At 70.0% G+C, this 110,071-nt stretch carries 114 protein-coding genes and 3 pseudogenes; 47 read left to right on the top strand and 70 right to left on the bottom strand.

The features are described from left to right. Positions 1-23 precede the first annotated feature (23 nt). On the top strand, positions 24-857 hold the full coding sequence (locus ACFYXM_RS10980; RefSeq protein ID WP_389288670.1) for a hypothetical protein: 834 nt from the start codon (positions 24-26) through the stop codon (positions 855-857). A 79-nt stretch (positions 858-936) separates the two neighbouring features. Here ACFYXM_RS10980 and ACFYXM_RS10975 read toward each other — a convergent pair whose 3' ends face one another. Then, entirely contained in the window at positions 937-1,917 is a 981-nt protein-coding gene (locus tag ACFYXM_RS10975) for a transcriptional regulator (RefSeq protein ID WP_389288669.1), read from the bottom strand. Between the two features lie 97 nt (positions 1,918-2,014). On the opposite strand from ACFYXM_RS10975, the gene ACFYXM_RS10970 reads away from it, so the two are divergent. From ACFYXM_RS10970 to ACFYXM_RS10955, 4 genes are all read left to right on the top strand, one after another. Further along, the gene (locus tag ACFYXM_RS10970) at positions 2,015-3,694 is read left to right on the top strand and encodes an albusnodin/ikarugamycin family macrolactam cyclase (RefSeq protein ID WP_389288668.1); all 1,680 of its coding nucleotides are present in this window, start codon (positions 2,015-2,017) and stop codon (positions 3,692-3,694) included. Next, positions 3,687-4,421: a lasso peptide biosynthesis B2 protein gene (locus ACFYXM_RS10965; protein ID WP_389288667.1), complete on the top strand. Its 735-nt coding sequence runs from the start codon at positions 3,687-3,689 to the stop codon at positions 4,419-4,421. The genes ACFYXM_RS10970 and ACFYXM_RS10965 overlap by 8 nt, the downstream gene beginning before the upstream one ends. Further along, complete coding sequence (locus ACFYXM_RS10960) at positions 4,405-4,989, top strand: GNAT family N-acetyltransferase (protein ID WP_389288894.1); 585 nt, start codon at positions 4,405-4,407, stop codon at positions 4,987-4,989. Before ACFYXM_RS10965 ends, ACFYXM_RS10960 begins: the two co-directional genes overlap by 17 nt. 137 nt (positions 4,990-5,126) lie before the next feature. Further along, positions 5,127-5,555 (top strand): hypothetical protein, encoded by a 429-nt coding sequence (locus ACFYXM_RS10955; protein ID WP_389288666.1) that lies wholly within the window; start codon positions 5,127-5,129, stop codon positions 5,553-5,555. Here the strand turns inward: ACFYXM_RS10955 and ACFYXM_RS10950 are convergent. After that, a complete protein-coding gene (locus ACFYXM_RS10950) occupies positions 5,513-5,992 on the bottom strand; it encodes a hypothetical protein (protein WP_389288665.1) in 480 nt (159 codons plus the stop codon). The genes ACFYXM_RS10955 and ACFYXM_RS10950 overlap by 43 nt on opposite strands. 37 nt (positions 5,993-6,029) lie before the next feature. Then, the gene (locus ACFYXM_RS10945) at positions 6,030-6,452 is read right to left on the bottom strand and encodes a hypothetical protein (RefSeq protein ID WP_389288664.1); all 423 of its coding nucleotides are present in this window, start codon (positions 6,450-6,452) and stop codon (positions 6,030-6,032) included. A 519-nt stretch (positions 6,453-6,971) separates the two neighbouring features. Here ACFYXM_RS10945 and ACFYXM_RS10940 point away from each other — a divergent pair. The 4 genes from ACFYXM_RS10940 (at position 6,972) to mihF (ACFYXM_RS10925) (ending at position 9,881) form a co-directional block, all read left to right on the top strand. Then, a complete protein-coding gene (locus tag ACFYXM_RS10940; protein WP_389288663.1) occupies positions 6,972-8,111 on the top strand; it encodes a VVA0879 family protein in 1,140 nt (379 codons plus the stop codon). Between the two features lie 58 nt (positions 8,112-8,169). Next, positions 8,170-9,051: a hypothetical protein gene (locus ACFYXM_RS10935; protein ID WP_389288662.1), complete on the top strand. Its 882-nt coding sequence runs from the start codon at positions 8,170-8,172 to the stop codon at positions 9,049-9,051. 216 nt (positions 9,052-9,267) lie between these two features. Next, positions 9,268-9,564: a hypothetical protein gene (locus tag ACFYXM_RS10930; RefSeq protein ID WP_389288661.1), complete on the top strand. Its 297-nt coding sequence runs from the start codon at positions 9,268-9,270 to the stop codon at positions 9,562-9,564. Beyond that, positions 9,561-9,881 (top strand): integration host factor, actinobacterial type, encoded by a 321-nt coding sequence (gene mihF / locus ACFYXM_RS10925; RefSeq protein WP_389288660.1) that lies wholly within the window; start codon positions 9,561-9,563, stop codon positions 9,879-9,881. The genes ACFYXM_RS10930 and mihF (ACFYXM_RS10925) overlap by 4 nt, the downstream gene beginning before the upstream one ends. Positions 9,882-9,998: 117 nt before the next feature. Here mihF (ACFYXM_RS10925) and ACFYXM_RS10920 read toward each other — a convergent pair whose 3' ends face one another. Then, entirely contained in the window at positions 9,999-10,538 is a 540-nt protein-coding gene (locus ACFYXM_RS10920) for a hypothetical protein (RefSeq protein ID WP_389288659.1), read from the bottom strand. Positions 10,539-11,363: 825 nt separating this feature from the next. Between ACFYXM_RS10920 and ACFYXM_RS10915 the strand changes: the two genes are divergently transcribed. The 3 genes from ACFYXM_RS10915 to ACFYXM_RS10905 all read left to right on the top strand — a co-directional run bounded on the left by ACFYXM_RS10915 (position 11,364) and on the right by ACFYXM_RS10905 (position 14,514). Then, a complete protein-coding gene (locus tag ACFYXM_RS10915) occupies positions 11,364-12,110 on the top strand; it encodes a hypothetical protein (protein ID WP_389288658.1) in 747 nt (248 codons plus the stop codon). 104 nt (positions 12,111-12,214) lie between these two features. After that, entirely contained in the window at positions 12,215-13,402 is a 1,188-nt protein-coding gene (mihF, locus tag ACFYXM_RS10910) for an integration host factor, actinobacterial type (RefSeq protein WP_389288657.1), read from the top strand. A 206-nt stretch (positions 13,403-13,608) separates the two neighbouring features. Then, a complete protein-coding gene (locus ACFYXM_RS10905) occupies positions 13,609-14,514 on the top strand; it encodes a hypothetical protein (RefSeq protein WP_389288656.1) in 906 nt (301 codons plus the stop codon). A gap of 118 nt (positions 14,515-14,632) precedes the next feature. Here the strand turns inward: ACFYXM_RS10905 and ACFYXM_RS10900 are convergent, their stop codons facing one another. From ACFYXM_RS10900 to ACFYXM_RS10845, 12 genes are all read right to left on the bottom strand, one after another. Then, complete coding sequence (locus ACFYXM_RS10900) at positions 14,633-15,142, bottom strand: hypothetical protein (protein WP_389288655.1); 510 nt, start codon at positions 15,140-15,142, stop codon at positions 14,633-14,635. 167 nt (positions 15,143-15,309) lie between these two features. Further along, on the bottom strand, positions 15,310-15,774 hold the full coding sequence (locus tag ACFYXM_RS10895) for a hypothetical protein (RefSeq protein WP_389288654.1): 465 nt from the start codon (positions 15,772-15,774) through the stop codon (positions 15,310-15,312). A 66-nt stretch (positions 15,775-15,840) separates the two neighbouring features. Then, positions 15,841-16,113 (bottom strand): hypothetical protein, encoded by a 273-nt coding sequence (locus ACFYXM_RS10890; RefSeq protein WP_389288653.1) that lies wholly within the window; start codon positions 16,111-16,113, stop codon positions 15,841-15,843. Positions 16,114-16,213: 100 nt separating this feature from the next. After that, the gene (locus ACFYXM_RS10885) at positions 16,214-17,578 is read right to left on the bottom strand and encodes an ATP-grasp domain-containing protein (RefSeq protein ID WP_389288652.1); all 1,365 of its coding nucleotides are present in this window, start codon (positions 17,576-17,578) and stop codon (positions 16,214-16,216) included. A 44-nt stretch (positions 17,579-17,622) separates the two neighbouring features. Beyond that, positions 17,623-20,247, bottom strand: coding sequence for an FtsK/SpoIIIE domain-containing protein (locus ACFYXM_RS10880; RefSeq protein ID WP_389288651.1), 2,625 nt, complete (start codon positions 20,245-20,247; stop codon positions 17,623-17,625). A 320-nt stretch (positions 20,248-20,567) separates the two neighbouring features. Continuing rightward, positions 20,568-20,960, bottom strand: coding sequence for a hypothetical protein (locus ACFYXM_RS10875; RefSeq protein ID WP_389288650.1), 393 nt, complete (start codon positions 20,958-20,960; stop codon positions 20,568-20,570). Between the two features lie 73 nt (positions 20,961-21,033). Next, entirely contained in the window at positions 21,034-21,987 is a 954-nt protein-coding gene (locus tag ACFYXM_RS10870; protein WP_389288649.1) for a hypothetical protein, read from the bottom strand. A gap of 28 nt (positions 21,988-22,015) precedes the next feature. Then, positions 22,016-23,032 carry a DciA family protein gene (locus tag ACFYXM_RS10865; protein ID WP_389288648.1) on the bottom strand — a complete coding sequence of 339 codons (1,017 nt, stop codon included), beginning with the start codon at positions 23,030-23,032 and terminating at the stop codon, positions 22,016-22,018. A 31-nt stretch (positions 23,033-23,063) separates the two neighbouring features. Next, positions 23,064-24,332 (bottom strand): hypothetical protein, encoded by a 1,269-nt coding sequence (locus ACFYXM_RS10860; protein ID WP_389288647.1) that lies wholly within the window; start codon positions 24,330-24,332, stop codon positions 23,064-23,066. Positions 24,333-24,565: 233 nt separating this feature from the next. Further along, complete coding sequence (locus ACFYXM_RS10855; protein WP_389288646.1) at positions 24,566-25,111, bottom strand: WhiB family transcriptional regulator; 546 nt, start codon at positions 25,109-25,111, stop codon at positions 24,566-24,568. Continuing rightward, positions 25,108-25,803: a RusA family crossover junction endodeoxyribonuclease gene (locus tag ACFYXM_RS10850; protein ID WP_389288645.1), complete on the bottom strand. Its 696-nt coding sequence runs from the start codon at positions 25,801-25,803 to the stop codon at positions 25,108-25,110. The genes ACFYXM_RS10855 and ACFYXM_RS10850 overlap by 4 nt, the downstream gene beginning before the upstream one ends. Positions 25,804-25,878: 75 nt before the next feature. Further along, positions 25,879-27,342 carry a hypothetical protein gene (locus tag ACFYXM_RS10845; RefSeq protein ID WP_389288644.1) on the bottom strand — a complete coding sequence of 488 codons (1,464 nt, stop codon included), beginning with the start codon at positions 27,340-27,342 and terminating at the stop codon, positions 25,879-25,881. Between the two features lie 564 nt (positions 27,343-27,906). Here ACFYXM_RS10845 and ACFYXM_RS10840 point away from each other — a divergent pair. Beyond that, positions 27,907-28,791: a helix-turn-helix domain-containing protein gene (locus ACFYXM_RS10840; protein ID WP_389288643.1), complete on the top strand. Its 885-nt coding sequence runs from the start codon at positions 27,907-27,909 to the stop codon at positions 28,789-28,791. Positions 28,792-28,811: 20 nt separating this feature from the next. Here the strand turns inward: ACFYXM_RS10840 and ACFYXM_RS10835 are convergent, their stop codons facing one another. The 3 genes from ACFYXM_RS10835 to ACFYXM_RS10825 are packed head-to-tail and all read right to left on the bottom strand — an operon-like array spanning position 28,812 to position 31,135. Then, complete coding sequence (locus tag ACFYXM_RS10835; protein WP_389288642.1) at positions 28,812-29,255, bottom strand: NUDIX domain-containing protein; 444 nt, start codon at positions 29,253-29,255, stop codon at positions 28,812-28,814. Positions 29,256-29,286: 31 nt separating this feature from the next. After that, the gene (locus ACFYXM_RS10830; protein WP_389288641.1) at positions 29,287-30,570 is read right to left on the bottom strand and encodes an MAB_1171c family putative transporter; all 1,284 of its coding nucleotides are present in this window, start codon (positions 30,568-30,570) and stop codon (positions 29,287-29,289) included. Further along, a complete protein-coding gene (locus ACFYXM_RS10825; protein ID WP_389288640.1) occupies positions 30,563-31,135 on the bottom strand; it encodes a hypothetical protein in 573 nt (190 codons plus the stop codon). Before ACFYXM_RS10825 ends, ACFYXM_RS10830 begins: the two co-directional genes overlap by 8 nt. A 635-nt stretch (positions 31,136-31,770) precedes the next feature. Here ACFYXM_RS10825 and ACFYXM_RS10820 point away from each other — a divergent pair. The 3 genes from ACFYXM_RS10820 (at position 31,771) to ACFYXM_RS10810 (ending at position 34,657) form a co-directional block, all read left to right on the top strand. After that, the gene (locus ACFYXM_RS10820; protein WP_389288639.1) at positions 31,771-32,475 is read left to right on the top strand and encodes a ScbR family autoregulator-binding transcription factor; all 705 of its coding nucleotides are present in this window, start codon (positions 31,771-31,773) and stop codon (positions 32,473-32,475) included. 524 nt (positions 32,476-32,999) lie between these two features. Further along, positions 33,000-34,058, top strand: coding sequence for a cytochrome P450 (locus ACFYXM_RS10815; RefSeq protein ID WP_389288638.1), 1,059 nt, complete (start codon positions 33,000-33,002; stop codon positions 34,056-34,058). 77 nt (positions 34,059-34,135) lie between these two features. Then, the gene (locus ACFYXM_RS10810) at positions 34,136-34,657 is read left to right on the top strand and encodes a hypothetical protein (protein WP_389288898.1); all 522 of its coding nucleotides are present in this window, start codon (positions 34,136-34,138) and stop codon (positions 34,655-34,657) included. 189 nt (positions 34,658-34,846) lie between these two features. Here the strand turns inward: ACFYXM_RS10810 and ACFYXM_RS10805 are convergent. From ACFYXM_RS10805 to ACFYXM_RS10755, 11 genes and pseudogenes are all read right to left on the bottom strand, one after another. After that, positions 34,847-35,371: pseudogene (locus tag ACFYXM_RS10805) on the bottom strand (ABC transporter); the annotation flags it as partial. An 804-nt stretch (positions 35,372-36,175) separates the two neighbouring features. After that, the gene (locus ACFYXM_RS10800; RefSeq protein WP_389288637.1) at positions 36,176-36,835 is read right to left on the bottom strand and encodes a PIG-L deacetylase family protein; all 660 of its coding nucleotides are present in this window, start codon (positions 36,833-36,835) and stop codon (positions 36,176-36,178) included. Continuing rightward, complete coding sequence (locus ACFYXM_RS10795; protein WP_389288636.1) at positions 36,832-38,127, bottom strand: hypothetical protein; 1,296 nt, start codon at positions 38,125-38,127, stop codon at positions 36,832-36,834. The genes ACFYXM_RS10800 and ACFYXM_RS10795 overlap by 4 nt, the downstream gene beginning before the upstream one ends. Next, on the bottom strand, positions 38,124-39,140 hold the full coding sequence (locus ACFYXM_RS10790; protein ID WP_389288635.1) for an aminoglycoside phosphotransferase family protein: 1,017 nt from the start codon (positions 39,138-39,140) through the stop codon (positions 38,124-38,126). The genes ACFYXM_RS10795 and ACFYXM_RS10790 overlap by 4 nt, the downstream gene beginning before the upstream one ends. Beyond that, positions 39,137-40,660 (bottom strand): Gfo/Idh/MocA family oxidoreductase, encoded by a 1,524-nt coding sequence (locus ACFYXM_RS10785; protein ID WP_389288634.1) that lies wholly within the window; start codon positions 40,658-40,660, stop codon positions 39,137-39,139. The genes ACFYXM_RS10790 and ACFYXM_RS10785 overlap by 4 nt, the downstream gene beginning before the upstream one ends. Beyond that, entirely contained in the window at positions 40,657-41,787 is a 1,131-nt protein-coding gene (locus ACFYXM_RS10780; protein WP_389288633.1) for an LLM class flavin-dependent oxidoreductase, read from the bottom strand. The genes ACFYXM_RS10785 and ACFYXM_RS10780 overlap by 4 nt, the downstream gene beginning before the upstream one ends. A gap of 19 nt (positions 41,788-41,806) precedes the next feature. Then, a complete protein-coding gene (locus ACFYXM_RS10775; protein WP_389288632.1) occupies positions 41,807-42,865 on the bottom strand; it encodes an Ldh family oxidoreductase in 1,059 nt (352 codons plus the stop codon). Between the two features lie 502 nt (positions 42,866-43,367). Next, positions 43,368-44,255, bottom strand: a complete 888-nt coding sequence (locus ACFYXM_RS10770) for an aminoglycoside phosphotransferase family protein (protein WP_389288631.1) — start codon at positions 44,253-44,255, stop codon at positions 43,368-43,370. A gap of 146 nt (positions 44,256-44,401) precedes the next feature. Further along, complete coding sequence (gene eis / locus ACFYXM_RS10765; RefSeq protein ID WP_389288630.1) at positions 44,402-45,568, bottom strand: enhanced intracellular survival protein Eis; 1,167 nt, start codon at positions 45,566-45,568, stop codon at positions 44,402-44,404. A 16-nt stretch (positions 45,569-45,584) separates the two neighbouring features. After that, positions 45,585-46,118, bottom strand: coding sequence for a MaoC family dehydratase (locus ACFYXM_RS10760; RefSeq protein ID WP_389288629.1), 534 nt, complete (start codon positions 46,116-46,118; stop codon positions 45,585-45,587). Then, positions 46,118-47,041, bottom strand: coding sequence for an HpcH/HpaI aldolase/citrate lyase family protein (locus tag ACFYXM_RS10755; protein ID WP_389288628.1), 924 nt, complete (start codon positions 47,039-47,041; stop codon positions 46,118-46,120). Before ACFYXM_RS10755 ends, ACFYXM_RS10760 begins: the two co-directional genes overlap by 1 nt. 333 nt (positions 47,042-47,374) lie before the next feature. Here ACFYXM_RS10755 and ACFYXM_RS10750 point away from each other — a divergent pair, with 333 nt between their 5' ends. After that, on the top strand, positions 47,375-48,688 hold the full coding sequence (locus ACFYXM_RS10750; RefSeq protein WP_389288627.1) for an XRE family transcriptional regulator: 1,314 nt from the start codon (positions 47,375-47,377) through the stop codon (positions 48,686-48,688). A 253-nt stretch (positions 48,689-48,941) separates the two neighbouring features. Here ACFYXM_RS10750 and ACFYXM_RS10745 read toward each other — a convergent pair whose 3' ends face one another. The 9 genes from ACFYXM_RS10745 to ACFYXM_RS10705 all read right to left on the bottom strand — a co-directional run bounded on the left by ACFYXM_RS10745 (position 48,942) and on the right by ACFYXM_RS10705 (position 55,734). Then, complete coding sequence (locus ACFYXM_RS10745; protein WP_389288626.1) at positions 48,942-49,487, bottom strand: NUDIX hydrolase; 546 nt, start codon at positions 49,485-49,487, stop codon at positions 48,942-48,944. Positions 49,488-49,748: 261 nt separating this feature from the next. Next, on the bottom strand, positions 49,749-50,183 hold the full coding sequence (locus ACFYXM_RS10740; RefSeq protein ID WP_389288625.1) for an NUDIX domain-containing protein: 435 nt from the start codon (positions 50,181-50,183) through the stop codon (positions 49,749-49,751). Between the two features lie 5 nt (positions 50,184-50,188). Next, positions 50,189-50,827 (bottom strand): dTMP kinase, encoded by a 639-nt coding sequence (gene tmk, locus ACFYXM_RS10735; protein ID WP_389288624.1) that lies wholly within the window; start codon positions 50,825-50,827, stop codon positions 50,189-50,191. Beyond that, positions 50,824-52,374, bottom strand: coding sequence for a B12-binding domain-containing radical SAM protein (locus tag ACFYXM_RS10730; protein WP_389288623.1), 1,551 nt, complete (start codon positions 52,372-52,374; stop codon positions 50,824-50,826). The genes tmk and ACFYXM_RS10730 overlap by 4 nt, the downstream gene beginning before the upstream one ends. Positions 52,375-52,389: 15 nt before the next feature. Next, a complete protein-coding gene (locus ACFYXM_RS10725) occupies positions 52,390-53,190 on the bottom strand; it encodes a hypothetical protein (RefSeq protein WP_389288622.1) in 801 nt (266 codons plus the stop codon). Positions 53,191-53,409: 219 nt separating this feature from the next. Then, entirely contained in the window at positions 53,410-54,084 is a 675-nt protein-coding gene (locus ACFYXM_RS10720) for a hypothetical protein (protein ID WP_389288621.1), read from the bottom strand. Beyond that, complete coding sequence (locus ACFYXM_RS10715; RefSeq protein WP_389288620.1) at positions 54,081-54,278, bottom strand: DUF5999 family protein; 198 nt, start codon at positions 54,276-54,278, stop codon at positions 54,081-54,083. The genes ACFYXM_RS10720 and ACFYXM_RS10715 overlap by 4 nt, the downstream gene beginning before the upstream one ends. 518 nt (positions 54,279-54,796) lie before the next feature. Then, entirely contained in the window at positions 54,797-55,225 is a 429-nt protein-coding gene (locus ACFYXM_RS10710) for an ATP-binding protein (protein WP_389288619.1), read from the bottom strand. Beyond that, positions 55,222-55,734 (bottom strand): hypothetical protein, encoded by a 513-nt coding sequence (locus ACFYXM_RS10705; RefSeq protein WP_389288618.1) that lies wholly within the window; start codon positions 55,732-55,734, stop codon positions 55,222-55,224. The genes ACFYXM_RS10710 and ACFYXM_RS10705 overlap by 4 nt, the downstream gene beginning before the upstream one ends. Before the next feature lie 333 nt (positions 55,735-56,067). On the opposite strand from ACFYXM_RS10705, the gene ACFYXM_RS10700 reads away from it, so the two are divergent. Beyond that, a complete protein-coding gene (locus tag ACFYXM_RS10700) occupies positions 56,068-56,937 on the top strand; it encodes a helix-turn-helix domain-containing protein (protein WP_389288617.1) in 870 nt (289 codons plus the stop codon). After that, complete coding sequence (locus ACFYXM_RS10695; RefSeq protein ID WP_389288616.1) at positions 56,928-57,158, top strand: DUF397 domain-containing protein; 231 nt, start codon at positions 56,928-56,930, stop codon at positions 57,156-57,158. Before ACFYXM_RS10700 ends, ACFYXM_RS10695 begins: the two co-directional genes overlap by 10 nt. A gap of 578 nt (positions 57,159-57,736) precedes the next feature. Here ACFYXM_RS10695 and ACFYXM_RS10690 read toward each other — a convergent pair. From ACFYXM_RS10690 to ACFYXM_RS10675, 4 genes are all read right to left on the bottom strand, one after another. Continuing rightward, positions 57,737-57,994: a hypothetical protein gene (locus ACFYXM_RS10690; protein WP_389288615.1), complete on the bottom strand. Its 258-nt coding sequence runs from the start codon at positions 57,992-57,994 to the stop codon at positions 57,737-57,739. 186 nt (positions 57,995-58,180) lie between these two features. Beyond that, positions 58,181-58,438 carry a hypothetical protein gene (locus ACFYXM_RS10685; RefSeq protein ID WP_389288614.1) on the bottom strand — a complete coding sequence of 86 codons (258 nt, stop codon included), beginning with the start codon at positions 58,436-58,438 and terminating at the stop codon, positions 58,181-58,183. After that, on the bottom strand, positions 58,404-59,240 hold the full coding sequence (locus ACFYXM_RS10680) for a hypothetical protein (RefSeq protein WP_389288613.1): 837 nt from the start codon (positions 59,238-59,240) through the stop codon (positions 58,404-58,406). Before ACFYXM_RS10680 ends, ACFYXM_RS10685 begins: the two co-directional genes overlap by 35 nt. 180 nt (positions 59,241-59,420) lie before the next feature. Continuing rightward, on the bottom strand, positions 59,421-59,705 hold the full coding sequence (locus ACFYXM_RS10675; RefSeq protein ID WP_389288612.1) for a hypothetical protein: 285 nt from the start codon (positions 59,703-59,705) through the stop codon (positions 59,421-59,423). A 213-nt stretch (positions 59,706-59,918) separates the two neighbouring features. Here ACFYXM_RS10675 and ACFYXM_RS10670 point away from each other — a divergent pair, with 213 nt between their 5' ends. Beyond that, positions 59,919-60,266, top strand: coding sequence for a hypothetical protein (locus ACFYXM_RS10670; RefSeq protein WP_389288611.1), 348 nt, complete (start codon positions 59,919-59,921; stop codon positions 60,264-60,266). 226 nt (positions 60,267-60,492) lie between these two features. Here the strand turns inward: ACFYXM_RS10670 and ACFYXM_RS10665 are convergent, their stop codons facing one another. The 5 genes from ACFYXM_RS10665 to ACFYXM_RS10645 all read right to left on the bottom strand — a co-directional run bounded on the left by ACFYXM_RS10665 (position 60,493) and on the right by ACFYXM_RS10645 (position 65,520). Then, positions 60,493-62,322, bottom strand: coding sequence for an ABC transporter ATP-binding protein (locus ACFYXM_RS10665; protein ID WP_389288610.1), 1,830 nt, complete (start codon positions 62,320-62,322; stop codon positions 60,493-60,495). 191 nt (positions 62,323-62,513) lie between these two features. Further along, a complete protein-coding gene (locus ACFYXM_RS10660; RefSeq protein WP_389288609.1) occupies positions 62,514-63,227 on the bottom strand; it encodes a lasso peptide biosynthesis B2 protein in 714 nt (237 codons plus the stop codon). Next, complete coding sequence (locus tag ACFYXM_RS10655; RefSeq protein WP_389288608.1) at positions 63,224-65,095, bottom strand: albusnodin/ikarugamycin family macrolactam cyclase; 1,872 nt, start codon at positions 65,093-65,095, stop codon at positions 63,224-63,226. The genes ACFYXM_RS10660 and ACFYXM_RS10655 overlap by 4 nt, the downstream gene beginning before the upstream one ends. 88 nt (positions 65,096-65,183) lie before the next feature. Further along, entirely contained in the window at positions 65,184-65,330 is a 147-nt protein-coding gene (locus ACFYXM_RS10650; protein ID WP_389288607.1) for a hypothetical protein, read from the bottom strand. 58 nt (positions 65,331-65,388) lie between these two features. Continuing rightward, complete coding sequence (locus tag ACFYXM_RS10645) at positions 65,389-65,520, bottom strand: hypothetical protein (protein WP_389288606.1); 132 nt, start codon at positions 65,518-65,520, stop codon at positions 65,389-65,391. Between the two features lie 215 nt (positions 65,521-65,735). Here ACFYXM_RS10645 and ACFYXM_RS10640 point away from each other — a divergent pair, with 215 nt between their 5' ends. Beyond that, the gene (locus ACFYXM_RS10640) at positions 65,736-67,088 is read left to right on the top strand and encodes a transcriptional regulator (protein ID WP_389288605.1); all 1,353 of its coding nucleotides are present in this window, start codon (positions 65,736-65,738) and stop codon (positions 67,086-67,088) included. Between the two features lie 204 nt (positions 67,089-67,292). Here ACFYXM_RS10640 and ACFYXM_RS10635 read toward each other — a convergent pair whose 3' ends face one another. The 5 genes from ACFYXM_RS10635 to ACFYXM_RS10615 form a co-directional block, all read right to left on the bottom strand. Continuing rightward, entirely contained in the window at positions 67,293-67,775 is a 483-nt protein-coding gene (locus ACFYXM_RS10635; protein ID WP_389288604.1) for a hypothetical protein, read from the bottom strand. Next, positions 67,772-68,128, bottom strand: coding sequence for a hypothetical protein (locus tag ACFYXM_RS10630; protein ID WP_389288603.1), 357 nt, complete (start codon positions 68,126-68,128; stop codon positions 67,772-67,774). Before ACFYXM_RS10630 ends, ACFYXM_RS10635 begins: the two co-directional genes overlap by 4 nt. Positions 68,129-68,442: 314 nt before the next feature. Then, positions 68,443-69,324: a helix-turn-helix domain-containing protein gene (locus ACFYXM_RS10625; protein WP_389288602.1), complete on the bottom strand. Its 882-nt coding sequence runs from the start codon at positions 69,322-69,324 to the stop codon at positions 68,443-68,445. A gap of 300 nt (positions 69,325-69,624) precedes the next feature. Further along, complete coding sequence (locus tag ACFYXM_RS10620; RefSeq protein ID WP_389288601.1) at positions 69,625-70,098, bottom strand: hypothetical protein; 474 nt, start codon at positions 70,096-70,098, stop codon at positions 69,625-69,627. Between the two features lie 88 nt (positions 70,099-70,186). Further along, positions 70,187-70,690: an ATP-binding protein gene (locus tag ACFYXM_RS10615; RefSeq protein WP_389288600.1), complete on the bottom strand. Its 504-nt coding sequence runs from the start codon at positions 70,688-70,690 to the stop codon at positions 70,187-70,189. Between the two features lie 231 nt (positions 70,691-70,921). Here ACFYXM_RS10615 and ACFYXM_RS10610 point away from each other — a divergent pair, with 231 nt between their 5' ends. The 4 genes from ACFYXM_RS10610 (at position 70,922) to ACFYXM_RS10595 (ending at position 74,966) form a co-directional block, all read left to right on the top strand. Continuing rightward, entirely contained in the window at positions 70,922-72,301 is a 1,380-nt protein-coding gene (locus ACFYXM_RS10610; RefSeq protein ID WP_389288599.1) for a helix-turn-helix domain-containing protein, read from the top strand. A gap of 37 nt (positions 72,302-72,338) precedes the next feature. Continuing rightward, positions 72,339-73,241: a phosphotransferase family protein gene (locus ACFYXM_RS10605; RefSeq protein WP_389288598.1), complete on the top strand. Its 903-nt coding sequence runs from the start codon at positions 72,339-72,341 to the stop codon at positions 73,239-73,241. Between the two features lie 815 nt (positions 73,242-74,056). Next, the gene (locus ACFYXM_RS10600; protein ID WP_389288597.1) at positions 74,057-74,407 is read left to right on the top strand and encodes a hypothetical protein; all 351 of its coding nucleotides are present in this window, start codon (positions 74,057-74,059) and stop codon (positions 74,405-74,407) included. Between the two features lie 376 nt (positions 74,408-74,783). Further along, the gene (locus tag ACFYXM_RS10595) at positions 74,784-74,966 is read left to right on the top strand and encodes a hypothetical protein (protein ID WP_389288596.1); all 183 of its coding nucleotides are present in this window, start codon (positions 74,784-74,786) and stop codon (positions 74,964-74,966) included. Here the strand turns inward: ACFYXM_RS10595 and ACFYXM_RS10590 are convergent. Further along, entirely contained in the window at positions 74,950-75,306 is a 357-nt protein-coding gene (locus ACFYXM_RS10590) for a helix-turn-helix domain-containing protein (protein WP_389288595.1), read from the bottom strand. The genes ACFYXM_RS10595 and ACFYXM_RS10590 overlap by 17 nt on opposite strands. A gap of 425 nt (positions 75,307-75,731) precedes the next feature. Here ACFYXM_RS10590 and ACFYXM_RS10585 point away from each other — a divergent pair, with 425 nt between their 5' ends. The 4 genes from ACFYXM_RS10585 (at position 75,732) to ACFYXM_RS10570 (ending at position 80,037) form a co-directional block, all read left to right on the top strand. Continuing rightward, on the top strand, positions 75,732-76,253 hold the full coding sequence (locus tag ACFYXM_RS10585) for a hypothetical protein (RefSeq protein WP_389288594.1): 522 nt from the start codon (positions 75,732-75,734) through the stop codon (positions 76,251-76,253). Between the two features lie 326 nt (positions 76,254-76,579). Continuing rightward, positions 76,580-77,215, top strand: coding sequence for a hypothetical protein (locus ACFYXM_RS10580; protein ID WP_389288593.1), 636 nt, complete (start codon positions 76,580-76,582; stop codon positions 77,213-77,215). Between the two features lie 478 nt (positions 77,216-77,693). Further along, positions 77,694-78,593: a hypothetical protein gene (locus tag ACFYXM_RS10575; protein WP_389288592.1), complete on the top strand. Its 900-nt coding sequence runs from the start codon at positions 77,694-77,696 to the stop codon at positions 78,591-78,593. Continuing rightward, complete coding sequence (locus tag ACFYXM_RS10570) at positions 78,586-80,037, top strand: hypothetical protein (protein WP_389288591.1); 1,452 nt, start codon at positions 78,586-78,588, stop codon at positions 80,035-80,037. Before ACFYXM_RS10575 ends, ACFYXM_RS10570 begins: the two co-directional genes overlap by 8 nt. An 85-nt stretch (positions 80,038-80,122) precedes the next feature. Here ACFYXM_RS10570 and trxA read toward each other — a convergent pair whose 3' ends face one another. From trxA to ACFYXM_RS10555, 3 genes are read right to left on the bottom strand one after another with little or no spacing between them, the layout of a single operon-like run. Beyond that, positions 80,123-80,446 (bottom strand): thioredoxin, encoded by a 324-nt coding sequence (trxA, locus tag ACFYXM_RS10565; RefSeq protein WP_389288590.1) that lies wholly within the window; start codon positions 80,444-80,446, stop codon positions 80,123-80,125. 23 nt (positions 80,447-80,469) lie between these two features. Then, a complete protein-coding gene (trxB, locus tag ACFYXM_RS10560) occupies positions 80,470-81,453 on the bottom strand; it encodes a thioredoxin-disulfide reductase (protein ID WP_389288589.1) in 984 nt (327 codons plus the stop codon). Beyond that, positions 81,450-81,863, bottom strand: a complete 414-nt coding sequence (locus ACFYXM_RS10555) for an arsenate reductase ArsC (RefSeq protein WP_389288588.1) — start codon at positions 81,861-81,863, stop codon at positions 81,450-81,452. The genes trxB and ACFYXM_RS10555 overlap by 4 nt, the downstream gene beginning before the upstream one ends. Positions 81,864-81,955: 92 nt before the next feature. Here ACFYXM_RS10555 and ACFYXM_RS10550 point away from each other — a divergent pair, with 92 nt between their 5' ends. The 5 genes from ACFYXM_RS10550 to ACFYXM_RS10530 all read left to right on the top strand — a co-directional run bounded on the left by ACFYXM_RS10550 (position 81,956) and on the right by ACFYXM_RS10530 (position 86,041). Then, entirely contained in the window at positions 81,956-82,264 is a 309-nt protein-coding gene (locus ACFYXM_RS10550; RefSeq protein ID WP_266753388.1) for a helix-turn-helix transcriptional regulator, read from the top strand. After that, positions 82,261-83,382 carry an ACR3 family arsenite efflux transporter gene (arsB, locus tag ACFYXM_RS10545; protein WP_389288587.1) on the top strand — a complete coding sequence of 374 codons (1,122 nt, stop codon included), beginning with the start codon at positions 82,261-82,263 and terminating at the stop codon, positions 83,380-83,382. Before ACFYXM_RS10550 ends, arsB begins: the two co-directional genes overlap by 4 nt. Continuing rightward, the gene (locus ACFYXM_RS10540; protein WP_389288586.1) at positions 83,382-83,606 is read left to right on the top strand and encodes a DUF2180 family protein; all 225 of its coding nucleotides are present in this window, start codon (positions 83,382-83,384) and stop codon (positions 83,604-83,606) included. The genes arsB and ACFYXM_RS10540 overlap by 1 nt, the downstream gene beginning before the upstream one ends. Beyond that, a complete protein-coding gene (locus ACFYXM_RS10535) occupies positions 83,603-84,667 on the top strand; it encodes an ArsO family NAD(P)H-dependent flavin-containing monooxygenase (RefSeq protein WP_389288585.1) in 1,065 nt (354 codons plus the stop codon). Before ACFYXM_RS10540 ends, ACFYXM_RS10535 begins: the two co-directional genes overlap by 4 nt. Positions 84,668-84,733: 66 nt before the next feature. After that, positions 84,734-86,041: a hypothetical protein gene (locus ACFYXM_RS10530; protein ID WP_389288584.1), complete on the top strand. Its 1,308-nt coding sequence runs from the start codon at positions 84,734-84,736 to the stop codon at positions 86,039-86,041. A 4-nt stretch (positions 86,042-86,045) separates the two neighbouring features. On the opposite strand, the gene ACFYXM_RS10525 is transcribed toward ACFYXM_RS10530, so the two are convergent. After that, complete coding sequence (locus ACFYXM_RS10525) at positions 86,046-86,720, bottom strand: NAD(P)-binding domain-containing protein (RefSeq protein ID WP_389288893.1); 675 nt, start codon at positions 86,718-86,720, stop codon at positions 86,046-86,048. Between the two features lie 36 nt (positions 86,721-86,756). Here ACFYXM_RS10525 and ACFYXM_RS10520 point away from each other — a divergent pair, with 36 nt between their 5' ends. Beyond that, positions 86,757-87,053, top strand: a complete 297-nt coding sequence (locus tag ACFYXM_RS10520) for an ArsR/SmtB family transcription factor (protein ID WP_389288583.1) — start codon at positions 86,757-86,759, stop codon at positions 87,051-87,053. A 31-nt stretch (positions 87,054-87,084) separates the two neighbouring features. Here ACFYXM_RS10520 and ACFYXM_RS10515 read toward each other — a convergent pair whose 3' ends face one another. Continuing rightward, positions 87,085-87,450, bottom strand: coding sequence for an ArsR/SmtB family transcription factor (locus ACFYXM_RS10515; RefSeq protein ID WP_389288582.1), 366 nt, complete (start codon positions 87,448-87,450; stop codon positions 87,085-87,087). A 104-nt stretch (positions 87,451-87,554) separates the two neighbouring features. Between ACFYXM_RS10515 and ACFYXM_RS10510 the strand changes: the two genes are divergently transcribed. The 5 genes from ACFYXM_RS10510 (at position 87,555) to ACFYXM_RS10490 (ending at position 93,267) form a co-directional block, all read left to right on the top strand. Beyond that, positions 87,555-88,949, top strand: coding sequence for an NAD(P)-binding domain-containing protein (locus tag ACFYXM_RS10510; RefSeq protein ID WP_389288581.1), 1,395 nt, complete (start codon positions 87,555-87,557; stop codon positions 88,947-88,949). A gap of 65 nt (positions 88,950-89,014) precedes the next feature. Beyond that, positions 89,015-89,482, top strand: coding sequence for an ArsI/CadI family heavy metal resistance metalloenzyme (locus tag ACFYXM_RS10505; RefSeq protein ID WP_389288580.1), 468 nt, complete (start codon positions 89,015-89,017; stop codon positions 89,480-89,482). Next, positions 89,479-90,708 (top strand): MFS transporter, encoded by a 1,230-nt coding sequence (locus ACFYXM_RS10500; RefSeq protein WP_389288579.1) that lies wholly within the window; start codon positions 89,479-89,481, stop codon positions 90,706-90,708. Before ACFYXM_RS10505 ends, ACFYXM_RS10500 begins: the two co-directional genes overlap by 4 nt. Positions 90,709-91,530: 822 nt before the next feature. Beyond that, positions 91,531-91,749: a hypothetical protein gene (locus ACFYXM_RS10495; RefSeq protein ID WP_389288578.1), complete on the top strand. Its 219-nt coding sequence runs from the start codon at positions 91,531-91,533 to the stop codon at positions 91,747-91,749. 345 nt (positions 91,750-92,094) lie between these two features. Beyond that, entirely contained in the window at positions 92,095-93,267 is a 1,173-nt protein-coding gene (locus tag ACFYXM_RS10490) for a glycosyltransferase (protein ID WP_389288577.1), read from the top strand. A 14-nt stretch (positions 93,268-93,281) separates the two neighbouring features. Here the strand turns inward: ACFYXM_RS10490 and ACFYXM_RS10485 are convergent. After that, positions 93,282-93,878 (bottom strand): annotated as a pseudogene (locus ACFYXM_RS10485) (transposase); the annotation flags it as partial. A gap of 38 nt (positions 93,879-93,916) precedes the next feature. Between ACFYXM_RS10485 and ACFYXM_RS10480 the strand changes: the two are divergent. Genes ACFYXM_RS10480 through ACFYXM_RS10470 form a run of 3 tightly spaced genes read left to right on the top strand, consistent with a single transcriptional unit; the run spans position 93,917 to position 96,041 of the window. Further along, complete coding sequence (locus ACFYXM_RS10480) at positions 93,917-94,510, top strand: polyprenyl synthetase family protein (RefSeq protein WP_389288576.1); 594 nt, start codon at positions 93,917-93,919, stop codon at positions 94,508-94,510. After that, positions 94,507-95,199 (top strand): polyprenyl diphosphate synthase, encoded by a 693-nt coding sequence (uppS, locus tag ACFYXM_RS10475; RefSeq protein ID WP_389288575.1) that lies wholly within the window; start codon positions 94,507-94,509, stop codon positions 95,197-95,199. The genes ACFYXM_RS10480 and uppS overlap by 4 nt, the downstream gene beginning before the upstream one ends. After that, positions 95,196-96,041 (top strand): hypothetical protein, encoded by an 846-nt coding sequence (locus ACFYXM_RS10470; protein ID WP_389288574.1) that lies wholly within the window; start codon positions 95,196-95,198, stop codon positions 96,039-96,041. Before uppS ends, ACFYXM_RS10470 begins: the two co-directional genes overlap by 4 nt. A 2-nt stretch (positions 96,042-96,043) precedes the next feature. Here the strand turns inward: ACFYXM_RS10470 and ACFYXM_RS10465 are convergent, their stop codons facing one another. Continuing rightward, positions 96,044-96,823, bottom strand: coding sequence for an isoprenyl transferase (locus ACFYXM_RS10465; RefSeq protein ID WP_389288573.1), 780 nt, complete (start codon positions 96,821-96,823; stop codon positions 96,044-96,046). 80 nt (positions 96,824-96,903) lie between these two features. Here ACFYXM_RS10465 and ACFYXM_RS10460 point away from each other — a divergent pair, with 80 nt between their 5' ends. The 4 genes from ACFYXM_RS10460 to ACFYXM_RS10445 are packed head-to-tail and all read left to right on the top strand — an operon-like array spanning position 96,904 to position 99,438. Further along, positions 96,904-97,521 (top strand): hypothetical protein, encoded by a 618-nt coding sequence (locus tag ACFYXM_RS10460; RefSeq protein WP_389288572.1) that lies wholly within the window; start codon positions 96,904-96,906, stop codon positions 97,519-97,521. Continuing rightward, positions 97,518-98,111, top strand: coding sequence for a hypothetical protein (locus ACFYXM_RS10455; protein ID WP_389288571.1), 594 nt, complete (start codon positions 97,518-97,520; stop codon positions 98,109-98,111). The genes ACFYXM_RS10460 and ACFYXM_RS10455 overlap by 4 nt, the downstream gene beginning before the upstream one ends. Next, on the top strand, positions 98,108-98,854 hold the full coding sequence (locus ACFYXM_RS10450; RefSeq protein ID WP_389288570.1) for a hypothetical protein: 747 nt from the start codon (positions 98,108-98,110) through the stop codon (positions 98,852-98,854). Before ACFYXM_RS10455 ends, ACFYXM_RS10450 begins: the two co-directional genes overlap by 4 nt. A 23-nt stretch (positions 98,855-98,877) precedes the next feature. Further along, entirely contained in the window at positions 98,878-99,438 is a 561-nt protein-coding gene (locus ACFYXM_RS10445; protein WP_389288569.1) for an NUDIX hydrolase, read from the top strand. On the opposite strand, the gene ACFYXM_RS10440 is transcribed toward ACFYXM_RS10445, so the two are convergent. The 9 genes and pseudogenes from ACFYXM_RS10440 to ACFYXM_RS10400 all read right to left on the bottom strand — a co-directional run bounded on the left by ACFYXM_RS10440 (position 99,422) and on the right by ACFYXM_RS10400 (position 109,804). After that, positions 99,422-100,765, bottom strand: a complete 1,344-nt coding sequence (locus ACFYXM_RS10440; RefSeq protein ID WP_389288568.1) for a hypothetical protein — start codon at positions 100,763-100,765, stop codon at positions 99,422-99,424. The two genes, ACFYXM_RS10445 and ACFYXM_RS10440, sit on opposite strands and share 17 nt — an antisense overlap. Positions 100,766-100,778: 13 nt before the next feature. Then, entirely contained in the window at positions 100,779-101,618 is an 840-nt protein-coding gene (locus ACFYXM_RS10435) for an inositol monophosphatase family protein (protein WP_389288892.1), read from the bottom strand. Further along, complete coding sequence (locus ACFYXM_RS10430) at positions 101,615-101,965, bottom strand: hypothetical protein (protein ID WP_389288897.1); 351 nt, start codon at positions 101,963-101,965, stop codon at positions 101,615-101,617. Before ACFYXM_RS10430 ends, ACFYXM_RS10435 begins: the two co-directional genes overlap by 4 nt. Positions 101,966-102,107: 142 nt before the next feature. Further along, positions 102,108-102,272, bottom strand: a pseudogene (locus ACFYXM_RS10425) (BadF/BadG/BcrA/BcrD ATPase family protein); the annotation flags it as partial. A gap of 341 nt (positions 102,273-102,613) precedes the next feature. Then, positions 102,614-103,747, bottom strand: coding sequence for a 3-dehydroquinate synthase family protein (locus ACFYXM_RS10420; protein WP_389288567.1), 1,134 nt, complete (start codon positions 103,745-103,747; stop codon positions 102,614-102,616). Continuing rightward, positions 103,744-105,627, bottom strand: a complete 1,884-nt coding sequence (locus ACFYXM_RS10415) for a transketolase C-terminal domain-containing protein (protein WP_389288566.1) — start codon at positions 105,625-105,627, stop codon at positions 103,744-103,746. Before ACFYXM_RS10415 ends, ACFYXM_RS10420 begins: the two co-directional genes overlap by 4 nt. Then, positions 105,627-107,183 carry an AMP-binding protein gene (locus tag ACFYXM_RS10410; protein ID WP_389288565.1) on the bottom strand — a complete coding sequence of 519 codons (1,557 nt, stop codon included), beginning with the start codon at positions 107,181-107,183 and terminating at the stop codon, positions 105,627-105,629. Before ACFYXM_RS10410 ends, ACFYXM_RS10415 begins: the two co-directional genes overlap by 1 nt. Next, complete coding sequence (locus ACFYXM_RS10405; RefSeq protein WP_389288891.1) at positions 107,180-108,178, bottom strand: sugar phosphate nucleotidyltransferase; 999 nt, start codon at positions 108,176-108,178, stop codon at positions 107,180-107,182. Before ACFYXM_RS10405 ends, ACFYXM_RS10410 begins: the two co-directional genes overlap by 4 nt. Positions 108,179-108,259: 81 nt before the next feature. Next, positions 108,260-109,804, bottom strand: coding sequence for a condensation domain-containing protein (locus tag ACFYXM_RS10400; RefSeq protein WP_389288564.1), 1,545 nt, complete (start codon positions 109,802-109,804; stop codon positions 108,260-108,262). Positions 109,805-110,071 lie beyond the last annotated feature (267 nt).

The following is a 110,071-nucleotide window of genomic DNA, read 5'->3' as shown; positions in this document are numbered from 1 at the left end:
CCGCGGTACGCAAGACTCCCACCGTGCCCCCCTCACCCAAGAAGCCGACGAACCGCATGGAGCCGCTGGGCCAGGTCGCCCGGGAACTGTGGATCCTCAGCGGCAACGAATGCGCCTTCGACCCCTGCACCGAGCGGCTCATCTGCGAAGACGGCGCGTTCATCGGCGAAGTGGCCCACATCCACGGCGTCGAGCCGAGCAGCCCCCGGCACGATCCCGCACTGGACCGGCAGGCCCTCCGGGCCGCCAGCAACCTGATGCTCCTGTGCCCCAAGCACCACACCCGGATCGACCACGTGAACAGCCGCAGCAAGTACCCCGCCCCCATGCTGCGCCGGATGAAAAAGAAGCACGAGGACCGGTTCCGCGCGGCGGCGGCGTACATCGAGGCCCAGTTCACCGATCACACAAAGGCCGCGACCGTCCACTACGCCACCACCCTCAACGCACTCCACGCCGCCATCGGGGTCGACAACCTCACGCCCGACGAGAAGCACGACGACGTCGCGATGGTCAACACCATCGCGGACAAGCTCGCCGAGCTGACCTTGCCGGCCCGCAGCCTCCTCTCCTTCCTCGTCCAGGCCGACGCCGTACTCGGCATCGCCGAGGTGTCCCGGCGCACCCGCCGGTCACAGAGCGAGATCAGCAGCACGATGGAGGAACTGGACCGCCTCGGGTACGCCTACCTGGAACGCGAACCCGACGAGGACGAACCCCGCGGCGCTCTCAAGCTCTACGCCCACGACTCATTCGACGGATGGCCCTTCTGGGATGACCTGCGGACCTTCCTCGACGAACACCCGGAGCACATCGCGCGGGTCATCGTCGACCTCGAGTTCAACCTGCTGGACTGACAACGCAGCGGCCTGGAGGCAGTCAACCTCTCGGCCCGTCTTGAGTGGGGGCATCGGACGATGAGCTTGCCCTGCAGGGTCACGAGGTGACGGGTGCCCGAGTCACAGCCACCAGCTCCCGCACGCCGCTGGTGTGGGGGTGGCGGTGAGCGAGGTCGGTGACGATCGCGCGGATGCTGGGGCGGTCGCGGACCTCGGCGGGAGCGGTGCGGTGGGCGGCGAGGAGAGCGTGCGCGGTCTGCTCAGGTTTGTTCCAGCGCCACCAGGCGCGGGCCATGTCAGTGTGGAGCCGGCCGCGGCGTTCGGCGGTGGCGAACTGGCCGGGGCGGAGGTTCCGTCCTGCGTGGACGGCAGCGCCCGCGTCACCGAGGGACCACAGGACGCCGACCTTGTAGAGGGTCACGGAGGCCGGGGTGACCGAGAACGTCGGCGCACCCGGCTGGTCGGGGAGGAGGGCCACAGCCCGTTCGGCGTCGCGGATCATCTCCAGGGCACGGTCGCGGTCGCCGGCCTCAGCGGCGGCGTAGGCGACGGTGCAGAGCATCTGTGCGAAGGTGCGGGCCTGAGCGGGGGTGACGAGCCCGGTGGTCTCGACCTGGGCGGCGGCGTGAAGGGTCACGCGCTGCGCGGTCGCGGCGCGGCCAGCGGGGCGCAGGACGATGCTGAAGGCGCGGGCGGACGCGGCACCGACCAGCGGGGCGCCTGAGATGCGTGCGTAGGTGTTGGACCGGTCGGCGGTGATCCGGCTGGCGTCGTAGCGGCCGACCTTGGACAGGGTCTCAGTGGCCAGGTCGTAGCAGGCGGCGAGCCGGGCGTAGTCGGCGGCTTCGCCGTGGTCGGCGCAGGCCTCGGCGGTGGCCAGGAGGTCGGGAAGTGCCTCGATCAGGTCGGCGTGCGCGCCGCGGTTGAACTGGGCACGTGCCCGGCGGTACTGCACGGTTAGACGGTCCGCGCTCGGCGCGAAGGCGGGTGCGGGCAGCAGCGCGAGAGCCTCGTCGAGGTGATCGAGGGCGAGCGCGGGGACGGCCAGTCCGGCAGCGAGGAGGGACCGGCGTTTCATCGGGTCCTCCTCGGATGCGGCCGGGCGCTGGGCGCTGGCAACTGTAGTGGTCCGGGGAGGCGTTACGCCGAGAACCGCGGCAAGTACCCCCGCAGGGATGACGAGCGCGGCGGTGCTGGGCTGCTGCGGCGCCACCGACGCCGAGCTGCGCTCGCTGTCCCGCCGCCTGCTCCCCGAGGACGTCGCCTGGCGGTGGCCTGGCGCGTACGCGGTAGTCGAGCAGCGCGGGCCGCACACGGTGGTGCACACCGATCCGTCCGGAGCGCTGCCGCTGTACGCCACCCGCTACGAGGCCGGGTGGGCCTGGTCGAACTCGGCGCGCGCCCTGGCCGACCTCACCGGCGCCGGGGTGGACCCGGTACGGGTCGCGGTCGCGGTGTTCCTGCCGCATGTGCCCGCCGCGGTCGGGCCCCGGACGTTCTTCACCGGCGTGCAGCAGCTCCCGCCCGGCGCCCGGATCGAGCTTGCCGCGGGCCGGGATCTGCGGTGCGCGACGGTATGGCGCCCCGACCCCGTCCCGGGGCCAGCCCACGACCAACTCCGCTCCACCCTGGGGGAAGCCGTACGGCTGCGGGTGGCGCGCGATCCCAATCTGACGTGCGATCTGTCCGGCGGTCTGGACTCCTCCTCGCTCGCCCTGCTCGCCGCGACCGCCCGGCCCGACGGCGGGACCCTGCACACGGTCACCGTCCACCCGGCCGGCCAGACGGACGGCGCCGACCTCACGTACGCACGGCTGGCCGCCGCCCACCACCCGCGCCTCGTCCACCACCTTCTCCCCCTGAGCGCCGAGCACCTGCCCTACACCGACATCACCACGGTCCCGGCGACCGATGAGCCGGCCCCGTCGACCCTGACCCGGGCCCGGCTGGAGGGGCAGCTGCGCTGGATGCGCGACCGGCTCGGCAGCCGCACCCACCTGACCGGCGACGGCGGCGACAGCGTCCTGTTCGTGCCGGCCGCGCACCTGGCCGACCTGCTGCGCCACCGCCTCCACCGGCGGGCCGCCGCCGAGGCCGCGGGCTGGGCCCGGCTGAGCCACCGCCCCGTCCTGCCACTGCTGTGCGAGGCACGGACCCTGACCCGCACCAGCCGCGCCCAAGCCCTGGCCGACCAGGCCGCCGCGCTGGAGAGCGGATCCGCGCCGGCCGGGCAGGGGGACGTGCGCTGGTTCCCGGCGATGCCGCTGCCCCGGTGGGCCACGAGCACCGCCACCTGCATGCTGTCCGACGCCGTCCATGACGTCGCCGCGGCGGCCGATCCGCTGCCCGGCCTGGACCTTGCGGCACGGATTCTGGTGGACGAGGTCCGGGAGGTCGCGCGGACCGCAGCCGCCGACGCCCAGCTGGCCGCCGCGTCCGGGATGGAGCTACACAACCCGTTCCTCGACGGGTCCGTCGTCGACGCCGTACTGCGCACAGAGGTCCGGGCCCGGCCCCCGATGCACACCTACAAGCCGGTACTCGTCCGCGCCATGTCCGGTGTCCTGCCAGACGCCCTGGCCTCTCGGACGACCAAGGGCAGCTTCAACGCCGACCACTACACCGGGCTGCGCGCCAACCTGCCGGACCTCCAGCGTCTGGTTGACGGGCGCCTCGCCGCTCTCGGCCTCGCCGATCCCGCCCTGTTACGGGCGCACCTCGCCCAGGCTGCCGCCGGGATCCCGATGCCCCTCGCGCCCTTGGAGCAGGCCTTGGCCGCCGAAGCGTGGCTGCGCACCCTCGACCGCCCGGCCACCCCGTGGTCGCGCCCCCGCGAAGGAGACCGTCGTGGATGACCTGCCCTCGTTCGTCACCTGCCCACAGGCCGTCCGTGCGGTCGACTTCGGCCACATCCTGGTCCTCATCGACTACCGCACCGGCAACGTCCAAGCCCTCCAGCCCTCGGCCGCAGACCAGTGGAACGCTCTCTCCCGTACCGGGATCCTCGACCGCAACCGCATCGCCCCCGCCCTCGGCCGTCGGCTCCTCGCACTGGGGCTGCTCGCTCCCGCCAGCGGGCCGGGCGCGTGGACATCGGCACTGGCCGCCTCTTCGGCCCAGGCCAGTTGGGGCAGCACCGAGCATCCCGCAGGCGTCGTACGGCCGCCGCTCGGCCCGTTCGCCGAGACACTCTCGGCCGCGGCCGCGCTCACCGTCGCCTTCGCTGCCACCCGCCGGCAACCCACCGGCATGCGACGCACCCTCACCCTCCTGTCCGCCGCCGATGCCCGCACCGTCCGGGCCGCGACCCTCCGAGAGGCGACCTGCGCCGTGACCGCAGTGCGGCGCGCCGGCTGGTACTCCCCCGGACGCACCGCGTGCCTGGAGGAGTCCGTCGCCGCCGTCCTGCTGCTCGCCTCCCGGCGCCTCGGCGTGCGCTGGTGCCACGGAATCGCGTCCGACCCGATCCGGCTCCACGCCTGGGTGCAGACTATGAACGGCGACGACGTCGCCGAGCCGTTCTCGACCCGCGCCTACACCCCCGTGCTCACCATCGGAGACCGCCATCACCAGCACCGCTGACCCGATCATCTGGCTGCGCACCGAGACCTGCGGGCTCGGCCCGTACCGCGCCGACCTCGTCGAGACGTACTGGCGCTGGGAGCAGGACCCCGCCCTCCTGGTCGGTTACGGGCGCCAGGCGCCCGAGTCCCTGGAGGCCCGTACCGAGGGCATGGCCCACCAACTGCGCGGCGAAAACATCCGCTTCACCATCTACGACCTGGGCGACTCCGAGCCGACGCCGGTCGGCGTGGCGACCCTGCTGCCCGACCACGGTGTCCGCACAGCCGAGTTCGTGATCATGCTCGGTCCGGAGGCCCGTGGACGGGGCCTGGGCACTGCCGCGACCCGGCTCACCCTCGATTACGCGTTCCACGTCACGAACCTTCGGGTGGTCTGGCTGAAGGTTCTCGCGCCGAACGTGGGCGCGATCCGCGCGTATGAGAAGGCTGGCTTCCGGAAGGTCGGTGCTATCCGGCAGGCCGGGTACTGGCTCGGCCAGGTGTGCGACGAAATCGTGATGGACGCTCTGGCCACGGACTTCATTGGGCCGTCAGCCGTCGCTCCCTCGCACCCCGCGTCTGACTGATCCACTCGCGCATTTTGTCGTACGGGCAACCGGGTCAAGCGGACAACGTCCGCGCCCCGATATCGGGGCCTGGCTGAAGAGGCTCGGCATGCCCTAGCTCTCCCTTCGATGTCAGTGACGGCTGCGATCGTGGGCCCATGGTCACGGCAGAGGTTGCGAGGTCCGATTCGGTGTCCTGGCTGGCGGTCCAGCTCGCCAAGCCGGTGGGCGAAGTGCTGGCCGTGCGCGCCGCCGGTGTCCGTGCGTTGTTGCCTTCCCGACCGGACAGCGCCTCCGGCCGGTACATGTGGTGGCGCTGTCTCAGCATGGAGCAGGCCCGCCAGGCGATGATCCTCGGCCGGCTGGAGGCGCTCAGTCTGCACTTGCGGGGGATCCCCGCCCTGGGATACGCCGCCGACGACCTCCTTCCGCTGGAGGCCGTCGAGGAGGCCGAGGGATTCGTGGACGGACCCCTGGCTGAGGCGCTGGCGCACTATCGAGCGTGCAGGGAGCGGGCGCGCAGCACGCCCGCGCCGCTGGAGGATCAGGTGTCCTGCACGGTGAGCAGCACGGGTCGTCGTCCGTAGGAGGCGCTGAGGGCATCGATCACCTGACGGCCTGCCCCGGTCAGGTCCTCCTCAGTCGCGTGCCAGAAGCCCGAGAACGCCTCGTGCATCGGAGCCTCGGGATCCGCGTCGGGGTCCCGAAGGGCCCAGGTCGCCCCGGTGGTCCCGAGCAGCAGATGTCCGATCAGGCAGTCGGAGCGTGAGGAGACGTCGATGTCGTCGTCGTCCAGGTCGGGGAACGCCTGGTGCCATGCCGGGGCCGGGCCCACCGGTTCCTCGGTGAGCACGGCATGGACGTCCAGACCTGCGGCGCACACGATCATGGGCTCCTCGGTGCGCTCGGGCCATAGTGCGTACACGCTGGTGCCGCAGCCTCCGTAGCTGTCGAGGTGCGTTGGCCAGCGGATGAGTGTGCCGGTCATGGCGGTGGCGTCCATACGGCGCCAGAGGCTGCCCACGGTGCTCTCCGTTCGTAGATGGGTGGGATGGGCGGCCTTACATGGAGGCGGGGGGCGGCCCCGGGTAGACAGGGGCGGATGGACGTTCGGCGCCGTACCGGACCGTGCGGTCGGGCCGCTGGACCGCGCCGGGCTCGAACAGGGCGTACTCGCTGTAGCCGCAGATCATGTACGAGGTGTTCGTCCTGTCGGCGGACTGGGCTATCACCTCACCGTCGCGGCAGGTCAGGTGCCAGGCGAACGTCCAGGTGACCGCGTCGACCGGCTTTCCGTCGCGCATGACATCGAGCGGCTCCACCTCCACCGTCGCCACTTCTCCGACTTGGTACTCCTGGCCGAGCCACGGCCGGAATACGGTCTGGATGAGCAGTCCAGGCTTGAGCTGGCTGGCCGTTACGTACGGCAGCCCGGTGGCGTCACAGGCGGCGCAGGTTCCATCGGTGGGGTGGCGGTGCGTCATCGACTTCTCCGAGGGGGTGGGATCGCGGTTGTGGGGGTGTCGGCTGGATGCTTGCGCAGGCCGAGCAGATGGTCATCAGTCCGCGAACTCCAGCGCCGGCGGCCGGGGAGACGGCCGCGTCCCGAGGCCCCGAGGTGCCGGCCCTGACTGGTTGATGGGTGGGCAAGGGCGTGCCGGCGGCGGACAGCGGTGCATGACGTCTGCCGTCGGCACGCAGAAGACCGCCCGTCCTTTGGTCCGCACCGCCCCGAGGGCGCTGGCCGTCAACACCACGGCTCCTCTTTCGAGGGACCCGTGTCTACTTCCCGGCAGTCGCTCCTCGCGGTGCCGGTAGCGTCGGGTGGACGGCAGAGTGCCTGCCGGTCTCCCGCTGATGCGACACCCCACGCGGTCCCAGCGACGAGGCGAAGGAGCCTCGCGGTGTCCGCGGGGTGAGTCCCGGACCCGGCACGCACCATCTCTTGTGAGACCGACCGTGAACTTTGACGGCCGGGCGTGGGCGGCCTCGAAGGACGCAGCATGGCACGGAACCGGACAGTGCAACGCAGGGCCCGGCAGCTCCAGCGGCGGGCGGGTGGCGGGTTCAACGCCGCCCGCGACCAGGTGGTCGCGCTGCCACCGTTGCGGGCGCGTCTCACGCACGAGGAATGGCTGGCCGCCGGGCGGGCCCGGTTCGGCACCGACGACATCAGCCAGTGGTCTGCCCTGTGCCCTCGGTGCGGGCACGTCACGTCCGTGGCACGGTTCGCCGAGGTCTCCGGGAGCACGGAGCTGGCGCAGGCGTTCACCGAATGCCTCGGCCGGCACCTTCCCGGCACCGGATCCCACACGTTCCCGTGCGACTGGGCCGCTTGGGGCCACATCCCCCTGTACGGCTACACCGTCGTCGTCGACGGGAGGGAGTTCCGGGTGTTCGCCTTTCCGGCCCCGGACGAGGACGTGGCGAAGAACAAGGCGCGCCAGGAGGAACGGGCCGCGGCTTGGCAGGCTCGTGTCGACGCCCAGGTGGAGGCCGAGGCAGAGGCGGAGGAGGACCAGGAGGGGGACGAAGACCAGACCGATGTGTGCGAGTCATGCGACCGGCCGGTGGGCCGGCGTCACCGACAGGACTGCATCTGGCGGGTCGAGGAGCTGCTGGGTGAGTGGACGGACGTGGAGGAAGTGCACACCTGGGCGGACGGAGAGGCGCTCCTCGACGTCGCGACGGACCTCGAGCCGGCCATCGGCGCCTACATCGAACTCGTCGGACAGCTGTTGACTGGCCGCGGCATCCCTGTGACGGAGCAGGCCGCGGTCCGGGTGGAGGACGGGTTCGACCTGTCGGCCGACGGCGACGTGACACTGCGCGAGCGGAACCAGCTGGGTGGTCTGCAGTGGTTCTCCTGGGATGCTGAACACGGATGGTCCTTCACCTCCATGGATCCGGCCCAGCGGCCCAGCCCGGTCTTCTACTCCGGTGGCCCGATCACGCCGGTGGCCAGCGTGGCCGCCGAGCGGATCGCGGCGGTCGTCGAAGGCCGGGAGTCGTGGACAGGGCAGCGCATCCGTCAGCGCGCGGTGGTCGAGCCCAGCGCGTGGCACGGTGTGGCGCGCGAGCTGAAGGCTGCCGTCGACGGCCGTGCCCGAGTAGCAGGTCAGGGCGCCGAGCTGGTGAACTGACGGCCGCCGACGCGCGCCGCTACGGGTTCACCGTGCCGTGCACAGCACGGTGAACCCGATGACCGAGCCCGTGCCTGTTCCCATCCCGCTCATGCGCCCTTCCGCGGTGTCGTCCGTGCCTGCCGGGCCCGGTTGGTCCCATGCCATGAAGCTGGACGGGTGGCGGGCAGCCGTTCACCGCCGCGGCGACCAGGTCCTGGTCCACTCCCGGTCCGGCCGGGACATCACGAGGGAGCTGCCCGAACTGCGCACTGTGCTGATGGACTTGCCCGACTGTGTCCTTGACGGTGAGATCGTGGCGGCCTACGCGGACGGACGGATGGACTTCGGTGCCCTCGCACGCACGCCGGCGTGGCGGGCCTCCCACGGGGTCGGGGTCGTTTTCACCGCGTTCGACATCCTGGCCTTCTCCGATGCGCCTGGCCGGCCTGCGTTCGACGTTCGCTCCCGGCCGCTGCGGGAGCGGATGCCGCTGCTTGAACAAGTTCTCGCGGGGCGGGCCGTGCGATGGGTGCCGGGGCTCGACAGCGCGGCCGAGGCGGTACAGCAGGCGCGGGATCTGGCACACCTTGGAGTGGAGGGTGTGGTCTCCCGTCGGCTCGACTCGCCCTACAGCACGCGGGCCTCCCGGGCGTGGGTGAAGTGGCGCACCGACGGTGATCCAGTCGACGCGCAGGTGATCGCGGTGATCGGGCCGGTGCACCGTCCTTGGGCGTTGCGAGTGCTGGTCAACGGCAGGGAGGCGGAGACTTCACCGCGGTTGGACTCTGTGCGCGCTGCGGAAGTCGCCCGGCAGCTCACAGGCCACGTGGGCGCTCGCCGACAGCGCGACGACGGCTCCGAGGAGCACCTGGTCGTCGGGGTGGTTCTTGCCGAGGTGCGTCCGCCTGTCGGCAGGCACGGCAGCCTCCGCTTCGTGCGGCTCCGCGCGGACAGCTGAGGACTCCCGCAGACGCCACGTCGTCACCTCGGGCAGTTGACGGTCGGACCGTGCGACTGCGTGGGCACCGCGGTGTCCGCTTCGCACGGCAGACTGCCTCACGTAGTCAACACCGCCCCCGACGCTCGCGCTCGCGCCGGGGCGGCCGTACGGACATCGCATGTGGTCGACCGCTCGCACGTTCGTGTCGACGCCGGTCGTCAAGGAAGGACGATCATGAACGACGCGGCTCCCGCTGCGCACGGCGACGCCCTTCTGCAGCAGGCCATTACCTCGCTGCGCGAGGGCAACCCTCTCGTCGACCCGGCCTTGTACGAGCCCCTCACCGAGCTGCTTGAGGACGCTGCCCAGGGCGATGACGAAGGTGTGATCAACCCCTACGTCGAAGCCGTCGCCGCAGCACTGCTCGGCAGCCCGCTGACGCCTGCTCGGCCGGCGGCCGCGCCTGGGCACGAGTCGGCGGCCGCTTCCGACAGCCACACCCCTACAACGACCAGGAGCACCCTCTCGTGACCGCCCTGCCCCGCCTCACCGCCGACGCCCGTGCCCAGGCACTGCAGAAGGCCATCGCCGCCCGCAAGGAACGCAGTGAACTGCTGATCAGCCTCAAGGCAGGCCAGATCTCCCTTCACGAGGTTCTCGACCGTACGGACACGGTCGCAGGCAAGATCCGCGTACGCCCCCTGCTCGAAGCGCTGCCCGGCATCGGTAAAATCCGTGCCGGCCAGCTCCTGGACCACATCGGTATATCCGAACGCCGCCGAGTCCGAGGGCTCGGGCCCCGTCAGAAGGCCAAGCTCCTCGATCTCTTCCCGTCCCAGAAGAAGTGAGCCGCCTTGTGCCCGGTGCCCGTCTCGCTGGGCACCGGGGCCTGGTTGTCCTCTGGCCTCGCGTCCCGGCCGTCCCTCCGGGGTGTCGGACTCAGGCACCGGGCGATCGGAGCCTGGCTAGGCCCGGGCCCTTTGTCGTGCTGTGCGGCGCTCGTTCCGGGCGGCTTCCACCGCCGTACGCCGCCGTTGGCGAGCCTCCTCCGTGGAGCGGCACTCGTCCGCGATCTGCCGCCCCAGAGCTGCTGCCGACCATGCGCCTGGGCGGTCGCTGCTGCCCAGCTCTACTCCGGCGGGGGGTGTGGGTACTCGGGTGAGCTCCGGCTCCTTGCCGGGACCGCCGTACAGAGCGACGTATCCAAGGCCGACAGCCCAGAGTCGGAGGGCTTCCACCTCGCGTACCACTGCTTGCCCCAGATCTCCGTCGGGGGTGTCGGCCCAGAGAGCCACCTCGTGCCAGCCGTCGGCCGGGGGCGGAGCGAACTGCTGCACCGCGCTGGCGACGGACTCGGTGGTCTCCAGCCACAGCCGGGTGCCGGCTTCGTCCCGGCAGGCCACTCCCAGCAACGGCCACGTCCGGACGTCGTGCTCGACGGCTTGTCCGTCGGAGGTGTACGGCGTGAGGCGCAGACCTCGGAACCGGAGACCGTTCACTGTCACCTCGGCATGTGGGGACCCTGATGCCTGCGCCGGTGTCCGCAGGCCTTGCCATTGTGGCCGACAGGATCCGCGTCCTCATGGGCCTGCCAATCCGAGGGGAGAGAGTTTGCTGTGTTCCGTCATGAGCCTTACGCGCCCTGTTCCTTGCCGCTCGCAACCTGCGGTGCGGCCCGGCGACATGCTGCTGCGTCAGGTGGGCCGGGACTTCACGGTCTTCCTGGCCAAGGCTGTCGCGGTGTTCGACGGTCCGGTGGACGTTCCTCACGGCCTGACAGCCGGGCTCCTCCGTGCCAGGCGCAGGCCCAGCTTTCCGGACAGCCGCAGGCCGACTTCCGGCACGTCGTCGGCGTCGCCTCTCTCGCTGCCGGAACCATCGAACGTGCAGGGCGCTCCGTCCTGCCGTCGACTTTCTTCACCGCCGCCCGATCGACACCAGAGGTCCAGGTATGAGCCAGGAACGTAGCCACGACGAGATGAACGACCTGATCGACGCTGAGCGCAGGGTCGACTGGGACGAAGAGGAATACGAGCGGTAGGCGCTCAGACCCCCGAGTCCCTCGATGGGGTGAGGCGACCGTCAGCAGGCTCGAGGCAGCTGGGACGACCGCTAGAGTCGGGCGCCGGGAGTAGCGCAACCTGACTCCGGCCTGCATGGGCGCCCACGCCGCCGCAGGACCGGCCAAGCCGTCTCGGACGCAGCGCTGCATTGTCGTGTAGCCAGCCGGTACGTCTTCCATCATGGAACGGACGGCGGGGGCGTGGGGCCTGCCGGAGGGGTTCACCATGGTCAGGAGTCGTAAGGCTCGCCGGAACACGCAGGCTCGCGTGGCTGCCACGGGACAGCGGCCGGCTGCCGCCTACCGTGAACTGCGCGCGGTGAACGCACCCTACGAGGGGTACGTCGTCGATCTTCACCATGTCGTGGACGACATCACCGCGCCCGGGCACCAGGGGGACTCCTGGGCGTACCGGGTGCGGACTCCGGAGGGAGTCGACCTGACGTGGAGTGACGTCAACGCCCCCGATGCTGGCGGCCCGGAGCTGACTTCCAGGCAGCAGATCTCCCTGTTCGGCGGGTGGCCGCTGACTCCTGAGCTGCTGCGGGCCCGGTTCCCGGGCGCCCGGATCATCGAGCACAGCGTCATGCCGGAAGGTTGCCACGGCTGCCATCTGGTGAAGTGCTGGACCGTACACGTCAGGTGCACCGTTCCGTGCGAGCGTCTCGAGGCTGCACGGGAGACGGAGGCGCGGTGCGAGGCCGAGGAGGCGTTCGACCGTGCGTACGCGGCGTACCAGGCGGAGCTCGCTGCTCTGTGGCGTCGGCACGAAGCCGAGGACGCCGATCTTGAGCGGAATGTACAGAAGGTCCGCGAGCGGGTGGAGGCCTGGCGGACCGCGGTGGACTCCGGGCGCTGGGAGCATGCCGGGGGTACCGAGGCGATGTGGAGTGAGTGGGACGCCTGCAACGCGCGGGAGCGTGATCAGCGTGAGCGGCATGACCAGGAGTACAAGGAGCTGACCGGCAGGCAGCCTGAACCCCCTGCCCACTGGAAGACGGCTGCCTCGGCCTGAGCTGTGATCTGTCGGCCTGTGGCCGCACCGGTGAGTCCGCTGCGTAGATGCTGTGGTGCGTGCATCACTAGGCGGCGGACACGCCGGTCGTACGATGTGACGTCATGGACCGGCTCGAACGCCCCGCCCGCACCGAGATCACCGCGCTGCTGAAGAAGCTGGCACGCGGCCCGCAGGCGACGTACGACCAGCGCGCCTTCTTCCTGAACGAGTACCTGCGGGTGCTCAGCGACTTCCTTGAGTTCCCCGAGGAGCGGATCCAGGCAGGCGACCTCGCGGACGTTGGCTACGCGGTCGCGTGGCTGAACGCCGCGGCCGCGGGTTACACCCGTCAACGGCGAGTGGCCGGCAAGAAGGACGCGGCCGCGGCGTCGCAGGCAGCTCGCTGCGCCACTTTCAACGCCTTTGCTCGTCACCTCGGCCAGCCGGAACGTCTTTCCGAGGGGTGGCCCGACAGCCAGGGCCTGCCGGTCGACGAGAGCCGCCGGGTAGTGGAGCTCCTTGCGGACAACCGACCGCCGCGCACGAACCGCAGCACGTGGGAGCGCACCAGCGCGCTTGCGGCCCTGAGGCTCGTCACCGGCCGCCCGCTGTCCGAACTCGCTGGTCTTCAGGTGTCGGCCCTCGACCTGAAGGCGGCCCCGCCCACCGTCACCTTGGGAGAGCGCGTCTTCCCGCTGGACGAGTTGGCGGTGCGGACGATGAATCGCTGGCTGGATACCTGGAAGCGGCTGACCGAACAACTGGAGGGTGGGGCGGTCACGCAGGTGTGGGTCACCATCAAGCCGGGCCGGCCCCGCTACGGTGAGCCAGCCAAGCACCCGTACCTGCCGTGCTCCATCCGCGCTCTTCGGGCGGCTCAGCATGACCTGACCAGCAGACTGCTCGCCCGGCCGACGCGGCTCGGGCAGCTGAGCGGCCCTGATCCAGACGACGTCGCCACCCGAACCCCCAAGAGGCGCCGTGCGGCGCCGGCAGCTCCTCCTCCGGCGCGCACCGCCGAGGACCGGGCGCTGGCGCTCCGGCAGGCTGCCGAGGTCAGGCGTGAGCGGGCGGAGATGCTGGGGCGGCTGAAAGCCGGCGACCTGTCACTGCCCGATGTACTGGCCCGGGAGGACAGGGTGGTCGGCGGTACCCGGGTGGGCCGGCTGGTGGAGTCGCTGCCCGGCGTTGGGCCCGCTGCGCGGAGGCGCATTCTGGCGGAGGTCGGCTTGGACGAGCAGCGGCGTCTGCAGTCCCTCCGGGCCCAGCAACGTGAGCGGCTGCTACACGAATGCTCGACCGTCTCGTGAGCCACGCAGTCGCCCGTGGCTGACGGCTCCGCGTGCGAGCCGGCCTGAGGGGTGGGGAGGCACCCGGGGGATGTGAGCCCTGTGGGGAAACCGCCGGACCCGGTTCTCACTGTCAGGGAGGACCGCGCGGACAGGCGAATCCGCACCTGTTGCGGCGTTCGCTCCACACTGGGGACTCTTGATTCCCAGCCTGGAGCGAACTGCCCATGACCACGGACCCGAGTGCCGGACCGGCCGTCGGCGACGGCCTGCTTGATGAGACCGCACTGTTGACGCACGGCGACACGATCGCCCGTGCGCTGCGGCGTTGGTGCGCAGACCGGATCGAGGACCTGGAGGAGGAGTTCGACCTGTTCGGTGCGCCCGACAATCCATCGGAGCGGCAGCGCTGGACTCTCGAGCTTTCAGAGCCCCGGGCGCTGGCTCTGGCCGAGGTCGAGCAGCTCCAGCGGGTACGGGCGGAGACCAACAGCGCTTGGTCGGAAGACCGGTGGGCCGACCTGGGGGCGTTGGGGCTTCGCCACCAGCGGCACCTGGATGAGGAAGCAGTCGCCACAGCTCGCCGCCTGCATGATCTCTCCGACGCGTATCCGGGGCGCGGGCGGGCCCCCAGGACCAGGCAGTCTTCTGCGACGCCCGGGCCGGGAGAGGTGGCCGTGCCGTGGGGCGTCGATCCCGGCGCTCCGGCCACCGGTCGATCGCCGCAGATGACCTCCCGGTCCTTGGGGGCACTGCTGAGGGAAGCCTTCCCAGGTGCCTCCTCCGGCCGGTGCACGGTGACGGCACACCGGCTGCTGAAGGAGGTTTTGCAGCCGACACTCGGTCCGGTCGAGGCGATGCAGATGCGCCGGGAGATCACAGCGGCCCTGTACGACGGGGTGAGGCCGCCTGCCGACGAGCACGAAAAGCACCGCAACCAGTGGATCGTCGAGTCGGTTCTTGGGCGGGTGGTCGTACCGCTTGCTGATCAGCGCAACCGGCTCGCGGCCACGGTGGATGACGTCCGCGCTCTCCACCCGCTCATCTCGGGTGGCAGTTGCCCGGTTTGCAGGGTTGCGTCTCCGTGTCCGACACGGCGAGCGCTGGGGGACACGGCCGTAGACGGCATGTGAGCGGAATGGCCCTGGGGGCATCTGGGCTGGCGCCGTCTGTACGTGCTCGTGAGCAGAGGAGCTGGTGGTGGCCGCCGAAGTTCGGGGCCGCCACCAGCTCAAGCGGGCGCCGAGCCGGTCAGAGAGGACGCCCGGCGGGCAGAAGAGAGTCCTCCGGCAGGCCGTCCTTGAGGAGCGGGTAGCTTCTGTCCGGGTCCTGGAGGATGCCGCCGCCGTCATACGGCCACCGCTGCGGATCACGGAACGCCACTCCGATGTAGGCGCGGCCCGGAGTATCAGCCCAGGTGGGGTCCACCACCGTTCCGTCTGCCCGGATGCACCAGGCGTGCGCGAGGGGGAAGTCGACGCCGTCGGGGAGGGCGAACCCCTCGGCGTAGACCAGACCTTCGGAGCGGTGCTCGCGGGCGTACCGGGCGGCATTGCTGTAGCACAGCCGTGGCTCCATGCCCGTCAGGTCGGGCGGAGGAGGAGAGACGGTGAAGCGGCGCCCGTGGCTGAGCAGGAAGTGGTAGAGCGTGGGGAACGCCCATCCGTCTGTGTCGTAGTTGCCCTCAGCAAGCCTCGCTACGTCATGGAGATAGGTGGCGACCGCCCCCTCGGAGAGGGGGTCGACGATGGGTGTGATCATGGGCGAGAGCTTCCTCCGGAAGGGCCGCGCCGAGCCTAGGCGAAACCCGCATCTGGGGTGCGGCCCTCCAACAAGGTGATGCTCGCACTGCGGCACAACGCCCTGCACGCGCTGTCGCTCCCGGCCACCACGGCCGGACACCGGACGGAGACCCCGCTAGACCCTGCTCAGGCGGTGAGCGGCCACTGCTCGGCGACCTGCTGCTGGGCCTTGTGCCACGCTCGCTCCAGTTCGCTTCCCTCGGTGGGGTCCTGCAGGGACCATCCATCGGCGGCGAACTGCCGGATCTGCGGCAGCAGCATGAGAGAGGAGCCTCGCAGGGCTGCCCTCAGCACAACGGTGGCGGACGGCTCGTGGGGCGAGTCGCCCCACCAGTCCGGCACGCGCCCCTGCCGCCGCGGCGCCGGCTGATGGACGACATCACAGACGCGCAGCGTGGAGCCGAGGACGAAGGGGCGGAAGTCGTCGCGGGACGTCAGTCGTAGCGAGCTGACGCTGAGGCGGCTGCCGATGGCCGGGACGGCGAGAGCGAGGTACCCGTCCGGGCGGCAGAGCGCCCCGAGGAGGCGACGCTGGTCCACGTCCATGGTGGCGGCGTCAAAGAATTCGATGCGGATTCCCAGGTCAATCATGGGTCGATCCTGCCGCCGTGACCGGACACCCCTTGGCCAGGTGCAGGCGCTGGCGTCCCGGTGGGGCTACTCCTGGGCGCCGTCGTTCCCTGCGTCTCCGGCCGTGACGGCGGCCAGGGCCGCTTCGAGCTTCTCCTGGGCGATGGGCCCGGAGTCCGGGAGGCCGGCGGCTCGCCACGCGGCGACGGCGCGTTCAGTGTCCCCGGCCACAGCCTCGACCATCATGTCCTTGGCGTCCTTCTCGGCGACGGCTCCGTCAGCGGGCCCGAGGTCGACCAGGTGCACGGCCATTCGGACCTTGCTGGGCCGCTCTCCAGCCTGGGCCTTCGTCGTCTCCATCTCCTTGTAGACGCGGACGAGCCGACCGACCAGGCGCTGGGCCGTGGCATACAGCGCCTTGCCTGAGTCGTTCTCGAGCCGATCCGTTCGGAACCGTTCCTCACCCCGGCCTAGAGCCTTGATGTAGATGAAGGCGCGGTTGCTGCTCTCTTCGATCTCGACGCGGGTGAGGACGCCGCGGACACGGTCCTTGGCTCCTTCGACGCGCGCGATGTCGGCGGCCAGCTGGGTGCCGTCCAGGTAGAGGTTCAGCGCGAGCTCGCGCACCCGGCCGTGCCAGGCTGCCTCCAGCCCGGGGCGACAGGGACCGGCGGCCTGCGCTGCAGCGACGATGAGCTGGTGGGGTACGGATCCATTCACGGGTCTCATGATGCCGCGCGCTGTCTCCGACGCACACGGGAGGTGCGCCGGGCGTCATGCGGGTCTGCGGAGCCCCGCATGACGCCCGGCGGGGCCGAGGAGCGAATTCGACATTGCGAATCCGTCCTGGCCAGGAGGTGAGCTCATCGTCGAAGTCGAGGAGGGTGCGGGGGTCAACGAGGGCCGCGGCGAGCAGAGCGGTCTGTGAGGTCCCCAGGTACTTGTCGATGATGTCGGGGGAGGTGGCGCCGCCGAGTCGGGCGCCGGTTTCGATCAGGACGGGGCCGCGGGCGGTCAGCATCACCTCGGTGTGGGCGGCTGACTCCTGGATGCCGAGTGCGTCGAGGACACGGCAGGTGTAGGCCTTGAGCAGCTGCGCCTCGGCTGTGTGCGGGGCGACGGGCTCTTCATAGTCGTACAGGGGCATGGGCCCGTCGGAGGCCCGCTTCGTGTAGCGCCAGATCTCCGCGAACCGGTGATCGCCGCCCGAGCTGACCGAGTTGATGTAGTACTCGTCGCCGGACAGCCGCTCCTGGACGATGACGGCGGCGTTGCGCTGCCCGAAGATGTTCGGCTTGGCCAGGATCGCCTCGGTGGCGTGGGCGATCTCTTCAGGGGTCTGGCAGAAGCGCACACCGTCGGTCGCCGCGCTGGCCAGGGGCTTGACGACCGCTTCAGTGAGGCCGGAGGCCGTGAACCATTCGGCTGCGGCCGCCGGGCTGCTCACCGTGGTTCCTTGCGGTACGTCGAGTCCGGCGCGTTCGGCGGTCTGATACATCAGCGCCTTGTCCCGCCGTGCCAGACGGCCGGCGGGGGTGTTGGTGGGGAGGCCGAGCTGCTGGGCGAGCGTTTCGGCCAGCGTCACACCGGATTCGGAGCCGGCGATGACCCGGGAGATGCCGAGGGTGGCGAGCTGCCCGGCGAGTGCGGGGATGTCGTCGGTGTAGCCGAAGTCCAGGGAGTAGTCGTCGGGGCGGAAGGTGCGCTGCAGGAAGCCGTTAGTGCGGGGCTCGCTCTGGACGTGGATGCAGTTCACGCCGAGGTCGCGCAGGCGGCGGGTCAGGCTGACGCCTGTGGAGTAGCCGTCGACGATGCAGATCTTCATGTTCTTCCTAGGTTCTGGCGCGGGGTGAGGTGTGATGCGCGAGGTCAGCTGAAGTCGAAGCCGGACATCCAGTTGCCGGCCGGGAGCTGGTCGGAGGCTGGCTGCTGGGGCACGGGTGGGGCAGGTGGCGGCTTCGGGGCCGGAGTCTCGGGCAGGCGCGGCTGCTCCGGCGGTTGGGCGGCCGGAGGGGCCGCCGGAGCAGCCGGGGGCACCTTCGGGGCCGGTGTCTTCGACAGGGGCGGCCGCTGAGGTTCATCCGCTGGAGGTGGTGAGGGCTCCGGCGTCGAGTCGGGGGTCGGTGGGGGCTCGTCGACGAGGTCGCGGCGGACCCAGCGGGGGTCCTGGCCGCCGTCCTTGTTGGGCACGAGCACCTGCACGTAGCCGAGTTCGGCGAGGTGCGCGCGGGCCAGGTCCTTGGCCCCGTGAATGGTGACGGTGGGGTCCCAGGGCAGGGGCGTGGTGTCGTCGGGCAGGAACATGATCTGGGCCTGCTGGTAGCCGTACTTGGGGTCGTAGCCCCAGGAGCGGCCCTTGGGGGTGCCTTCGGCCGGGAAGCGGGTGCCATGGTCGGAGTTGAGGATCTGCTGCGATTCGTACTGGTCGAGTGGTCCGACGCCGAGGCGTCGGCCGAGCTGGGAGCGCAGCTGCATGCCGAGGATGTCGCCGGCCGGCTTCTGGGCGGCGCAGGCGATGTTCGTCTCCAGTGCGCGGCCGAGGCGGGCGACCTTCTCGAGCATCGCCTTGGCGTCGTTCTTGAGTTCCTCGATCTCCTTGTTCGCGGACTTGGCGAGGTAGTCAGCGATCTCGTCGAAGAAGAGGATCAGCCGGCCCGGGATGGTGTCGTCGTCGCGCAGGACGACTTCGCCTCGGGCGACGGCGTCGCGGAGAAGTTGCAGGTTGCGGCGCCCGTACTTGTTCAGGAGGGACTGGCGCTTGTCCATTTCGCCGGCGAAGGCCTGGATGGCCTCGTAGATCTCTTCGTCCGTCGCGGCGAATCTGATGACGGCGGGGAACTCGGGGGTCCAGGTGAAGTCGGTGCGCTTGGGGTCGCAGACGATGAGCTGGTAGATGGTCGGGTCGTACAGGGCGGGGAAGAGGATCAGGGACAGGGCGACGGACTTGCCGGCGCCGGTCTTTCCGCCGATGAGGGCGTGGGGGGTCTGCTGCAGGTCCCAGTCGAGCCATCCGCCTCCCTTGACGGGGCCGAAGCGGATGGTGCCGCGGCGGGCGAGGGCGAGGAACTCCTCGAACTCGGGGCTGCCGGGTTCGGGGAAGGCGAGCTGGGTGGGCAGTCTGGGGACGGCGCTGACGGTGACCCGGCCTTCGGCCTCGCTCCAGGCGTAGTGCCAGTCGTTGGTGTCGGTGAGGGAGTCGGTGTGCTGTTCGAAGGCGTCCCTGGTCTCCGGCTTGGTGACGTCGTAGGCGCCGAAGGTCACGGTGAAGGACTCGGGCCGCTCGACCGGGGAACCCTTGCTTCCTCGGTGGCTGCTCCAGGTGTGGATGTCCACCTCGACGGGGTCCTGGCCGCGCTTGGTGGGGAACTTGGACTCGACGACGGCCTGCAGTCGGGCTGTTTCCCGCTTCCGCACGGCGCGGGGGTCTGCGTTGGGGACAGCCTCCAGGACCAGCCGGTTGGTGTTGTCGAAGGACTCGAAGGACCATTTCGGCAGCCAGGTCCGGTCCGGAAGAGTTTTCGACAGGGCGGTGTCGAGGGTGCGCTCGATGCGGGTGCGCAATTCCGGTGCGGCAACGTCCAGGGTGCCCAGGCCGATGGTGATCTCACGGGGTGTGTTGGCCTTGGGGTGGTTGGGGTCGTCGATCCACCTGGTGATGTCGACGGTGAGCTGGCCGGCCTGCCGGGCCGGGATCTGGGCGGTGATGAGGTCGGAGATGAAGCGGGTGCCCTGCTTGCGGATCGCCTCCGGTGAGCCGGCGGGCACTCCGCGGATCGTAAGCTCCCCGGGCTGCCAGGTGTAGATCCACACGTGGCAGCGGTCGATCTGGGCGTCGATGACGCGTTCGACGTTCTCCCGGAAGGCGCGCTGGGAGACGTCGTAGGCGCCCAGGGTGACAGTCAGCGCGGTGGGGGCTTCGCGGCCGTCGCGGTCCTCCCAGGCGCCGACCGCGACGGACACGTCGACGTCGACGCCGCGGGGCGCGGGGAAGAGCTGGCCGATGACTGTGTTGATCCACCGCTCATCCTGCATACGCAGCAGTCGCGGGTCGCCCTCGTTGACAAGATCGCACGCCAGGGAGCCGGGGTTGGCCCAGTCGAAGACCCAGCCGGTGCCCGGCGGGATGGGTGCGGCTTCGACGGCTTTCTCGGCCTGCCACCGGGTGCGGGCCTGAGCGGCCGGCCCCGAGGAGGCGATCATGATGCGTGCGGCGGCGATCGCGGTGGAGCGCCGCCAGCGGGTGACGCGGATGTACTGGCCTTCGTTCACCGGCCGGGTAACGGTGGGAGCCGGCAGTCCGCATGGCTTCATCACGCGGCCGTACAGCTCGGACAGAGCTCGCCGCTGGCGGGGGATGACCCGTGCGGCCCGGCCGATGGTGTACAGCAGGGCGGTGACGGTGATAGAGGAGAGGACTTGCCACTGGCGCCACTGCAGGTACCAGGCTCCGGCCAGCAGCAGGATGACCAGCCAGTTGAGGAGGACGTGCGGCACCTTACCGACTGCGCGACTGCGGTCGCGGCCCAGGGTGAATGCCAGCCACGTTCGGGTGTGCGCGCCAACCGGCCATCCGGGCCCTGCGGCGGGCCGGCGGGCGGCGGGGCGGCGGCGTTTTCTGGCCGCGGGCATGAGGGTGGTCCTCCCGAGTCGACAGCGGTGTTACCCGGATCGTGCTCGGGAAAGCGGACAGCTCTGATCCGCCGGTCCGCAGCCGGTGAGCAGGGAGGTGAGCAAGAGCCGCGCTCCCTGCCTGGTGTGACGGTGGTCCGCGTGTACGCAGACGGGGCGCATCGCCATCTACGGACTTGGCCGGGCTATGTGAGCGTTGCCTTGGGGTCGAACCGGTCGTAGGCGAAGCTCTGCCAGATCTCCCAGGCGGTGCTCACGTGACCCGTGCTCACCGCCTTGCCGGTAGCAGCCCAGAAGGGGCGCAAGAGCAGCAGATGTGTCTCCGGCGGGCGGCATCCGTCCGCGTGCGTGACCAGGTGTGCCGTGTGGTTGAACTGGCCGGGGCCGTGCAGGTGGCCGCAGCAGGGAACACGCCAGTCGACGACCCGGTGTCCGACCGGCACCCGGTAGCGGTCCATGTGGGGACGGTAGTGCTCGCGGATGACGTGGTCGCCGTGGGCCTTGGCCGCGTCGAGGTTGGTGTAGGTGCCCAGTGTCTGGTCGAACTTCTGGACGTTCCAGAGGCTGGTGCTGGTCATGGTTGGGATCCTCGGTTTCGGCGGCGCGTACGGATCGCTGCCGCTCGGGGTCGGCATGCTGTCGGCACGCGGGTCATCGCAGATGGGTGTCGTCATGGAGGGCGACCCTGGCCAGCTCGATGCTCTGATCTGGCAGTCTCCACCACATCAGGCGGGGCGCGGCCGAGGTCTGGTTCTTGAGGTGGCAGCGCATCGCGACGGCCTGGTCGGCGCGTACGAGCGGAACACTGCCGCGCTCATCACGGGCCCGCATGCGGTGGACCTGTCGGCCGGGTATGGCGGCGGCGAGGTCGGTGAGGACTTCGACGGTCACCTCGACGATCTTGCGTCGGTCCACGAGTTCGATGGCGTGCAGCGAGGTGAGCCAGTCCGGGCCGAGGGTGAAGGGGGTGAGCGGCTGGCTGGGGCGGTCCGGCTCGGCGATCATGCGCAGCCAGCATTGGTCGAGCTCGTAGCGGAACTGCTGTTCGGGGTCGGCGTAGATGGTGGGGGTGTCGATCTCGGCTCGCTCTTCGGCTGCTCGCAGTGCCTTGCTGAGCCGTCGTACGTCCTGACGCAGCGATGAAGTGGTGCGCTTCTCGGCCGCCAGCAGGGTGCGCAGGTGCTCGATGTCGTCCGGTGCGTGGCTGCTGCGGTCGCCGGGCACGGGCGGGCGGCTGTTGCCGGGCTGGGGCGTCGTGGTGCTGTAGACGAGGGTGCGCCCGAGCAGCTGGTGCTGGATCTCCCGGAGGGCTTCGTCGCTGCGGCCGGGGGTGATCTTGATGAGAGGATGCCGGTGCTTGGGGTCGTCCGGGGCTGCGCCGGGGCGGATGATGCGGACGGCTCCTCCCCACACGGCCAGGTCAGGCATCAGGTCCCGCAGGTTGCGGGCGGCTGTGTGCGTGGTGAGAACCGCGACTTCCGCCTGAGGGTTGATCTGGTCGTACAGACGGATCGGGTCGATCAGTGGGACGCCGTCCTTGCGGCGGGGATCAGGAGACAGCACCGCCACGGGAGCTGTGCGGGACAGATCAAACAGATGGTTCATGAAGGCGGCAGTGTCCGTGTCGCCGACCTCACGTACAGGTTGAGACGTCGCCGCGGTGGTCTTCTCCGGCGCGCTCGGAGGGGGGCTTGGGACGGGCATGGGACTTTCCCTTCTCTGAGTCAGATGTCAGCTGGCGTAGGCGTAGAAGGCCTCGGAGGCGGGAGGGGTGGGTTCCTTCCTCGCTGTGGCGAGGACCTGCTCGGGGGGTGGCTCTGCGTGCCCGCCGGTTCCGTTCACGCTGCTCGCGGTACTCGGCGCTGGGGGCGTCGCCCGGGTGCGGGCGCGCAGGTGGCGTGGGTGTTCCTGACGGCTGCGGGCAGGTGGGCTCTCCAGCTGCTTTCCGCGCGGCCCGGGCTTCCGCCTGCCTGGCACGTTCCTGCTGGTATTCGGCGGTGGGCGGTGCGGCGCGTTCCTTGCGGAGTACCGGGGCAGGTGCCTCGGGGGCCGCTGGCGCAGCGTCGTGGGATGACGCGGTGGGGCGGCCGCTGCGTAGCTGCACGTCGAGTCGGCGCAGCGGGCTGGACCGGCGCTTGCCCTGGTGCGTCTGGGCCTGGAGCCGCTCGAACTTCTCGTTGACCTCGGCGATCACTTGGGCTGACAGGAGCCGCAGGTTGGCCGCCCATGAGGCGGATTCGCACAGGACTCGCAGGGTGCCGGTCTCTTCGTCGAACTCTTCGGCCTTCCAGTGGACAGCACGTGTTTCTCCGAGGAGGGAGTGCCACTCCTTCTTCAGGTCCGCTCCCGCAGCTTCTCCCTCCCATTCGTTGTCCACCACCAGTTGGCTGATGATGCTGCCCAGGGGGTTGGGGTCCCGGCCGTCAGAGCCGCTGGCCCGCCGGGGAGCAGCAGCCCGCTTGCGTTTGGTCTTGACGGGGTTGTTCTTGGCGTCGGCCCTGGCCCGTCGCAGAGCGATTCGCGCCAGGTCAGCGCCTGCGACCGGCTCCGTGGCTGCTTCGGTGGAAGGGGCGGTGGGGAGAGCAGCGGCGTCCGCATTCGGTGCACCGGTGAGGTCCGGTTCCAGGTGCATGGCGGGGTGTGTCGTCATGTTGTTCGTCCTCCTCGTGCTCGAGTGCGGGTCAGTAGGCGTTCTGCAGGCGCGGGTTGTCGCGGAAGCGGATGCAGGCGTCGACGAGCTGCGCGGTGTAGAGGCGGGACGCCTCGGCCACACCGAGTCCGTCGACGGCGGTGAGGACCAGGTCGGTGTCGCCGTAGTGCTTGAAGCGCCCCCAGGCGTCGGCCCTCATCTGCTGCACGAGGCTGGCGTCGAGCTCGTCGATGGTGGTGGCCGCCGCGAATTCCTCGATCTCCTCGACGTTGTCGGCGCTGTCGTTCCTCAGGGCCTGGACGGCGTTGGTGAACTCGGCGGTGGGCGGGGTGGCCCGGGCCTCGTCGGCCAGCCGCTGCGCTGTCTCCCGTTCCTGGGCGGCGTCTCGCTGGAGCTGTGCGGCAACGTAGGCGTGCGCGCGGTGGGGGCGCCACCGCGGTCCGAAGTAGTGGCTGGGGTTGATCTCGTGGAGCCAGGCATGGACCTGCTGGAGGGATGCGCCGGCGGCGGCCTTGTCGACCAGCACCCAGGACAGCTGCTCGATGCGGGTGCGCTGAAGCCAGGTGTGGAGTGGGCGAAGCGCTCGGGCGAACCGGTCGGCTGCCTGGTATACGGCGGCGGTGACGGGGCGGCCGAGGACGGACTTCTTCTTGGGCTGAGTGATCTTGTTCGCTCGCGCCTGGCGCGTAGTTGTTGATCTACCTCTCACGTCAGCTTTAGGGGAGTGGGTGGTGGTGCTACGGGAAGGGGGCTCATGCCCGTTCTGATCTGCTGTTTCCTGCGCGGCGGCGATGGCCTGGGCCCGGCCTTCGGGGGTGAAGCCGGTATGCCTGGCGGTGTATCCGTGGCCGGACAGGCGGTGGCCGTGGGCAGCGTCGTAAGCCGGCGGGATGGTGGCGCCGTAGACGGTGGCGGTGGCGGTGTACGGGCGGCCCGGGAGACGGAGGTTGCGGCGGCTGCCGTGTTCCAGCCAGACGAGTGCGCCGAGCTCGCGCAGGACCTTGATGTGCCGCTTCACGGTGGCGCGCGATATGCCGACGCGCCGGGCGGTACCTTCGAGGTCGTACAGGACGATGCCCCGCTGGAAGTCCATACGGGCAGCGAGGTCGAGGGCGACGTCGACCGTCGTGGTGGCCAGTGCCTTAGGATGCGCGCCGCTGTCGATGAGCCAGGCGACGGCCCGGAGCCAAGCGCGGGGTTGGCAGCGCCGGGACCGGGTGGTGATGACGTCCTGCTCGGCAGACGGGACAGGCTCCAGCCGATGCGGCTCGGCGTGCGGCTGGTGGGATGGGCGGCGCATAAAGAGGGGCTCTCAGTGTTTTCGGGCAGCACAAAGTCAGGCGTGGCTGCCGCTCAGGTGCGGAGGAAGAAGGGGTTCCGCCTCAGGGGCGGGCGCTTGCCGGCTGGAGACCGGAAGCGAGGTAGCCGGGGTCGGCGGTCAGCCGCTGTGGGCGGCGGAGGCCGACCCCGGTAACGCAACGGGCGAGGAGACCGCTCTCGGCCTGCCGCAGCTCGCGCTGTCCGATGTCACGGTCAGAACCAAGGAAGGAGCTGTTCGGCGGTGCTGAGGACCTTCTTCGGGGTGAGGGGTTTCCGTCGCGGCCGCCGGCGCACGTTGCAGGAGCTGCGCTGCTTGCGGCGGATCGTGCGGGGGGAGCACCCGAGCTCCTCCGCCATCTCCACCTGCGTCAGCTGGCCGACCGCGGTCATGGCGGCGACCTTCTCGGCGTCGACCTCGTCGTAGGTGCGGCGGACCATGAGGTAGATGTCCGTGTCCTCTTCCGCGAAGGGGGCCAGACCGAGGCTGCTGCGGATCCGCTCACGGTCAGTCTCGGTGGTGCCGGCGACGATGCCCTTGACCGCATGATCGGTTACCGCGGCGAACAGGCACGACTCAAGCATCGGGCAGGCGGCGCACAGGGCACGGGCCTGGCCGAGGGCCTCACGGAAGTCGGCTTCCTCGTCGGTGAACATGGCGAGCTGGTCCCCGTCAAGCATCTGGTCGTTGATGCCGGAGCCGGACAGGTCCTCGAGGAGTCGGAAGAGATCGGCGTGGATGATGCAGGGTGTGGTGCTCATGCGATGTCCTGGCGGAGAGCTGCGGAAGGTGCGGGGGCGACGGCGATGGTGACGCCGGGCTCCGAAAGGGCCCAGTCGTGCGTTCCCAGCGGCGCGGGATACGTCTTGTGGGGGCCGATGTCGTAGCCGACGATGCGGGAGTCCTCCGTGTAGACGCGGAAGACCTTCTTGTCGGCAGGGGACAGTGCGTCCTGGACGGCGCGGATCAGCTTGTCGATGTCGGGCTTGGTCGCAGCGTGAACGGCTCTGGTCTTGGGCGCGCTCTTGGGCCGGGGCAGCGTGAAGACGGCAGACATGACGAGCGGGCAGTTCGCCGGCTCCCAGTCCGTGCCGCAGGTCTTCCTCGCGGCCGCGTTGATCTGGCGGCGCCACTCGCGGAGTTCACGGCTGTACTTGACGACGCCCGGGGCGGGAACTTCGACAGAGCCTTGGGTGACGGGCGTTCCGATGACGGTGAAGGTCAGTCGCCTTTCGGGGAGACTCTGCAGACTGCCGAGGGCTTCTTCGCTGACGGCGGCCAGACGCGGGCCGGAGGTCTTCTTCGGCAGGGGTGCGTCCGCCGACGGGGCCGGTACGAGGGTGCGGCAGTGGGGGCAGCGGGTCGTGGTGGGGCGGAGCACGGCAGGGCATGACGGACAGGGGCGGTAACCGCGGTCGGTGATGAGGCGCTGTATGTCGATGCTGGTGCCCATCGTGCGTCCTTCTCTCGTTCGGGCCCGGTGGGGGCGGAAGCGTCTGTGCGGCCCTCCCGCCCCCACCGGGGTGGATCAGGCTGCTGTGGCAGCGGGTTCGGCCTCGGCCGTCTGGCGGGCGGCGGCGCTGGCCCGGGCGGCAGCGAGGAACGCGGCCGGGTCGGCTTCCCACTCCGCGAGCGCGGGGAGGAAGTGGGCGATCTCGATGCGCTCCAGCTCGTGGGTGCCGAAGCGGTCGGTCAGCAGCGGGAAGACACGGTCGGGCCAGCCCGCGAGGCCGACGTCCTTGTGGGCCATGAGGATCTTGAAGCGGGCGAAGGCGTCACTTCGGGCCACCGGGTGCACGACCGGGATACCGTCCGGGCCCACGGCGCGGTCGGTCTCGGCGACGCGGGCCACCGTGTCCATCAGCGGTTCCGCGGTGGCAATGACCTTGCTGGCCCACGCGTTGCGGGCGAGGACCGCCTCCGCGCTGATCGGGTCGGTCATCTCGGCGGTGTAGGCGAGTGCGGGCTGGTGGCTGACGACGAAGTCGATCCACGCACGGGCCTCGTGGTGGGAGCGGTCGGACCGGATGGCGCTGCCGTCGGTCTTGCGGTAGACACCGAGCTGGATACGGTCGGCCATCCCCAGGATCAGTTCAGCGAGGGTACCGACCACGGCCGGATCGGTGTCAGGGTCGACGCCCGCCGAAGCGATCATCTGGTGCGCCTGCGCGTACGTCTCCCGGATGGCGGCGGCGAGGTAGGAGCCGTGGTTGAACCTGCCGTCGGTGTTCCAGTCCTCCCACGGCTTGGCCTCGGCCGCGTGGGCAGCCCGCTGCGCCGGGCGGCCCGGGCGCGCGCTGGCGGCGGCGGCCGGGGCAGCGGAGGAGGAGCCGAAGAACCTCTTCAGCTCGTTCCGTATCTGCCCGCTCACGTCGACGCTGCTGGACGAGGCATTGGCGGCGGGGATGATCGCGCCGCCGAAGACGGCGTAACCGTCGGGGGCGAGACTGCCGTCACGGTTCTCCCGCAGCGACTCCCACTCCTCCGGGTCGGAGACCAGCTCGTCGGTGAACACCCCGTTGACTGCGACCACGAGGTTGCGGCAGTTGCGGTTGGTGATCTCCGCGTTCGCCCGGGTCGAGTCGCCGACGATGCCGCGCAGCTCGTGAATGGGCGTGAGCGGGCTGATCAGCTCCCCGCTGTCGTTCTGCTTGTACCGGCGGGTCGTCTCGATGGCGACGGTGACCGGCAGGTCGTTCTTGAACGCCTCAGCCAGCAGCTCCGCTGCCTTGGAGTTGGCCTGGACCGACCCGTGGAAGTCATGCTCCAGGCCGACCGATTCGGCATCGAAGGTGACGCGGCCGGTCTTGAAGGGTCCGTCGTCGGTCGCTTTCGTCTTCACCTTGTACGCGCTGACCTTCACGCCGACGTGCTCCCGGACGTACACACTCGGGCGGGCGCGGACGGTCTGGCCGTCCGGGCCAGCGGCAGCACGCGCCTTCTTCTCGTACGCGATGAACGGACGGCCCTTGGCCGGGGGCTGGTAGGCCATGAGCGAGCTCCTCTTCTCTGGATCAGGTCTGACGTGCTCAGATTCGCGCTCGCCGATGGTCCGATCGAGTTCTCGCGAAAATCCGGCTTCGCCATACCTGCCGGTGGTGGAACTCTTGGCCGCGGCGATCGACGAGTAGGGAGGGGCCCATCGGCCAGTCGCTCGGCCAAGACGCTCACCGCGTCCTGCTTCTCCTCGGTTCCGTTCTGGCGGACGTGATTCGGGCGGCTGCGCCCAGCGTCACCGCCGCGCCAGGCGCGACAGGATGCCGAAAACTGAGGCGTGGGTGCGGACGGGGCCGCGATGATGCGAAACTCATCCAGATCTCCGTATCGGGGATGCCGACCGGACCCGGCCAGTTCAGGTTGTCGAGGCCACGTCGTGGCCGGGTCCGGTGGACCCGTCTCTCGCGAGACGGGCCTTTCGAGGGACGACAAGTTGGGCATAAGATCCCACACGGATCTCACGCCGAATCACTTGTCGGAAGTTATCCTCTTCCGGCGATCCGATCAAGAGTCTTACAAGTGTTCTCTGCCCGCCCACGTCCGCTACTGGAGTCTTTGCATGCCTGAACGTGTCTTTGACCCAGAGGGGTTCCATGCGGCGCGTCGACGCAGGGACCTGAAGCAGCCGCAGGTCGCGAAGGCCCTCCAGGTCAATACGAATCAGGTCTCTCGCTACGAAACGGGGGACAACAAGCCGCCTGCGGAGAAACTGCCAGCCATGGCCGAGCTGGTCGGCCTCTCACTGGACGAACTCGCTCCCCGGTACGGGCTGCCGGACCTGCGGGACCTGCGATGCGATGCCGGTATCCAGCAGAAGGAAACGGCCGAGATCACCGGAACAAAGTCGGCCATGCCGGTGCGTGCCGCCGAGAAGGGGATGCGCAGGCTCAGCCCGAACTTCCTGGAGCCCCTGGCCGAGCGGTACGGCGTCACCGTTGAAGAACTCAAGGCGGCTCAGGAGCGGTCCTTCGGGAATCCGGTGCCGGACGTACGCAGAAGCCGCGCGCCGCGCGCCATCGGCCCTGGCACTCCGCAGACTCTGTCCGAGAAGATCACCTACCTGCTTGAGCAGACGTACGCCGTGGGTGAGCACCCGAGCGACGCCGAGCTGGCCGGCCGCGGCAATATGAAGACAGACCGGTCCGTCCTCAGCGAGGAACTGGTGCGCGCTCTGCGCACGGGAACGGAAGCGACCGAGGACAAGGCGGTCCTTGAGGCCCTGGCCGCTGCCATGGACGCCCCGGTGGTGTTCTTCACCAGCGACAACCCTGAAGAGGCTGCCCGGATCGTCGCGGGCATCCGCACGGTCCAGCTCGGCGTCATGGCAGCCCGAGGGTCCGCAGACGGCCCCCTCGACACTCAGTGGCTGGACTTCATCAGCAAGTCGCTCAGTACCATCGTCGAGCAGCAGCAGCCCGACGGACCGGCTCCCGGGGACAGGTAGCCGGCCCGCCGGGCTGCTCATCACAGCCCGACGTCGATGGTGCGGCCCTCGCGCAGGGCGACCAGCGCCGCTTCCCACATGCCGCGGGCAGCCGGAGGAATCTCCTTCTCGGTGATGTCTCCAGGCGCAGCGAAGCGGAAGCCCCTCAGCTCGCTCTCCTGCAGCTGGATGGAGGCTTGCTGGCCTGCGGAGATCACCCCGCCGTCGAAGACGAAGTACTCGTGCGTGTGCCCCGGTGCCGGCACTGCTGCGTGCACGAGCAGCCGGCCGATCGGCAAGTTGAGACCAAGCTCCTCACGAACCTCCCGACCGCATGCCTCGTGCGGTTCCTCTCCCTCTTCCACATGTCCCCCGGGGAGGTTCCAGTAGGGCTTGTCGACAGGGTCGACGATCAGTACCCGTCCCTGCTCGTCACGGATGACGGCGCCTGCGGACACACCCGGGCGGGATCCGGTCGTTTCCATGTTGGTGATGCTCCAGTGAGGTTCGTTCGGTTCAGGACGAGGCTGGCGCGGAGGTGGAAGAGAGGCCGTTGAGGATCTGCCACCCTTCGCGTTCCGTGATCCGGCGGTAGGCCTGTGCCACCGCGCGGAAGTGGGGCACTTCGGTGGCGAGGTTCGTGCCTGCGGCGAAGGGGAGCGGCGCTGACGGCCCCTCGGGGAGGGTCGCGTAGGCGGCCTGCGCGGCCCGGATCCAGAGCGCTTCGCCCTTGATCTGCGCGTCCCCGTCGGAGGTGCTGTTCCTGGCATGCTCCAGGGAGTGCTCTGCCAGTTCCGGGGGAGCGTGCCGGCTCAGCTCCAGCATGACGTCCCGGATTTCTGTGACGAAGCGCTGCAGGCGGGCGGCCGGAGTCTCGTCGTAGTAGCTGAGCAGGTCGCGGAGCTTGTTGACCTGCCCCATGCCGGCCAGGCGCGCCAGGAAGGCCCTGGGCCGCTGGCGAATGCGGTGAGGGGCTGTCATCGCCATCTCACGCCAGAGCGGGTGAATGGCCACTAGGTGAGTCATCGTTCGGTATCGCTCGCGCGCTGCCTGCCAGGCCGGTGCGACCGCGCCGAACCCCCACAGCAGGAAGGTCGCGTAGAGCACCGCATCGGTTACCGCCTCCTGAGCGAGCGAGAAGTCCTCCGACAACGGCCTGACGGTGATCAGGACGATGTAGGCGATGCGCAGCAGTGCGTACACGACGGCGAGCATCATGGCCACGGCCATCATTCCCATGCCGAATTTCACGGCGCGCCGGGGGATCTGCTTCACCGCGCCGCCCCACTGGGCCGCGCACACTGTGGCGGCTGCGGCGGTGTAGGCGTAGAAGAGGCCCATGTAGATGGCGAGTCCCGGGTCGCTGGCGTGCCGGACCACGAAGTGGGGGGAGTCGACGACGACATCGTCGAGCATGAAGAAGAAGACGAGGGCCATGATGAGGACCGTGGCGAGTGAGGCACGGGTGGCGATGCGGTGGACGAGGCTGGAGATCCGCACGGTCCGGGGGACGTCCGCGGAGGGAGTCGTGGTGCTGTAGACCGCGGTGACGTAGCGCAGCAGGACACAGATTCCGATGATGGCGAGCACGTGCTTGACCAGGTAGGCCAGGTCAGGGACGCCAAGGTCGTTGAGGAAGTCGCGGCCGGGGGTGGTGCGCGTGAGCCAGGATGCGGAGAGTGCGGCGAAGGCGCCCCACAGGGATCTTGTGCGGGTTCGTCCTTTCATTGCGGAGGGGGCCCTCAGAAGGGCTTGCACCAGCAGGAGCGCGGCAATGGTGAATGCTATTACGTCAGGCATGGTCGTCCCGTGAGCTGTGGGGGCCGCCAAGGGGGTAGGTGAAGTCCTCGGCGAGTCGGCGGGCAGGGGTGTCGTCGATGAACTCGGCGGACTCGGCGAGTTCGTGGAGGCGGGAGGCGGCTGCCTCGGTGCGGATCTCTCTGTGGCTGTCGTAGTCGCGTCGGGCAGCGATCTGGCCGTTCGTGATGAGCCGCTCGACCATTTCCAGGAGCAGTCCGCCCCGTAGGTCGTCCAGCTCTCCGTCGGTGACGCCGTCCGCGTCGTCGACCCAGAGGTGCACGAGCTCGTGGAAGATGATCTGCTGGCCGTGGAAGGTGTCCCTCCGCTCGGCGTGGAAGATGAAGTCGAACGGCTGGGTCCGGTGCTTGATCCACAGGCCGCAGACGCCGAAGAGTCCGAGCAGAGCGTCGGGGATCTCCACCAGGTGGATGCGGCGCCCGCGGGCAGCCTCGATGTTGGCGATGAACCTGCCGAGGTCGAAGGGGGTGGGCACGGGCATCGACTCGACGATGTCCTTGGTCTCCTGCCGCAGTGCCCGGCGCTGTCTCCGGGCACTCGTGCGCAAGGCGAAGAGCTGCGGACGGTCCGCTGGCCTCGGAAATGGCAGCTCCCATAACGACCAGAGGCCCATGATTCCTCCACCCGGCCCGCTGGCCGGCCTCATTCGTACGCCATCAACCCCGAGTGCTCCGTACTCCAGGGGTGGTTGGCGGTGCGATGGATGCCGTCCAGGATCCGTCGTGCGCGTTCGCAGGGCGCTGAGGCGCCTGGTCGTTGTTCTCCGGCCCGCCAAGGCTTCCTGGTGTGGAATCGGCTATAACGCGGCAAAATGGGCCTGATGTCCCAGCCAGTTGCGCGGGGACCACGCACTCGCGGCCGCCGGCTGAGTGCGCGCGGGCTGAGCTGCCACCCCGGAGGCGGCTTCGGCACCTTCGACGCGAAGGGGGCCATCTCCAAACTGACTACGCGTGCGCAAATTTGCTTCGTGGTCACAGTCCGAGTACTCGCCAGGCGCGTTTCCGCAACCAAAAATCAGCACGCCCGCGCCCCCTTACGCAGTGAAATTACCGGGCATGCGCCCTGTATAAGCATCCTGGCACATGCCAGATGCCGATGCCGCATACATTACGGGGCGAGCAGTTGGTATTGCAATATGTTCCAGCCATCGACAGCATCATCTCCCTTTCGAAAGGAACGTTGATGACAGACAGCGCACCAAGGCGTCGGGCACGACAGGAGCGGTCGATCCGTACCGAGCGGGCGATCCTGGAGGCTGCGGGTGAAGTGTTCGACCAGTACGGATATGCGGCCGCCACGCTCTCGATGATCATGGAAAGGGCGAAATCAGGAGAGGGCGTAACAAAGGGTGCCCTGTATCACCATTTCGAGTCCAAATTGGACCTCGCCAGGGTGATCCTGGAGCGTCAGGTGCCCATGAGCACCCTGCCCCCGCAGAGCTCGAAGGTCCAGGAGGCGATCGACACCTCCTTCGGCTTCGTCTACCTGTTGCAGACCGACCCGCTGGCCAGGGCTGGCGCACGGCTTTCCACCGACGGCGGCCTGCCGCCCGAGATCGACGGCCAGAGCACCTTCAACGCATGGGCAGAGCATGGGGTGAACCTCCTCACACAGGCGCGCGATCGCGAACAGATGCTGCCCAACGTGACGCCGCGTGAGGCGGCGGAGACCATCGTCGGGTCGTTCATCGGCATCCAGCTGACCTCGCAGGCGATCGATGACCGCGAGTCGCTCCCGCGCAGGGTCTCCACCCTGTGGCAGCTGATTCTCCCCGGCATAGCGGTCCCGGGCCTGCTTCCCGGCCTCGACTTCGCTCCTGACCGGCTGAGTAGGGTCGGGGGGCTCAACTTGCCCGCGACCAAGCCGCATTCGGAGCCAACGCCTTGATCAAATGCGTCAGGAATCCAAACCCGGCCGCACCAAAATTAAACCGACCACCCGCCCTGAATAACGAACCGTCAGAAATCAGGGGTACTCAAATTGAGCGTCCCGCGCTACGTTCGACGGCCAGTGATTCCGGTACGAATCTGCAGCTAGCAACGTTGGCCTGCCTGAGGGGATCGGCATCAGATTTGCATTGCGCAATCTGATGTCAGGCGGGGGGCATGCTGCGGCGCCTACCTGTCACTGAGACAGGACCTCAGCGGCCGAACGCACATCGCGTGCGAAGCGGACAGCGGCGTGCCTCCCGCAACCCCGTTCCTCACGAGAGCGAGACCATGCACACCCAGGACAGCGCTACCGCCTCCCGGTGCCCCATCACCCTTGACCCCCTGGCGCCCGACATCCACGAGGAGAACAGGCGCCTCAGAAGCAGGGGGCCTGCAACGCTCGCACTGCTCCCCGGGTCAGTGCCCGCCTGGGTCGTCACAGATCAAGGGCTAGCACGGCGCCTCATGCTCGACCCACGGGTGTCAAAGGACGCCCGACTCCACTGGCCCGCCTACCAGACCAGTGAGATACGCGCCAACTGGCCCCTGCGCATATGGGTGGACACCCGCAACGCAATCGCAACCTACGGCGCCGAGCACCACCGGCTCCGCCGCGTTCTCGCCCCCTTCTTCACCACCCGCCGGATCCGCGCACTCACCCCGGCCATCGAACACATCACCAGCGACCTCCTCGACGAGCTGGAAAAGCACGCCCCCGGCCCCGTCGATCTGCGCAAACAATTCGCCTGGCGGCTCCCCCTCTCGGTCATCAACATCATCCTCGGACTGCCCGAGGACATGACCGACGAGCTGCGCCGCCACGTCGAAGCCGGCATGAGTACCCACCGCTCGGAAGCCGAGGCGGCCGAGAACGCACGTGCGTACTACGCACTGCTCAACGAACTGATCGGCGCAAAACGAGCGCGCCCCGGCGATGACCTCACCAGCCAGCTCGTCCAGCTTCATGACGCCATGCCCGACCAGCTCTCACACCAGGAACTGCTCGACAGCCTCATGCTGATCACCGGCGCCGGGCACGAGACCACGGTCGATCTGCTGGACCAGGGCGTCACCAACCTCCTCCAGCACCCGGCCCAGCTCAAAAAAGTCCTCTCCGGACAGGCCTCGTGGGAAGACGCCGTGGAGGAAACCCTGCGCCACCAGCCCCCCGGCGCGAACGTGCCGCTCCGCTACGCGGTGGAGGAGATCCACGACGAGGCGACAGGCGTCACCATCCCTCGAGGCGACGCGATCGTCATCAATCTCGCCGCAGTCGGTCGCGACCCCCTCATCCACCGCGCTCCTCACGTCTTCGACGTCACCCGCGCCACCCGGTCCGACCACACCTCCTTCGGACATGGCGTTCACTACTGCCTCGGCGCACAACTCGCCCGCATGGAAGCGCACATCGCTCTCAGCGCCCTGTTCGCCCGGTTCCCCGGCCTGGCTTTCGCCGACCCCGCCACCGGGCCCCTGCCCCTGGAGTCCTTCATCTGCAACGGCCACCGGGATCTCATCGTCAATCTCCGCCAGCCGTAGTTGCGGCCCAGAGCAGACAGGCCCCTCCGAACCTCCTGTCCCGGCCCTCACACAGGTAGCAGGAACACCTGCACGACATGTACGACAGCTTCGGGAGATGTACAGCCATGTACGAGAGCGCACACACCACGCAACAAGCACCGTCCGCGCCCCATCCGCTCCGCAGCATCTACGATGCGCGGCGCCGAGAGCTGGAGTCCACCCCTCCCAGCGAGCTTCTCGACCGTCTCACGAGCATGGGGTTCAGTGACCGGGAGGTGGCGAAGGTCATTCACCGGGCCGAGGATGCCTTCGAGCGCCTGCGGAAGACCGGCGCGATCGACGAAGAGACGGACTTCTGGGCGGAGAGATTCAACCGCCAGACGCAGGATCGCCTGGTCTCGTTCACCGCATCGTGCGAGGCCATAGCCACGCTGGACACCGTACCCAGCGTCAGTGACTGGTTCCGTGCCTCTCTTACGCCTGCCGTGAACTACACACCACTGGACCTCGCCGACAAGGGAATCAAGCTCGAGCTCGACTACGCAGCCGGACTCTGCAGCGTCGAAGAAGCGCTTGTCCTGGTGGAACAGTGGTGGCGCGGTATGACCAGCTGCTGACAACCAACCAGGCCCCCGCACAACGAGCCTGCTGCCAGTACCGCGCCACGGCGCCGACAGACGACTCCTCAGAGGCCGACCCATCCCTCGTCCGGACGAGGGATGGGTCGGCCTCTGAGGAGTGCCTTCAGGAGCGGACGAGGCCCTCACGGACCCACCCCGCATGACCACGACCACCGCACCGCCGGCGTCTCTTGAGTCGTTGTAGCCCGGCCGGTTGTTCGCCGCGAGTTCGGCGCCGAGCGCCGCCTCGATCATAGTGACCTCCGCCGCCCGGGCCAGCACGGGGCGCAGCCGACCAGTCAGCCACGTCACCGCGATCCCCAGCAGCGCACGCAGACCGGCCGCCGCGGCAATGACCGCCAACTGCGGAGCCGCCACCCACAGGCGTTCGGTGATGTCACCCGACGCGACGAGCGCGCTGATAGTCCCCGTGACCGCGAACAGCCCCAGCGCCGCGAGTACCCCCGTTCCGAACTGGCACGCCAGCAGCCCGGCCGTCGCGCCCCGGTCCACCCGCCACGCCATCCCCAGCGACCGCCCCACGAGCGCGGGCAACCGCCGCGCCATCGTGCCGGTCGTCAACTGCGTACCGGCCTGGAGCCGGGACTCGTCCCGGAAGAGGAACTCCTCTTCCGGGGCGCTGTCTTTTTCGTCTGATGTGGTTCTCTCAGATGGTCCTGCGTTCGGATCTTCATTCTTGGCCGAGGTCAAATGGGTCTCCCTTGTCAGTCGCGGCCAGGGGGCAGAAGACTCAACGAGCCAGCCTGGGTTTCGAACGTGTGTGTTTCAGCCGAACTGTGAACCCCAGGAATGGACACGTGGGACGACGCCCAAGTGCACCGTTTTCAAGGCCTGCAAGCGTGGGGCATGGAGGTGGCGTTGGCCGAAAACGCCGGGACGGGCAGCTACCAGGTGATTGGGGCGACGGCCCGGGGAAGGCCGAGGCTGCGGCGGACTCTGTGGACGGCGTAGAGCTGAAACGCGTCCGAGAGGCCCCAGTTGAACAGCTCGAGGGCCTGCTCCGGCGTGGCGAGAGGCGCCGTACTTCTCGTCTGCCATCAACGCGCCGATGGTTCGTTGAGTTGGGTGTCGGCGCTGGTCATGTTGTTTCTCCGATCGTGGTAAGTGGGCATTTCGCCCCGGGGGTGGGTGCGCCAGTGGTTCGGAGGACTGCCTTTGCTGTGGGCGTGGATGGGAGGTTCTGCTGCCCGGTAGGGCGCGAGGCGCGCTGGCGCCGCCGACGGCAGTGCCAGTGGGCTGGGCGTGGTGGAGGCTGGAGGCCGGGGCGTGGTCGGCGTGCAGGACGCGGCGTCAGGCGGCTGGCCGTATTGGTCTGTTGCCGATTCCTGTGGGGCCGGAAGGGGGAGGGTGTTCGGCAGCGGCCGGTTCCGAGCGGCTTGCTGAGTGGGGAGAGGGCCGGGGCTTGCCCCTGTTCGAGGTGGTTGCTCACGGCGGCCTTTCCCGGTCTTGCTCGGGCCGAGTGTCCTCGTTGCGACGTCTTGTGCAGAGTGGCGGCTACGGGCTGGCCGTGGCGTGGATGATCTGACGGGCAGTTCGGAACATTTCGGCGCCGTGGGCGTTGTCGGGGAGGCGCTCGACGATGCGGTGGTGCATGTGCTGGCGGTAGGCGATCGCGGTCAGGGTACGGAAGAGGCCCATGTCGAGCTGCTGTTGGGAGGTGAAGCAGCGCAAGGCGGCTTCCTTCGCGGCGAGGAGGTCGGGAGTGCCGGTGAAGAATCGGTTGGGCTCGAAGTTACGGCTGTAAGGGGAGCGGAAGTAGATCAGGTCGTTGGTTTCGCGGAGGGCGACGGTGGTGGTTTCCTCGCCGGTGACGGCGTGGTCGAGGTGCTGGTCGTCGGGGAAGTGTGTGTAGACGATGTCGGGGCGGTCCTGAGTGAAGACAGCGAACAGGTCGGCGTTGATCCGGCCTCGGTGCTCGACGAAGCGGGTGTCGGGGATGGCGGAGAAGGTGTAGCCCGTGACCCCGAGGATCTTTGCGGCGGCCAGGCACTCGGAGCGGCGCGTGTCGCCGTCCCGGGGGTGTCCGGTGGTCAGGCAGTGGACACGGACCCGGTCGCCTGCGCGGGCATGGTCGAGCAGTTGCATGCCCATCGCGAGTTCGGCGTCGTCGGGATGCGCGACCACGATGAGGACGGATCGGGAGGGCGGGTTCAACGGGGCTCCTCGAGGGTGGTGATTTCCAGGGCGCTGCGCAGCCGGCGGCCGTCGAGGCCGCGCCAGCGGAACGGCTGGTGCGGGTGCTGGGGCCATTGCAGGTAGTGGAGGCCGCCGACGACGTCGGCCTGGCGGCCGCGGGTGTAGGCGATCTTGGAGGTCTGGCCTCCGTCGAGATGGAACACGGTGGCTGGGTCGAAGCCGGCCTTCACACACAGGTCGGCGGTCTCCTCAGCGGTGACGCCCTGGAAGGTGCGGGTCAGGGGTGCTCCGTCGAGGACGATCAGGGTGAGCCGGCGGTCGTTCAGGGTGAGCAGGGTGCGGGCGTAGCGGGCGCCGGGGCGGAAGGGGGAGGCGCCGAGGCTCTGGTCCCAGGCGTCGGTGTGGCCGACGGCGGCGTCGGCTGCGGTGGGGCCGAGGGAGAGGGCGCCGCCGATGTCGGCGGTGTTGAGGGTGTCGAGGGAGGTGACGTGGACCGGGGCGCCGAGGGTGAGGTGGGTGGGCCAGGGCCGGTGGGCGCGCAGTATGAAGGCGCCGGTGAACAGGTCGGTACCGCCGCCGCGGTGCAGGGCGGCGATGCGCAGCCCTGCACTGGTGCCGGTGATGATGCAGTCGAGCGCGTCGGGGTGACGGGGGGTGATGTTGGCGGCAGGGTCCACGTCTCGTTGAAATCCTGTGCGGGGATCGTCGCGGTAGCGGATTCGGCAGTTCGCGGCGCCGAACACGGTGAACTTGCCGGGTCGGGACTGGTGTTGGTGCTTGGATCCGGTCCAGGTGTGCGGGTGGCCCGCGATGGTGAGCGTGCCGGTGGAGGCCAGGGCGCGTACCGTCGGGCGGCCGTGGTGGAGAAGGAAGGCGGGCTTGTCGGCGGTCGGGAGGCTGGCGGTGCGGCCGTCGCGGATGGTGAGGTCGAGGCAGGGCTCGGCGGGCTGGTAGCCGGGGTCGTCGGAGATGAAGGAGAACGCGCCGCTGACCGCGGCGATCGTGCTGCCGCCGACGAGGTCGCGTAGGTGGAAGCCGGCCGGAGAGGAGACGGGGCGGCACACGGCCCGGTCGAGGTCGACGTCCAGGGTGTAGGCGTTGGTGAAGCATCCGTTGCCGAGATCGACCGGCCGGGCGGTGAGGTCGATGCCTCCGGCGAGGTGTTGGACCCAGGACCGGGTGGGCCGGGCGAACGGGCTCTGGTCGCGGGCGAGGGACTGGATGTCGTTCGCGTGGATGCCGCGGGCGCGTAGTTCGGCGAGCGCGGCGCGGTCGTGGCGGTCGGCGGCCGGGGCGAAGGGGGTGCTCATGGCATCTCCCGCTGCGCGGCGGCGTCCAGCAGGTCGGTGACGGTGAACGGACTGGTGTCCAGCAGGTGCAGGATCTGGCGGCGGAAGCGATCGGTGGTCGCGGGCGGGGCAGTGGGCGGGTAGGGGACGACGCGGGCCTCCAGCCGGTACAGCATGACCCCGGCGGTGACTGCGGCCAGCAGTGCGTCCGAGCGCCACGGCCGGGCGGGGCCGGGGAGGGTGTAGGCGTCGAGGAACGCAGTGGCGACCTTGTGCTGGGCCGCGGGTCGGGTCAGGTGGTGGAGCACGATGTGGGCGAGGAGGTAGCCGACGTCGTACAGCGGGGAGCCCAGGTGGACGTTGTCGAGGTCGACGAACGCGGCCCGACCGGAGGCGAGGCTGAGGTTCTTGGGACAGACGTCGCCGAGGACGAGCTGTCGTCCGGGCAGGGCATCCAGGCGGCGGCAGGCGTCGTTCAGCACCGGGTGTCCGGCGGTTCGCAGGCAGTAGCCGTAGGCGTGCTCCTCGCGGAAGCGGTCGTCGCCGTCGCCTTCTCTCACCGGGGGCAGGCCGGTGGTGGCGTGGTGGATCCGGGTGAGTGCGTAGCCGAGCCGCGCGCACTCCTCGGCGGTGGCCAGCCGTTCGTCCAGGTGTTCGCGCCAGCTACGGCCGTCGGGGAACACATCGGTGATCACCATGGCGTACGCGTCGGGGAGGAACGCGAGGATCTGCGGGAACAGGTCGGGCAGCGCTTGGTGGTAGAGCGTCAGGGCCCGGTGTTCGACGGCGATGAGCGCCGGATCGGTGCTGATGTGCTTGATCCGGGCAAAGCGGCGGCCGCGGACCTTGACGATGACCTGGCCGTTTTCGCCGTGGATCCGGGCGACGTGGCTGACGTTGCCGCCGGTGCACGCCTCGATCCGGGTGACGGTCCCGGTGTGTGGTTGGCACGCGGTGAGGACCTGCTGAAGATGCGGGCCGAGGAGCGCGTGCAGGTCCAGTGTGGCCCTGCTGGTGGATATGGTCTCGGTCATTGTGCTGCTCCGATCGCGGCGAGGGTTCGGTCGGAGACCAGGGCCGGTGCGGGGTGGAAGTCGAGTGCCGCGGTGGCGGGGTGGCCGCTGGTGAAGCGGTGGGCCATCGACAGGTAGGCCGCGGACATCAGCCGGGCGGAGCGCCGGTGGTCGGCCAGATCGGAGGTCAGCCCGGTCCGGGGGATGCTGCCGGCGAGGTAGGCGAGGAACTCGGTGACGGCGTGGGTACGGGCCGAGCGCTGGGTCGGCAGCACCGCAGCCGGTCCGTTGCCTTGGCTCAGGTCGGCGAAGCCGAGGGTGCGGTGCCGCTCCCAGTCGGGGCGCAACTGGTTGTTGCGGAAGACGTGCAGGGCGATGTGGTCGGCGCCGCCCGGCGCCGTCGGGTCGATGCCCTGATTGTCGTGGAGGGTCTGGAGGACGTGCAGGTGCAGGGCCTGGAAGGGGCCTTGCTGGATGATGTGCGTTTCCTGTCCGATACGGCCGTTGCCCTTGTAGAGGCCGCTCGTCACCGGGTGGAGGTTGCCGCGCTGGGAGAAGGTGCTGTGCGCGAGGTTGCTGCTGGCGAGCGTCATCATCCGCCCGCGGCTGCGGTAGGCCACGTTGAGGAACACGTCGACTTCCCCGAAGCCGGTGGTGAGCCGTTCGAGGTCGGCGGCGGAGTACGGGTTGCGGTCGGCGAAGCCGGGCAGGAGCCGTTCATGGTCGGCGACGGTGAGCTGGGCGAGGCTGTCGGCGGGGCGGGTGCAGGCCGCGTGGACTTCGATCTCGTCGATCTCCTTGCCCGGGCGCTCGCCGGCGGCCAGCAGCCAGGGCACGGTGTCGAAGTGGTGGTAGCCGGAGTGCGAAGCCTTTCCGTACCCGCGGTCAAAGCCGTGGTAGCTCAGGTCGACGAGCTCGTCCGGCAGCCGCCACTGACCGTCGCCGTGGTTGGACTGGACCGAGGTGACCGGGCAGTTCGTGGCCTCGGCAACCTCGGCGATCAGCTCCCGCATGGTGCGGAAGGCCGGGTGCCATCGGCGCTGGCTCAGCACGCTGACCACCATCCGCGGATCACGCTGACAGGCTCGGCGGTAGGCATCCAAGAGGGTGTCGAAGTCGTCGGCGATCGCCCTGGCGGCGGCCGGGTCGGTGGACGCACCCGGGTGGGTGGTCAGCGGCTTGTCCAGCAGCACCGGCAGGTCCCGCCCGATCGCCCACAGCGCATACGGCAGGTGCACGGACGGTTCGGTCGCCACGACGACCGCGCCGACCTGTTCGCGGGCCACCACATCGTCCAGCACGCCGCTCACCCGGCGGGGCAGGGTAGAGCGGGCGGCGGGGAACGCCTCCACCGCAATGACCGGCATCCGCCGCAGCCTGCCGGGCGCGCCGTAGTCGACCAACGTGCCGGCGAGGTGGGGAAGGTCGACGCCTGTGAGGGTACCTGCGAGGCCTGCGTCCTGGGCGGCGGCGAGCGCGGGCAGGTGGTTGAGGCGGGTGTGCGGGCCGACTCCGATCACCAGCACGTTCACGGCGCTCACCGGCGCACCGCCGTGCCCGCGCCCAGCAGCGGAAGGACGCCTTCGCCGACCTGGTACGCCTCCTCCAGGTGTGGAAACCCGGACAGGATGAACTCCTCGATGCCCAGGGCCGCGTACTCGGCGATCCGGTCGGCGACCTCTCGGTGGGAGCCGACCAGCGCGGTGCCCGCACCGCCGCGCAGCAGCCCCACCCCGGCCCACACGTTCGGGTAGATCTCCAGGTCCGCGGTACGGCCACTGCCGCGGTAGGCGGCGTGCAGGCTGCTCATACGGGCCTGCCCGGTGGACTGACTGGCAGCGAGCGTCGCCTGCACCCGCTCGACCTGTGCCGGATCGATCCCGGCCACGAGGTGCTCGGCGGCGGCCCACGCCTGCGCGGAGGTGTCGCGGGCGACGACGTGGAACCGGATACCGAACCGCACGGTGCGCCCCTCGGCCGCGGCCAGGGCACGGATCCGCTCCATCTTGGCCGCGACCTGGGCAGGCGGCTCGCCCCAGGTGAGGTAGGTGTCCGCGTGGCGGGCCGCGACCGGGCCGGCCTCCAGCGACGAGCCGCCGAAGTACACGCCGGGCAGCGGTTCGGGCGGGGCGAAGACGGTGGCGCCGCGCACGTCGTAGTGCGCGCCGGTGAAGTCGAACGGTTCGCCGGACCAGGCACCGCGCAGCACGGTGAGCCACTCGGCTGTGCGCGCGTACCGCTGCGCCTTGTCCAGGTGGTCGCCGAAGCGGGCCTGCTCGGCCGCCTCTCCGCCGGTCACCACGTTCAGCAGCAGGCGGCCCCGCCAGTGGCGCTGGAAGGTGGCGGCCATCTGGGCCGCCAGGGTGGGGGATATCGCGTCCGGGCGCAGCGCGACCAGGAACTTCAGGCGCTCGGTTTCCTGGGCGAGGGCTGCACAAGTCAGCCAGGCGTCCTCGCAGAACGTGCCGACGGGGGTGAGGATCGCCTCGAAGCCCATGTGCTCGGCGGCCTGCGCGATCTGCGTCATATATGGAAGGTTGGGGGCGCGGTGCCGGTCGGAGCCGGTGTCCGCGGCCTCGCCGTCGTGGCCGGGGCCGTGGGTACCTCGCATCCCGGTCATCAGGGTGCGGCCGTCACTGGCGGTGGGCAGGAACCAGTGGAACTGCATAGTGGACTCCAGGTGGCTGTCAGTCGGAAGTGAAGTCGCCGGCGGCGCGGGCGCGCAGGCGTGCCAGAACCGGGGCGGGGATCTCGACGACGCCGGCCGCCCGGGCCGCGGCGGCGAGGACCCGGGCCTGTTCACCCGGCAGGCGCCATGTGTCGCCGTCGGCAGTGCTCGCGGCGCGCAGCTGCTTGACGAGGCGGGTGTTCGCGGCGGCGGCCGTACGCTCGGGGCCGACGAAGTCGGGGTCGAGGGCAATGAAGGCGTAGCCGGTGGTGTAGGTGCCGTCCACGTCGCTGCCCATGGGGAAGCCGAACAGGGAACCGGTCAGGGCCTGCAGGAGCAGGGAGAGGGCGAAGCCGCGGTGGTCGCCGAACACGACGGCGCAGACCGCGTCGTTAGGGTCGCGGGTGGGCTGGCCGTCGGCGTCGACGAAGCAGCGGGGCGGCAGCGGCCGGCCGGAGCGCCGGTGCTCCCACAGCACGCCCATCGGCGCCAGGGTGGTGCCCATGTCCGCGCCGAGCGGCTCGTCAAGGGTCGGCAGGGCGAAGGAGAGGGGGTTGACGCCGACCACCGGGGTGCGGCCGCCGGCCGCGACGGCCTCGGCCCGTGAGGTGTTCATGGCGATCCCGATCAGTCCGCGCCGGGCGATCGCCTCACTCCAGTCGGCGAGAATCCCGTACCGCTGGGTGTTGATCATTCCGACCATGCCCGCGCCGAACAGCCTGGCCCGCTCCACGGCCACACGGACGGCGAAGTCGGCGCTGAGCGGCCCGATCTCGCGGTGTGCGTTGATGACCGCGAACACGCCGCGCTCGCGGACCACCTCGGGCGGGGCCTGGCGCTCGGGGAAGAACCGCGACTCGAAGGCGAACTTCGCGACCCCGTGCGAGGGCTTGCCTCGCAGTTCCCCAGCCAGGTAGTGCCGCACCACCCGGCTGGACTCCTCTTCCGACACGCCGGCGGCGGCACACACCTCGGCCATCAGCGACTCCAGATCCTTGATCGGCATCCGCACGGCCACCGGGTCCGGATCGGGCGGCGCCGTGCCTCGGGTGCTTCTGTGGCGGGCGGGTTCAGACATGGCTCTCCCTATGAATCGGCGTGGACGAAGGCACCGGCCGCGTAGCGGCGGCCGGTCGAACGAGAGGATGCGGATCAGGTGAGGATGCGGAAGCGGTGCCAGCGCTGCGCAGGCCGGAAACTCGCTGTCCTGCTCCGGGCGGTGCTCGGAAGTGCACGTAGTGGCCTGCTTTGCGCGGCCCCGGGTCAGTGCGGTGGCCATCGGTGCGATGTGCGCCTCAGATGCCAGGGTGTGCGCGCGCCGGTTGGACACTGGTGTCGCCCTGACGAACACCGGGCCCGGGGACGTCGAGGACCAGGGTGTGCCAGGCGGCTAGCCCAGCTGACGCGAAAATGCGGCGAGCAGATGCTCCGGGACACCGCTCCACACGGCGGTCAATGACCGCCGGGCAAGTCGGACATGAGGTGATGACCAACTCCTGTCGCTTCGGGGCGGGCTAGGGGGTGGGGACCGGCGACGGTGCGTGGACGCCGCGGCTGGCACCGGCCCCGCGCGTGATCGGCTACAGGCGGTGGGAGGCCATCCGGTCAAGGATGAGGTGACCACGCGCCACGAGGTCTCCGCGCCCCTGGACCAGGCCGTTGCGCAGGTAGGAGACACCGAGCCGGACAATCAGCAGCCGCAGCAGCTGTTCCTCCCCCTGCGTCAGCGGACGGCCGTAGCCGGTGAAGTAGGCGTCCTTGAGGTCGGGGCGCGTGGGCCAGACGGCGCCACCCAGCCACACGAACTCCTCGGCGGCGACGCCGTACCGGGCCATCGCGAAGTCGATCAGGCCATGACGGCCGGTCTTGGCGTCGTACAGCCAGTTCCGGGTCGCATAGTCGCCGTGCCGGAATACCAGCGGCACGTGCTCGGCCAGTTCCACCAGGTTCTTCGACGCGGCTTCGACCAACGCGATCCGGTCCGCGGCCAGGTGCGCCGCAGTGTCCTCCAAACAGTCGGCGGCCTCCCGGGCCTGCTCCTGCATCGCCGCGCGCACGGCGGCGCGGTCTGCGGCCGACCCGGAGTCCGAGGCGTCGTGCCAGAGGCGCAGCAGCCGTCCGGCGTTTTCGTGCAGGCGCAGCTCGACATCCAGGTCCAGTGGCAGATCCCGGACGACCTGGCCCGGCAGCGGCGAACTCAGAAGCGCACGCAGGTGCGGGTCGGCGGCCAGCAGGCGCGGTGCCTGGTGTTCGGTCAAGGCCCGCCTGGTGTAGGCGTATCCGGCGACCTCGCGGTCGTAGTCAAGCTCGCTGGGGCTGAGCTTCACGAAGGCGGAGCGCGGCCCGGCGGCCACGCGCCACACCCGCGAGCTGTTCCGGGGCCAGGAGCGGTCCTCGATCGTGTCCAGGCCGGACAGGTAGTCGGCGGCCCAGGCACGCAGCTCGGGCGGGAAGGGCTTCTCGGTCATGGGATGGACGTCTCCGAACAGGAAGCGGGAAGAACTGGTCGGGGCATGCGCGCAATGGGCCCGTTCTGGTTCAACACGGCCTGCCTTCGCGGCAGGTCCGACAAGCGGAACGGTCTGCGGTGCGATTGGCCCGGCAGGCACCGGGGTCAGAAGTAGTCGGCGAGCCACGGCTCCCTGTCGCCGGTGGCGGCCAGCAGGCGGGCAATCGTGGCCGGCTCTCCGCGCAGCCCGGCCAGTGCGGCGGCCGCCGCACCGCGGTACCCGCCGGCGTACCAGACGGCGAACTGCCCCGCCGTCAAGGTGACGTCGACGGTGCCGCCGCCGGGGCGGAGCTCCCCCTGGCCGCCGCCGATCCGCAGGGTGTACCGGTCGGCGCCGGAACCGTCTGCCGCAACGAGGTCCAGCACGATCTCGGCGTCGACGTCCTCGGGCCAGCCGCGCAGCTCCACAGCGCGGCACGGGTCAAGGACCCGCAGCATCCAGGGATGCCAGGCCCGGGCGGCAGCGGCGCTGCCTTTCCCGAGCCGGTGCAGCAGCAGTGTGCCGGGCGGCAGGCCGGTGCGCTCGAACGCGACGGTGGGGATGCGGCTGTGGTGGCGGCCGAGGAAGGAGAGCATCGCGGCGGCAGTCGGGTGGTCGGCTACCCAGAAGTCGTGAACGACCAGTTGCCGCCCGTCGTCCGGGTGCCGCTTCACGGCCACTGCGAGCACCCCGCTCGTCGGCCCGCCCGGCGCGGCGAACGCGTACGTGGACAGGTCCGGGTGCTGGTCCTGCTGCCAGCCGCTCCACCAGCCAGGCCGCTGCCATGGACCGTTCCACCGCCCGGCCAGCTCCTCGCGCAGCTTCGCCAGCCCGTCACTGTCACCGAAAGTGATCTCCATGGTGTCGGCCCTCGACTCCTTCAGAGCGTCGGTCGGCACCGTCCAGGAGAAGACCTGCGCCGGGGCTTCCCAGCCCATCCGGCGCACGTAGCCGTTGGACGCCGTCCACAGCGTGGCAAGGACCGCGCCCTGCTCCCGCAGCGCACGCAGCCGCTCGTCGGCCAGCCGGGCCGCGAGCCGGCCGCCCCGTTCCTCCGGGGCGACGCAGCCGCACGCCATGCTCGCGCTGGGGACCGGGCGGCCCCCGAACCACTGCGGGATCAGCAGGCCCAGGCCTCCGGCGACGACCCTGCCGCCGCGCAGCGCCACCCGCCGGTCGGCGTGCCGGCCAAGGCGCGCGATGTCGGGCACGGCCTGGCCGTAGGCACGTCGGGCAAGGGCGTCGTACTCCTCCCACAGGGCGGGGTCGGCCTCGGTGAACGTCAGTTCCATGGATCGGTGCTCCCTTCTAATAGTTCGTGGCGTCGCGCAGGGTGTTGGGGGCCGCGGGGACGAAGAAGGTGCGGGTGCAGCTGACGACCCGCTGGTCGTTCTGGTTGAACCCCTCGATGCGGCAGGTGACGATGCCCTGGTCCGGGCGGCTCGAGGATCGGCGGGCGGCGAGCACGGTGCTCTGGGAACGCAGGGTGTCGCCGACGTGCACGGGTTTCTCGAAGCGCACCTCATCCAAGGCGATGTTGCCGGTGGTCATGCCGCTGGTGGAGCGCACCGTCATGCCCAGCACGATGTTGAGGGTGAGCATGCCGCACACCAGGACCCGTTCGTGCCCGGTGCGGCGGCAGAACTCGGCGTCGGAGTGAATGGGCGCCTCGTTGCCCATCAGCGCGAGGACCTGGACGTGCTCAGTCTCGGTCACGGTCCGCGCCGGCCGGTGCTCGATGACCAGACCCGGGGCGAATTCGTCGAGGCCCAGCCCGACGACCTCGCGGACCTGACTGACTCCGACGCGCCGGAAGCCGCGCGGGATACGGTCATCCGTCATCAGCTTGCCTTCCCAGCCGGGGCGGTGAACGAGCCGCGGGCCCGAGTGACCACGGCGCGCGCCGCCGCGACCAGGGGCGGCCCCACCATCGCGCCATCCGCCGTGGTGATGCCTCCGTCCGCTGTCTCGGCCGCCGCGAGCACGGCGCATGCCGCCTCCAGCTCGTTCTGGCTGGGAGCGAACGCCTCCCTGATCACCGGGAGCTGCCGAGGGTGGATGGCGACCTTGCCGACGAAGCCGAGCTCGGCAGCCTCGCTCGCCTCCCGCCGCAGCGCGTCCGGGGCTTCGAGCGAGAAGCACGGGGAATCCACGGCGGGAAGGCCCACCGATGCCGCAGCGGCAGCAAGCACGCTACGCGGATACCACATGGCCCTGGTCGTGATCCGGCACCCGGTGGCAGCCGCGTAGTCGGCCGCCCCGAACAGCACCCCCGACAGGCCCCGGGCGCGCACAATGCCGGACAGGTTCATGATCGCCCGCGGCGACTCGATCAGCGCCCAGATCTGCGTCTGCGGGCCACATCTGCCGGCAGCCTGCGTCACGAGTTCGACATCACTCGAAGATTCGACCTTGGGCACCAGGAGCAGGTCCGGCCACAGACCACGTTCGGCCATCGCGGCGAGGTCCCTCAGACCGTGGAGCGACTGCGCCGCGTTGATACGCACCCCCAGCAATGGACCGGCGCCAGCCGTCGGCCGCCCCTCGAAGCACTCGAGGAAGGTAAGCACGTCCGCGCGAGCACCGTCCTTGGCCCCCGCAGGAACCGAGTCCTCCAGGTCCAGCAGCGCCACATCAGCACCGGACGCGACGGACATGGAGAACCGCTGGGGCGTGACCCCCGGCGTGACCAGCCACGTCTGCAGGCCGAGCCGTGCACCGGGCGCAGGTCCGACCGAGAACGCCGGGTTCGTCACCGACTGCATGTTGATCTCCCTTCAGAAAACGTCCCACTACGGCCGGGCGCACAGACCCGGGTAACCGCGCCTCTCGTCGCCCCCTACGCGGCAGCCGCTGCCCCAGACGGGCTGAAGCCGCTGCGCCTGCTTGACCGGACACCAGGGCGCCGGGGGCGCGATCGCCATCCAGGCCCGACGTTGAACCGCCGGATACTTGCCGACAGCGCGCAAGTTCTTCGCCGGGCTGAACGAGCTTCGCTCAACTGATCGCAGCACGGGAGGAGTTGCCGGTAGTCCCGGCGGTAGTCCCGGCTGGTTCGCAGCTACGTTCTGCGGAGAGGCTGCTGATTGGATGACGGTGTGACTGAGAACACCCACCCCCTGGCACTGGCCCGAACCGCGCGCGGGATGACTGGTCCTGACCTCGCCCGCGAAATCCGCGCCGCGGCTGAACGCCGGGGCCTTCGGTCTGGTGTAGATAAACAGCGCGTCCGCAAGTGGGAAGTCGCCGGTATCACACCGGACCGGGAATTCCAGGAGTACATCGCTGAGGTGTTCGGGGTTCCCCTTGAGGAAGTCGACGTGAAGGCGTGGCCGAACTGGCTGCCCGACGCCGGTGTGATCCCACTGGCTCCCGCCAGCACCCTTCCAGCCCTGCGAGAAGCATTGAGAGCATCGATGGACCGATCCCGCCGTACTGTCCTTTCCGCGATCTCCGGCACGGCCCTGGTCACCTTGGCCGGGGCCTGGGCCACCGACACATGGTCGGAGGCCACCGAACGTGCCTGGGGCAAAGCCGTTGATGAGGACTTCGTTGCTCTGCTGGAGCAAACCAGCACGCAGCTCGCGACTCTGGCCACTCAGCAGCGACAACACACCGGGCCGCTGCTTGACGCCTATCTGACAACTGTGACCGACCTGATCTCCGACGGCCGGTACTCGCCGCCGCTTGGAATCCGACTGCACGCCCTGGCCGCAAGCCTCTCCCAGACAGTGGCCTGGCACCGCTTCGACCACGGGCTCCACGGCGAAGCCAGCCGATTCTGGATCGCCGGTCTCCATAGCGCGCACGCCAGCGGCGACCACGACATGGGTGCGGCTCTTCTCAGCGACCTTGCCTACCAAGCCTCCTGGCGCGATGACCCTCGAACGGCCGCCCGCATCCTGGAACGCGCGCTCACTCGCACCTATCACCCCGCCGCCCGGTCGCTGCTCCAGCTTCGTCTCGCCCGCTCCCTGGCAGTGCAGGGCGAACGGCGCGCCACGCTTCGGGCCCTTAGTGCGGCCGAGCACCTTCTCAGTACACCGACCCGCGACCCCATTCCCGGGTGGTGTTCGTGGCTCTCCGAGGCAGATCTCGCCGTAGATTCGGGTCAGAGCCTCAACGACCTGGGCGAAACCCGCCGAGCCCACCAACTCATCAAGGAAGGCCAAGCCCTCCTGCCCCCGAGCCGCGACAAGACCCGCGGCGTCTTCCTCGCGTACCGGGCCAAGACCCATCTCGCCCTTGGCGAGCCCGACCTCGCCGCCGCCGTTGCGACCGAATCCCTGGAACTCGCGCAGCGTATCGGCGCTCCCAGATGTGTGGAACTCGTTCATGGACTCATCCCACGTTTCCGGGGCTTCAGCACCGCGCAGGGCGTACCCGAACTGCTGGCCAGGGCTGCGCCCTGACCGGCCAATTGCCGAGCGCCGGGCGTGATGCCCTCGGTGTCGCACCAGTGATCGCTGAGAGCGGAGCCACATGGCAGACCAGCCTCCTGCCGCATCGCGTACGCCATGGAGAGCGAGTACTTGAGCAGCTAGAGCCGCGCGGTGTGCGCGTACAGCACATCTTCGAGCCCAGCGCGGATGACGGCTTCCGGGCCGCCTTGCGATCGCACGCACCAGACGACGCTCCTCCTGGGTAACGTTTGCTGATCACGCACTAGAACGGCGAATAGGCGGATCCAGCGAGCCGTCCTTCCCGCAGGCAGACAACGGCCCCCGTCTCGGCAGCTTCGCACAGCTCGGCCAGGGTCTGTGTGTCCGCGGAAAGGGGCACTGCCTTGAGGTCATTGAGGTCGAAAAAGGCGTACCGGTCGTGTTCACCACTCAGGTGGATCGGGTCAGCGACGGTGCCGCCGTTCCAGTAGAAGTCGACCACGGGGCCGGTGCCGCCGACGTCGGCACGGTGGTCGTAGCCGATCAGCGTCGGGGTACCGCGCAGAGTGATGCCGGTTTCCTCATACGTCTCGCGCCGTACCGCGGCCAGAGGGTCTTCGCCGTGGTCGAGCATGCCGCCGGGCAGCCACCACTTCCCTGAGCCCGGTTCGGTGGAGGAGTAGCGCAACATGAGAAGGCGGCTGTGCTCGTCGCGGAGCAGAACACACGAGGCGACGAGGGCCTGAGGCTGAGTCTTGACCCACTCCTGGCGGGGTAGCCAGGCGCGGGGCAGGGCTGGCGAGGTTGGGGCGGGTTCCTGCTGCGTCATCGGGTGAATGTCCCTTCCGGAGTGGGTTCTGTCTGGAGGGCGAGGGCGTCTGTGTCCGTGGCGCGGGCGGCTTCGTGCATCCAGCGCTGTCGTCAGGGGCGGGTCATGATGCCGCGCCGAGCGAAGGCGAGGGCCAGCAGCTCGGCCATCGGCCGGGCGGGGTGACCGGGGTGTGCTGGGTGACAGGTGCGAAGGGTATGAGCCGGGCCGCGTGCGGGGCGGGCACCCGGTATTCAGCCACCCGCCCCGCGCTCCTTTCGGTCAGGTCCAGCCGTGCTCGGTCAGCGTCTTCTCGCCGTTCAGGTACCCGTGGAGCCCTTCCAGGGGGTACTCGATGAAGTCCTCGGGGAGGTCGTGCACGGTGTGCCATTCCAGGGCCAGGCACTTGTCCGGCTCCCGGTTGTCAGGTTCTCCGTCCCACCGGGTGGCCAGGAAGAAGAACCCGATCCTCCCGGCGTCCTGCTTGTGGTGCACAACGTGCACCAGGCTCAGATGGTCGGGGTCGACGGACAGGCCGGTCTCCTCCGCCAGCTCGCGGGCGGCGCCTTCGGTCAGACGTTCGCCCGGGTCGAGCTTGCCGGACGGAAGGTGCCAGCGGCCGTAGCCGTACGAGCCGCCGCGCTGGGAGAGCAGCACCTTGTCACCCGTGCGGACGATGATGTGGAGGTCAATGACCGGTTGTGCGCGTTGTGTCATGATTCCTAGCTCATAGTCGGTTTTGATGGTGGTGAGGTAGTCGACGGGTCCGGAACGGCGCCGGAGATCGCGGCCGCGACTTCCGACGGTGTGGCGGTGCCGGTGTCCACGACAAGCACCGGCACACCGGCCGTCCGCAGGGCGCGGGCGGCTTCCTCGTACAGCGGTACTTCGCGGCCGGGAGCGGTCGGGTCGCGGTGGAACCGGTTGGTGGGCCCGCGCGCGGCTATCCGCTCGGCGATGAGGCCGGGGTCCGCGGTCAGGATGACCGCGAGGTCCGGCATCAGGACGGGCCCGGTCAGGGCGAGGAGATACGGGAGTGGCACGCCGTCGAGCCGCTGCATGACGAGGGTCGAGGCGACGTATCGGTCGGTGATCACCGTTCCCCCGGCGGCGAGCCGGGGCTCGATCTCGTGGTCGACGTGCTCGAACCGGTCCGCGGCCACGAGGCAGGCCAGGGCGTGCCCGCGGACGTCGGCGAAGTGGCCGCGGATGAAGCGGCCGAGATCGCTGCTGGTCGGTTCCACGGTCTGGTGCACCGCGATGCCCCGGCGGGTCAGTTCGGTGTGCAGGGCCCTGATGGTGGTCGACTTCCCGACGCCACTGGGGCCGTCGATGCTGATGAACCGTCCGCGCCGGGTCATGCCGCCGCCCCTTGCGCCCCGTGGTTGCGCTGGTGCTGCTCGCGGGTCAGCGCGGCGAGGGCGGAGCGGACCTTGTGCAGCGGGACAGCGCCGAACTGGATGCCGACGGAGAAGTTGAACTCGTCGCGCTGACGCATGGACTCGTCGGCACCGTCCTGGGTGAGGTCGACGTCCCCGTACGCCAGGAGGTCGTCGGGGCAGTGGCCGGCGTCGATCAGCGTCCGCCAGACGGGGGTGCCGGGGTAGGGGCGGAACTCGAACACGCTCGCCCGGACGTCGCCCGGACCGTGGTCGGCGATGTCCCAGAGGGCGCGGATATGGCGGACGGTCGCGTCGAGGTCGTCCTGCGACTCTCCGGGGAACCCGAGGATGAAGTAGCCCTTGACGCCGATGCCGTGCGCGACGAGACGGCGGGCGACGCGTTCGGTCATCGCCGCGTCGATCCGCTTGTCCATCGCCTTCAGGATGCGGTCGCTGCCGGACTCGACGCCGAGCGCGACCTCCCGCAGCCCGTTGGCCACGAGCCGGTCGAGCTCCGCGTCGTCGAGCCGGTCCAGGACGTTGATGCGCCCGGTGGCGTCCCACACGTACCGCTCGCCTACACGGTGCCGGGTGAACGCCTCCATCTGCGCCTTGATGACGCGAGACGCACCGAGGAACAGATCGTCGACAAACCGGAACGCGGTCACCCCGAACCGGTCGTGCAGCTCGTCGAGTTCCCCGATGATGTTCTCGGGGTCACGGACCCGGATGCTCAGGTCCGGGTTCGCGGACACCGCGGCACCGCAGAAGGTGCAGTTGTACGGGCAGCCCCGGGAGCCGACGATGTTCGCCTCCACGTGCCCGGCGCGCGCGGCCGTCCTCAGCAGGGTGGTGCCGCGGCTCGCCGCCAGGTGCCGGTCCGTCTCCGTGGGCGCGGACCGGTAGGGGTCCTGGGGCAGGAAACTCCGATCCACGTAGGGCAGGGCGTTGATGTCCGGGCCGAGGAGGCGCGGGTCCGGGCGGCCGGACGGGACGCCGGCGGCCCGGGTGCCGAGCAGCGGGTCACGCCACAGCACCCCGGGCAGTTCCCGGCGCCGCCGTTCGTCCTCCAGCAGCGCCGCGACACGCAGCTCTCCCTCACCGAGGACCAGAGCGCGCAGATTGGCCATGCGCGGGTCGGCCAGGACCCGGTCCGGCATCGCCTTCGCATGGTGCCCGCCGACCATCAGCGCGATGCCGGGGTCCAGGAGGGCCGCGATCCGCGCGGACATCTCATACGTGGGAGCGAGGAGGTTCAACGCCGCCCACCGCGGCCTGGCCGCGGTGACGAGGTCCGCGGTCTGCGCGATACCGAGCCCGTGCGCCTCCGCGTCGAGCACAACGACGTTGAACCCCGCGCACTTTGCGAAACTCGCGATGTACGCCATGCCCAGCACCGGCAACGTGTAGTCGTTGGTCCGCGGCCGCAGGTCGTAGTCACGCAGCGGCGCGTTCACGAACAAGGCATCGATCCGGTGCGCCGGGTCGGCACCGGAGATCAGGGGTAACTGCGGTAACTGCTGCATCGGTCCATCCCTTTCTCAGCGGGCATGGGAGCCCCAGGTGAGCGTGGACAGGGTCAAGCTGTGCAGAGCAGTACGGTCGGGACCGGCCCAGCCGGTCCACATCGGGCCGAACGACTTGTCCTTCTTGTCCGGCCACGGGTAGGTGGGGGCGATCTTCGCCGCCCAGGTCCGCACGGCGAGGTCGTCGTGCGGGTAGACGGCGAAATCGCCGGTGAAGTCGGAGGCGGCCGCGGCAGCGGTCCACGGCCCGATGCGGGGAACCCGCACCAGCGCCGCCGTGAGCTCCGGCGCGCCGAGGTGCTGCCACCGCGCGGCATTCGCCTCGTAGAGGCCGGCGGCGGCCCGCAGCACCGTCGAATGGAACTTGGCCCCGATGTTTGCGAACTCGTCGTCCGTCGGGGCCAGGACCTGGGCGGGCGAGGGCGCGAGAGTGAGCTCCCCGTACGGGGTGGTGTACCGGGAGCCATACCCCCAGCACCACGCCCGGTACAGCTTGCGGGCCTGCTCAGCCCGCACGACCTGCCGCAGGACCGCCGTGGTGATCGCGTCCCAAAGCCACGGGTTGGCCAGCCGCTGTGTGACGCCGAGACCGTCCAGCCCCTCCCGGAGCTGAGCCGGGACATCGGCGGGCACCCGTGCGGGGTCGGTCGTGACGACGGTCGGCTTCACGTCTTCCGACCCGTCCACACAGGTCAGGTGCACACCATCGCTGTCCCACGCCACGGCCCACACCCCGGTGCCGGTACACACGGCCCGTGCACGGCCACCGCCCTCCAGCTCGGTCCAAGCGGGGTGATCGGTCGTCAAGACGCTCATGACGTGCTCCTCATGATGATGTACGGGTGCTGCGCCGTAGCCTCTCGCGCTCGCGGGGGTCAGCGCACCGCAGACATCGCATTTTCGCCGGGGACCGCCTTTCGTCAGGTGTGCTTTACGGATGCCGCAGTCACGATCGCCGCGACGGTGGCGATGATGGTGACGATGTGCCAGGGGGTGATGCGGATGGTGCTCACCAGATTCGGTTCGGAGGCGGACTCAGGCCGCGTCGATCGTCGCGAGGTCGTCCAGGCGGATAGTGGTGCAACCGTGCAACATCGCAATGTCGCGGCGCGCCTGGACAGAGCGGATGCGGGGGTCGGTGTACGGGACTGAGGTGACGGAGGGGGAACGCTCCAGAGCGGAGTCGTAGAGGTAGCCGGAGACGCCCCAGGGCTCCGCGTACTTCACAAGGGCCGCGGTGTACCCCCGGCGAAGGTGCGGGCACGACCGGGCCGACTCGATCGCGCACGGCTCGCACACCGGGGGCGTGGCCGTCAGTTCGCCGTCGCTGATCGGGCGGTTGTCGGGGTCGCGCCGGATGAACAGGTGGCGCTCGCCCCAGCGCCGGAACGCCTCGTCGTACGTGGACTTTCCACAGACTTGGCACAGCATGCGCTCCAGCGCCTGGCGCTGGCGCAGCGGATGCATCAGGGCCAGGTCCGGCGTACCGGAACCGCGGCTGACGGAGTACCGCACCCACAGGGTTTCCTGCCTGCGGTCGGTGGGCAGCTCGTCCGTGTACCCGATGCGCTCATTTCTCCATTCACCCCCCACCGTCCTGACCAGGAGAGCCAGTTGCTCCTTCTCGCTGCTCCACAGGGCGACGTACGGAACGCGCAAACCGCGCCAATGGAACTGCCGCGGCTGCTTGATCGTCGTGGCGCTGGTCATGCCGCCGCTCCTGCGAGGGCGACGCGGCGCGACTCGGTGATGTGACCGTCAGGCAGCAGGACACCGAAGTCGTCGAAGAGGATGGCACCGTTACACAGCCTGGCCCAGCCCTGCACGTAGACCCGGTCGGTGACCTTCGCGCGCTCGTAGTCCGGCGCGTCGGGCCCGGGGCAGGGAGGGTGATGCTGGCACATGCTGCTCGTCCTCTCGGAAGTGCGAGTGTCGATGGGGGCCGCAGGTCTGCGGCGGCACGGCGGGGGCGGCGCGGGGAAGGGCGGGGTCATGCGACTTCCTTCATCGTTCCGGTCTCTGCCAGACGTTCCATAAAGGCGAGCGCGACAGCGGCCATTTACCGAAGGTGCTCGAGGGCGCGGTCGTAGTCGGCCTGCAGCTCCCCGGCGCCGCACAGGGCGCCGGATCGGCGGACAAGCTCGAGGACGTGCGAGTCCGTGGTCCTGGCAGCGATGGCGATGCTGGCCACTGGCCAGCCTGGCGAGGACCCCGTGCAGCCAACGCGCAAGGTCTCCGAGCTCCGCCGGCAGGGGAGGCTGACCGGTGAGGACATCGCCGATGTCGTCCAGGGCCACGTCGAGCGGCTGCACCAGACGGAGGCGTCCGGCAGCGTGGGCGATCGCGTCGGAATTCGGGGGCGGGGTCCACTGCTCAACCTCGGCGTAGATCCTCTGGCGAACGGGAAGAGCCGGCAGAATCATCACGAACCCCCTGTGGCGAGGTTGCACCAGGTGGTCATGCCGTCTCTGCTGACACCCCAGCTCTGCGCCAGGGAATCTACGATGAGCATGCCGCGGCCCGACACCTCATCATCGGTTGCGAGCCGAAGCCTTGGGGGATCCGGGTTCTCGTCACTGACCTCGATCAGCGCCCGAGTGTCGGTCGACTTAATGCGGAGCCCAACCTGCCCTTTCCCGTGCTGGATCGCGTTGGTGACCAGCTCGGAAACGACCAGGACCATATCGGACTGGAGTGGCTCAGGCACCTGCCAGTACCGCAGGTAGGCGGTAGTCAGCCTCCGCATTTGGGCGACGCGTTCGGGGCCGGGCAGGAACGCGACCTCGAAGAGGTGTGGCCTCGGAGGGATGCGGGGGGCCCTGTACGGCTCAGCTGGCGTGGGAGTGATCACCGTCGCACCGCCACGTCCGGAGCTGTCACGGCGATGAACCCGCTCACGGCTTGAAACCGGGCGAGTTCCTGCTCGTACTCGTCCGGGTCCGTGGTGACGACGTCGGTGGTGATCACCACGACACCGTCCGCGTACCCGCCACGGATCTGCTCGAGCACACGATTCCAGCCGGGGCGATGCCGCAGGCGGTCGGGCGGGTAGGGGTCGGTGAACGCTCGGCCGTCCCGCACCCGCCAGGAGCGTTCTTCCGCGTACGCCGCGGCCGCGTCGAGAGACGCACGCGGTGCACAGCCATGGAACGCGAGTGCGTAGAGGCAGACGTGGGGGAGCCGGCCCCTGGAGCAAACGCTGGCCACTACCCGCTGCAAGAGCTCGTTCCGGAGCCCGGTGAGCCGCGGCCAGGGGCCGGGCGAGATGACGAACTTCTCGGGGTGGAACTGCCGATTCCACTCACGTTCCTGGTCCATCCAGTCAGCCCCGGTATCGGGGGCGGTCCCGCTCTGGCGCATCGCTGGCCTCGGCTCCGTTGTGGGTGAGGGCGCTGGCAGCCCTTGCCCCGAGGCTAGGCTCGGGTACGGACTGCACAGGTGAATGAGGGCCGCGAGCCCTCAAGGGCTGCTGTCGCAGATGGCGTTCACGATCAGCTTGCGTAACTACCGTGCTGCATGTGCGATTTACTGTGCAAGGGCAATCGCGAGAGAACAAAGATTGGCAATTGCCAGAACACACACAAGGGGTTGTCTGAAGGGGTACAGGGGGTGGCACACTCAGGGACAGGACCCGCAACGGCACCAGGCAGAGGTCACGTTGAGCACCGACAGGACTGGGGAGAGGGTTACACAGTGGCAGCGAAGCGCGGGGCGACGTTCCGGCGTCGGGAGCTGGGCAAGGAGCTGCGGGCGCTCCGGGAGAAGAAGGGGGAGACGCTCCTGGCGGTGGCTTCGGCCCTCGGGTTCTCCCACACGAAGCTCGCCCGGGTGGAGATAGGAGAGAACGACCTGCCGCGGGTGGGTGATCTCCAGTCCCTGATCGACTACCTCGATCCGGACCTCCCCAGGGAGGATCTGGAGACACTGCTCCAGTTGCACCGGGAGTCGCTGAGCAAGGAGCCGTGGACGCCGTACAAGGCGTACATGCCGTCGAAGATGCCGACGTACCGCGGCCTGGAGCAGGACGCCACGGTGATGCGGGCCTTCCAGCCCAACTTCGTCTTCGGTCTGTTTCAGACCGAGGGCTACGCGCGGGCCCTGTACCAGATCGCCAAACCTGTCGACGAGACGACGAGTGAGTACGTGGAGCAGAACGTCCGGCTCCGTCTGGAGCGGAAGGAACTGATCACTCGCTCGGAAGATCCTCTGGAACTACGCGTCATCATGGACGAGACCGCTGTCCGGCGAATGGTCGGGGGCCCCGACGTGATGCGCGGCCAGTACGACGAGATCGTGAAACTGGGCGAGCTGGAACATGTCACGATCCAGATCCTGCCCCACGACGTCGTGACCTACCGCTCGGAATCCAACTTCGCACTGCTGGACTTCTCCGAGACCCTCGACCCTGTCGTGCAGGTCGACATGCCGAACACGATCAGCGTCACCGACGAGCGCCAGGAAGTTCAACGGAACATCCGTCGCTTCGACGCCATGCGCGACAGCGCCCTGCCCCCGGCTCGCACAGCCGGGTTCCTACAACAACTAGCACGAGAGTGGAAGTAGCCATCAACACCAACATCATGGCCCCTGACCTGGCCGAAGAGTCCGCATGGTTCAAGTCCTCCTACAGCAACGACACCGGTGGCTCGTGCGTCGAGGTCGCGGATGTGACCCGTACACACTCCGGTATCGCCATCCGCGACTCCAAGATCCCGAGCGGTCCGGCGCTGCTGTTCACGCCCGATGTCTTCGCCGGCTTCATCGCAGAAGTCCGAGCGCTCTAAAAAAGGAAGCCACCACTGATGCGCACCTGACCACTGCGTATGAAGCACGGCGGCCCCCCTCAGCGTCATTGAGGGGGGCCGCCATCGTCTTACCACTATCCTCGGCACACCGAAGAGGGCGTACTGGGAAGTGTAAGGGGTGGCAGGCAAGTTTGTTCGAGCCTCGTTCGCTCCCCGGGCACGGGGTGCCACGGGACTCGCGCAGAGCGGCGATCACGACGCCCTCCCCGCCATCGTCTGCGCGGCGGACGCGACCAGTGCGCGGGAGTCTTCATGGCTGTAGGCGCGGGACAGTGCCTCGCGTAGACCATCACCCACCCACGACGTGGTTGTGGCCGGAGCCGGTCTCATACGAGGGGCAGAGCCCGGTAGGGGCCGAGCGTACCCCCAGCCTGATCAGTGCGGGAAGGCGGCGCACTGCCACGGCCCGCACCTCGATCAACCGCTACATCACCGAACTCCATAGAACCAACCGGCCGCACAGCGTGCACCGGCGAGCTGATCCGTGTCCAGTTGCTCGGCCCATGTCCAGTCCCGTCCCCTCAACACCCACGAATGTGGGGCGTGGCAACAACGTCTCAGCCGTCGCTGGAGGTATCGGGGCCGTGCGCGGCGCCGTCGGCTTCGTGCGGCTGGCAGTAGGAACAGTAGAAGTCGGTGGAGTGCGGGCCAACAAGGGCAGTCAGCTGTTCCCACGGGATGGCACGGGGTCCCGTTTCCACCAGCGCGTCCACCGCGGCGACGAGGGGGGCGTTGGAACTCGGCGGCAATCCGACGACCAGAGTCGGCTTCCCCGGATGCCACACCGCGTGCTCAATCGCGGCCGCGATTTCCACAGGGTGCCCCTGGGCGGGCAGGAGGAATACGTGGTCCTGCTCGGTGACGACGAAGCCGATGACTGGAGCCGAGCGTTCGTGAATCGTCTGTGCCGTGCCCGGTCTTGGGCTCAGTCCTGGCCAGGAACCTGCTCGCCCCTGGTATCCAGCAGCTCCTCCTCTCGCCCTGGGCCCTGCCGATCATCACTACTCTGTAACCTCGGCCTTCTCGGGTTCCTTTTGCTGGAACTCGACCTTCGCACCCTGGGCACTGTTTGAGGTGCGGTCGTCGCCGTCAGCCTGTTCGGCGGTCTGAGACGGAGTGTGGTGCAGGTCGAAAGGGCCACCGCGTTCGGAGAGCATGGTCGGGCGGCCTGTCACCTTGAGGACCTGGGCCCGGTAGTGCGGCCCCGTGCCGTATCTGCGAATTTCAACACCGTGCGGGTTGGTCTGCCACTCGTCCAAGTGCTGCGCGACCGCACGCAGCTCTGCCTCCGCCGGGGAGCTCCCGGGTACTTCGAGGAGGACGGCAGTGATCGTGTGTGTGGGCGGTAGGCACGGCGATCCACGTCGTTGCCTTGCTCTCCATGACGCTGGTTGCCAGCCGTACCAGGGTGGTGTCGAGCGGATCCTTCTGCCACAGGGGGAAGGCTGCTGCGGCCGGGGGCTCGGTGAGCCAGGCGTGCAGGACGTCGCACTCGTAGGCGTTGAGGCCGACGGCGCTGCTGGCGAAGAGGTGGTGGAAGATCCGCAACACGACATCGCGGCGGCGTGGCTTCTCGCGCCGTTCGTACAGGCAGTGAGCACACAACCAGCCCATCGGGACGAACAGGCGCGTGTCCTTCGGCGCGCGCATCCGGCCGATGAGCTCGCCGGTCTTGACCGGGTCGGCGCACAGCCCGCACGTCGTGTCGGAGTGGGCCTGCTTGACGGTGCGGGGTACGGGGAGCTGGCCGATGCCCTCCGGGCGCTGGACCTTCGGCTTCGGGGCGGGCGGGGTGTAGGAGGCGGGGTTGCTGAGCCAGGTCCGCAGCACCCGCAGGCACTCGCGGAGGTCCTCGTCGTCGGCCGCTCCAAGGTCCTTGACGCCTGCGGTCTTGGTGAGCCGGGCCCGGACGCGCTCGGCGGGCTTGTCCACGATCCCGGCGACCGCCTCGGTCCCGGTGTCCACCCAGGAGCGCAGAGGGGCGCCGTGCAAGGCGGCGATCTCGGCGGCCGTGGGAAAGTCGAGGGTGGCCATGTCGAGAGTGACCGCTTCGAACGCCATTGCCGCTGCTCCCGCCGCCTGGAACCTATGTGTCCCGCCACTATGACGCCAGCCCGCGCTCCGCTGCCGCCGCTGTCACCGGTTCGGCGCATGGCAACCGCCTCCAGGCGTCACCGGGCGCCGTCGGTTGACGGCCGGACGGCAGCACCGGGGCGGGCCGGACGGCGCCCGGGAGAGGGGCTACCCGAGTGCGGCGCGGCTGGCCTCCGTGACCACCACGAGGTCGCCCCGCCCGCCGTTGGCCGGGTGCACCACCTCCACCAGGCCCAGCTCGCGCAGCCGGATGTAGGCGCGGTAAAGACCCATCTGCAGCTCAACCCACGCCTCGCGGCGGGGATCGTCCGCGTCCGCGGACGCGGGGAAGTCCGGCGGGTGGATGCTGTGGAAGTAGTCGGACGGCTCAACAGGGCTGTCGGCCTCGGAGATCCGGCGCAGCAGTTCGCGCTCGTCAGCGTTGAGGGTCATGCGACGACACTAGTCCGATCGACCCAGCGTGAAGGTCCTGTTCAGCACCCGGAAGCGGTGTCGTCGTTGCCGGGACAGGATCCCCTTCTCGAACGGAGAGCGTCATGTCGTCCGGTCCCGCCCCGGCACCCCTGCCTGCGGGGGGAGTATCTGTCCCTGCACAACGACTGGTTCCCGAGCCTGTGGACGCATGTTCTGCCGCGGCACCAGCCCATGATGATCGCCATGCTGTTCGGCACGGCGACGGTCCAGCGTCTGGAAGGGGACCTGGACGACATCGTCGAGCAGGTCTTCGGGGAGGATGCCGGGAACGCTCTGGTCCTCGGCGACGAGGGCCTGGACTCGCCTGTGCTGTGGGTCGACGACGAAGACCTCACCGACACCACCCCGGAGGACGCCGCGCTGTCAGGATCTGTGGATGGGACCGCGGCCTTGTCAGCGGGGCGGGTTAGGGTGGGCGGCGCCCGCTCGGGTTCCGGCCCGCAGTGTCTGCCATGGGCGGCCTGGGGCAAAGGGGGGTGGCTGGACGGTCCCTCTGGTACGCCTCGGGGATCGGAGTAGACGCCCGATCCCACCCTCCTTCACCCTCCTCGGCACGCCGTACCCGGGGCACCGCACTCGGACGCGTGCTCATGCCGCCAGTTCGTCGCGCTCGACCAGGACGCCGTTCTCGAACCGGGCGCCGCCACGGACGCCGGTCCGCCGGGGAGTCCCGAGCGTGTCGCCGGAACTGTCTTCCGGCTCGCCCTGCTCCGGGTTCGTGGAGCGCAGGCAGCGCTGAAGCGAATCAATTCGCGTAGGTTGCCGCTTGTTTAGTCCACATTGCCGCGTATTCGGAATCGGGGGTGGCGAGGAGTGCGTTGTGGGTCCCCTGTTCGCGGATGCGTCCGTTGTCGAGAACGACGATGTGGTCGGCGTTGCGGGTGGAGCCGAGGCGGTGGGTGATGAGGATGACGGTGCGGCTGTGGGCGAGTGCGCGGATGCGGTCGTACATCGCTTCTTCGGCACGGGGGTCGAGGGCGGAGGTGGGTTCGTCGCAGATGAGGATGGGGGCGTTGCGGTAGAAGGCCCGTGCTGCGGCGAGCCGTTGCCATTGGCCGGGAGACAGGTCGCGGCCGCCCCATTGGGAGGGCGAGAGGTAGGTGTCCAGGCCATCGGGGAGTTCGCGGATGAGGGCATCCGCACCGGCTGCGGCGGCGGCTTGTTGAATGGTGCTGTCGTCCATCGGGCCCTGGCCGAGGGTGATGTTGTTGCGGGCGGAGGTCTGCCAGCGGGCAATGTCCTGGGGCAGCATGGCCAGTCGTGAGTGAACGGCCTCGGGGTCGGCGGTGGCCAGGTTGACGCCGTCCCAGGCGACAGTTCCCTTGGTGGGGGTGTAGAGGCCGGCGAGGAGTTTCGCCAGGGTCGACTTGCCCGCGCCGTTGGCCCCGACGATGGCGAGGACCTGGCCGCGGCGAACGGTGACCGAGACGTCCCTCAGGACCGGTTCGGCGCAGCCGGGGTAGGCGAAGGTGAGGTTGGTGGCACGGATTTCCGATGGGTTCTCCGGCACGCTGACGGTCGTGTCCGGCCGGGGGGTCCGCGAGCGCGCGTCGGTGAGGAAGCCGGCCCAGTCGCCGAGGTAGAGCCCGACCTTGTAGGTGGTGTGCATGCCGGTGACCAGGCCGGTCAGCAGGGTGCGGCTGTAGGTGACGGCGATCAGGGCGGTCCCGGCCGAGGCGAGGGGCACATGGCCGCTGGTGACGAGGCCGATAAGCGCTGCGTAGACCAACAGCATCGCCGCCCCGGCGAGCGCGTCTCCGGTGATCTGGTAGTGGGCGGTCCTGCGCCCGACCTGTTCGGCGTGGTCCTCCAGACGCCGTGTGACGTCGCCGAACTCGGCCAGCAGCCAGGTGCGCATGGTGCCCGCGCGGACGTCAAGAGCGGTCGGACGGCCCGAGGTGTAGTACATGAGGGTGTGACGCAGCCGCCGGTCGGCCAGGGTGTGCCGTTCGGCCTGGTGTGCGGCCTTCGCCGCCTGGATGGCGGCCGCGCCCCGGGGGACAACGGCCAGGAGCAGGAGGGGAACCAGGGCGGGGTGGAGTGCGGCGAGGAGGCCGGTGGCGGCGAGGATCCCGATCGCTGCTGCTGCGATGGCGGTGAGCGCGTCGATCATCAAGTGGGCGTCTTTGGAGGCCCGGTTGGCGGCCTCGCTGTGGTCGCACCACTTCGGGTCGTCGTAGGCGGCGAGGGGGACGCGTGTCGCGGCGTCGAGGTACTGGAGCTCGGCGCGGCCGTCGACTTTCGGGCCGAGGCGGGTGGTGATCGTCAGGGATTTCGCGGTGGTCAGGGACCGGGTGATCGCGGCCGCGGTGAGCAGGGCGAGGGATGGTAAGGCCTGATGGAGGCGTTCGGTCAGGCTTCCCACGGCGAAGAGCTGACCGAACGCGCCGCGGGTGGCGTACAGGACGATGGCGGTCAGCGCGCCGCTGACCAGCTGGAGGCCGGCCAGCCAGATCAGAGCGGGACGGTCGGCGTCCCAGGCCAGCCGGAGGGCGGCTGCCGCGAGGCCGGGCAGGCGGCGCACGATGGTGAGCGCCGAGTGGGACAGGGCGTCGTCGTGCCGTTCGGCGCTCACCGTGTACCGCGGAAGCGTGCCCGTGGCCTCCTGGGACTTCTTCCGGGTGTGCCGTACGCGGAATCGTCTCCGTGTGCGGGGGGTGGGGGTTACGGTGGCCGGGGATGTGATCTCTGGGTGGAGTGCGTCTGTCATACCCGGTGCAACGCGTCACCCATACGGGTGGTTGCGGGTGGCGAGGGGTGGCGAATTCAGTTCGAGTGTTCCACCTCCAGAACGGGTACGTACGGCCAGACGCGGTCCTGGGGGGCCTGCCCGATGACGCTGCCGTCGGCTTCGATCCACGCGTGCGCGCCATGCGGGAGGAAGGACGCGCCCAGCACCCAGCGGGTGCGCCGCCCGGTGAGGGCGGCGGCGAGGAAGGTCCCCAGCGACTCTTCCAGGCACGCTGCCCTGCCCGGCCAGGCCCGGGCGGCACGCCGTACAGACGCGTGTACGGCATCGGCTTCGGCTGCAACGGCAGGCCGTCCGGGGAGCTTTGCGGCGGCGCGTGTGACTGCGATGGTGCACCGCAGGGGTGCGCAGCGCAGCAGGACGAGGGCTGCGGCCAGACCGGTGCCCGCGGCGAGGCGGGTACACAACCCGGACGGGGCGGTCGCGGGGAAACGGACCTGGGGCGGGGTGCGGGGCTGAGTGCGGTGGGCAGGGCACAGAAGCCGGGCTCGGTGCAGGTCCTGGGTGAGGGCGGTCAGGTCGGTCCGGACCTGAGCGGGGTCGATGCCGCGCCCCGCCCAGTGGGAGACGAGCGTTTCGACGGCGGTGTCTTGCGGTGTGCCTGCGGTGATGTCGGCCCACAGGCGGGTGCCGATGGGGTCGAGGAACCGCCACCGGCCGCGGCCCGGGCGCGTATCCAGCAGCGCGGCGCCGTGCGATGTGACGGCGCAGTACACGTGGGACCGGTTCACGAACCCTCCCGGGCGGGGGTGGGTGCGGCATCCCACCAGGTGTCGCGTCTGGTCGGGGTGGCGGTCAGCCACAGGGTGGTAACGATGAACTGGTGCAGCGAGCCCAGAGGGGCCATCTCGCCGCGGGCGGCGCCGTCGAGCGCGGACAGGACCCGGGCCGGGTCGACGAGGCCCGACTGGGTCAGCGGTGATGCGCTGATCAGGGAGCGGAGAGCGGGAGCGTTCGCCCGCAGCCCGCGGTGGACGGAGCCGGTCATCGGTGTCTTCGTCCGGCGCCGCAGAACAAAGTCGGGTACTGACGAGGACAGCGCTGCCCGCGCGAGCGGCTTGAAGTCCCCCGGGCGCCAGCGCTGCCAGCCGGGCACCGCGAGACAAGCATCGACGACCGGCCCGTCCAGGTACGGGGCGTGGACGGGCAGCCCCCACCGCTGCCGGCTGATCTGATCGTAGGTGGAGTGCTCCTGGCCCATGCGCTCCAGGCCGATCCGTTCGTGCTCCGCCCCCGGCAGCAGCAGACTCTCGCCTGCCGAATCCGCGGTCTCGTCCACGAGCTGCGCCACGGCGCGCCTTCCTGTACCGGTCAGCCACTGTGCCGACGGGAGCGGCCCGCACCACGCCAGGAGTTCACCGGGCTGCAGAAAGGCGTGACCATCCCGCCTTCCCTGCCCTTCCAGGGCGGCGGCGAGGCGGGCGAGAGCCATCCGGCCCGGTGTACGTGCGGTACGGACTGCCTGGGCAACCACAGCATGGACCGGTGCACGCCGGTCCCGGGCGAACGCGTACAGGCCCCGCCAGGCTTCGCGACGCCGGCCGCTGAGCGCCAGATCGACAAGAGAAAGCGGGATCGAGTCGAGCACATTGTCCCCGCCCCGGCCGGTCAGATGCAGCCGGGACCCGTGCGCCACGGCCGGGGCGAGCTGCGCCCCCTTGATCGCGAGGAGCCCCATGCTCAAAGAAGGCTCGTCGGTGACCGGGAGGCAGGACGGATCGTTCAACAGGCCGAAGTGCTCCACACGTTGCGCGCTTCCGTCGATCCGGACGTGCCTGATGCTCTCCGGGTATGCTTCGGCGACACGGCGGGCGTAGACGTCGTCGTCCTGTCCGGCCAGGTACCGGTCGGTGTAGGTGACGGACAGGACCTTGGTGTGCTGTGCGGCGAGGCTGGTGACGGCGCTGCTGTCGATACCGCCGGACAAATCCGAGGTGACGGCCCGGCCGGTGACGCGCCGGCGCACCGCGGTTTCCAGATGCGCGGCAAGTTCCTCGGCTCCCTCGGCAAGATCGAGGCCGGCGTAGCGGCGGGGAACGACCTCTGTCTCCGGGGAACGCCCTGGAGCCAGGACGAGAGCCCGTCCCGGCGGCACTCTGCGGACGTGCTCGAAGTAGGAATGGGTGCCGAGGTGATCCATCCCGTGAACCGCCACTGGGGCGAGAAGCCGCACCACGTCGGGCCGCGCACCCACGCAGGAGGCCAGGACGACGGCGGATGTGGACCACAGCACAGTGTCACCGCGCAGCACCCAGTACACGACGTGCACACCGGCCCGGTCCCCCATCACCCGCACCGTCCTGCCTGAGCGCACCACGCCCAGGTACGAACCCGGCAGCTGAGCCGTACGGGCCCAGTCGCCGCGTTCGGCCGCGTCACGGGCCTCCCACAGCTCACCCGCCGTTGCCAGGCACTCACCGACGACGGCTACCTCGCCTACTCCCCCGAGGGCGGGACTACTGCAGCGGACGCCAGAAGAGGAGTGGCCCACCACCCACAACGACGTGCCTTCGAGCGGCACCTCGACGCCTCCCCTCGGACGACACTGCGCCGCGGCCGCCGACTGGCCGGCGGCGAATGATCCGACGACGTATCTCACACCTGTCTCCGTTCTTTCGCGGTACCGCGATGGCGCAGGGGCGCCCTGGCCCCCGTCTGAGCGGGCGGCCAGGGCGCGGGCGTGCCTGTTACCAGTTGGAGTAGTACTGGGTGTCGTCCGGGTTGTTGGCGCCGGCGTGGCCGAGCGTCGCTTCCGTGACGGTGCCCAGCTCGCTCACGACGGGCGCACCGTAGGCGACGTCCTCGCTTGCCGGGATGGTGTCGATGGTCTGCATGAGTGTCCTCACTCCTGGATGGACCTGATGGGTGTCGAGCAGGTAGTCCTGACCCTGCTCATTCGAAGTACTGGGTGTCGTCGGCCTTGTCGAAGCCGGCATCTCCCAGAGTGACCAAGGCAGTGCCCAGCATGCTCACTGCCGGAGTCACGTACTGCGCGGTCTCGCCCAGTTCAGTGGCGAGTTCCATGGCGCACCCTTTCTTGACTACAGAATCCGGTGCACAGCCCCGGGCCCGCGGTGCCCTTCGGCCTGCACACAGACAACACCGCCAATCGCATGCGCGGAAGGCCCAGAGGTGTTGCCTCCGTGTTGCCTCTCTCCTCCCAACTCGACCTCAGAGGGCGGGACTTACCCATACTGGCCAGGTCAGCAAGGCACGTCCCCGAAGGGGTGTACAGCCCAATGCGAACCACTCATCCGAGGCACTTACTCGCCGCCGTCCGCCAGGCCTACGGACTCACCCTCGCCCAGTACGCCAACGCCCTCGCCGTGCGCGCCCGGATCATCGGGTACGGCGCCATTGTGTGGCGCAGGGAGAAGATCTGCCGGTGGGAAGCCGGCGCAATCCCCGAGCTCGCCGCGCAGCTGGTCATCGCGGATCTTCATGGGGTCGACCCAGAGCAGGTGAAAGCAAGAGGATGGCCCAACTGGCTGTACCTCGCCCTGCCCGGCCCCAGCCCCTGGGCACCATTCGCACCGGAGGTCACCTTGTCCGCTCTCGACGACCTGGCCGCCGCCCCGACACACACCAACCAAGGGGCTCTTCTGCCCGACGACGTCCTCAGGGACCTGACCGACCGATGGACCCGACACGTACAGCAAGCCATCGAATGTGGAAAATCCGGCGGCTACATCGGCGTCGAAGTCACCACCGCCCTCCACGCACGTATGACCGCCCTCTGGCACCTCGACGACTCCATGGGTGGCGCCTCCTGCATCACCTCCGCACAAAGCGACCTGCGCATGGTGACACGACTGCTCCGCCACTCACGCCACACAGGACAACGCCGCACCGACCTCCTGCACCTGGCCGCCGAACACGCACGCTTCCTCGGCTGGGCCCACTTCGACTCCGGCCACCACCACGCAGCCCAACGCGCCTGGCACACCGCCCTGCGCGCCACCGCAGAATCCCCAGAACCCGCGCACAGCGCCTACCTGCTCTCCAACCTCGCCCTCACCACCATCTACGACGGCAACCCCACCCAAGGCAGCGCCCTCCTCACCACAGCCCGCGACATCGCCGGCACCCGCACCACCCCCCTCGTCGCCTCCATGATCGACACCTGGCGCGTACGAGCCGCCGCCGCCGAAGGCGACTCCGCCGCAGCCGCCCGGCACCTGCTGCAGGCAGAACACGAATACGAACGTGCACGCCAAGGAGACGAAAACCCGCCATGGGCCTACTGGATGGTTCGCCCGACTCACATGGCAGAGACCGGCCGCGCGTTCCTCGACCTCGGAGACCCCGTCACCGCCGAAAAGCTGCTCACCGAAGGCATCGCAGCACTACCCGCTACCGCCCTGAGGGACCGAATCCTCTACCTGGTGTGGATCGCGACCGCCCAGGCCCGCCAGCACGCCCTGGACACCGCCGCGACCACCGCACACGCCGCCCTGGACCTCGCGCCGCACGTCAGCTCAGGCCGCTGCGCCGACCTGTTCTCCGACATGGCCGCCGAACTCAAACCTCACCTGACCGATCCCGGGATCGCTGACGTGATCGACCGCCTCAACACACCGCAACGGACCTGAGCCACCGCATCAACCCCCGGGCCACTGCCGAGGGATTCTGCCTATGCGTCCATGGGGCACCGGTCGGCGGCCCTGGGCTTCACTGCGCTCGTACAGCCCAGCCCTGCGGGTAATCCGCTTTCCTGCTCTTCCTGACTGCGGCCGTTCCTTGCTTTCGCTTCGCTGAAGACAGCCGCCCCGCATGGTGCGGGGCGGCCGGTCGGGTCAGGTGGCGGGCTGCTGGTCGAGGGCGTTGCGGATCCGGTTGGCGGTGTCGCGGTGGTTGGCGGTCCAGGGGGCGCCGGCTTCGATGAGGTCGGCGAGGCACCGTACGCGGTTGATGGCGTCGTCGGAGCGATCGCGGGCGGCGACTGCCTCGCAGGTGGCGTCGTTGTGCTCGGCGAGGGCGATGGCCTCTGCGTCGGCCTCGCGTAGGGCCTGTTCCAGCTCGGCAACGCGGGCCTCGGATCGTTGCTGCGTCCGATGCTGCTCGGCGGCGCATGTCCGGCATCGTGGACTGGTCCAGGAAGAGTCCAGGCGCTTCCGTGCTGCGTCCAGTTCGTCGTAGAGCTGGTCGAGATCGGCGCTGGTCTGCCGGGCCACTTCCGGGCTGGTGTTGGCGATCAGGTCGTCGAGGGATTCGAGGGCGCGCTGGGCGGCCGAGCGCAGACGGGCGGCGTCGTCAGCGGGGATGGGTGTGGTGGTCACGGGGTCCTCCAGGTGGTGGATACGGTTGGATTGCGCCCGCCCCCGAGTCCGACGGGGCGGGCGCGCGGCGTGTCACGGGGTGGGCCCTCCCGCTCGGCTACTGCGGCGAGGTATGCGGCCGACTTCCACGCAGGGTCATCGCTGGGGGCCGGGAGCAGCCCGGCCGCGACGGCGGCGCGCACCCACTCGCGCGCTTCGGCGCTGACGGCTTCGGGGTTGTCCTTGCCGAGGATCAGCCAGTCGGTGCGGGTGCCACCGGTCCGCATGCGCCATGCGGCCTCGGCGAGGTGCGGGATACGGGGGTCGGTGGCGTAGTGCACGGTCTCGGCAGCGGGCGGGTCGAGGTGAGCCATCAGGTCCTCCAGGTGAGTTGGTGCTGCATGGGTGGGAGGGGGAGTTCGGTCTGCCCGTCGACGTGGTGGTTGGGGTGTGGGGTGGTGATGCGGGGCAAGTGCGCGGCCGACCGTCGGGCATTGGGGCAATGCAGACACCTGTTGTGCAGCTGCGCCGCGCGACCGAGGGCCTTGACATGCTTGCGGCAGACTGCGGTGGTGGTCTGGTAGAAGCAGTCGCTCAGGGCATGGTTGCTTCTGGCAATGTTCGGGGATCCCGTCCACTGGAACACGGACCTCGCCTTTCCGGAGCGGGCCGTGTGGCAAGGGGAGGTTTACGAGGACCCCCTCGTCTGGTCGGTCGGGGTGCGGCCGTGTGGTGAACGTCGGCCGGGCTGGTGGGCGCGGGCGGCTTGCCTCAGCTGGTGGAGACTCCACTGGGCCGGGAGTGCTGTGCGGACGGCCTCCTCCAGCAGCTGGCGCTCGGCCACCGCCCCGAGGCCGTTGCATACGCTTCCCTGTGCCCCGCCACGGTGGTCGACGACGACGATCTGGCGGCGCAGCCGGTCGGCGGCGCTTCCGTCCCAGCCCCATGCCGTGTGCGCGTATTGGGCCAGCGCGGGCATTGAGAGGTCGAGTTGTTCCGGGACGAGGTGCACAGTGATGGCGCCACTGTCGGAGAGGCGGATGAGATGGGACAAGTCGGCCGTAGTCGCTTGTCCTAGCAGTCCCTCGGCCAAGAGCAGCACCATGGGGCGGCGCCCGCCAGGTGGCGCCTTTCGTCGGTCTGAAGCAGCGGGCGCCGGTAGGGCTGCGAGGGCGAGGGAGGGCGGTGTCAGCGGGTCGGTGCTGTAGACGAGGGCGGACTGAGATCCGGCTGCCAGCGCGTCCAGCCACACCTGGGACAGCGTGAAGTCGTCGAGCCGGTGCTGGTGGCCGGACCGGGCCAAGAATGTGAGCGCCTCCCGTATCTCGCGGACGGGTGTGCCGTAGGCGGTGAGCAGGATGCGTGCGGTCGAGGCGGGCAGTGGGAGCCGGGCCCTCTCCAGGTCACTGATGCGGCTGGCCGATGTCTCGACGATGTCTGCGGCCGTCTGCATGCTCAGCCCGGCGAGCGTCCGGTGATGACGCATCAGCGCGCCGACCAGGACCGGAGGCAGGGAGGGGGCGTCACAGTCTGGTGCGCACGGCGCGGAGGTGGGGGTGTTGGTGGTCATGGATGGGTCGCCGCACGCACTTGCCGAGTGGAAGTGGTGGGTACTCGCGGTTCTGGGGGGTGGAGCTGCGGGGGGCGGGACACGGGACTTCGTCCCTTTCGTCTGTTCGGTTGGTGCCCGGGCTGGCGCGGCCCGGGTGAGCGGTCATGCGGCGTTCAGAACGCAGGATTCGTTTACGGGTGGGGTCGACTTCGGGGAGGCCAGCTTGAGGGCGGCGCGGGCCTCTCGATGGCGGGCCAACGGGGCCGACGCGGAACGGAGCGCACTTGGGGCGCATGTGCTGAGAGGCAACAGCGCCGCTCAGACGCGACAGGTCTCTCGAGCCTGCCAGCCGAGCTGCCGCTGTGGCGACCGCATGCGCGACCGCATGCGGCAGAGCGCGTCGTGCAGAGCCCGTGCCGCCGTGGTGGCGGGAAGTGCGGCCTTGGGGGATGCCACCCACTGAGTTCGGCATCCCCCGGACGGACACTGAGCGGCCGTTCCGCTGCTGCACTCAGCCTGCGAAGGCCACCACCAGTCGGCTGTGCCGGACTCGACCGGCACAAAGAGCCGTAAGTGAGTCAGGCAGTACTTCAGCGGTCCGACCATCGCTTCCGTGTCGGCGAGGTAGTCGATCGTCGGCAGGCCCAGTCCAAGGCCCATCCCCACGATGTCGTAGGACGGCGGAAGCGCGTTTTCGGGCGTCTCACCCAGACACAGCCAAGAGTGGCGGCTACCCGGCAAAATAGGCACCCCGTCGTTCACGAGCGGGAGGCTTTCCAGGATGTCGTTCATGATGGTCCGATCGGATACAGGTGCCCAGGCGAACCGGGGCATGCGGAGCGTGCGGGTGGGCGGCACGCTCTTGTTCGGCTGATCAAGGTCACACGGCCTGAGGCAGTACGGCGGCTCCCAGGAGCCAGAACGCCCATACGTCCTTCCCGTGGGCTTCGTCCTCGCCTCCGTCCTTCCTCGGAACCGCGGTCCAGGCGTCGGCCTCCGCATCGACAAGGACCAGGCCACGCCCGTGTGCGGCGTACGCGGGCGGCCTGACTGCCGTGAGCGGCGGCATCCTGCAGCAGTTGTCGCTCACCCTCAGCCCAAGCGCGATGGGGGACTTCAGGAGCGCGACGTCGACGAGTTCACTCTCGTCCAGGGGGCGGGTCCGGGCGTGCAGAACAGCGTTGGTAAACAACTCGCTGACCGTGAGGACAACCCGGTCGATGAAGGTGCCAGGCTCGCGGAGATCCCAGACCCGGAGCTGATTCCGTACCCAGTGCCGGACATCGCACGTGGCGGTGCCGTTGCTCTCGACGGGCAGAACAGCGCGGCTGACGTCGTTCCCGGCCAGTGCAGTCAGGAACTCACGGGCGGGCAGAGATGCCATCGTCCACCTCCGGGTCTTGATGGCCGGCGCCGGGGCACGGCGCCGGCGCGCGTCGGGGTTCGGGAGCAGCACGATGCAGCACGGGCATCCGGACGACAACGCCACGCATTTCACGGATCCGTGATCTCTTCACGGTTTTAGGTAATGGGATGGTCAAGAAGTCATGGTTTTCACGCAGAGTGCGCAGCGCATCACTACGCTCCCCTCCCGAGAGTCATGCAAGGAGGGGCCATGGACCACGAGCCTCACCGGCCGTCCTGCGCTAAACAGCTACGGGAGACTGGCCTTCGGCGAGGCGAGCCGGTCCAGGAGATCGCCCGGATCATCCATGCCCACTGCGCGGTGTCCCTGCTGCGTGCTCACCGCCTGGCCCGCGGCCTGACACTCAAGACGGCTGCCGGAGCCCTCAATGCCCTTGCTGTGCAAGCAGGATGGCGGAAGGCCCCGCGGGTGAGCGACGAGCAGTTGCGTCTCTGGGAGACCGGCAGTCATCAGCCGCGCAGAGCCACAGTCCAACTGCTGTGTGATCTCTACGAAACCACTCCCCACGACCTGGCCCTGGGGACTGCGGCACCCCAGCCCATATCGGCGGCCCCTGCCGCGCCCGGTCAGAGCCTTCCCGCACGGACCAGCCTGCACGAGCCCCAGGCCGTCGGCTCGCTACAGCACGTTGACGAAGCCCGGCGCAGCGTGGACCGGACCCTCTCGATCGGCACCGTCAGCGCGAACCAGCTGGACCTGCTGGGCGAGCAAGTGCTCTGGGCGCGAGAGCGATACGTCTACACCCCGCCCGCGCCCATGCTCACGGTCCTCCTGGCCCACCTGGAGGAGGTCCGACGCCTGGCAGAGCATCGGCAGCCGGCCGTCGTGCAGGTCCGCCTTTCCGAGCTGACCGCCGTGCTCGCCACGTTGGTCGCCGATGCCCTGATGAAACTCGGGCAGCTGACCAGGTCGCAGGCCTGGTACGCCACGGCGCGTGACGCCGCAGACGACAGCGGAAATACCCATCTCCGGGCCCGAGTGCGTGCGCAAGCCGCGATGCTGCCCTACTACTACGGGCCCATCGAGGCGGCGGTTGCCCTCTCCACGGAAGCCCGGATCATCTGCCGCAACCGGCCCTCCGCGACCGCGGCCTTCGCCGCGGCGGCCGAAGCGCGCGCGCTGGCCAGACTCGGCGATACCAGAGACGCCGAGGTCGCACTCCAACGCGCTGTCACCCTGTTCGAGGCCACCGCAACCGGAGGCCAAAACGACGCCTTCGCCTTTCCCGAACGACGATTCAGGCTGTACGAGAGCGGAACCCTCACAGCCCTCGGCCGGACGAGGCAGGCCCGCGAGGCCCAAGAAGCGGCTCTCCGGCTCTATCCGGAGAAGACCGGCATCGATCCGGCCCTCTTGAGACTCGAGACAGCCCTCTGCCTGGCACACGACCGCAGCCCCACCGAAGCATGCCAGCTGGCGGGGATGACGCTGCTTCGGGTCGACCCCGAGCACCACACGCCGATTCTCGTCGAGCGGGCCCGCGAGGTCATCGGGGCCCTGCCTCCTGCCGCACGAACCGGCTCCGCGGCCACGGACCTTCGCGAGATCCTCGCCCTGCCCCGCAGCTGAACGTGACAGCGGCCCCGGCATCCGTCAGCCTAGGCGCATGATAGCCACGGCGCCGGCCCCCGGCGGCTTCGAAAAGTCCGAACTCCAGCAGATCTTGAAGAGTGCATGTGCGGCCGTCGGTCTCGACTGCTCAGCAGCCCGGCTACTGCGAGGACACACCAACGCAGTCGTCCACCTCGAAAAGGAAGGGGTCGTCGCCAAAGTCGCCCGGCGCGGCACCCCCATCGCCGACGTCGAACGGACCGCTTCCTTCGTCCGCTGGCTCATGCAAGCCGGCTTCCCCACCGCTCCGTTGCACCCCATTGACCAGCCCATCATTGCGGACGGCCACGCCATCACCCTCTGGAAATACCTCCCTCAGCCCGAACACCCGGTCTCCGCAGCTCAGCTTGCCGGGCCGCTGCGCCACCTCCACACGCTCCCCCCGTCCCCCGTCGTTCTTCCAACTCACGACCCCTTTGCCGAGATCCGCCGATCGCTCGCGGCGATCGCCTGCCTTCCCGCAGACGCGACAGTCTTCCTCGCCGACTACACCGACCGCCTCGAGGAAGAGCTTCAAGCAGTCGAGTTCACCCTGCCGATGGGGGTGATCCAAGGGGACCCGCAGCACCGAAACGCCCTGCATACCGAGGGCGGAGCCGTGCTCTGCGACTGGGACACAGTGGCCTACGGGCCACCGGCGTGGGACCTCGTGACCGTGGAGGTCCATTGCAGGCGATTCGGCCACGGGAACGACCACTACCAGGCATTTGCCGAGGCCTACGGTTGGGACGTCACCAACTGTGCCGGCTACCAGACCCTCGCCTCTGTGCGCGAACTGCAGATGATCACGACGAACGCCAAGAAGGTGCCCTACGCCCCCAGCAGCCTGACCGAAGTCCTGCGACGAGTAGATGGGCTCCGTCAAAACGACAAAATCTCTGCCTGGAACATCCTCTGAGCTTGACTCTGAAGCTTCTATAGATCGTCAAGCTGAGGTGACCCGAGGTTGGACCCCACCTTGTCGGTCTGCTGCCGCGCGTACGCATGGTGCCGCAGAATCGCCCTCTCCGGCGACCTATCGAAGGCCGAGACCCACCGGCAGTAGCCCCTGGGGCCCGCGCTCCGGGAGGCTGTGTCATGGTTTGGTGACGCTACCGCCTTCAGGCTGGCACAGGCCGACCATGGCCGCCGGTGGGGTCGGGGACCCGAGTTTCTCCGTGTCCGCCGTTTCCCGGGTGGCAGTATGGGCACCAGGGGTTGTACATCCGGTGGAATCGGTTGACGAACGTCTGCGCCCCGATGAGCGTATTAATGGCGATGGTCGCTGTCGTGTAGATGGGCGTACCGCTGAAGAACAGCTGGGACGTGACAGCGGCGAGTGCGGCCATCCAGAAGAAGCGTCGGCTCTTGTGCTCCACGCTGAAGATCCAGCTTCTCCTGGCAGCGTACTCGGGGGCGTCGACGCGGAACTCGGCGACGCATGGTTCGCACAGTTTTCGCGTGGAGTTGTCGAGCCAGACCGGTCCGCCGCAGCAACTGCCCTGCCCAGGGGCATGATTCAGGAGTACCGCGGGATACCTCTCTCAAAGAGAGGAGGTGCCGGATGGCAGGGGCCACGGGTCTGGTCGTGGCCGCGCTCGGTGTATGCGCGGTAGCGGTGACCTGGGTGCTCCCGCGGGCTCGGGTGACATCGCGCGGATCGCGGCACGGTCCGGCGCGGTCGCGAGAAGCGCTGACCGGTCGGCCGGTGCTGCCCCGCCGGGGCCAGGAGCCGTGAACGTTCGGCGGACCCGGCCGAGGCCGGGTGTGGTCCTGGACGGGGAGATCGTCGTCTACCGGGCCGGGCGGCTGGATTTCGGGGCGGTGCAGCAGCGGGCGGCGAGCGGGCAGGTCCGCGCGTACGCTCTTGCCCGGGAGGCGCCAGCCTCGTTCGTGGCGATCGACCTGGTGCGGCTGCTGGCCGAGGTGTCCGCCGAGCCGTCAATCCAGCCGATCCCGATGACGACGGACCCGGACGAGGCCCGTGTCGGGGCTTGTAGAAAACTCCGTCGTCGCAGGTCGAGGGCGAGCGCCTCAGGGCGGGCGCAACGGAAGGCTACGGTTTTGGGAACGCTGGGCCTGTAACTGCTGGTCAGGCCGCTTTGCTGGCAATCGACTTGAATGAGTTGTAGTTGCCTCAGGGGTTCAGTGCACTGGTTGGTGTGAGCGTGCCTGAGTGTGGTGTGACCTTGAGCCTGGGTGTATGGGCCCGGTTGCTTCGTGTTCACAGCGGATCGTTTTGATCGCCTTGTTGTCGTGTGACAGCAAGGCGGTTCTGTTGTGCTGTCCTGCCGATGCGGGGGCGTGGTGTCCTGTGCGGTTGCCTGTTCCTGACGCGGGTTCCGTCACGGGTGTGGTGCGGCGGTGGGCCGAGCGCGCCGCTGTGGGCGCGGTGACGCGAGGCACGGTAACGGGGCGTCTGCGGGCGTCTGGGCGGGGTGGCGGCCTGTGTGAGGCGGATGTGGTCATCCTGAAGGCGGCCGGGCTGGTGGATGCGCGGTTGGTCGATGTCTCGGCGCGGTGGTGGCCTGTGGCGGGTTTGGCCGAGGCAGGCGTGGATCTGTTCCCCGCGGAGCTGGGGCTGCTGGTCGAGGGTTACGTCCAGGGCTGGATTCCCGATGGGGTGATCACGCTGGACGCGTAGGGCCGGGTTCGTGGGGTTTGTCGTGCTGGGCTGCGGCGCGGACGGCATGGAGGCCGGGCCACAGCTGGTGGTTGAGGGCGTCTTCGAGGCGGATGAGGGTGCCGATGTCGGGCAGGACTTCGCCGGTCAGGACGCGGGCGACAGTGGAGTGGGCGACGCCGGCAAGGTTCGCGATGTCACGCAGGGAGTGCCCGCGGGCGCGGAGGACCTGGTCGAGGTCGCGGGCCAGGAGCAGGCTGCAGTGGGCGCTGAGCGGGGCTTCGGGAATGAGGTCGGCCTGGGGCCAGTCGCCTTGGAGGATGTAGCGGCGGGGGGTCTTGTCGTTGCTGCTCCTGGGCACGGGGTGATGATGTCACGGCCTGGCGAGGGGTTTTGACCACATGTGCGGTCCGATGGGGGTCCGTCGACACCGGTGCTGGGCCGGGGTATGCGGGGGTGAAGCCCTTGCGTGTGCCGGCGGGCGGAACGCCGCTGTGTTCCGGGCCTGCAGGAGGAGTGGCTTCGGGGGTGCGGGCGAGGGTGCGGCGACGCAGGCTGCCGGGCAGTGGCGCTGGCCTGGCGGCGTTCCTCAACTGCTGGTGTGTCCAGCGGTGTTGCATTGCAAGGGCGGCGGCTTCCACACGGGCCACACCTCTGCGGCCAGGCCCGTGGCGTCAACTGGAGCGCTGCCGGTACACCCGTTCTTGCAGTCTTTGAGCTTTGGGCTACGGATGCAGCTTCCGGGGCGGCTACGTTGACGTCACGTGCAGTCGAAGGAGGGGCGGGATGGTGGTGGCGCCGAGTGCAGCGGGGCATCCGCAGCTGTCCCGTCTGCAGCGGGCCTTCGAGGGCGAGACGGCCAGGCGGGCAAGGGCCCGGGCCGTCAGGGAGCAGGCCGAGCTCGTTCTTCGTCAGGCTCTGGAGGATGAGCAGGCCGCGGATGCGCGGATTCTTGCGGTGCAGCGGGCGGTGGAGGCCGCCGAGCAGTATTTCTCCCGGCTCGCACAGCCCCGGGAACAGGCGCCGCGGGACACGGCGGACGCCTGGACCTCGGGCCCGGAAGGATCCACGCGGGCACGGCCGACCATCGACAGTGCCGTCCTTGCGGTGCTCGCCCCGGGTGGACCGATGACGCTCGCCGACATCTACGCAGGCGTGGCAGGTGTGCGCCCCGGCACGAAGAACAACAACATCCGCTCGTCGCTGGACCGCCTGCGAAGGGTGAGGCGGGTGGAGCGGGCCGGGCCGTTCCGGCAGGGCCTGTACCGGATCGCCGATCCGGAGAAGGCGGGCCCGGCACACAACTGAAGAGCAGTGAAGAGTCCCTCGCGGAAGGGGGACCACCGGAGTATCTGGGAAGTTCTCCGGTGGCCCCGTGACGCGTCAGCTTGAGGACCCACGCATCGTGAACGAGCGTAGGACATTGCGCGGTCACGAAGGCGGTCCTCAGCTGGATACCCCCGTAAATGACGAATCCTTGAGGACCCCGCCATGAATTCCACCCCCTTTTATCCAACTTCACGCGCATATGACGTGTGTGCTGTGGTTGACGTTTGGCTTGACGCGGGAGAGCGGCTGTGACCCGGGCGTCCCGTGCCGGGTGTCCGGAGGGCTGGGCGCCGCCGACCGGGCGCATGGGGACCGAGAAGCAGATGGAGCTGATCGCCGCGATCGCCGACCTCGGGGGCGAGGGGCGTGTGCCGGTGGAGCAGGACGCCGTGACCCGGCGCGCAAACCTGTCGCCGAGCACCATGTCCGGGGTACGGGCGTTCTTCGAGCAGGCGGGGCTGATCGAGCCCGGCCGCGGCACCTGGGCGGTGACGGAGGCGGGGCTGCGGTTCGCGCGGCTGCGGTCGGTCGATTCGGCCCGGTCCCGCCTGGTGCTGCGTGAGCTGTGGCGGGGGCAGTGGTTCGAGCAGGCCGCGCTGGACTTGCTGAAGGACGGCCCGCTGGAGGAAGGGGTCCTTGCCGGCCGGCTGGGTGAGGGCCTGACGGGCGGCCGTGAGCGATGGATCTACCTGGTCGAGTGGCTGGTCCATGCGCTGATCGTGCACCGTGACAACGGGCTGGTCGCGGCGCCGGGGACCGCCTGGGACGCGACCGCGGGCAGTGGCGGGGTGCGGGCGGACGGGCCGGTCATCTTCGATCCGCTCATGACGTTGCCGGACGAGGAGCTCGCGGCGCTGCCCACCGACCGCTTCGTGGCGCTGATGGACACCTACCGCACCCTGTTCACCTCGCTCACCCCGCCGCCCACCGGCGGCGCCTGACCCCCGCGCGCGCCGCCCGAACCCGAACCGGACGCCTGGCCGTCCGGCCTGCCCACCGGCCGGGCGGGCAGGCGGGCGGTCCGTCCCGTGTTCCGCAGCCCCGCCTCCTCGTGGCGGCATGCGCCTTCCCCTCTTTCCTTCTTGCTTCTCGTCGGGCCGCCGCACTGTGCCCGCGGACCGTGCTGCCCTGTCACCGGCATGGAGTCGCCCATGCCCCAGTTGGCTGACGGTCCGTCACCTCGATGCGCGGTCCGGGTTGCCGTGGAGATCACCCGTGCCGAATCTGTCGCATGTATGGAACACCAGCTCATGTCCTGCCCCGGACGGCCGTGAGGGCCGCCCCGCACGGCGGGAAGGGGGTCTGCCCGTGCTGGTGCCGCCCGAACGAAGGATCTACCAGGTGGGTTGCGACGTTTCTCTGCCCCATGCTCTTGACCGTGTCCGTGACCTGTGGGGCTCGATGACGGCCCGCGGGGAGATGACCGGGCAGACCCTCGACAAGTTCACCCTGCTGCTCAACGGCCGCTTCGCCCGCTACGCGCGCCTGAACGGGGCGGTCCTGCTGGAAGATGTCACCGCAGGCCTCGTGGAGGACTTCGTGACCGCTCGGGGGCGTTCGCGCCACGGGCATGTCAGTGACGCGGCCGTGGCCACCATGTACCTGCGCCGCTCGGTCCTGCGCAGCGCCTACCGCGGGCTGCGGGAGCTGGGGCTGAGCAACCAGGATCCGGCGCGGGACATCGTGCTGCCTGCCCGCACGGGTGGTGAGGTGCGGCCGTTGTCGGAGGGCGAGGTCGTCGATCTGCGTCACCAGGCCTCGTTTGTCGCCCGTCCCAGCCGTCACGGTGCGGCCGCCGCGCTGGCCCTGTCCGGCGGTCACAGCGGGGAGATCGGCCATATCCGGGTCAGGGACCTGGACCCGGAGGGCCGCCGGGTGTGGATGCACGGCTCCACCAAAACCGACCCGCGCTGGTGCCCTCTGGACGACTGGGCGCTGGTGACGCTCCAGGGCAGGGCGGAGTTCGTCGCGGCCCGCCAGGTGCACGCCCCGTCCGCGCCCTGGGCCCGTCTGGCCGTGTCCGACCACGACGCCCCGGACTGCAACCTGCAGGCCCGTGCGTGCGTGGCCCTGCGCGACCTGCTCGTGCGGATCGGCCTGGGCGGTGAGGCGGACGTCAAACCGGCCTCCGTCACCGCGTGGGCCGGGGTGGAGATCTTCGAGCGGACCGGCCGCATCGAACAGGCCGCCCGGTGCCTGGGACTGCGGTCGCTGGACCGGGCCGCCACCGTCATCGGCCACACCTGGCGCCCCGCCCCCGCCCCCGGCTGCGGCCCGGGTGGCGGTGTCGTGCGGGAGGGAGGGGAGTGCGGTGCCTGACGACGTCTTCGGCGAGCCGTTGCCCGCGCTGGTGCGGCCGCGCCGCAAGCGGCAGCTGACCGATACCGAGCAGCGCAGCGTCACACAGCGGATCGAGGACTGCCTCGACTATCCCGTCATCTACGAACTGGCCGAGCTTCTTCCTCCGCCCGGTCATGTCGGCTGCCCGCGCCGCTACCCGCCCCTGGTCTACCTCCTGCTGGCCTCCCTGATGCCGGTCACCGGCTCCAAGCGCTCCGCTGTCGGGGCGCTGACCACTCCGGCGCAGTGGAGCCGTGTGCGTGCGGCGGTGCGCCGGCATGCCGGGCGGCGTGCTGCGGCGCTGCTGGCGCCGGCTCCGCCCAGCCGCGCCCAGTACCTGTATGCCGAGGAGAACATCCTGGCCCCGCACATCGACATGCTGCAGGAAGCCTTCGCGCACCATGCCCTGCAACAGGCTGTGGCTCAGGGCCTGTTCCCGGCCGGGGCTGCACGGAACTGGGCCGGGCCGCGGCGCGGGCAGCTGCTGGCGGGGGACGCCACCGTTCCCAAGTCCCCCTCCAAGGCCGAACAGGCCACCACCGAGGACACCGCGACCGGCAGGGTCCTCAGCCACCGCGTCGACCCGGCCGCCCGGGTGTATTACGAGAACGGTGAGAAGGCCAAGCGTGCCGCGCGCGGTACGAAGTGGTTCTTCGCCTCGGGGCGCGAGGACGGGTACTGGCGGCGCGTCATCCTCGCCTTCCACCATGTCGCCGGCGGTGCCTACGAGGACGAGGCCGCCGTCGCGGTACGCACCTTCACCCACCTGTCCTCGCACCTGCCCGGGTGCATGGGAGTGCTGTACGACGGGGCCTTCCGCGGCACCCACCGCGACGCCCTGGCCCGCCAGGGCCTGCTGGTCATCAACAAGCAGCACGGCTCCACCGTCCCGCGCGCCTACGAACTGCTGCGCTACGGGCGCTGCCGCCACGACCTGTGGTGCCAGGACGGGCGGATCGCCGAACGTATCGGGCTCGACGACGGCACCAGCCACCTCGTCCCCGTCCCCGTCACCCGTCTCGAGCCCCGCCTCGGGCCGGCGAAGAGCCGCTGGTACCACCTGCTGCGCATCCCCTGCCGCCACGGCGCCCACACCCACCGCGTGCCCGTGGCCATCACCACCACCCCCGCCGACCGCACCGGCACCGACCGCGCAACCGGCAGGCCCCGCCCCAGCGATTTGGAGCGCGAGTTCCACCGTGCCGAGCACCTCCAGCAGATCCCGCAGGACACCCGCGCCCACCAATTGCTCTATCCCTACCGCAGCGACGCCGAGTCCCTCCACAACCAGCTCGACCAGAGCCTGTGGAACCGCCGCATGATTTCCTACGGCCTGGCCCGTCAGAAGGTCTACGTCCTCGGCTTCGCCCTCTCCCAGAACGCCACCAGCCACCGCCTCCACCAGGACAGAAACGGGCAGTGAGACCGCCGGTGACAAGAAAGGACCAAGAGCAGGACGCCGTCGCTTCCCGGCAGAGCCTGGCTCTGCCGGGAAGCGACGGTGGTGATCAGCTGATGAAGTCTGCGAGGTCGCGTTCCAGTGCGGCCTTGGGCTTTGCGCCGACGATGGTCTTGGTGACCTCGCCGTCCTGGTAGATGTTCATCGTGGGGATGGACATGACGCCGTACTTGGCGGCGGTGGCCGGGTTCTCGTCGATGTTGAGCTTGACGATTTCGATCTTGTCGCCGTGTTCGGCGGCGATCGCCTCCAGGGAGGGGGTGAGCTGGCGGCACGGGCCGCACCAGCTGGCCCAGAAGTCGACGAGCACGGGCTTGCCGCTGTTGAGGACTTCCTCGTCGAAGTTGTCGTCGGTGACGCTCTTGAGAGCCATGGCGGCCTCCTGTTGCGGGTGGTTCAGACGGTGGCCGGGGCCTTGGCCGGCTCTGCGGTGTTCTCGGTGTCGGCGAGGGCGGCGAGGTAGCGCTCGGCGTCCAGGGCGGCCGCGCAGCCGGAGCCGGCAGCGGTGATGGCCTGGCGGTAGGTGTGGTCGACGACATCCCCGGCGCCGAAGACGCCGGGAATGTTTGTGTGGGTGGAGGGGGACTGGACCTTGAGGTATCCCTCGTCGTCCAGGTCCAGTTGGCCCTTGAACAGTTCGGTGCGCGGGTCGTGGCCGATCGCGATGAACAGTCCGGTGGCGTCGATGTCGCGCGTGGCGCCGGTGAAGGTGTCGCGCAGGGTCAGGCCGCAGAGCATGCCGTCCGCGTCCTTGATCCCGGCGATCTCGCTGTCGAACGCGAAGGAGATCTTGTCGTCGGCGAACGCGCGGTTCTGCATCACCTGCGAGGCCCGCAGGGCGGAGCGGCGGTGGACCACGGTGACCGACTTCGCGAACCGGGTGAGGAAGGTCGCCTCTTCCATCGCGGTGTCGCCACCGCCGACCACGACGATGTCGCGGTCACGGAAGAAGAACCCGTCGCAGGTCGCGCACCAGGACACACCCCGCCCGGACAGCTCGTCCTCCTTGGGCAGGCCGAGCTTGCGGTAGCCGGACCCGGTCGCGATGATCACGGCCCTGGCCCGGTGGACGGTGCCGGCGGTGTCGGTGACGGTCTTGATGTCTGCGGTGAGATCGACTTCGACGATGTCGTCGTCGATCATCTCGGCGCCGAAGCGCTCGGCCTGGGCCCTCATGTCCTCCATGAGCTGCGGACCCTGGACCCCCTGGGGGAAGCCGGGAAAGTTCTCGACCTCGGTCGTCGTCGTCAGGGAACCCCCGACGAAGATCGCACCGCCGAAGACCAGGGGCTTGAGGTCGGCGCGGGCTGTGTACAGCGCGGCGGTGTAGCCGGCCGGACCGGAACCGATGACGATGACGTTGCGGATGTCGGCGCTCATGCCGTCTTCTCCGGGGCGATCTCTGCGATCAGGCCCTCGACGAGGGTCTTGATCTCGTCGCGGATGGGCCGGACGGCCTCGATGCCCTGGCCGGCCGGGTCCTCCAGCTTCCAGTCGAGGTAGCGCTTGCCGGGGAAGACTGGGCAGGTGTCACCGCAGCCCATCGTGATGCAGACATCCGACTCCTTCACCGCGTCCACGGTGAGGATCTTCGGGGTCTCGGCAGAGATGTCGATGCCGACCTCGGCCATGGCCTCGACCGCGGCCGGGTTCACGGCGTCGCCGGGGTTGGAGCCGGCGGAGCGGACCTCGACGCGGTCCCCGGCCAGGTAGGTCAGCCAGGCGGCGGCCATCTGGGAGCGGCCGGCGTTGTGGACACAGACGAACAGCACAGAAGGCTTTTCGGACATGGTGATTGTTTCTCTCCACTAGGACGACATCAGCCACAGGTGACATCACGGTCCACTGGTGTCAGTGAACGATGATGTGAAAGTATCAGTACATGCTGACTTCAGTCGATCCTGATCTGATCCGGGTGCTGGGCGATCCGCTCCGCCTCCAGATCGTGACCCTGCTGGCCCGCGAGACGCTCTGCACGACGCACCTGGTCGAGGAGACCGGAGCGAAGCAGACCAACCTCTCCAACCACCTGAAGGTCCTGCGCGAGGCCGGAGTGGTTGAGACGGAACCGTGCGGCCGCTTCACCTACTACAAGCTGCGCCCCGAGGTCCTGGCCGGCCTCTCCGAGCAGTTCGCCGCGCTGGCCGAGTCCGCCCGTACCGCAGCCGAGAACAAGAGGGCCTGCCCGTGACCTCCACCGAACCCACCACCAGCGCCGCCGCCACGGCGGGCGGGGACGACTCGATCGTCAAGAAGCTTTCCACCCTCGACCGCTACCTCGCGGTGTGGATCCTGCTCGCCATGGCCGTCGGCCTGGGCCTGGGGCGGCTGATCCCCGGGATGAACGACGCGCTGGCGAAGATCGAGATCGGCGGGATCTCCTTGCCGATCGCGCTCGGCCTGCTCGTCATGATGTACCCGGTCCTGGCCAAGGTCCGCTACGACAGGCTCGACACCGTGACCGGCGACAAGAAGCTGATGGTGTCCTCGCTGGTCATCAACTGGATCGTCGGCCCGGCGGTGATGTTCGCACTGGCGTGGATCTTCCTGCCGGACCTGCCTGAGTACCGCACCGGCCTGATCATCGTCGGCCTCGCCCGGTGCATCGCCATGGTCATCATCTGGAACGACCTCGCCTGCGGCGACCGCGAAGCCGCCGCCGTACTCGTCGCCCTCAACAGCGTGTTCCAGGTCATCGCGTTCGGTCTGCTGGGCTGGTTCTACCTCGACCTGCTGCCCCGGTGGCTGAACCTCGGTGACGGACAGGGCCTGGACGTCTCCGTCTGGCACATCGCGCTGAACGTCATCATCTTCCTCGGTATCCCGCTGCTGGCCGGCTTCCTCACCCGCCGCATCGGCGAGCAGAAGATGGGCCGCGAGAAATACGAGGCGAAGTTCCTGCCGAGGATCGGCCCCTGGGCCCTGTACGGGCTGCTTTTCACGATCGTCATCCTGTTCGCCCTCCAGGGGAAGACGATCACCTCACAGCCCCTGGACGTGGTCCGGATCGCACTGCCGCTGCTGGTCTACTTCGCGATCATGTTCTTCGGCACCTTCCTGCTCGGCAAGAGTCTGGGGATGGCTTACGACCGCACGACGACCCTGGCGTTCACCGCGGCGGGCAACAACTTCGAACTGGCCATCGCCGTCGCCATCGCCACCTTCGGCGTCACCTCCGGCCAAGCCCTGTCCGGAGTCGTCGGCCCGCTCATCGAGGTACCCGTCCTGATCGCACTCGTGTACGTCGCGCTGGCCTGGCGCAAGAAGTTCAGCCCCGCAGCACTCACCACCCCGGGAAGGGACATCTGATGCACTGCCTCGACTGCCGCACCACGGGAACGAACAGCCCCACCGTCGGCGTCTGCCAGAGCTGCGGAGCCGGAGTCTGCGCGACGCATGCCCGCATCGCGACCCGGAGCGTGCGTCGAGGCAGCCTGATCGGCACCCCCGCCGAGGCCCAGGCGCGGTCGGTGCTGTGCCCGGTGTGTGCCGCAGCCGAGGCACCGGCCGCAGCGGCACTGGCCGCCCCGTGACCGGCACGGTGGACGTGGTGGTGATCGGCGGCGGGCAGGCAGGGCTCGCCGCCGGCTACTACCTGCGCCGCAAGAAGCTGGACTTCGTGATCCTCGACACCCAGAAAGAGCCGGGCGGGGCCTGGCAGCACACCTGGTACTCCCTGCACCTGTTCTCCCCGGCCGCGTTCTCCTCTCTGCCCGGCCGGATCATGCCTGCCCAGCCCGGCGAGGAGTACCCGGACGCCGGGCACGTGGTGGAGTACCTGACCGACTACGAAACGCGCTACGGCCTGCCCGTCCACCGCCCGGTCCGCGTCCAGGCGGTGCGCCGGGACGCGGACCGGCTGCGGGTGGAGACGGACACCGGCACCTGGTCGGCGGGGGCGGTCGTCTCGGCGACCGGCACATGGTGGCGCCCCTTCCTGCCCGCCGTCCCCGGTCGGGAAGTCTTCACCGGCCGTCAGCTGCACACCACCGGCTACCGCAGCCCGGCCGACTTCGCCGGACAGCGGGTCGTCGTGGTCGGCGGCGGGAACTCCGGCGCCCAGATCGCCGCCGACCTGGCGGTGGTAGACGACGTCGACCTGACCTGGGTCACCCAGCGCCCGCCCCGCTTCCTCGCCGACGACATCGACGGCCGCGCACTCTTCGACGCCGCCACCGCCCGCCGCCGCGCCCTGGACGAGGGCCGCACCGACACCGGCGGCGTCGCCTCGCTCGGCGACATCGTCGCCGTCCCACCGGTCCGTGCCGCGCGGGACGCCGGACTACTGAAGGCCCAGCCGATGTTCGAACGGCTCGTCGCCGACGGCATCCGGTGGAGCGATGGAACGTCTGCACCTGCGGACGCGGTGATCTGGTGCACCGGCTTCCGCCCCGCCCTCTCCCACCTCGCCCCGCTGGGCCTGCGCGGGGCTCGCGGCCACATAGCCACCGACGGCACTCGCGCGGTCGGCGAGCCACGGCTGCATCTGCTCGGCTACGGCGACTGGACGGGGCCGGCCTCCGCGACCCTCATCGGCGTGGGGCGCCCCGCCCGCGACGCCACTGCGGACATCGCGAGGCTCCTGGCTCGGTGACTCCCAGACCGGTGGATCACGGAAAATCCGGACGCCCTGGGATCTGGAAAGCGTCTAATGGGCGCTGTGACCGCATCTCCCGCCCTGTGGCGCTTCATTGACGACAACGACCCCGCCGCTTTCACCCTGATCGTGGACACCCCCGCAGGTCCGCACGTGCGCCGAATACCGCCGGCCATGCCGCTTCCTGCAGACGCCGAACCGGGCATCGGTGCCGAAGAGGCGGCCCATGCCGCCGCAGCCATGTGGGGCCTGCCCGATTTCGTGTTCCAGTCCGCGCTCACTCGCAAGGGCTCCGGGCAGCGCGAATTGGGCGACCGGTTGTTGCTCAGCGGCAAGCGCGGCGCAGTTGTCCAGATCAAGAGCCGTACCGTCAAGCCGAAAACGGATACGGAGGAACGTGCCTGGATCCAGAAGGTGACGACCAAGGCAATGCGGCAGGCGAAGGGGACCGTTCGCACGCTGCGCCTTCAGCCGTCCGACATGGTCAACGGACGAGGCCGCACCCTGCCCGTCTCGGGCGAAGCCTATGAGTGGCTGGCCGTGTCTCTGCTGGATCACGACCACGTCCCGGACGAGACGGTGCCGACCTGGGAACCGATCGGCATGCCCGCCCTGACCTTGACCCGTCGCGACTGGGATTTCCTTTTCGATCAGCTGCGCTCCACCACTGCGGTACTGAACTACCTGTTCCGTGCCGCCGCGGAGCCGCCCGTGGCCCTCGGCGACGAACCGGTGCGCTACTACGAACTCGCGGCGGCCGACGCCTCAGCACCACCCGCAGAATTCGACACCGAACTCGTCGGGCCGGGCGGCACGCAGTTCACTACGCCTCTCCTGCCGCAGGTACCGGCCGGATCGGGTGAAACACGCGCCCACCTGATAATCCGGTTCATGCTCGAAGACGTGGCGACCAGCATGCTGCGCGATGCCGTCACCGAAGCCGACCGGCTCATGGTGCTCGCCGAACTCGACCGGCTCCCAGTCGGCGTCCGGGAGGAATGGGGCCAGCTGCTTCTTGACATGCTGGACGACGTGGCACAGGTTCCCGAAGGCCACGTGAAGTGGCGCTCCCGGCGGCAACTGCACGAGGAGACAGATGGATACCGCCAGATGCTCTTCACGTGCGCCACACGGTTCGGGAAGGACGTCGAGGCGTCATTCGGAAGCTATGTGATGCTGCGCCATCACGAGGTCGGCGAACGGACCGGGCGTCCGGAAGCTCTGTCCAGCCTCGGTGTGATGCTGACTCCGAACCATGACGGCCAGCGGCCTTGGGACACGACACTGATCCGTGTCCAGGGCCCAAGCGGCCTCACTCCAGACGAACTGCGCGAGTTCGACCGACTGTGGAACGACGGCGCCACCACCTGATGCGTCATCGGCGCGTCCGTGACAGCTGGCCCAGGAGGCGGCCGGCGTCGCGGCCGACTCCGCGCAGGGTTTTGGACGAGAAGCTGCGCTGGAACTCCATGCCGACGAAGCCGAGCCCCGGCACCGCGGTGGAGAGGCCGCCCCGGTGCAGTGGCTCGCCGTTCGTGCCAAGGCCGCCGCTGTCGTGCAGGAAAGGGAACGTGACGCGGTATCCGGTGGCGAGCAGGACCGCGTCGACCTCTTCCTTCGTTCCGTCGGCCCACACGACGCCGTCGGCCGTGAAGTGGCTGAACATGTCGCGTCGGTCGACGCCGTGCTGGTCCAGGGCGGCGCGGTAGTGGCCGTCATCGAGCACCGACACCGGGACCTTCTTCAGCAGTTGCCGGATCGGTGCGATGTCGAAGCGGGTGTGCTTGAGCCACCAGTGCAGGTCCCGGCCGAGCGGGCGCTGGGGTGTCCATCCGATCGGGCGCCGGGTGGCCAGGGTGGTGTCGGCGGCCGGGCCGAGTTCGGCGGCGATCTGGATCGCGGAATTGCCCCCGCCGACCACGACGACCCTCTGCCCGGCGAACACGTCCGGGCTTCGGTAGTCAGCGGCGTGCAGCACCCGGCCGCCGAAGTCCGCCCGCCCGGGAACGTCCGGGACAAAGGGTGTGCCGTAGTCACCGGTCGCGGCGATGACGGCCCGCGCGGTGAACTCCCGCCCGTCCTCGGCGTGGATCCGGCGACGGCCGATTTCCTCAAGGCCCTGGCCAGTGAAACCCGTCAGAAGGTGATGCAGCAGTTCGCCGACGGGATCGAGTTGACGGTCGGCGAGATCGCCGACCGCTGCACACTGAAGCCGTCGACCGCGTCGGAGCACCTGAGCCTGCTGCGCCGCGGCGGCCTGGTGGTCTCCCGCAAGGAAGGCAAGCAGGTCTTCTACCGGGCCGACGGAGCCACGATGGCCCAGCGCGTCTCCGCCCTCCAGGCGTATCTGGCGCGCTGCTGTCCGCCCGACTGCGCCGGCTGACCGACGGCCGGCGCGGCCCGCCGACCGTCGGTCAGGTGCGCAGGTCGAGCATGGCGGACATGGCCGCCACGACGGACGGTGCGACCTGGTAGTACACCCAGGTCCCGCGCCGCTCGGAGGTCAGGAGCCCGGCCTCGCGCAGCTTCTTCAGGTGGTGGGAGACGGTCGGCTGGGAGACGCCGACGTCGGAGATGTCGCACACGCACGCTTCGCCGCCCGGATGCGAGGCGACCTTGGAGAACAGGCGCAGCCGCACCGGGTCGGACAACGCCTTGAACATCGCGGCCATCTTCTCCGCGTCGGCCTGCGACAGCTCCCCGGCGGTGATCGGCGGGCAGCACGGCACCACAGCCCCCGCGTCCAGGACCGGCAACTCCGCAATCTCTGACTTCGACATGTGTCTATGTTGACACTCGTCGATACCCAGTGGCAAGCTCCAGACATCGACAGAAATCGAAACAGTGGCCGGAGCGGCCGCCTACCTCGGAGGACATCACCGTCATGACCACCACTGCAGACCTGCCGGTCGTCGTCATCGGAGCCGGCCCCGCCGGGCTGGCCGCCGCCGCCCACCTGGTCGGCCGCGGCATCGAACCGCTGGTGCTGGAAGCCGGAGACGCCGCCGGAGCGACGGTGCGCGACTGGTCCCACGTGCGGCTGTTCTCCACCTGGGGCGAGGTCACCGACCCGGCCGCCGAGAAGCTCCTCGCCCCGACCGGCTGGACCAAGCCCGACGCGGCCACCTACCCCTCCGGCGGGGACTGGGCCGAGCAGTACCTCCAGCCCCTCGCCGACGTACTCGGCGACCGTGTCCGCACCAGCGCCCGGGTGACCGGCGTCTCCCGCACCGGCCGCGACCGCATCGTCGACGCCGACCGCGAGACCCAGCCCTTCGTCGTCCACTTCACCACCGCCGACGGCGGTGAGGATCGCCTCTTCGCCCGCGCGGTCATCGACGCCTCCGGCACATGGTCCACCCCGAGTCCGGCAGGGGCCAGTGGCCTTCCCGCACTCGGCGAGAAGACGGCGGCCGACCGCGTCACCTATCGCGTCCCCGACCTCAAGGACCCGGCCGTCCGCGCCCGTTACGCCGGCAAGCGCACCGCCGTGATCGGCTCCGGCGCCTCCGCGTTCACCGCCCTGGCCATGCTCGCCGATGTCTCGAAGGACGAGTCCGGCACGCACGCGGTGTGGATCCTGCGCCGTGGCATCAGCGGTTCCACCTTCGGCGGCGGCACCGCCGACCAGCTCCCCGCCCGCGGCGCCCTCGGCCTGGCTGCGAAGGCCGCCGTCGACAACGGCCACGCCGACGCGGTCACCGGTTTCCGCACCGAGGCCATCGAGCGTGACGAGGACGGCCGCCTGGTCCTGGCCGGCGAGGACGGGCGCCGCCTCGACCCGGTCGACGAGGTGATCGTGCTGACCGGTTTCCGCCCCGACCTGTCCTTCCTCTCCGAGATCCGCCTCGGCCTCGACGAACGCCTCCAGGCCCCCACCGAGCTCGCCCCGCTGATCGACCCCAACCAGCACTCCTGCGGCACCGTCTACCCCCACGGCCACCGCGAACTCTCCCACCCCGAACCCGGCATCTACCTGGTCGGCATGAAGTCCTACGGCCGCGCCCCCACCTTCCTCGCGAGGACCGGCTACGAGCAGGTCCGCTCCATCGTCGCCGCGATCGCCGGCGACCTGGAATCCGCCGACAAGGTCGAACTCACCCTCCCCGAAACCGGAGTGTGCGGCGGCTCCGGCATCTTCGACGACCCGGCCACCGACCAGACCGACGGCGGAGGATGCTGCGCTGCTCCGGCACCCGCTCTCGTAGAGATCGGCGTCGGCACCTCTCTGCCGGTCGCGGCCGCCGAGGAAACCCCGTCGTCCGGCGGCTGCTGCTGACCTGATCCCGGCGCCCCGGCCCCCGACGGCCGGGGCGCTTCCACCCCTGTGTCAGGAGGATCGTCATGTCCCGAGTACAGCTCGCACTGCGCGTCCCCGACCTTCCCGCCTCGATCACTTTCTACAGCAAGCTTTTTGGCACCGAGCCAGCCAAACTGCGCGACGGCTACGCCAACTTCGCGATCGCCGACCCCCCGCTCAAACTCGTCCTCATCCAGGGCACACCGGACAAGGACACGCGCATGGACCACCTCGGCATCGAAGTCGGCACCACCGAAGCCGTCCACGCCGCCACCACCCGCCTCGCCGACCAAGGCCTGACGACCGACGTCGAGAACGACACAACCTGCTGCTACGCACTCCAGGACAAGGTCTGGGTCCATGGCCCCGGCCAGGAACCGTGGGAGGTGTACGTCGTCAAGGCCGACGCCGACTCGATGACCAAGCAGCAGGGCAGCACCTGCTGCGCGGACCCGGCCGTCGCCGAAGCAGGCCCGGCCGCACCGGTCGAGGCCGGTGACTGTTGCCCGTGACCGAGCTCGACGCCCACAGGGCCGCGACCGGAACAGGGGACCGGTCGCGGCCCCGCGCAGTGCTCCCGGCCCTGTGCGTCACACAGATCACCAGCTGGGGAATCGTCTACTACGCCTTCCCGGTCCTGAACCCGGCCATCATCGCCGACACCGGCTGGCCCACCGGAGCGACGACCGCCGCGTTCTCCGCAGCCCTGCTCGTCTCCGCCTTCGCGGGGATCCGGGTCGGCCGGATCATTGACCACCGTGGCCCGCGCACCGTCATGAGCGCGGGATCCGTCCTCGGCGTGGCGAGCCTCCTCATCGTGGCCGCCGCACCCAACCTGCCGGTGTTCTTCGCCGGTTGGCTGCTGGCAGGACTGGCCATGGCGGCCACCTTCTACCAGCCCGCCTTCGCCGCACTCACACGCTGGTGGGCACCCGACCACGTCCGCGCCCTCACCATCGTCACCCTGGCCGGCGGACTCGCCTCCACCGTCTTCGCACCCCTGACCGCGGCTCTCGCCGACCACATGAGCTGGCGCATGACCTACGCCGTGCTTGCTGTGATCCTCGCTGCCGTGACCGTCCCCGCCCACGCATTCGCGCTCAAGGCCCCATGGCCGGCCGCGCCGCCACAGTCTGCCCACACCAGCGACTCCGCGATCACGGTCTCACGCAGCCGGCCCTTCTGGATGCTCGCCGTAGCCCTCACCCTCTCCGCCTTCACCGTCTACGCCGTCGTCGTCGCCCTGGTCCCACTCCTCCTCGAACGCGGATACTCAACCGGCCAGGCCGCCTGGGCACTCGGCCTCGGCGGCGCCGGACAGACCCTCGGCCGCACCCTGTACGCGACACTCGCCCGCCACACCGCAGTCACCGCGCGCACCACCACCCTGATCGCACTCGGTGGCGTCACCACCGCCGCACTCGCCTTCACGCCCGGCCCCTACGCCCTGCTGGTGGCCCTGTCGATCGCGGCCGGAATGGTCCGCGGCAACCTCACACTGCTGCAAGCCACCGCCATCACCGACCGCTGGGGCACCACCCACTACGGCCGCCTCTCCGGACTCCTCGCAGCACCGGCCACCACAGCATCAGCCCTCGCCCCCTTCGCCGGCGCAGCCCTGGCCGCACCACTCGGCGGCTACCCCCACCTCTTCGCCGCGCTCGCCATCGTCTCCGCAGCGTCATGCCTGATCTCACTCCGCGCGACACCTACAAGGCGATCCTCACCCCCACACTGACCGCCCCCTCACAGATCACCCTGCTCCAAGGCACCCGCCCCCTCGCCATCACCCGCCAACCTCGATACGGCCGGGCCACACTGCAAGGCGGCGTGGAGGCCACCACCTCATTGGCGCCCGCAGGGTCTCGGAGCACTGCAGCGCCGGGCAAGCCGACACAGACCCCCACGCCCGAAGCCATGCCACCACCGCGCATATGACCTCATAGCTTGGCGCAGGCCCACTGTTGGATACACGCCAGAAGCACCGCTCACCAGCACGCCCGACAGCTCCCGCTCCTCACAAAGGCGCCCGCAGCCACGTCAGGGCCTCTCGAGATCACGCCCGTATCCCCTCAAAGACTCATGCACGGAACGGAACGGAAATTTCAACTGCCCCCACCACACTCCGCCACCCCTCGACCATCAACCCGGGCATACGTAAGCAGCAGGTCAGAGGCGTGCAGCATCCGCTTTCACGGAGTCACCCCGATACGGAAGCCCCTCACCGGCACGGATCCGCTACGCTGTCCCTGGTCGGTCGTCGGTACGTCCCACTGTCTGCCTGAGCAAGATCGCAGAGAGCATCGCACCCCGTCTGACCAGTGGGCTTGTAAACCTCGCCGGAAATCCACTCGCTGGGTTTTCCCCAAGGATTTCTACAAGCCCCGCCCGTGTCTGGTGGGAGGCCCTGCGGAAGCAGGGCATCGAGGGGCTGGTGATCAAGTCCCGGGACGGGCCGTACCCCGGGGGCCGCCGCGGGTGGAGAAAATTGCGGCACGCGGACACGGTGGACTGGGTCGTCGGGTACGCCAGTGCGGCGGGCCGGCCAACGCATCTTGCGGTGGAGCCCCCCGACGGGCGTATCGAGCTGTCGCGGCGGCTGGTCGCCCCGGTGCGTGCCCGCGCCGCCCCCGCGCTGGTCGCCTGCGGCCCGGGAGGCGAGGCGCGGCCCAGCGGAGGCGAGGTGTACACGGTGTGCGACTGCGGGCTCGTGGTCGAGGTGCTGAGCGGGACGACCCGACACGGCGCGATCACCGTCACCCGCGTCCGGGTGAAGTGACACGAGAGCAAGACGCTCAAGTCGTCCGGCAGCAGCCGAAGTCACCGGTGGCGTCGAGACCATGACGACACACCAGGGAAGGGATGCGGCCGTCGCGCCGATGGTCGACGAGGTTGAAACTGCGCGGCGGGCGCTGAAGGCTCAGCTTCACTTCAATGATCCAGAACAGGTACCGGGCCAGGCGTGCCCGTGCGGGGACTCAGGTGGTTTGCGCGGCGAGGAGTGCGACTGTGAGGAAGGAGCGGGTTCTGATCCCCCCGGCCCGCTTGCGCCACGTCGGCTGCGCCGGGCCGGCGATCGGCGATCCGTGCGAAGAGGGCCACTCTGGGCGCTAGAGTGCCTCGCGTGGACACCCCCTCTCAACTCCCCGCAGTTTTCCGTCTGATCGTGACGGGGGGAGGTACCGGCGGGCATACCTACCCAGCTCTCACCGCGATCCGTACGTTGCGGGATCGGTTGACGGCGCAGGGGCGCTCGCTCGATGTGCTGTGGATCGGCAGTGCCGACAGTCTGGAGGCGCGCGTTGCCGACGCGGAGGGGATCGCGTTCACGGCGGTGGCCACTGGCAAGGTGAGGCGTTCGTCGAACCCGTTGAAGATGGTGTCGCCCGCGAACATGCGGGACATGGCGCGCGTGCCGCTCGGCGTCGCACAGGCGCGCAAAGCGGTCGCGAGGTTCCAACCGCACGTGGTGCTCGCGACGGGCGGCTACGTGGCGGTGCCGACCGGACTTGCCGCCCGGATGTGCAAGGTACCGCTGGTACTGCACGAGCAGACCGTACGGCTCGGGCTCGCCAACCGGAGGCTCGCCGGCAGCGCCTCGCGGATCGCGGTGTCCTCGGAGTCGAGTCTGCTGCTCCTCACCGAGAGCGTGCGTCCGCTCGCGGTGGTCACCGGGAACCCCGTGCGCCCGGAGGTGCTGGTCGGGCACCCGGACAAGGCTGTGGCCGCCCTGGGGCTCGGTTTCGACCGCGCGTTGCCCACGGTGTACGTCACCGGCGGGGCGCAGGGGTCGCAGCAGATCAACAACGTGGTCGGCGGGGAGCTGTCGTGGCTGCTGGAGCGGGCCAACGTCGTGCACCAGTGCGGGCCCGCCCACTATGAGGCCCTGGCTGCGCGGGCGGCCGAGCTTCCCGCCCACGTTGCTGCCCGGTATTACCTGACGCCGTTTGTGGGACCGGAGCTGCCCGACGTGCTGGCCCTGGCCGATGTGGTGATCTCGCGCAGCGGCGCCGGAACGCTTTCCGAGCTGACCGCCCTGGGCAAGCCCGCCGTGTTCATCCCGCTCGCGTCCTCGGCCGGGAACGAGCAGGCGCACAACGCCCGGCACCTGGAGGAGGCCGGCGCGGCCGTCGCACTCGTGGGGGAGGTCACCGGGGAGCGTCTTCGCGGGGCCGTAGGCCCGCTCCTTGAAGACCCCGGGCGCAGGAAGACCATGGCGGCGGCGGCGCGGGCGCAGGGGCGCCCGGATGCGGCGGACAGGCTGGTGGACGTGCTGCTGACCGCCGCATCCGACTGAGCGCCCGGGCCCTGCTACGTATGTGGGGAGGTGTCGGCCGCATCGAGCGCGGCGCGCAGGGCGCGTACGACGTGGGCGAGCTGCTTGTCCAGTTTCCGGATCTCGGCGACCAGGTCCCGGGCGATGTCCTTCCGGACGGTCTCGATATCGCCGGCGGGGCGGACGGATCGCAGCAGTTTGGCGGCCACGTCCGCGGACAGCTGGGTCGGGGCGCCGCCGGGCAGCAGGTCACGCAGCAGCGCGTGGAGCTGGTTGACCGTGCGCACCCGGGCCTGGGCCAGGTTCACACGCCGTTCGTCCAGGAGCGCCAGCGCCGTGGTGTGATCCTCGGGCGCGAGATCCCGTCCTTCTCCCTGCAGATAAGCAACGGTGGCTGCGGCCGCTGCGTCTGTCTGGTCGTTCTTACGCCGTCCACCGCGGGAAAGTTCACGCACCCGGCTGGTCGCCGCGGCAGGCACGTCGACGACACTCTCACCGCGGGCGATGAGCCACTGGGCGAGATGCCGGCCCAGGCCGTTGGCGTTCTCCACAGCCCACTTCCGCTGTGGCCACCGCTTGGCCCAGGCCGGCAGCCGCCGGTACTCCGCCACACCGGCCTCGATCCGCATCGACCCGACCTGCTGGTTCGAGACCGGCTATGGCTCAGTCGATGACGCAACTGCAGCTCACCGCGGCCACTTCCACAGTCCTGGGCCAGATCTTCGATCTCGAGCGGGACTTCGTGGGTGTTCCGGACGAGGACCTGCTGCACTCCGTCTGCGATTACAAGGCCGCCCGGTCCTCCGCGCTCGCGCCGCTCCAGCTCGGCCTGCTCGCAGCCGAACAGGACCCTCGCGAGCACGACGAGAGTCTTCGCCGCTACGCCTGGGCCTTCGGCGTCTCGGGGCAGATGCGTGACGACTATCTGAGCCTGTTCGGCGACGAGAAGGTCACCGGGAAGCCGGCCAGCGCCGACGTCCGCGAAGGCCGGGTCACCTACCCGATCCGCACGGTGCTGCTGACCGCGTCGCCCAGCGAACGGAAGGTGCTGGACTCGGTCCTGGGCCGGCCGGACGCCTCGGAGGCGGACGTGGACGATGTCCGGCAGATCATCCGCGACCACCGCGTCGACCGGACGTTGCTGACCGACATGCGCCGCTACGCCGAACTCGCCAGCCGGGAGGCGGCCACCTGGAGCAGCTGGGGCGAGGCCGTGGCGTTCTTCCGGGACGTCTCCGTCTGGGGCATCGAGCGTCTGCTGTGAGCACCGTCCCGAGCCATGTCGGCATCGTCCTCGACGGAAACCGGCGATGGGCGCAGAGGCACAGGCTGTCGCCCTCCGATGGTCACCGCATCGGCTTCGGCAAGATTCCGCAGGTCCTGTCCTGGTGTGAGGAGACGGGCATCTCCTTCGTGACCCTGTGGATGCTCTCCACCGACAACCTGCGTCGCGCCAGGGAGGAGGTGGACGCCCTGATGGAGGTCATCACGGCCGCGGTGCTCCAGCTGGCGTGGTCGCAGCGGTGGCGTATCCATCATCTGGGTGACGCCAAGCTCCTTCCTCCGCATGTCGCGGCCGCCGTGCGGCACGCTGAGACGACCACTGCCGAGGTGCCGAGCCGGCTGACCGTGAACCTGGCCATCGCCTACGGAGGCCGAAGCGAGATCGCCGGCAGCATCCGCCGACTGCTCGCCGACTGGGCCAGCGAGGGGATCTCGCCGGGAGAGGCTGCCAAACAGATCACGCCAGAAGACCTACACCAGCTCATCAGCCGCGGCCAGCCGGACCCCGAGCTACTCATCCGGACCTCCGGTGAGCAGCGCGGCAGCGGATTCCTGCTCTGGACCGCCGCCGATGCGCTGCTGTGGTTCACCCGCACCCACTGGCCAGACTTCAGCCGCGACGACCTGGTCCGGGCCCTGGCCGAACACCGGAAGGCATACCACCGATGACCCCTGGATCCTCCATCTCATTCCTGGGCGTGGACGGCTCGGGCAAGTCCACCATCGCGCGAGCCCTGCACGAGGAACTGGCAGCGGCCGACAGGAAGGTGCGCGTCCTGTCGCGGCGCGACTATCTGCGTGAACAGGCCCAAGGGCACGTCGCCGACGCCAACCGGGCACTCTACGACGCGGGGCTGCGCGCGCTGTACTCCTTCGCCCACACCGACGAGGGACAGGCGCTCGGGCAGCTGCTCCCCGGCCCGCCGGGAGACCTCCGCGACAGCGCCTTGGAGCAGAAGCTGAACGCGGCCCGCATCAGCACCAACGACCCGCAGGCCATCACTGCCGCCGCCTTGAGCGAGATCGCCGGCAGCCTCGTCTACTACACCAGCGTCGTCCGGCCCGAGCTGGACCGGGGCACCGTGGTGATCGAGGAGACCCACCCGCTGAAGATGGTCACCAAACTGTGCCTGATCGCCGCCCAGATCGCGGCCGACGAACGTCACGGGCGCGCCGCCGTCACCGCGCGCCGGTCGGCCGCCATGATCCTCGCCCCCGACCCCTTCCGGGAAGTGCCGGTCCTCGTGCGGTGTGACCCGCAGCGAGCGTACGACCGGCTCATCGCCGCGCGCGGCGGCCTGGGGGCGCTGGAGCACCATGGGCTGGCCGGCCGTGGCTCTGGCAGGGAGGCGTACCTGGACCTGATGGTCCAGGTCCAGGAAGCCTTCGAGGACGTGGCCCAGAGCTGGCGGTGCGTCGTGGTCGACAGCGACGACGAGGACCAGGACCGCTCAGTGAAGCGAGCGGTCGAGACGATCCTCACCGACCCGCGCACCGCGCATCTGGCCTGATGTCACCGACCGTACCGGCGCTCGCGGGCCGCATACGACCGCAGGGCGCGCAGCAGGTCGATCTGCCGGAACGCCGGCCACAGAACCTCGACGAAGTGGACCTCGGCATAGGCGGACTGCCACAGCAGGAAGCCGGACAGCCGCTGCTCACCGGAGGTGCGGATGATGAAGTCGGTCGCGTCGCGCCCGGCCGAGGAGTACAGGTGCTCGGAGATGTGCTCGATGTCGAACTTCTCCACGAGCTCCATCGGGTCGCCACCGGCGGCAGCGTGCTTCTCGAAGGCGGCCTTGACCGCATCCACGATCTCCCGGCGGCCGCCGTAGCCGACAGCGACGTCGACCCTCATCCCGCCTCGGCCGACGGTCCGCGCGGCAGCGGCCTTCAGCTTCTGCGCACTGTCCCCGGGCAGCAGGTCCAAGGCGCCGATGATCTCGATCTCCCACGGGCCGGCCGTGGCGCAGACGTTCTGCATGGTCTCTTCGATGACCTCAAGCAGGGGCCTGAGCTGTTCGGCAGGCCGGTTGAGGTTGTCGTCGGAGAGCATCCACAGCGTCACGTGCTCAAGGTCCGCCTCGACGCACCAGCGCAGGAACTCGCTGACCTTGGCTCCGCCAACCCGGTAACCCTCACGCGGGTCGGAGTGACCCTGCCCGCGGGCCCAGCGCCGATTGCCGTCGAGCATGATCCCGACGTGCGCGGGCCGGGGCGCGCCCTTCAGCTTGCCGACCAGGCGCCTGACGTACACCTTCTCCAACGCCGACCGGACGGCCTTGAACGTCACGCCGCTCCCCTTCTCTGTTCACCCGCGCTGCTAGATCAGCGTCACCGTACCGCCATCCTCACCCGTCCGAAGCAGGTTCGATGCTGACATCCACACATCTCGCCACCACGCTCGATGCGATCGACTGGAACCGGCCGCGCGCCTGCGTGAAAGCCAGCGAGGAGACCCTGGGCGCCCTGGCCAGGGAGCGGGCGCTGCTGACCGAGCTGGTGCGCTCCCTCGTGGACGACCCCGACCGGCTGAGTAGGTGCGAGACCAATCCTCCGGTCGACCGGCTCGTCCTGGCAGAGGACACCACCGCGGCCGACCGGTTCGCCGCCCACGTCCTCCACGGCGGCTACGTCCACACATGGAACCGGCGCACCAGCCGGACCCAGACAGGGCCGGTCACCTCCGACGATCTCGCAGCCGGCACCGTCACCGTCGAAGGCCCCGGCAGCAGCTACTTGTATTCCCACTCGCTCGTTCACCAGACCGCCGTCCTCCCGGGCTCGATCAGCCTCTTCCTGCACGGACCGGTGCGCCAGAGCCAGTGGCACTTGGCATCAGACCTGTACGACGACGGCCACCGACACCAGGTCCGCGACGACACCCGCTACCGGTGCTCCGCCCCCATGTCCCACGCCCAGCTCAAGACCCGCGTCGCCGAACTGGCACGCCTCGGAGTCATCACCACAGAAAGGCAACCCCGCCCGTGACCCGCCTTGCCCTGCTTGCGCCCGTCACCGCGCTGCTCGACCAGAGCAGCGCTCCCTCCGACGTCCCGGACAGCCCCGACATCCTCCACGGCGGATGGCTCCCTCACGCGGCGCGCCAGGCCCTCACCCTGATCACCGGCGCCCACGCCGCCCACGCCGAGGCCTCGTTCACCGGGAACGGCCACACCTACCTCCTCCTGCACCACGACGACGATGTGGCCCTCTACCTCCGGACCCACGCCGAGGGCACTCCCGCCCCCGCCGAGGCGACCGAGAAGACCGTCACCCTCACCCTGGCCGGCACCCACTACCTGGAGTGCTTCCGCCATCGTGGCGACGTCGAGGCCGATCACCCCTGGTACCTGCGCGCCTTCCCGCCCGAGAGCGTCTACGCCTGCCACCCGGGCACGCTACGCGCCGTGGAGACCAGTCCGGACGGCGTTCAGCTGGTCGCCGCCCGCGTCCGTCTGGCGCCGGAAGGGCGGCCTCTCGCCGCCGACACCTACCTGGACAGGCTCACGGCCGCGCAGGCGTTGATCGCTCCCGTGCTCACCGGCGGCCGGGCGGCCACGGAGGCGAGCACGCGATGACGACCGCCGCCCCGAGCTGGCTCGACGACCTGCCGGCCATCGACGACACGGACCTGCGGGCCAGCCACCGCGCCCGCATCGAGATCCTCGAGCGTCTCAGCACCGACCAGAAGCTGCTGACCCGCCTCGTCCACGAGATCGAGCACGACCCGCACCGCCTGGCCGAGAGCGAGATCCACCCGCTGATCAACCGGCTCGTCCTCTACCAGGACGACACCCGCGGACTGCAGATCCGCCTCCACATGTCGCCCGGCACCCGCGAGCTGGTGCCGCACGACCACAAGTACTCCTTCACGGTGAAAATCCTCAAAGGCGCCTACGTCCACGTGTGGCGGCGCCGCACCGGCACCAGCGAAGAAGAGTTCACCGCCGCCGACATCGAGCCGGGCGTCATCACCATCGAACGCCCCGGCTCGGCCTACACCTTCGGCCACCCGCTGATCCACCAGACGGTCATGCTGCCGGGGACCGTCACCCTGTTCACCCGGGGGCCGCGGGCCAAGAACCGGTCCCATGCCGCGCTGGACATGCTGCCCGCCGCCAACGGCTGGCCGGAGGCATCTCAGGCGGGCAAGCCCAAGCACGCGCGCGGGCAGCGGCCAGTCACCATGGACGAGTACCTCGCCATGCGGCAGCAGCTCGCCGACCAAGGCGTCATCGCCGCAACCCGAACCAAGAACCAGGTCAGGGAGGGGCGTTGCGCGAACTCCGCAACACCCCGCCCGGCGCCACTTCCCAAGTAATGCCACTCCCCGAGATAAAGAGGATGCGTACCGTGACTGATCGAGATGCATTGGAATGGGCCCTGGTCGGCGAACGGCCGGAGCCGGCCGGCTTCCTGAAGGTCGGATGCCGCACCTACCGCTACCCCGACGGCCGCGAGGGCGACTGGGACATCCTCAAGGGCCCGCGGACCGTGGCACTGGTGGCGCTGACGGACGACGGCCACGGAGTGCTCGTGTCCCAGTTCCGCCCCGGCCCGGGGAAGGTCCTGAAGGAGCTGCCCGGCGGCCTGGTCGGGCCGGACGAGCCCGTCGAGGACGCTGCGGCCCGCGAGTTGCTGGAGGAGACCGGCTTCGAGGCACGGTCGCTCACCGTCGTCATGCAGACCTATCTGGCCTCGTACGCCACCCACGTCCGCTACGCGGTCCTCGCGCAGGGCTGCCGCAAGGTCGGCGAGCCCCGGCCCGACAGCGACGAGTTCGTGGAGCCGATCACCCTGCCCCTGGACGAATACGTGGCCCATGTCCTGGGCGGTCAGCTGACCGACGCGGACATGGGCCTGGCCGGCCTGGTGGCCGCCGGCCTGCTCAAACAGACAATCTGAACGCCGGCCCGCCGAGCTTCTGGGTGAGCAACTCGGCTATCCCGGCCGGAGCCTCGATGTAGAGACGGGTACCCGGTTCGGTGCCGGAGGCGCGCACGGCGATGTGGCCGTGCGCGCCGTCGTCGTAGTGAGCGACCTCACCGGCGACGTCGGCGCGCCATGTGGGCAGCAGGCCGGGAAGAGCGCGCAGCACGTCGGTGAGCGGGGCGGGCGTGGTGTGGACGAGCTGGGTGTGCGGGTGGGCCTGGCGGACATCCTGGACCGCGTCGTCCAGGTCCTCCAGGGACGTGAAGGTGCGCAGGAGGGTGGTCAGGGCGGCGAGGGCGTCCCGTTCGAAGTAGCCACCCGGGCCGGTGACGTGGACGAGGGCGCCGTTGGGCTCCAGTCCCAGTGCCGGCACGGGCTGGTCGCGCCATGCCGCCACGAGGTGCTTGAACCCGACGTCGGTCTCGGTGACCTTCAGGCCGCGCTGTGCCCGCCTCGCGGCGCGCAGAGCCATGCGGGGGGCGACGTGGGTGGTGATCAGCCGTTGCACCGGCAGTCCCGCGTACAGCAGCGCGGCGGCCTGTTCGGCGCTGGGGACGTAGCCGGAGCGGCGGGTGAACAGCACGAGCCGGTCGCCGTCGCCGTCGGTCATTGCCAGCAGCGCCCGTTCGCGGTGGGCGAGTTGGCCCAGGAGGGCGCGCCCGGTGTGTTCGGCGTGGACGCGGGGGACGGGATCGGGGCTCTGGCCGGCGAAGAACGGCAGGGGGCGCCCACGCAGGACCCGGATGCCGGGCAGGCGCTCCGCGAGGACGCCGACCGCGCCGTGGGCGGCGTCGAGGAGGACGTCGCCGTCGAAGGCTCCGGCGGCTGTGCTGAGCGGGTCGCCGACGGCACCGACGTAGGGGCTGAGGATGTCGGTTCGCGGGTGGTGGCGCACCTCCAGCAGGCCCGGGTCGAAGGCCGCGTCCACCGGTGGTTGGGGCCAGGCGATGCCGTGCCCGGAGCGGTCGCGGACCTTGATGCCGATGTATCCGGGCGGGTTGTGGCTGGCGGTGACGACGACGGCCGCGGACAGGTCGGGCCGGTGGTGCACGAGGTGCCCGAACGCGGGCGTGGGCCCAGGTGTCGCAGCGAGGTAGGTCGTCAGCCCGTGGTGGGCGAGCAGGTCGGCGGCGAGGTGTGCGACTTCCCGGGCGCCGGCCCTGGCGTCGTGCCCGACAAGGACGTGCTCGCCCAGGACACCCTGGGCGGCGCAGTGGTCGAGGGCGGCGAGGAGCTGCGGTTCGGCCCAGTCCGGGCCGGGACGGCCGCGCCAGCCGTCGGTGGTGGTGAGGGAACGCATCGAAGGATTCCTTCTACAGGTGGGGAGCGGCCGGTGGGCGCAGCAGCGCCGACAGGTCCACGTCGGGTGGTTGGAGTGAGGCGAGCCAGCCGTCGAGCCGGGCGGGCCGCGCGCGGGTCAGGTCGCGCCCGGTGGCGTCGTTGACGGTTCCGCTGGCCGCGGCGACGGCGAGGGCGGCGGCCGGGTAGTCCCACGGCGCGGCTCCGCTGCCGGGCCGGGGCAGGTAGACGGCGGCCGGTGCGCGGCCGAGGGCGACGTAGGTGATCTTCACGCTGGCGGTGGCGACCGGATGCGCGGACCAGCCGGTGCCAGACATGCGGGCTTGGACGGCGTCCGCCTGGCCGGGGCTGGTCAGGACGGTGCGGGGTCCGTGGTGGGGCAGCCGGGTCACGTCGCCGGTGACGTGGAGGAGGCCGGGTGCCGCGCTGACCCGGATGTCGTGGGCGGGCAGGTCGATGACCCCTTGGGCCGGGATGCCGTCGCGGACCAGGCAGATGGCGATCGCGTAGCCGCTGCTGCCGGCGAGGAACGGCGCGGTGCCGTCCAGCGGGTCCACGAGCAGGCAGTCGTCGGGTAGTTCGGGGATCTCGGCCAGGCCCTCCTCGGCGATCACCGGGATCCCGGGGAACGCGCGGCCGAGCTCGGTGGTGAGGCGGTCTTGCAGGGTGAGGTCGAGATCGGTGACGGGTTCGTGGCCGCCGTGGACGCTGGCCTTGTCCCGTGCGGGGGCCGGGGCCGCGCGGAAGCGGGCGATGTCCTGGCGGCAGGTGTCGAGGGCCGGGCGCAGCGCGCGCTCCAGATACAGGTCCGCGTCAGCCCCCGGCTCGGCGCGTTTCGCGCGCTGCGTGCTCATGACCGGCTCCCCGGGATGGGGTCGGCGTGTACGGGCATGTCCCGGCCCAGGGCGGCGATCGCCGCCGGGTCCCGCCACAGGTCGAGCAGGTGCAGCAGGCCGGGCCCCGGGCCCGCGGCCACCCGGGGAACGACACCGTCCCCGAACTGGGCACGGGCTCGGCTGAGGAACCGCTCGCGCAGGGCGTCGGCGTGGAGAAGGGAACCGGACAGAACGAGTACGGGCGGGGCCGCGGCGGTCATTCCTACGGCTCGGCAGACCGCCTCGGCCCCTTCGGCCAGCTCCCGGGCAGCGTCGTCGAGGAGCCCGGCCGCCACCGGATCGCCCGCGCGGGCCGCGTCGAGCACGAACGGCGCGAACGAGGCGACAAACGGCTTGCGGGCGGGATCGCCGTGTACGGCGTGGAAGAGGCTCTCGCCGAGGGGGGGCGTCCGCGCCGGGGTTCGGCGGGCACCAGCGGCGGGCGGCGTCGACGAGCGCGGTGGCGGGGCCGCGGCCGTCCAGGGCCCGGACGACGGCCCGCAGCGCGCGGGCCGCGAGGTCGTGGCCGCCGCCTTCGTCGGACAGTAGCCACTCCAGCCCGGAGGCTCGCGCCCAGCGGTCGCCGTTGCGGGCGGCGAACCCGGTGCCCGTGCCGCAGATCACCACGCACATCGGGCCGTCGCCGTCGAGGAGCAGCGGCACGATGTCGTTGGTGACCAGCGCCGGGACGGGCGGGTGGCCGGCGGTGGCCAGCGCCCGCCGCATCAGGGCGGCGAACTCGTCAGCGCAGGCGCGAGTGGAAGCGGCGCCGTGGGCGGCGACGACTCCCCGCAGCGAGTTGCCGCGCGGGAGTGCGCGAACCAGCCCAGCCAGGGTGTCGTGCGCCTGGTCGTGGCCCACCGAGCGGGGGTTGATCGAGGGCCCCTCCCGCTCGGCGAGGACGGAGTCGAAGGTGGCCAGGGCGGCCCAGGTGCGGCTCCCGCCGCCCTCGATCAGCAGCCAGTACCGATCGGTCATGGGCGGGCCGCCAACTCGGACACGGCCTTGTCGTAGGAGGTGCGGTCGATGTCGTCGGTCACGGTGCAGTTGCCGGGGGTACGGGGCAGGACGAGGTGGAGCGGGCCTCCGCGGACGCGGCGGACCGTGTCCATCCCCTCCCAGGTGAGTTCCCGCATCGCCTCGGGCAGGGCGGAGGGAAGCCGGTAGGCGTCGAGGAGGCCGAGAATCCGGTCCCGTTCGGCCAGGGTGGCGACGTCGGTCAGGTGGGCGTGCGCGGCCGCGACCGCCATGCCGACGGCGACGGCTTCGCCGTGCAGGACCTGGTAGCCGGTGGCGGCTTCGTAGGGGTGCCCGATGCAGTGGCCGAGGTTCAGCAGCCGCCTCAGGTCGCCCTGCTCGAAGGGGTCGGCGGCCAGGAGGCGGAGCTTGGCGGCGATGGCGGCGCGGACGATCCCGGTCAGCGCCTGACCCGTCGGCAGCCGATCGGGGTGCTGCTCCAAGGCGTTGACCAGGTCCGGGTCGTCGATGAGCGCCACCTTGATGACCTCGGCCAGGCCGTTGCGGACGTGCCGCTCGGGCAACGTGCCGGTCAGCAGCGGGTCGACGAAGACGGCCGCGGGGTGGTGGAAGGCTCCGAGGAGGTTCTTCGCGCCGTTGTCGTCAAGTCCGCCCTTGCCGCCTATCGCCGCGTCGACCTGGGCGAGGACCGTGGTGGGCAGCAGCGCGTAGGGGATACCGCGCATGTACACGGCGGCGGCGGTCGTGGCCAGGTCGCACACCATGCCGCCGCCCACCGCGAGCAGCAGGGTACGGCGGGAGGCACGGTGGCGGTGCAGGGCGCCGATCAGGTCGCGCAGCCCGTCCGGGGACTTGCTCGCCTCGCCGGCCGGGACCGGCACCACCTGGAAGGGCCGGCCGGTGGACAGGACAGCGGCGGTGACGGCGCCGAGGTGGTGCTCGGCGGCTCCGGTGTCGACGGCGATCACCACGTCGGGGCTGTCGAGCCGGTCCAGGACATCGGTGAGCAGGCTGCCCGGGCGGGTGAGCAGACCATCGTCGACGTGGACGGCGTAGGTGTCGATCCGGTGTGCCCTGACCAGGATTGGGCCCTGGTTGAGGAAGGACAGGCCGAGGTGTGAGGAGGTCACGCCAGCTCCTTGAGGATGCGGTCGGTGAGCGCGTCCGTGGTCAGTCCGGCCGCCTCGTACAGGGCGGTCTGCGGCCAGCCGGCGATGCCGTACGTGTCGACGCCGATGGCCAGGCCTCCGTCGCCCAGCAGAGTGCCGAGGACGCTGCTGGGCGCGTTGTGGATGCTGACGGCCTGCACCCCGGGCGGCAGGAGCCGGGCACGCTGGTCCGCGTTGAGGCGGGAGAAGCGGCTGGGGCTGAAGACCTCGACGACCCGGACCGTTCGGCCGCGGGCCTGCAGCTGCTCGGCACTCTCCAAGGCGTGTTCGCGCATCGCCCCGGCCGTCACCAGAACGAGGTCGGGGGCGTCGGCGTCGGCGAGCGTCCAGGCACCCGAGCCGGTGGGGCGGGTAGCGAGTTCGGTGAGGCTGTGGCGCACGGGCACCGCTTCGTGCGGCAGGCGCAGGTAGGCGGGGCGCCCGGAGGTGAGGGCTTCGGCCGCGAGGAGTTTGGCGGTGTTGATGTCGGCGGCCTCGAACAGCTCCAGTCCGGGGATGGCGGCGAGCGCGGCCAGGCAGCCGTCGGACTGCACCATGGGGCCGAGCGGGTCGCCGAGGCCCCCGGAGGTGCCCACCAGCAGAACGGGCAGCTGGGGGAAGGCGATCGACTCGCGGATCTGGTCGAGCATCCGCCAGTAGAAGCCCTCCATGGAGCACAGCACCGGCCACAGTCCGGCGCTCGCCGCGCCGGCCGCCAGGGAGGCGGCGTCCTGCTCGGCGATGGCGCACTGCAGCACGTCCGCGCCGGGGGTACCCCAATGCCAGGACCCGACCTTCTCCATCCGCGCCAGGAGGCCGGAATTGCGGATGGCGTCGGGGGCCATCCATAGCAGGGGCAGCCCGGCGAGCTCCTGGGCGAGGTCCCCGCCGAGCGCCTTCTTCGCCACGACCTCGGCGCCCTCGGGGTGTCCGGTGACCAGGCCGAGAACCTCGGCACGGGAGGGCCGGACCGGAGCGGCGGCCGCGGGCCGGTTGCTGGACGAGGCGCGGGCCGTGGCCGCGTGAGGGATGTGGCGGTCGATGACGGCCAGGGCCGCCTCGATCAGCGCGCCGGTGTCCCAGTCGGGCAGGTGCCGCTCCTCGACCTCCGCGGACAGGGTGTTGGAGCCCTCGACCTCGGCAGCCAGGCCCATGCCTTTGACGGTGTTGAGGATGATCGCGGTCGGACGGTCCGTCTCGGCGAGCAGCTCGCCGGTGATGGCGTCGATGTCGTGTCCGTCCAGGCTCACCGCGCGCCAGCCGAACGCGGCGAACTTCTCGGCCCACTGCGCGCGGTCGAGCTGGATCACGCTGCCGGATCCGTTCGCGTCGACGAGCGCCACCAGGTTCTGCAGGCCGAGGCGGGACGCGGTCATCGCTGCCTCCCACACCTGGCCCTCGGTGCACTCGCCGTCGCCGAGCACGACGAAGGTCCGGGTGCTGAGGCCGTCGCGCCGGTCGGCGAGCGCGGTGCCGGCCCCGAAGGACAGGCCCTCGCCGAGCGCGCCGGTGCTCATCTCCACGCCCGGCACACTCCCGCGGACGGGCATCCGGGGCACCGGGTGGCCGACCTGCCCGAAGCCGGCCGCGTCCTGCCACGTCATCTGGGGCATGGCGCCGAGCGTCCACAGCGCGGCGTACCAGGGGGCGGCGGCGTGGCCCTTGGAGTAGATGAGCCGGTCGCGGACCGGGCCCGGCTCGGCGAGGGTGGTGGCGCCGGAGAAGTACAGCGCGGTGATCGCCTCCGTCATGGAAGAGGCTCCGCCCGGGTGCTTGTTGGCGGCGAAGACGAAGGCGCGCAGGCCCTGCGCGATGGTCGTCAGGTCCTTCGGGGCCGGCTGGGGCCGGAGACGGATACGCATCAGAGGGTGTCCTTGGGGTGAGAGGCCGCGGGCCGGATGCCGTGCGGCTCGGAGGGTGTGGGGGTGGTGAGGCGGGGGCGGTCGAGCTTGCCGCTGGCCGAGGTGCGCGGCAGCGCGTCCACGACCAGCAGCCGTGAGGGAACGGCCGCCGCCGGAAGGTGGTCGAGAAGGGCCGCGCGCAGGCTGGCCGGAATCCGGTCCTGGCCGGCGGAGAGCAGCAGGTGCGCGGTCAGGCGCGGCGGTGAGCCGTCGACGCCGGGTTCGGCCGTGACGGCGGCCTGGTCGATGCCGGGCTGGGCTTCGATGGCCGCTTCCACGCCGTGGAGGTGGAACCGCACTCCGTGGATCTTGATCTGGTCGTCGGTGCGGCCGTGGAAGTGGAGCAGGCCGTGCTCGTCGATGCTGCCGAGATCGCCGGTGCGGTAGGTGACCTCGCCGTCGGGGCCGAAGCTGAACTTGGCGGCGGTGAGGGCTTCCTCGCCGAGGTAGCCGCTGGTGCCGTAGGCGGTGCGGATGACGATCTCGCCGACCGTGCCCGCGGGGGCGCGGACGCCGGGCGGGTCCTCGATCCACGCCTCGCTGCCGGGGATCGGGCGGCCCAGCGGCTGGATGCCGGGCACCGGGCGGTCGACCGGGTGCCAGCAGCGGATGAGGGTGGTCTCGGTCGGCCCGTACTGAGTGACGATGACGCCCTGGTAGCCGAGTTGGGTCCGCCACCGGGTGATGAGCGTGTCGGTGAGCGGCTCGCCGCTGAACAGCACCGCCCTCAGCCGCGGCAGATGCACCCCGGTGGGGGCGAAGCGCAGCCAGGCGCGGGCGACGGTCGGGACCGTGTGCACCAGGGTGACACCGGATTCGGCGAGCCACGGCAGGACGGCGCCCGGGGACACGGTCCCCGGTGGCGGCAGGCACAGCCGGGCCCCGGACGTGAGCGGGAGGAACACCTCCCGCAGGGACACGTCGAACCCGGGCCCGGACAGGTGCGCGATCCGGTCGGCCGGTGTGACACCCAGGGCGGAGCGGAGCCACGTCAGGAACGCGGCGAGGCTCCGGTGCCGGCCCAGGATCGCCTTCGGTACACCGGTGCTGCCCGAGGTGAAGAACACATACCCCGCCTCCACGGGCCCCGGGCCTGCTGCCGGGCCGACCCTGCGCAGGGAGACACGCGGCTGCCCGCAGACCCGCAGCACCGGAACATCGCGGTGTGCGGGGGCGTCGACGTTCCCGGCGAGCAGGTCCACACGGGCCCCGGCCCGGGTGAGCATGCCGGTGCGGGCAACTGGGGGGAGCGCGGGATCGAGGGGGAGCAGGACACCTCGGTGCAGCAGCACCGCCACCCACGCGGCGGCCAGGGCCAAGCCCCGGTGCGCGGTGACCGCGACGACCTGCCCCGGACGCACACCGGCCGCCTGAAGCTCGGCGGCGACGCCGCCCACAGCCTGCCCCAGCTCCCGGTACGTCCACCGGCGCTCCCCCTGAGAGACAGCGATGTCGTCCGGCGTCCGGGCGCACCAGCCCAGGACCTGCGCGGCGACGGACGGCTCCCGGCCGGTCATCGCCGCGCCGCCAGCCGCAGCAGCACCTCGCGTGTCCGGACCGGGTCGCCGACGACCTCGCCGACGACCCGGGTCCCAGCGGCGACGTGGGCACCCGGCAGCACCAGAGCGCTCTCCACATGGGCCCCGGCGCCGACCACGGCGTGCGGGCCGATCACGGCCGGGCCCTTCAGGCGCACGTCCGCGGCGATACGGGCCCCTTCGCCGATCAGGACCTGCTCGCCGACGTCGGCGCTCGGGTCGATCTCGGCTCCGGCGCCGGGCGCCGTCGGCACGGCCGCCGGCGTCCTCCCGGCGGCGGCCTCCAGGTTGCCGGTCAGAAGCTTGGCCGGCGTGCCGATGTCCCGGAGATAGATCTCGCCCGCGTCGAACAGCCCCAGCGGCGCCCCGGGCGCCGGCAGGCCGGGCAGGGTGTGGCTGGAGAAATCGGTGAAGCCGTGCTCGGGTATCCGGTCGAGCACGTCCGGCTCGACCACCCACGCTCCGGTCGACCCCAGCAGCTGGCCTGAGGAGGAGGCCGGCTTGAAGTGGTACCCGGCAGCCGTGCCCGACCGGGCCCGGCCGGGCACGAGCACGTCACCGGCCCACAGGGCCCCGTCCCGCGCGACGGCGGCCACGGTCACCGCCGCGCCCACCGAGCGGTGATGGCCGATGAGTCGGGTGAGGTCGGCCGAGGAGACGATGTCGGCGGGCACCACGAGAACCGGCTCGCCGGCGAAGAACGCGGCCTGCTGGCGCAGGCATCCACCGGTGCCTGCCGCGGCCGCCTCGGGCAGCCACCGCACCGGCGCACCGGCGGGCGTTCTGGTGCCGATGATCCGCTGGTACAGCGTCAGGTCGGCGACGGGGACGATCACCCCGGTCTCCTCGATGCCGGAGCGGTCCAGGTGCTCCAGGACGGGGGCGAGGACCGGGCGGTTCGCCACCGGCGCCAGAGGTTTGGGCAGCATGGGTGTCAGCGGCCTCAGGCGGGATCCTTGCCCGCCGGCCAGCACGAGAGCCTTCAATGGGTTGTCCTTCTCCTGGGACCGCGCACGGGCGGCGGGTGGGGTCCGCCTTCTCGCGGACCGGCGGTACTACGGGTGACGCAAGGCCACGGGCTGATCGGGATCCGCGGCGAACGCACGCAGGGTCTGGTCGAACGCGGCGATCAGAGCGGCCACCGCGGCGCGGTCGATCACATCGGTGCGGTAGGTCACGGCTCCGGCCAGCGCACCGGCGGTCCGGGTCAGTCCCACGCTCACGTGGCGTCGCGCACTGGCCGTCCCGGCCACCGGCACGGCGCGCATCGGCCTGCCGCCCAGTGCCCGCAGACGCGCGAGCCCGGGAACGATGTTCAGCGAGAACTTGATGTTCGCCATGTCCGGGCGGCCCAGGTCGAAGAGCGTCTTCTCCAGGTGGAGTTCCCGGTGATCGTCCGCTGCCCGCCAGGAGTGCCTGACCCGGTCGACCACGTCCGCCACGGACCCCGCCGTCAGCCGGGTCCGGGTGAACCGGCCGTTGACGAAGAAGCCCACGACGTCCTCAACGCCCAAGACGGTGCGGCTCGCCGTGGCACTGGCGATCAGAACATCGTCCGTGCCGGACCACTGGCCGACAGCGAGGTGGAACAGGCCGAGCAGCACTTCGAACAGCGACGCCCCCATCGTTCTGGCCCGCTCTTCCAGCCCGCTGACCAGCCCGCCCGGAACCTGAACGGGCAGCCGCGCGGCAGGGCCCGCCGGACCGGCCGGACGTGGCGCTCCCGGCAGACGCAGCCCGACCGCGGGAAAGCCCTCCGCCCGTCCCCGCCAGAAATCCAAGTGCCGGTCGAACACCTGGCCGGTGAGGTGGGTGCGCTGCCAGCGGGCGTAATCGCCGTACGCCAGCTCCGGCGCACCCCCGGCGTCCGGGTTCTCATACAGCGCGGTCAGATCGGCGAGCAGCAGCGCCCAGGACCAGGGGTCCATCACCAACTGGTGGGCCGCGAACACGAGCCGCCGCTCGCCCGCCGCCTGGACCAGCCCGAAACGCACCAGGGGCCCGTCGAGCGGTATCGCGTCGGACGCCCACCGGTCCGTCGCCTCGCCGACCGGAACCTGCCCGCTCGGCGCGACCAGTTCCAGGGGCAGCGGAGCTGCGCACACGTCCTGCGCCGGACCGTTGGCGGTGCGGACAAGCCGGGTGGCGAGGGCCGGATGCCTCCGCGGCATCCGGCCCCACGCGGCGCGCAGACGCCCCGGGTCCACCGACGAGTCCAGCGCGGCCGCGTACGCCACCTGGTACTGGTGGTTCCCGTCGATGTGCCCGATGACGGACAGCAGTCCCTCCTGCTGGAAGGACACCGGATGCCGGCCCTGACGCTCCAGGGCCACCGGGGCACCGGTCCCGGCGGCCGGAGGCCGCAGCAGAGCGCGGGCCGCGTCCACGAGCCGCGGGTGGCGGTACAACCACCCGTCCGGGACCACCCGTCCGGTCGCTTGGGCGACGGCACTGGCGACGGCGAGCGCGGTGAGCGAATCGCCGCCGAGCTCAAAGAAGTCATCGCTCATGGAGACCGGGCGGCCAAGGGCCGAGGCCCAGACGCCGCGCACTAACTCGGTGACATCGTCCTCACCGGACGGCGGTATCGGTGGCGCCATCAGGGCTTCCTCTCTTCGTCCGGCGCTGCCGTGCGCATGCCCAGGGGCGGGGTCCAGCGCGGCAACGCGGCAGTGCCGGGAGTCCCTCACCGGCCCGTCGAATCTGACGGCTCGGGCCGTTGCGCCACCAGGGGCGCGGGGGGGGGGGGGGGTGAGGCCCCCCCCCCCCCCCCCCCCCCCCCCCCCCCCCCCCCCCCGCCCCCGCGGGGGGGGGGGGGGGGGACGGGGGGGGGGGGGGGGGCGCGCCGCGCGGGCTCGGGGGCGGGC

Source organism: Streptomyces sp. NPDC002476, from assembly GCF_042889785.1.
Taxonomy (GTDB): Bacteria; Actinomycetota; Actinomycetes; order Streptomycetales; family Streptomycetaceae; genus Streptomyces.
This window is presented reverse-complemented; position numbering and strand designations above follow the sequence as displayed.

What these genes read in the sequence shown, in the direction of transcription:
- ACFYXM_RS10975 (WP_389288669.1), bottom strand. Translation starts at nt 1,917, where the DNA reads ATGAAACGCCGGTCCCTCCTCGCTGCCGGACTGGCCGTCCCCGCGCTC.
- ACFYXM_RS10970 (WP_389288668.1), top strand. Translation starts at nt 2,015, where the DNA reads ATGACGAGCGCGGCGGTGCTGGGCTGCTGCGGCGCCACCGACGCCGAG.
- ACFYXM_RS10955 (WP_389288666.1), top strand. Translation starts at nt 5,127, where the DNA reads ATGGTCACGGCAGAGGTTGCGAGGTCCGATTCGGTGTCCTGGCTGGCG.
- ACFYXM_RS10945 (WP_389288664.1), bottom strand. Translation starts at nt 6,452, where the DNA reads ATGACGCACCGCCACCCCACCGATGGAACCTGCGCCGCCTGTGACGCC.
- ACFYXM_RS10940 (WP_389288663.1), top strand. Translation starts at nt 6,972, where the DNA reads ATGGCACGGAACCGGACAGTGCAACGCAGGGCCCGGCAGCTCCAGCGG.
- ACFYXM_RS10935 (WP_389288662.1), top strand. Translation starts at nt 8,170, where the DNA reads ATGACCGAGCCCGTGCCTGTTCCCATCCCGCTCATGCGCCCTTCCGCG.
- ACFYXM_RS10930 (WP_389288661.1), top strand. Translation starts at nt 9,268, where the DNA reads ATGAACGACGCGGCTCCCGCTGCGCACGGCGACGCCCTTCTGCAGCAG.
- mihF (WP_389288657.1), top strand. Translation starts at nt 12,215, where the DNA reads ATGGACCGGCTCGAACGCCCCGCCCGCACCGAGATCACCGCGCTGCTG.
- ACFYXM_RS10905 (WP_389288656.1), top strand. Translation starts at nt 13,609, where the DNA reads ATGACCACGGACCCGAGTGCCGGACCGGCCGTCGGCGACGGCCTGCTT.
- ACFYXM_RS10900 (WP_389288655.1), bottom strand. Translation starts at nt 15,142, where the DNA reads ATGATCACACCCATCGTCGACCCCCTCTCCGAGGGGGCGGTCGCCACC.
- ACFYXM_RS10895 (WP_389288654.1), bottom strand. Translation starts at nt 15,774, where the DNA reads ATGATTGACCTGGGAATCCGCATCGAATTCTTTGACGCCGCCACCATG.
- ACFYXM_RS10890 (WP_389288653.1), bottom strand. Translation starts at nt 16,113, where the DNA reads ATGGAGACGACGAAGGCCCAGGCTGGAGAGCGGCCCAGCAAGGTCCGA.
- ACFYXM_RS10885 (WP_389288652.1), bottom strand. Translation starts at nt 17,578, where the DNA reads ATGAAGATCTGCATCGTCGACGGCTACTCCACAGGCGTCAGCCTGACC.
- ACFYXM_RS10875 (WP_389288650.1), bottom strand. Translation starts at nt 20,960, where the DNA reads ATGACCAGCACCAGCCTCTGGAACGTCCAGAAGTTCGACCAGACACTG.
- ACFYXM_RS10870 (WP_389288649.1), bottom strand. Translation starts at nt 21,987, where the DNA reads ATGAACCATCTGTTTGATCTGTCCCGCACAGCTCCCGTGGCGGTGCTG.
- ACFYXM_RS10865 (WP_389288648.1), bottom strand. Translation starts at nt 23,032, where the DNA reads ATGACGACACACCCCGCCATGCACCTGGAACCGGACCTCACCGGTGCA.
- ACFYXM_RS10860 (WP_389288647.1), bottom strand. Translation starts at nt 24,332, where the DNA reads ATGCGCCGCCCATCCCACCAGCCGCACGCCGAGCCGCATCGGCTGGAG.
- ACFYXM_RS10855 (WP_389288646.1), bottom strand. Translation starts at nt 25,111, where the DNA reads ATGAGCACCACACCCTGCATCATCCACGCCGATCTCTTCCGACTCCTC.
- ACFYXM_RS10850 (WP_389288645.1), bottom strand. Translation starts at nt 25,803, where the DNA reads ATGGGCACCAGCATCGACATACAGCGCCTCATCACCGACCGCGGTTAC.
- ACFYXM_RS10845 (WP_389288644.1), bottom strand. Translation starts at nt 27,342, where the DNA reads ATGGCCTACCAGCCCCCGGCCAAGGGCCGTCCGTTCATCGCGTACGAG.
- ACFYXM_RS10840 (WP_389288643.1), top strand. Translation starts at nt 27,907, where the DNA reads ATGCCTGAACGTGTCTTTGACCCAGAGGGGTTCCATGCGGCGCGTCGA.
- ACFYXM_RS10835 (WP_389288642.1), bottom strand. Translation starts at nt 29,255, where the DNA reads ATGGAAACGACCGGATCCCGCCCGGGTGTGTCCGCAGGCGCCGTCATC.
- ACFYXM_RS10830 (WP_389288641.1), bottom strand. Translation starts at nt 30,570, where the DNA reads ATGCCTGACGTAATAGCATTCACCATTGCCGCGCTCCTGCTGGTGCAA.
- ACFYXM_RS10820 (WP_389288639.1), top strand. Translation starts at nt 31,771, where the DNA reads ATGACAGACAGCGCACCAAGGCGTCGGGCACGACAGGAGCGGTCGATC.
- ACFYXM_RS10810 (WP_389288898.1), top strand. Translation starts at nt 34,136, where the DNA reads ATGTACGACAGCTTCGGGAGATGTACAGCCATGTACGAGAGCGCACAC.
- ACFYXM_RS10795 (WP_389288636.1), bottom strand. Translation starts at nt 38,127, where the DNA reads ATGAGCACCCCCTTCGCCCCGGCCGCCGACCGCCACGACCGCGCCGCG.
- ACFYXM_RS10790 (WP_389288635.1), bottom strand. Translation starts at nt 39,140, where the DNA reads ATGACCGAGACCATATCCACCAGCAGGGCCACACTGGACCTGCACGCG.
- ACFYXM_RS10780 (WP_389288633.1), bottom strand. Translation starts at nt 41,787, where the DNA reads ATGCAGTTCCACTGGTTCCTGCCCACCGCCAGTGACGGCCGCACCCTG.
- ACFYXM_RS10775 (WP_389288632.1), bottom strand. Translation starts at nt 42,865, where the DNA reads ATGTCTGAACCCGCCCGCCACAGAAGCACCCGAGGCACGGCGCCGCCC.
- ACFYXM_RS10770 (WP_389288631.1), bottom strand. Translation starts at nt 44,255, where the DNA reads ATGACCGAGAAGCCCTTCCCGCCCGAGCTGCGTGCCTGGGCCGCCGAC.
- eis (WP_389288630.1), bottom strand. Translation starts at nt 45,568, where the DNA reads ATGGAACTGACGTTCACCGAGGCCGACCCCGCCCTGTGGGAGGAGTAC.
- ACFYXM_RS10760 (WP_389288629.1), bottom strand. Translation starts at nt 46,118, where the DNA reads ATGACGGATGACCGTATCCCGCGCGGCTTCCGGCGCGTCGGAGTCAGT.
- ACFYXM_RS10755 (WP_389288628.1), bottom strand. Translation starts at nt 47,041, where the DNA reads ATGCAGTCGGTGACGAACCCGGCGTTCTCGGTCGGACCTGCGCCCGGT.
- ACFYXM_RS10745 (WP_389288626.1), bottom strand. Translation starts at nt 49,487, where the DNA reads ATGACGCAGCAGGAACCCGCCCCAACCTCGCCAGCCCTGCCCCGCGCC.
- ACFYXM_RS10740 (WP_389288625.1), bottom strand. Translation starts at nt 50,183, where the DNA reads ATGACACAACGCGCACAACCGGTCATTGACCTCCACATCATCGTCCGC.
- tmk (WP_389288624.1), bottom strand. Translation starts at nt 50,827, where the DNA reads ATGACCCGGCGCGGACGGTTCATCAGCATCGACGGCCCCAGTGGCGTC.
- ACFYXM_RS10730 (WP_389288623.1), bottom strand. Translation starts at nt 52,374, where the DNA reads ATGCAGCAGTTACCGCAGTTACCCCTGATCTCCGGTGCCGACCCGGCG.
- ACFYXM_RS10725 (WP_389288622.1), bottom strand. Translation starts at nt 53,190, where the DNA reads ATGAGCGTCTTGACGACCGATCACCCCGCTTGGACCGAGCTGGAGGGC.
- ACFYXM_RS10720 (WP_389288621.1), bottom strand. Translation starts at nt 54,084, where the DNA reads ATGACCAGCGCCACGACGATCAAGCAGCCGCGGCAGTTCCATTGGCGC.
- ACFYXM_RS10715 (WP_389288620.1), bottom strand. Translation starts at nt 54,278, where the DNA reads ATGTGCCAGCATCACCCTCCCTGCCCCGGGCCCGACGCGCCGGACTAC.
- ACFYXM_RS10705 (WP_389288618.1), bottom strand. Translation starts at nt 55,734, where the DNA reads ATGCGCCAGAGCGGGACCGCCCCCGATACCGGGGCTGACTGGATGGAC.
- ACFYXM_RS10680 (WP_389288613.1), bottom strand. Translation starts at nt 59,240, where the DNA reads ATGGCGTTCGAAGCGGTCACTCTCGACATGGCCACCCTCGACTTTCCC.
- ACFYXM_RS10675 (WP_389288612.1), bottom strand. Translation starts at nt 59,705, where the DNA reads ATGACCCTCAACGCTGACGAGCGCGAACTGCTGCGCCGGATCTCCGAG.
- ACFYXM_RS10670 (WP_389288611.1), top strand. Translation starts at nt 59,919, where the DNA reads ATGATGATCGCCATGCTGTTCGGCACGGCGACGGTCCAGCGTCTGGAA.
- ACFYXM_RS10650 (WP_389288607.1), bottom strand. Translation starts at nt 65,330, where the DNA reads ATGCAGACCATCGACACCATCCCGGCAAGCGAGGACGTCGCCTACGGT.
- ACFYXM_RS10645 (WP_389288606.1), bottom strand. Translation starts at nt 65,520, where the DNA reads ATGGAACTCGCCACTGAACTGGGCGAGACCGCGCAGTACGTGACTCCG.
- ACFYXM_RS10640 (WP_389288605.1), top strand. Translation starts at nt 65,736, where the DNA reads ATGCGAACCACTCATCCGAGGCACTTACTCGCCGCCGTCCGCCAGGCC.
- ACFYXM_RS10630 (WP_389288603.1), bottom strand. Translation starts at nt 68,128, where the DNA reads ATGGCTCACCTCGACCCGCCCGCTGCCGAGACCGTGCACTACGCCACC.
- ACFYXM_RS10625 (WP_389288602.1), bottom strand. Translation starts at nt 69,324, where the DNA reads ATGACCACCAACACCCCCACCTCCGCGCCGTGCGCACCAGACTGTGAC.
- ACFYXM_RS10620 (WP_389288601.1), bottom strand. Translation starts at nt 70,098, where the DNA reads ATGAACGACATCCTGGAAAGCCTCCCGCTCGTGAACGACGGGGTGCCT.
- ACFYXM_RS10615 (WP_389288600.1), bottom strand. Translation starts at nt 70,690, where the DNA reads ATGGCATCTCTGCCCGCCCGTGAGTTCCTGACTGCACTGGCCGGGAAC.
- ACFYXM_RS10610 (WP_389288599.1), top strand. Translation starts at nt 70,922, where the DNA reads ATGGACCACGAGCCTCACCGGCCGTCCTGCGCTAAACAGCTACGGGAG.
- ACFYXM_RS10605 (WP_389288598.1), top strand. Translation starts at nt 72,339, where the DNA reads ATGATAGCCACGGCGCCGGCCCCCGGCGGCTTCGAAAAGTCCGAACTC.
- ACFYXM_RS10585 (WP_389288594.1), top strand. Translation starts at nt 75,732, where the DNA reads ATGGTGGTGGCGCCGAGTGCAGCGGGGCATCCGCAGCTGTCCCGTCTG.
- ACFYXM_RS10580 (WP_389288593.1), top strand. Translation starts at nt 76,580, where the DNA reads ATGGGGACCGAGAAGCAGATGGAGCTGATCGCCGCGATCGCCGACCTC.
- ACFYXM_RS10575 (WP_389288592.1), top strand. Translation starts at nt 77,694, where the DNA reads ATGACCGGGCAGACCCTCGACAAGTTCACCCTGCTGCTCAACGGCCGC.
- trxA (WP_389288590.1), bottom strand. Translation starts at nt 80,446, where the DNA reads ATGGCTCTCAAGAGCGTCACCGACGACAACTTCGACGAGGAAGTCCTC.
- trxB (WP_389288589.1), bottom strand. Translation starts at nt 81,453, where the DNA reads ATGAGCGCCGACATCCGCAACGTCATCGTCATCGGTTCCGGTCCGGCC.
- ACFYXM_RS10555 (WP_389288588.1), bottom strand. Translation starts at nt 81,863, where the DNA reads ATGTCCGAAAAGCCTTCTGTGCTGTTCGTCTGTGTCCACAACGCCGGC.
- ACFYXM_RS10550 (WP_266753388.1), top strand. Translation starts at nt 81,956, where the DNA reads ATGCTGACTTCAGTCGATCCTGATCTGATCCGGGTGCTGGGCGATCCG.
- ACFYXM_RS10540 (WP_389288586.1), top strand. Translation starts at nt 83,382, where the DNA reads ATGCACTGCCTCGACTGCCGCACCACGGGAACGAACAGCCCCACCGTC.
- ACFYXM_RS10515 (WP_389288582.1), bottom strand. Translation starts at nt 87,450, where the DNA reads ATGTCGAAGTCAGAGATTGCGGAGTTGCCGGTCCTGGACGCGGGGGCT.
- ACFYXM_RS10510 (WP_389288581.1), top strand. Translation starts at nt 87,555, where the DNA reads ATGACCACCACTGCAGACCTGCCGGTCGTCGTCATCGGAGCCGGCCCC.
- ACFYXM_RS10505 (WP_389288580.1), top strand. Translation starts at nt 89,015, where the DNA reads ATGTCCCGAGTACAGCTCGCACTGCGCGTCCCCGACCTTCCCGCCTCG.
- ACFYXM_RS10480 (WP_389288576.1), top strand. Translation starts at nt 93,917, where the DNA reads ATGACGCAACTGCAGCTCACCGCGGCCACTTCCACAGTCCTGGGCCAG.
- ACFYXM_RS10470 (WP_389288574.1), top strand. Translation starts at nt 95,196, where the DNA reads ATGACCCCTGGATCCTCCATCTCATTCCTGGGCGTGGACGGCTCGGGC.
- ACFYXM_RS10460 (WP_389288572.1), top strand. Translation starts at nt 96,904, where the DNA reads ATGCTGACATCCACACATCTCGCCACCACGCTCGATGCGATCGACTGG.
- ACFYXM_RS10450 (WP_389288570.1), top strand. Translation starts at nt 98,108, where the DNA reads ATGACGACCGCCGCCCCGAGCTGGCTCGACGACCTGCCGGCCATCGAC.
- ACFYXM_RS10445 (WP_389288569.1), top strand. Translation starts at nt 98,878, where the DNA reads ATGCGTACCGTGACTGATCGAGATGCATTGGAATGGGCCCTGGTCGGC.
- ACFYXM_RS10440 (WP_389288568.1), bottom strand. Translation starts at nt 100,765, where the DNA reads ATGCGTTCCCTCACCACCACCGACGGCTGGCGCGGCCGTCCCGGCCCG.
- ACFYXM_RS10435 (WP_389288892.1), bottom strand. Translation starts at nt 101,618, where the DNA reads ATGAGCACGCAGCGCGCGAAACGCGCCGAGCCGGGGGCTGACGCGGAC.
- ACFYXM_RS10415 (WP_389288566.1), bottom strand. Translation starts at nt 105,627, where the DNA reads ATGCGTATCCGTCTCCGGCCCCAGCCGGCCCCGAAGGACCTGACGACC.
- ACFYXM_RS10410 (WP_389288565.1), bottom strand. Translation starts at nt 107,183, where the DNA reads ATGACCGGCCGGGAGCCGTCCGTCGCCGCGCAGGTCCTGGGCTGGTGC.
- ACFYXM_RS10400 (WP_389288564.1), bottom strand. Translation starts at nt 109,804, where the DNA reads ATGGCGCCACCGATACCGCCGTCCGGTGAGGACGATGTCACCGAGTTA.